Here is an 86,500-nt window from a genome sequence, read left to right on the forward strand (position 1 = left end):
GCCAGCTCGACTCCGAAACCGGCCGCTCCATCATGCAACTACTGCGCGCCGTCGTCCGCAGCGAAGGCGTCACCGCCCTGGTCGCCACCCACGACCAGACCCTCATGGGACTCGCCGACCGCGCCATCGAGCTCCGCGACGGCACACTGGCCGAAGAGGCCTGAGCGGGCCGAGTTGCGGGTGGCGCCGGGGCTACCCCTACAGCGCCCTGAACGCCGCCCGCACCGCCCGCACCGCGGATCGTGGGGTCGGATGCCACCAGGCCGAAGAGGTCGGGCTCGGCCCGTGGCACGGCGACATCCGCGAGACAGTCCCCGCCCAGAGCCGTCGAGCGCGACATCCAGCAGGACCCTGCCCGGGTCGTGCGCCGCCCGCGGCTTGGGCCAGGGCACCAGGACCGCCGAGGCCGCCCGTATCGCCTCGTCCAGGCCGGGCTTGCGAGCCACCCCGACCAGCAGCACCGCCCCGGCCTGCGGGACCACTCGAACGGCCACCACTCCCGACACGAAAACGCGGGTGGCACCCGATATGCTTCCCCGCCAGGGAGGTGCCTCCGACCGGAGTGGGAACAAGGGCCTCGACGATCCTCATTCCTGCTGGTCGTGGGCACTTTCGTTTTGCCTGACCACCTGTCGGACACCACATTTCATGACGTGACGATGGGGTGAATGCGATGCCTCTTGAGGGCGAGTACGAGCCGAGTCCGGCGCAGTGGGTGCGCGATCAGGTCGAGCTGTACGAGAGTTCGGGCGGCACCCAGGGATTGACACTCTGGGACACGGGCCTGCCCGTCGTCATTCTCACGACGCGCGGCGCGAAGAGCGGCAAGATCCGCAAGACCCCGTTGATGCGCGTGGAGCACGAGGGGCGGTACGCGGCCGTGGCCTCGAAGGGCGGCTTCCCACGTCACCCGGTCTGGTACTTCAACGTCAAGTCCGACCCGCACGTCGAGCTCCAGGACGGGCCCGTACGGCAGGACATGACGGCCCGGGAGGTGACCGGGGACGAGAAGGCCGAGTGGTGGGGGCGCGCGGTCGCCGCGTATCCGCCGTACGCCGAGTATCAGGAGAAGACCGACCGTGTGATCCCGGTCTTCGTGCTGGAGCCCGCGCGCGGATAGGACCCGACGCTTCTTCATCTGGGAAGTTCCTCCGACCGGTACGCGAACAAGGACTCGACTTGTCGTTCAACGTCCGGCTTCGAACAGGTGAGCCCGGTGATCACTCGCCTGCCCAACCATCGGCCCGCACACGGCGCACCGGGTGCGGGCTCCGCGCCAACGGGCATCAGCTTTCCGCGAGGAGGATTTCCTTCAATTCGCTCAGGCTGTCGATCCGGTAAGTTGCCTGGGAGACGTCGTCCGCCTTCGTGAACTCGTTGTAGACGATGGCGCAGTCGATACCAGCGGCCACCGCCGAGGTCAGTCCCCTGGCTGAATCCTCCACGACAAGGGTCTCTTGCGCGGTGGCGCCGAAGCGTTTCAGCCCGGCCAGGTACGGTTCCGGGTTCGGCTTGGCGAGTTCGTAGTCCTCGCGCACAATGACGAAATCCATGAACTGCCTGATTTGGCGCTTCTCGTGGATGATGTCAAAGTCGGCCCGCTTCGCGGTCGTCACGATGGCCATGCGGGCATACCTCGACAGTTCGGCGAGAGTGTCGACGACGCAGTCGATCTCGATGGCCTCGATCCGCAAGTACTCCTGGTAGTAGCCGTTACGGGCCTCGCGAACCCGGATGAGGGTCCGGTCGTCGATGCCAGCCGCCCTGGCCTGACCCCAAGAGCCCGCCCCCCGGGCCATGTCCCGGAGGTACTGATCCTTGTCCAGCCTGAAACCGGCCTCCGCCAGGGCGCGTTCTGCGGATCTGAAATACCAGAACTCGGTGTCGACCAGGACACCGTCGTGATCGAAGAGTATGAATTTCTTCACGACATCATTCCTTCCCGGCGGCCGCGACGGACCGCGCGCCCCCGCGGATCGTACGGCGCCAGCTGGTATCGATCAGCTGGAGCCGTTCGCCGAACAGGTGTATTCATGCTCCTACCCGGAGATGCCAGGCGCATCCATGCATGAAGAAAACTGCCGGCTTCGCTGCACCGTGCTTGAACCGAAGCTGTCGAACGCTGCTCGGCGTGATGCGACTCAGGCCTCAACTTGCCAACCAGACAGGGGGATTAGACACAGCCTCTTGTGGGTCATCCATTGATACGGTTCGTCGTGGTTTGGTGGCCTTCTGGTGATGGGCGGGCCGGTGTAATGCCTCTCCGGTGGCGAGGACTCTGCCCACCTCGTCGTGGGCGCGGGCCGCTGGTTCTTCGAGCCGGGCGGTCGGCCGGGCCCGCGACGGGTGGGCTTCGGTTTGCACGCGCTGGTGAGAGGGCTTTCGTGTGGGAGTTCCTGACCCCACGTCGCACCCGGGCGGGGGTGAGCTTGTTCGGTTCCGCCGGTCGCTCCCAGGGCCGGCGGGAGGCCGGCGACCGGCGGCGGGGCGAGGCGAGGCGGAGCTGAGTGTGCGCTGCGATCACCAGCCACGTCCAGCGGTCGGTCACCGCCGAGTCGCGCATGCGCGGGCCAAGCCGCCCCGCCAACGATCCGGCGATCCAGTGCGGCTGAACGCGAGCCGGCACCGTGCGGCGCCGGCACCGTGCTTCGTGAAAGCGGCTGACGAACTCACCTGCCATGACCACCGGTGCCATCGCGGAGCGAAGCCGCCTCACCAACAGCGGCAAGCAGTTGGAACGGGAACTCCGGATCGGCCTGGCCGATGGTCAACGCGAGCCAACGGCCGGTGGACGGCAGCTGCCATACCTGCATACTGCCGGCGACGTTGCTCAGGAAGACGAGCGGCTCGGGCGCCGTGTAGTCGGGGTCCGGATGGTCGAAGCCGAGGTACGGCCACAGGTCCACCGACGTCGGACTGCCCCATCGACCGGTCAAAGTCGCAGTCAGCACGACGAGGTCGACCTCCAGCTCTTGCTCGGCCGCCTCGACGACCTCCTCGCTCCGGTCGTCCCAGAAATCCTGGCTCTCCCGGAGCACGGCCAGGTGATAGCCGGGCCCGCTCCAACCGCCTTCCCTCCCCGGGTTCTCGTCTTGGCGAGGGAACGGCAAGTCAATCAGGTTCTCGATGATCGACAGCTGGCCATCAGCGGAACCTGCCGCCCCGTGTTGACTCGACATGGTCGAAGCCTAGTCAGCGGCACCCGTCGCGTTGACAAGGGGCATTGAGAAGTCCGGATCGGCTGGTCAACACCGGCCACCAGGTCACCGTGAACGGCCCCGACCACCGACCTGACGAACGCCCCGAGAACCCCACCTCGGCCGGCGCTGTCGCATCCGGTTGGCCCGGTGCGGACGCGGCACAGCGCAGCGCGGCGATGCCTTGGTGACCTGCCCGGCAGGCCCCGGTGGCGGGCTGCGGGGCGGTCCGTTCCTCGAAATCCATACCGGACGGTCAGATGTCCATGCTCTAATGCGCTGTCACACCGTCCGTGTACGACATCCGAAGCGGGAGCGAGACCGACCGATGAGTGCCACCTGCCCCCAGTGCGCCGAATCCGACCAGGCTGTGGGCGTGCCGCACGCCTTGGCCGACACCGCCGGCCCGCTCGACGAGGCGGCGCGCAGTCTGCTCTCGCCGCCGCCCGCGCCGGGGCCGGCGGCGGTCAAGCGCAGCGGGGCCGCCACCGTGATCTACGCCGCGGCGGGGCTGTTCGCCGTCGTCGGGCTGATGGGGATGGCGACGGGTGGTCAGGATGTGGAGGGCGCCGATCCCGGTTACAGCGCGGGCTACTACCTGGGGGCGGTCGCTGTGCCGGTGCTCGCGGCACTGGTGGGGCTGGTCGTGCAGCTGGCGACGAAGCAGCGGCGGGTCCGGACGGCCGAGGCCGGGGTCACGGCGCAGCGGGCGGCCTGGGAACGGCGCCACAAGGTCTGGCAGGCGGCCTGGCTCTGCCGGCGGTGCCGGGTGGGCTTCTTCCCGGAGGGGGCGATCCGCCCGGACGTCCCCGCTTCGGCGGCCGTACCGGTCACGGAGCTCCCGATGTGGGTGACGACGACCGCCGAGCGAGTGCTCGGCGCGCCGGAGCCGGCCGTGGCACGCTGACCCCGGCCGCCGTTCAGCAGCAGCACCGTGCGGTCGCGCCGGACCTCGCGGCTGACGGTCGAGGTACTGAAGTGGTGCTGAACTCAAGGGGTTCGCAGGGCCTCGCAGGTCGCCAGCAGGCTTCAGGGGGCTTTGAAGAGCAGGGGGAACCCCAGAGCGAGCCAGGGCTTGCGGCCCCAGGCGAGGACCTTGCCGCGGGCCAGCACGGCGGTCGGGTTGCACCGGCCGAGGGCGAGCAGCAGGAAGGCCACCGGCTCGGTGAGGATCGTGCAGTCGAGCCGGTCCGCGAGGCCCGGGGAGACCTCGGCCACGCCGTCGCGGAAGGTCACCGTGAAGCGGGCACCGCCGCGTACCCGCAGGCCGTAGCGGGCGGTGTGACCGGCGGCCGAACGGGCGTCGACCACCCACGGCATGGCGGTCGTCAGGAACGGAAGGGTCAGTGCCACCCGGTCGCGGTCGACCATGTGCGGCCGCCGCAGCGCGACGGCCAGGTCGTACCCGTGGCCGAGCATGTGGGTGAGCAGGTACGAGGCCAGCGTGGCGAGGTCCATCGGTCCGAGCGGGGTCAGCACCGGGGCCGACGCCGGCCGCTCGGCGCAGGCCTCGGTGAAGACGCGGGCGTGCCGGACGACCTCCTCGGCGAGGACCGTCGCGTCTCGCTCGGGAAAGGCGGCGAGGGACGCCGCGTTGGCCGCGGCCAGGCTGTCCGGCGTCCCGTCGCCGTAGGTCCTTTGCTCGCCCGCGGCCAGTGCGGCCATCAGTTCGTTGGCCAGAGCGAGATGGGCGGCCGCCTCGCCCACGGTCCACTGTGCTCCGGGGATCGGCCGGCCGGTGTCGGGACGGTCGCGGAGCAGTGCCGCGATGTCCTCGGCCACGCCGAGGACGGCGTCGAGGAGCGCGGGGTGCACGGAGTCCCGCGGGACCGGGGCAGGGATCATGGTGGTGAATCGTGGACCACCCCAGCCCCGCTGTCCAGAGTTCCTGCGGAACTGATTACTTGCGGGTAGCCCCGGTGGCCCCGCCCGTGAGACTGCGCGTGGCCCCGCCCGTGACCCCGTCGGCGAGGAGGGCGTCGGCGAGGAGGTCGTCGGTGCCGGTGACGATGACGCCCAGGGCGCGGAACGCCTGCAGGGCGGCGACGTGGCCGGCGGCGGAGAGGGCGGTGACGGCGTCCTCGACCACGGTGGTGGGGTGGCCGAGGGCCACGGCGGTGCGGACGGTCTCGCCGACGCCGTACTCGGTGGCGATTCCCGCGACGACGAGGGAGGTGGCGCCGAGGCGGCGCAGCCGGTCGGCGAGGTCGGTGCCCGCGAAGGCGTCGATGCCGTACTTGGTGACCACCTCGTTGCCGGGGCGGGTGTCCACATCGGCGGCGAAGCGGTTGACGTGGGAGTCGGGGCCTCCGTCGCTGCCGTCCGTCCGGGCGTGGCGGACCAGGACCACCGGCAGTCCGGCGGCTTCGAAGGCGGTCTTCAACCGGGCGGCGGAGCGGACCACGGCCGCGCCGGTCAGCGGCGTGGCGGGGCGGTCGACGATCCACTGCTGGAGGTCCACCAGCACCAGGACGGTGCCAGGGGCGGGGCTGGTCGGGGTGTCGGTCATCGAGACTCCTCGGGGTGGGGCGGCGGGTGGTTACTTGTCGGCGGTGAGCTTGCCGGCGTGGGCCCAGTCCTCGCCCTGGTACTCCTGGATCCAGACGAAGACGCTCTCCGCCGGGACCTCCAGGGCCTCCACGAACGCCTCGGTGATCTTCTTGACCAGCTCGCGCTTCTGCTCGACCTTGCGCGGGCCCTGCTGGATGGTGACGACGGGCATCTTCGGCTCCTCGGTCCTCGGTCCTCGGTTGGGACGTCTCCTGCGGGATTCCTCCCGCCGGGAACCAGTCCACCGGATCGCGGGCCGCGCACCCAGACCCGATTTCGGCTGGCAGCGATCACGAATCCTGATCGTCCCAGCTCACGGGCTCGGTCCGGCAGGCGTCCAGGAGCAGCCGCGGGACCGGGTCGGCGCGGCGCACGGCGAGCGCCGTCGGCAGCGCCAGCGGTCTGCGGGGCGAACGGAAGACGATCCGGCGGGTGCTCGCCGTCCGCGCGTTCGCGGCGTAGACCACCGTCCACATCGGCGCGCCCGTGCCGATGGCGGCCAGGGTGTCCTGGAGGGAGCCGGTGGACGGGCCGAGGACGGGGCGGAAGCCGGCCTCCTGGCAGGCGGACATGACGAGGTCGACCAGGGCGGGATGGTTCGACCGCTCGGTGAGCCGGAGTGGAAGCCCGGCGAGCTCGGACAGGTCGATCACGGGGTGCACGGCCTGCGGGTGCCGCGCGGGCAGGGCGAGGACCAACTCGTCCTGCCAGACCGGCAGGAAGCGCAGAGCGGGGTCGGACTCCGGGATCGCGCCCCGGACGAAGGCGGCGTCCAGCCGCCCGTCCGCGAGCCGGGCGAGCCGGTCCCCGACCGGGGCGGAGTGCAGCTCGACGCGGGTGCCGGGGGCGTGCTGCTGGTACGCGTCCAGGATGGCGTCGAGGCGTTCGCCGAGGCCGGTGACGGTTCCGAGCCGGAGCGTGCCGGGCGAGGCGAGACCGGCGGCAACGGCCCGGGCGGCGGCCTCGGCAGCCAGCACGTTCCTGGCCGCCGGAAGGAAGCGCTCGCCGGCTGGCGTCAGCCGCACGTACCGGGGTGACCGGTCGAACAGTTCTACCTTCAACTCCCGTTCCAGGCGCCGCACCTGCTGGCTCACCGCGGGCTGGCCCAGCAGCAGCCGCTCGGCCGCCCGGCCGAAGTGCAGCTCCTCGGCGACGGCGACGAAGCAGCGAAGCTGTCGTAGCTCCATGGGACCCCCGCTCGGTGTGTCGACGGCCCATCGTCGCAGGGCCCCGCGGGCGGGCCGCGCGCACCCGTGCCCCGAGAACCCGCAGGCGGGCCACGTGCACCTGCGCACCACACGTACACCTGCCCACCAAGGGCGGCACCCGATCGCCGGCACCTGTGCACCGGGGGTGGAGCCCGATCGCCAACCGGCGGGTTGGCGGCTTCGTATGCTGGGCGCATGGCATGGGACACCGCGAAGACCAAGAGACTGCTCCTCGACGCCGCCGTGGAGGAGTTCGCCGCGCACGGGCCCGAGGGCGCGCGGATCGACCGGATCGCGGCCTCGGCCGGGGTCAACAAGGAGCGGATCTACCCCTACTTCGGTGGGAAACGGCAACTGTTCGCCGCCGTGGTCGAGCGTGAGCTGGAGCAGCTCGCCGGCGCCGTGCCGATGGAGGGGGCGGACGGGCGGGCCGTGGACCTTCCGGAGTACGCCGGCCGGGTGTTCGACTACCACCTCGCCCATCCGCACCTGCTGCGCCTGCTGCAGTGGGAGGCCCTGTGCGGCGACGCCGCCGCTCCGGTGGCGGGTGAGGAGCGGCGGGCCGCCTACTACGCCGAGAAGGTCGCCGCGGTCTCCCGCGCCCGCCGGGAGCCGGACGGCGGGGCGGGGGTCGGGGCGCAGCTCCCGCCCGCGGAGCTGTTGTACGCCGTCGTCGCGCTCGCCGGCTGGCAGTTCGCCGCACCGCAGCTCGCCCGGATGATCCTGGGCGGGGCGGTCGGCGAGGACCCGGCCGCGCGGCGGGCCGCCGTCGTGGACCTGGTGCGCAGGCTGGCGCTCTGACCCTTCTTCAACCCCATTTCCAACCGGGCAGTTGGAAATGGGGGCCTGGTCGCACTACCATCCAACTCGTCAGTTGGAATTGCACCGACCAAGGAGCCAGACCATGACCGCCACCCCCGCGCGCCCGAACGCCGCCCTCGTCCTGATCGAGTTCCAGCGCGAGTGGCTCGACCCCGAGCACGGCCGGCTCAACCACCTCGTCGAGGACCGCGACCTGCTCGACACCGCGGTCGGCGGCGCGGCCGCCGCGCTGGCCGCCGCCCGTGCGCACGGCGTCCCCGTCGTGCACGTGCCGCTCGTCCTCACCCCGGGCGCTCCGGAACTCGAGGGCTGGACCCCGGCGCGGCTCGGCCTGCGCGCGGTGATCCCCCGGGCCGGCACCTGGATCCGCGGCAGCGCCGGCGCCGAGTTCGCCGAGGCCTTCCGGCCCGCCCCCGGCGAACCGGTCGTACGCGGACGCGCGGGCGCCAGTGCCTTCGCCGGTTCCTCCGACCTCGACCTGATCCTGCGCCGGCTCGGCGTCACCGACCTGTACCTGGCGGGCTTCGCCACCCACGTGTGCGTCGAGTCCACCCTGCGCGAGGCCCACGACCGCGGCTACACCGCGCACGTCATCCACGACGCCTGTGCGGCCTTCAACCGCGCCCAGCAGGACCACGTCCGCGAGCACGTGATCCACCACTTCGGCGGCGAGACCGATGCCGCCGCCTTCACCGCCTCGCTCGACGCCACAGCCGCAGCCGCAGCCGCCTGACGTCCCTCGGGGAACACGACAGCCGACCGTCCGTCAAGAAGCCCGTACCGCAGCCCCCTGTGGCTCCGGGCAGTCAACGGGCCGGTTGAGAACTCCGTACCAACGCGTCGGTCACCCCTCCTCGGTCACCCCTCCTCGGCGGCCGCCGGGCGGCGGAGCCGTCGCAGGTACGGGTCGTAGGAGGGGCGGGGCTCCAGCCTGACCCTGGCGTCCACGCAGACGGCCCCGTCGGGCCGGGCGATGACGGGGTTGAGGTCGGCCTCGACGAGTTCCGGGACGTCGGCGGCCAGCCGGGAGAGCCGGGCGAGTACCGACCGCACCGCGGGGAGGTCGACCCCGGGCGCCCCCGGGTACCCGGACAGCAGCGGTGCGCCGCGCAGGTCGGCGACCATGGTGGTGAGGTCCCGTTCGGTGAGCGGGGCGAGGCGGGCGACGCGGTCGTCCAGCACCTCGGTGGCGGTGCCGCCGATGCCGAGGAGCACGAGGGGGCCGAAGACGCGGTCCTGGACGACGCCCGCCAGCAGTTCGACGCCGGGTGCGGCCATCGGCTGCACCACCGCGCCGGCCAGCTCCGCCCCGAAGGACTCCTCGAACTCGCGGTAGGCGGAACGGACTTCGGATTCCGTCCGGAGGCCGGTCCGGACCGCGCCCGCCGCACTCTTGTGGACCTGGCCCGGCCAGTACGCCTTCAACGCCACCGCGCCCTCGTGCCCGAGGCGGCACATCGCCCGGGCGGCGATGACGGCGGTGCGCTCGTCCCGCGCCCAGACCGAGGTGGTCAGCGGAAGGCCGTGGCTTTCGAGGAGATCGGCGGTGCCCACCGGGTCGAGCCAGCCGCCGGCGGGATTGGCCGCGAGGAAGCCGGCCACCAGGCTGCGGGCGGTCCTGAGGTCGCAGCCCGGGGCGTCGGCGTCCTCACTGACGGGCTCGGCCAGCCAGCGGGCGCGGTCCCGGGCGTGGGCGAGGGCCCGGGCGGCGGCGACCGTGTCCGAGTACACGGGCAGCCGGTTGCCGTCGGCGCAGGTCAGATGGCGGACGGGGACCTCCTGGTCGGGCAGGACGGCCGCGATCGGGATGCGGCGCCGGGCCGGGCCGTCCAGCAGGGCGCGGACGGGGTCGTGAGCGGCGTCGGTGGCGAGCGCGGTCGGCACCAGGCAGACCAGCAGGGCGTCCACGGCCCGGCTCTGTTCCACCTTCTCCAGGAGCCGGGCGAGTTTGGCGGGGCCGACGGCGGCCGTGGTGTCGACGGGGTTCCGGGCGGCGGCCCCCTCGGGGAGCAACTCCTCCAGCTCGCCCGACAGTTCGGGGAGGATCAGCCCGGCGTCCGCGAGCGCGTCGGCGGCCAGGATGCCGATGCCGCCGGCGTTGGACACCACCGCGACCGCGCCGCGCGGATCCGGCAGCGGCTGCGCGTGCAACAGCGCCGCCGTGTCCACGAGTTCGCCGATGCTGCGGGTCGCGGTGATCCCGGCCTGACGGAACAGCGCCTCGCGGACCACCGTGGGGGTGGCCGCCGCCGCGGTGTGCGAGGCCGCACCCCGGCGCCCGGCGGCCGAGCGCCCGGCGTCGACGGTCAGCACCGGCAGCCTGCGGGTGACCCGGCGGGCGGTCCGGGCGAAGGCGCGCGGGCCGCCGAAGGACTCCAGGTGCAGCAGGGCGAGATCGGTGCGGCCGTCCCCCTCCCACCACTGGAGCAGGTCGTTGCCGCTGACGTCGTACTTGTCGCCGAGCGACACGAAGCTCGACACCCCGATGCCCAGCCAGGCCAGCCGCTTCAGGAGGGCGATCCCGACGCCACCGCTCTGCACCGCCACCCCCGCGGTGCCGGGAAGCGGGAAGGCCCCGCCGAATTCGGCGTCCAGCCGGACGGCGGGATCGGTCTGCGCGATACCGAGGCTGTTCGGCCCGACCAGGCGCATGCTGTGCTCACGGCAGGCGTGCACCAACCGCCGCGCATCCTCGGACCCGAGGCCCGACGCGAGCACCACCAGGGCCCGGACACCGGCCCGTCCGCACTCCTCGGCCACGCCCGCCACCGCCGGCGCCGGCACGGCCAGCACCGCGAGGTCCGGCACGGCCGGCAGCGCGCCCACCGACGGGTACACGGGCTCGCCGTCGATCGACCCGGCCCGCGGGTTCACCGCCATCACGGGCCCGGGGAACCCGCCCTGCCGGATCTTCGCGAGCACCGTCCTGCCGACCGAACCCGCCCTGCGGGAGACGCCGACCACCGCGACCGACCCCGGCCGCAGCAGTGCGCCGAGGCTGGCGACGTCGGCGCGGCGGCCGCGTTCGTCGACCGCCGCGCGGTAGTGCTCGTCCGATTCGTCGAGGGGCACCCGCACCCGGATCTCGCCCCGGTCGAGCCGCCGGTGCACGGGCAGGCCGAGACCGGCGAAGACCTTGTGGACGCCACGGTTGCCGGCCAGGGTGTCGGCCTCGAAGACACGCACGCCCCGGCCACGTGCCGCGTGTATCAGGTGTTCCAGCAGGAGCGTCGCGGCGCCCCGTCGTTGCCACCGGTCGGCGACCACCAGCGCCAGCTCGCCGGTCTGCGGACGGTCCTCGGGGATCTCGCAGTCGGCCTCGCCGATCAGCTCCTCACCCGCCCACGCGCCCAGGGAGAGCAGCCGCTCCCCCGGTTCCCCGCAGAGCCGGTCCGCGGCGAGCCGCGGCGCGTTGCGGCTGACGCCGAAGAAGCGCAGCCGCCGGCTCTCGTCGGACATCCGGTTGGCGTGCAGGTCCAGGACGGCCTCGCGGTCCTGCGGGCCGAGCGGGCGGATCACGACGGTCGTGCCGTCCGCGAGCAGCGCCTCGGCGGTGGTCCGGTGAAAGTGGGCGATCGACATGTCGGCTCTCCTCGGCACCCGGTTCTGCGCCCTCCAGCCTGCTCCCCTGCGCCCACCCCGGGTAGGGCCGACCGGCCCCCGCACCGGGCCACCGGGCCACCGGGCGCAGGGTCCCACCGGGCGCAGGGTCCCAGCGGGCGGACGGCCGGGCCCGGCCACAGGGCCCCACCGGACGGACGACCCGGCCCGGCCCGGCAGGTCCGGCCTGGAGGGCCGCCCCGGCCGCCCTGGCCGCCCTGGCCCGGACGGCAGCCGACGGACCACGGCCGCTGAGCGCCCCGGCGGCGCGTTGCGCAGACTGGGAGCAGGACGGCAACGCGGAGGTGGCCTCGTGGCAGCGGACACATCCACCCGGTCCGGGCCCGCGCACCCGGCGATGCCGGACCCGTGGACCCTCCGTTACGAGGGCTTCGACCCCGCCGAGGAGGGTCTGCGGGAGGCGCTCTGCGCGGTGGGCAACGGTTATCTGGTCACGCGCGGCGCCGCCCCCGAGTCCGTCGCGGACGGTGTCCACTACCCCGGCACGTACCTGGCGGGCTGCTACGACCGCGCGTCCTCGACGGTCGCGGGCCGGGTGGTCACCAACGAGGACCTGGTCAACTGTCCGAACTGGCTGCCGCTGACCTTCCGCCCCGCCGGTGGCGACTGGTTCACCGGACCGCCGGCCGAGCAGAGCGTCGAACTGGACCTGCGGCGGGGCGTCCTGACCAGGCGCGCCCTGGTCGTGGACACCGCGGGACGACGGACCCGGCTGGTCCAGCGCCGCCTGGCCAGCCAGGCACGGCCCCACCTGGCCGCCCTGGAGAGCACCATCACGCCCGAGAACTGGTCCGGGCCGGTCGAGATCCGCTCGGCGCTGGACGGCGCCGTCGCCAACACCGGCGTCACCCGCTACCGGGCCCTCACCGGCAGCCACCTCGTACCGGCCGGCGAGGGTGCGGACGAGGACGGCCTGATCTGGCTGGAGGTCGCCGCCGCCGGCTCGCCGCTGCGCATCGCGCTCGCCGCCCGCACCCGCGTGCGCGGTGCCGGAGGACCCCTGCCGACCGTGCAGGAACTCGGGCCGGGCCGGGCGGCACAGACCGTCACGGCCGTCGCCGAACCGGGCCGGCCGGTGACCGTCGAGAAGACCGTGGCGGTCCACACCTCCCACGACCCGGCGACCGGGACGCCCCTGCGCTCCTCCCGGCTGCTGGCCGCACAGGCGCCCGGATTCGACCGGCTGCTGGACGAACACGGGATCCGCTGGGGCGAGTTGTGGCACCGCTGCCGGATCGAGGCGGACTTCGACGGCGCCGGCCCCCTGCACCTCAACCTGTTCCACCTGCTCCAGGCCTACTCGGAGCACTCGGCCGATCTGGACGTGGGCGTACCGGCCCGCGGCCTGCACGGCGAGGCCTACCGCGGCCACGTGTTCTGGGACGAGCTGTTCGTCCTCCAGGTGCTCAACCTGCGGTTCCCCGAGCTCGCCCGGGCCGTGCTGCGCTACCGCCACCGCCGTCTGGAGGCGGCCCGGCAGGCCGCCCGCGACGCCGGACTGCGCGGCGCCATGTACCCGTGGCAGAGCGGGAGCGACGGCCGCGAGGAGTCCCAGCTGCTGCACCTCAACCCGCTCTCGGGGCGCTGGCTCCCCGACCACACCCACCTCCAGCGGCATGTCGGCTCGGCCGTCGCCTACAACATCTGGCAGTACTACCAGGCCACGAACGACCTGGACTTCCTCGCCGGTGCGGGTGCCGAGATGCTGCTGGAGATCGCCCGGTTCTGGGCCTCCGCAGCCTCCTACGACCCCGCCCGGGAACGGTGGTCGATCCGGGGAGTGCTCGGTCCCGACGAGTACCACGACGCCTACCCGTGGGCCACCGGGCCGGGGCTGGACGACAACGCCTACACGAACGTCCTGGCCTCCTGGGTGCTGGCGCGCGCCTTCGACACCCTCGGCGTCCTGCCCGGGTACCGGCGCGACGAGCTACTGGAACGCCTGGCGCTCGACGACACCGAGCTCGGCCGCTGGCAGGAGGTCGGGCGGCGCCTGCACGTGCCGTTCCACAGCGGGGTGGTCAGCCAGTTCGAGGGGTACGAACGGCTCGCCGAGCTCGACTGGGCGGCCTACCGCCGCCGCTACCCCGACCTGCGCCGGCTCGACCGGCTCCTGGAGGCCGAGGGCGACACCGTCAACCGGTACCGGGCGTCGAAACAGGCGGACGCGCTGATGCTCTGGTACCTGTTCTCCGCCCGCGAGGTCCGCGCCCTGCTCCGGCGGCTCGGCTACCCCGCCCGGCACGAACTCCAGCGCCGCACCACCACGTACTACCTGAAGCGCACCGTGCACGGCTCCTCGCTCAGCTCGGTGGTGCACGCCTGGGTGCTCACCCGCTCCGACCGCCGGGCCTCCTGGCGGTACTTCCGCGACGCGCTGGTGGCCGACCTCCAGGACGGCCGGCACGGGACCACCTCGGAGGGCGTCCACCTCGGCGCGATGGCCGGCGCGGTCGACCTGCTCCAGCGCTGCTACACCGGGCTGGAGATCCGCGAGGACGCGATCTGGCTCGACCCCCATCTCCCCTCCGCCCTGCGGAGGTTGGAACTGGAACTGCGCTACCGCGGCCACTGGGGCATCGTCGTCACCACGGGCCACCGGGAGGTGACGGTGAGCCTCCGGGAGAGCCGACAGGAACCCGTCCGGGTCCGCCTCCGGGGCAGGTCGGCCACCGTGGCACCCGGCGAGACCCGCGTCTTCCGCCTCTGACCCCGGCGCCGGCCCTTGCCCCGACTCCGGCCCCGTCCCCGGTCCTCACCCCGGCCCGACTCCGGCCGGACAGCACCGCGCCGACGCCCGGCCCCTCCCGCGTCGAGGACCTTGCGCGGGAAGGGCCGGCGCCGCCGCAGGCGCTGGGTCACGCCCCGCGCGCGACGGCCCGGCCACCGGCGGAGGCGTCAGGGCCGGCTACCGGCCGGCGTGGTGGACGAAGCGGTAGGTGTCGCGGTCGAGTTCGGTGACCTCGACACAGATCGCCGCCGGGACGGCGATGCGGGACTGGAGGACCGCGAGCACCCGGGCGGTCAGTTCGGCCCGCTGCTCGGTGGTGCGGCCGGCCAGGATCTTGATCTGCGCCAGCACCAGGGCCTCACCCGTGCTCCCGTCGCCGACCGCGTACCGCGCGGCCGGGCGGAACAGGGTCTTGCAGTCCGCCACCTTGGTGTCGATCACCTCGGTGATGAGCTGGTGGACCTCCGCGGCGAGGCCCGCCTGGTCGAAGTCGAGTTCCGGCGAGTGGTCGATCAGGATCTGCGGCACGGGAGCCTCCTACAGGACGGGACGGGACCGGACGAACAACCGGACGGACCGGACATCCGGCCCCGACGGCACGGACGACATCCGCGACGCTATCGCGCGCCGCCGTGCACCCGGCGGGCGGGATCCCCCGGTGTGACGCATCGTCACCCGGTGATCCTGGGGCTCCCTCCTGGATCGGCATGTTGAAACTGATCGCGAAGGGTGCGCCGGCCCATGGGTTGTCGGGTGTTCCGGGCGCCAACGGATGCCGTGCGGCAGGAGGTGGGAGAGGTCGCTCTTCCCGGTTGGCGGGACTTGTCCGAGCCGCAGGCCGGTGTTGGCGGACGCCCCGGTGCTCGGGTGCCGGGGCCGTCCGGGCCGGCGTGTGGCGGGCGTTCCCGCTGCGGTTCAGCTGTCCAGGCGGCGCTTGCTGAGCCAAGCGACCATCTCGGGGTCGTGGTGGTCGAAGAACAGCGTCCTGCCGGTGTCGAGGGGGGCGACGGCGGCCATCTGCTCCTCGGTGAGCTCGAAGTCGAAGACGTCGATGTTCTGCGCCATCCGGTCGGGGTTGACCGACTTGGGGATGGTGACGATGTCGCGCTGGATCAGCCAGCGAAGCACGACCTGGGCCACGGACTTGCCGTGCGCCTCGCCGATCTCGCTGAGGACGGGGGGGGTGAAGAGGTCGTTCCTGCCTTCGGCGAAGCCGCCCCACGCCTGGTGCTGGACCCGGTGCTTGCGCATGAGCTCGTGGTCGGGGTCGCGCTGGAAGAAGGGGTGGGTCTCGATCTGGTTGACCTGCGGGGTGATCTCGTTGTTGAGGACCAGGTCCAACAGGCGGTCGGGGTAGAAGTTGGCGACGCCGATCGCTTTGGCCAGGCCCTCGCGGTGGGCGGCCTCCATCGCGCGCCACTGGCCGTAGACGTCGCCGAAGGGCTGGTGCATCAGGTACAGGTCGACGTGGTCCAGGCCGAGCTTGGCCAGGGAGGTCCGCAGGGCGCGGCGGGTGTTGTCCCGTGCGGGGGCGTCCTGGACCCAGAGTTTGGTGGTGACGAACAGGTCCTCGCGGGGGATGCCGCTGTTCTTGATGGCGTGGCCGACGGCTTCCTCGTTGCCGTAGGCGGCCGCGGTGTCGATCAGCCGGTAGCCGGCGGCGAGGGCGTCAGTGACGGCCCGCTCGGTCTGGTCGGCGGGGATCTGGTAGACGCCGGAAGCCGAGGATCGGCATCCGGACGCCGTTGTTCAGGGTGACGTGCTGCACGGGACTCTCCTGGAAGGACGTGGTCAAGGGATGATGGATCGGCCGGTGGGTTCGGCGACCTGGGCCAGGACGCCGGTGGCGCTCATGTCGGCGGGTCGGCCGGCGTAGAAGGCCAGGTGCGTGATTGCCTCGGCGGGTTCGCCGGGGGTGAGGCCGTTTTCGAGAGCGCGGCGAAGGTTGCCTGCCGAACCGGTCGTCGGTGAGGCGGACGGCGTCGGAGGTCTCCTCGGGCGGACGGATCGAACATGCCCTCCAGACAACCGCACTGCAGGCACCAACGGGGGCGCGAAGCAGACCCTGACAGGGACCCCTACGCCCGTGCGCCCACGAGGTGGCCGGCCGTAGGGTCGGGGGCATGGACCGACGCACCGAGATCCGCGACTTCCTCACCACCCGCCGGGCCCGCGTCACCCCCGAGCAGGCCGGCCTCACCCTCTCCCCGCTCTCCGGGGCTCGCCGCGTCCCGGGCCTGCGCCGCGAGGAGGTCGCCCAGCTCGCCGGCGTCAGCGTCCCGTACTACACCCGGCTCGAACGCGGCGACGCCGGCGGAGCCACCGACGCCGTCCTCGACGCCATCGCCCGCGCCCTCCTGCTTGACGACGCCGAACGCGCCCACCTCTTCGACCTCGTCCGCGCCGCCAACGCAGCCGCGGCCGCGGCAGCACCCGCCAGGCCCGCCCGGCAGCCCGTCCGCCCCGGCCTGCGCAACCTCGTCGAGGCGATCAGCGGCGTCCCCGCCTACATCCGCAACGCCCGCCTCGACCCGCCTCGACCTCCTCGCCGGCAACACCCTCGCCCACGCCCTGTTCGCCCCGGTATTCGACAGCCCCGCCCGCCCGGCGAACGCCGCCCGCTTCACCTTCCTCGACCCGGCCGCCACCGCGTTCTACCCCGACTGGGACGCCGTCGCCGACCAGAACGTCGCCACCCTGCGCGCCGAGGCCGGCCGCAACCCCTACGACAAGGCCCTGTCCGACCTGATCGGCGAGCTCTCCACCCGCGGCGGCGACCCCTTCCGCGGGCGCTGGGCCCGCCACGACGTCCGCCACCACCGCGCCGGCGCGAAACGCATCCACCACCCCCTCGTCGGCGACCTCACCTTCACCTACGAGACCACCCGGCTCACCGCCGACGACGGCCTCTACCTCATCCTCTGCGCTGTCCCGCCAGGCGGCCGCGACGCCGAGACCCTCGACCTCCTCGCCAGCTGGAACAGCCCCCAGCCCACGATTGAGACCTCAACACGCGGAACTTGACAGGGAACGGTAGTGGTAGCCGTGCGAGCCCTGGAACCCGACCCGCTCGTACAGCCGCCGGGCGGGCGCGTGCTCCTCGTCCGCCATCACCTGGAGGTAGAGCCGCTCCGCCCCCCTGGCCGCGGCCCAGCGGGCGCCGACGTGCAGGACGGCGGTGGCGATGCCCCCGCGCCGGTGGTCAGGGTGGGTGGCCATGCAGAACACCCCGGCGTAGGCGGGGTCCGACGCCGCCACGAAGAGGCCGATACCCACGACCGCGCCGTCGCGTTCGACGCTCAGGTAGGCGGCCCGACCGGGGATCCGGGCGAGTACGCCGTCGGCGGCCGCCCGGCCGCCCCCGCCGCCGTCCAGGGCCACGTAGCCGTCCAGCCAGTGCCGGGTGGCCTCCTCGGCGACGGTCACCGCGAGCGGCGCCGACGGGCGGGAACGGGCGATCACGGTCGCTGCGGGCGCGGTCCGCACCAGGGTCGGCGCCTCCCGCCGGTAGCCGCGCCCGGCCAGCGCGGCGTCCAGCTCCGTGTGCTCCTCGGCGGGCGCCACCTGGACGACCACCGGCAGGCCGCGCTCCCGGTAGTACTCCTCCACCCACGGCAGGCCGGCCAGCAGCACCGCCCCGGGAACCAGCGGCAGCGCCGAGTTCGACCGTCGGCGCGGCACGCCCGGCGTGTGCCGCAGCAGCCAGCCGGCCGCCGCGCTCGCCTCGCCCGCGGGCCATGCCGCCGCCGCGTACTGCTCGATCAGAAGCCTGTCGGCCACCGTGTTCTCCTGGGTCGTTCGGGACGGACGAGGCGGATGCGCGCAGGGGTGCACCCGGGGGGTACCGGCAGCATGGCGGACCGTGATCGCTAAGGTCCACCACGGATTGCTTCACAGACCTGTAAGGAACACTGGATGTTGGACCCGGTCCGGCTGATGCTGCTGCGTGAACTCGCCGACCGCGAGACCATGACGGCGGTCGCCGCCGCCTGCGGCTACACCTCCTCCGCCGTCTCCCAGCAACTCGCGGCCCTGGAGCGGGAGGCGGGGGTGCGGTTGCTGGAGCGGGTCGGCCGGCGGGTCCGGCTCACCCCCGAGGGGTGGCGGCTGGTCGCGCACGCGCGGGTCGTCCTGGCGGCGCTGGACGCCGCCGAGCGGGACCTCCTGGCGGCCGGCACCCCCCGCGGGCCGGTCACGCTCGCCTGCTTCTCCACCTTCGCCACCGTCCGGGTCGTCCCGGCGATGGCCGCCGCCCGCGAACGCCACCCCGAGCTGCGGATCTCACTCGTGGAGTCGGAGCCGCCGGAGGCCCTGGACGCGCTGCGCGCCCGGCGCTGCGACCTGGCCGTCCGCTACCGGTACAACCTCACCCCGGCGCCGCCGGAGGAGGGGTTCGCCGCGCACCCGCTGGCCGTCGAACCCGTCCTGCTCGCGCTCCCCGCCGACCACCCGTGCGCCGGTCCGCCCGACACCGCCGTCGACCTGCACCGGCTGGCCGACGAGCCCTGGATCGTCGGCTCGCGGGAGGAGGGCAGCACCACCCTGCTCCGCCGTGCCTGCGCGGTCGCCGGCTTCGCGCCCCGCCTCGGCCACGCGGTCGACGACTACCAGCTCGTCCTGCACCTGGTCGCCCGGGGCCTCGGTGTCGCCCTGGTGCCCGAGCTCGCCGCCCTCGCCCACCGGCCCGGCCCCGGGCTCGCGCTCCGCCCGGTCGCCTCCGTCGGGTTGACCCGCTCGGTCCACGCCCTCACCCACCCCGACCACGCCGCCCGCCCGGCCGTCACCGCCGTCCTGGACCTGCTGCGCGCCGCCTCGTGAGACGTGCCCGCGGAGCCGGCCGGGTGCTCGGGGCGGTCCGGCCCCACCGGCGGGTGGTCGATGGCCTGCGTCTCCCAGGCGATGATCCCGTCCCTGACGTGCACCTTCACCGGCAGGAGCGCGTCCGGTTGACGCCGTGAGTCCAGTGCACGACCTTGTCGTGGCTCCAGCGGTCGTGGTGGAAGGCGTCCGACTGCCGTCCGCCGGTGAGCCGCACGCTGTGCAGGCCGGGCGCCGCGGGCGGAGACCCCGCCGGCCGGATCGCGGGCACCGCCGCCCTGACGAAGACCGCGTGTCCGGCGGACACCACCGTCTTGACGAACTCATGACACTGACGGACCATCATGCTGGCGCGCGCCGCAGTTCCTCCCCTGCTCCGTCCCTACGGACCCCCCACAGGAGGACAGTCATGCGACTGCCCCGCCGAGGGAAGCCCGCCGCGGTCACCGCCGTGCTGCTGGCCCTCGCACTCGCCTCGCCGCTCACCACGCGGGTCGCCGCCCAGCCCGTCGCCGGCGACACCGTCGCCGCGGCCGAAGCCGCGGGCGACACCGCCCGTCAGTACCTCCTCGACGGCCCCCGCACGGTCGCCGAACGCAGCGCCGTCGCCGCCACCGGCGCCTCCCTCGACGCCGTCCGGCCCGACTCGGTGGTGGTCACCGCCACGCCCGCCGAACTCGCCCGCCTGCGCGCGCTCGGCTGGTCCCCCACCGCGCTGCCGGGGCCCCGGTACGGCGTCGAGGACGGCCGGGAGAGCACGGCCGCAGGTCTGTACGACTTCCCGCCCGCCGACTCCGGGTACCACAACTACGCCGAGGCCGCCGCCGACATCGACGCCGTCGTCGCCGCGCATCCCGACATCATGAGCAAGCGCGTGATCGGCACCTCCTACGAGGGCCGCCCGATCGTCGCCGTCAAGATCAGCGACAACGTCGGCACCGACGAGAACGAGCCCGAGGTGCTGTTCACCGCCCACCAGCACGCGCGCGAGCACCTCACCGTCGAGATGGCGCTCTACCTGCTGCACGAGTTCGGCGACAAGTACGCCACCGACAGCCGGATCGCCAACGCCGTCAACAGCCGCGAGATCTGGGTGATCCCCGACCTCAACCCGGACGGCGGCGAGTACGACATCGCCACCGGCCGCTACCGCAGCTGGCGCAAGGACCGCCAGCCCAACGCCGGCAGCCGCAACGTCGGCACCGACCTGAACCGCAACTGGGACTACAAGTGGGGCTGCTGCGGCGGCTCCTCCGGCACCACCTCCAGCGAGACCTACCGGGGCCCCGCGCCCGAGTCGGCCAAGGAGACCAAGGTGGTCGCCGACTTCGTCCGCTCCCGGGTGGTGGGCGGCAAGCAGCAGATCACCGCGGCCATCGACTTCCACACGTACAGCGAGCTGGTGCTCTGGCCGTTCGGCTGGACCACCGCGGACACGGCCACCGGGATGACCGCCGACGAGGCCAACACCTTCGCCACCCTCGGCCGGAGCATGGCCGGCACCAACGGCTACACGCCCGAACAGTCCAGCGACCTCTACATCACCGACGGCGCGATCGACGACTGGCTGTGGGGCGCGCAGCGGATCTTCGCCTACACCTTCGAGATGTATCCGGGCCCGAACGGCAGCAGCGGCTTCTACCCGCCGGACGAGGTGATCGGACGGGAGACCAGCCGCAACCGCGAGGCCGTGCTGCGGCTGGTGGAGACCGCCGACTGCATGTTCCGGGTGATCGGCAAGCAGCAGCAGTACTGCGGCATCACCACCTGAGCTCCCAACCCCGGCAGCCCGGCCCCGTCCGTCCGGCGCGCCGCCGCACCCCACGCGGCGGCGTCGCCGACGGGTTCCGCCCGGTCCGCGACACGCGGGCAGGAACGTCCCTGCGCTCCGTACGCGCCGGTCCCCGGTGCAATGGACCGGGAGCCGGCGCACCGTCGAAAGGGGTTTCCGGATGGAGGCAGGGACTGCGGAGCCGGGCCCCGTCCGGGTGCTGGACGTCTCCGGCGCCGCCTACCGTCGTGCCTTCGAGCTGTTCCTCGCCGGCACCGACGAGAAGCCCCGTACCCACGCCCGGCTGGACCAGGTCGTCGCCGGGCTGGAGCACCGCCGGATGTTGCTGGACGTGGGCGCGGGCGAGGGCCGGACCACCGCACACCTGGGGCGGCACTTCGAACGGACGGTGGCCGTCGAGCCCAGTGCCGCGATGCGCGAAAGGCTGCGCCTGGCCTGTCCCGACGCCCTGGTCCTGCCGGAGCCGATCGACGAGGCGCAGCCGCCCGGACCGGCGGACCTGGTCCACCTCTCGCACGTGCTCTACTACGTGCCGGAGGAGGACTGGCTGCGCACGGTCGGCACGGTCCTCGGCTGGGCGGCGCCCGGCGGCACCCTGTTGGTGATGCTCCAGAACCCGGACAGCCCGTGCATGCGGATGGCCGAGCACTTCACCGGGGTCCGTTACGACCTGCGGCCGCTGGCCGACCGCCTGCGCGAGCGGGAGCCGGCGCACGAGTACGCGCTGGAGACGCTCGACCTCCGATACCGGGCCGACCGCCTGGACGAGGCGGTGGACGTCGCCGAGTTCATGGTGAACGTGGCCGACCTGGCCACCATGGACCCGCGGCCGGACCGCGCCGAGCTGACCGACTACGTCCGGTGTCACTTCGCCCGGCCGGACGGCTCGTTCGTCATCGGTCACACCCAGGACATGCTGACCGTCCGGCGGGCGCGCCCGGCCGGGTGAGGACGAGCGGGTGAGGCCCGCCGGCTGAGGCCCGCGCGAGGACGCGTACGCGTATACCCCGGCGAGGACGCGGCGCCCGGTGAACCGCACGCGGTGCGGTGGCGGGTCGGCCCGCCCCGCCCCGCCCGCTGGTGAAGGCGCCAACGTTCGAGTCGGGCAAGGAGGTTGAAGGGGAGGCACCGACGAATCGGCCGGGCCTTCCGGGCCCCGCCGTTCACTCCCCGGCCACTCCCGGCGGCGTCGCCCGGCCCCTCGGGGCGCCGTCGGCGGCTCCCCCCGCGACTCCCCCGCACCGTCCGCCTCCGGGGGTGGTCGCCCGCAGGACGGTCCGGGGCCGCGCGGCGCCGGACGCACTCCCGGCACGTGACCCGGCCCTTCCGACAGGCCGCGAACGGGTGAAGCATGTCACGGCCTCGCCCCGCCCCGCCGCCGGGTCGGGGCAGGTAGGTTCCTGCGTCCAAGGGGAGGACACTCCCCCTTGGACGCGTTTCCCGCCGTCAACGGTTCCTCCGACGAGAGAGGCACGAGATGTCTGCACAGGACGCCACGCACCACCCCCCGCGGCGCATCGGTGTGGTCGCCGAGTCGGCCACCGGGGAGACCCGCGTCGCCGCGACCCCGTCAACGGTACGCACCCTGCTCGCGCTCGGCTACGAGGTCGTCGTCGAGTCCGAGGCGGGCGCGGCCGCCGGCTTCACCGACGAGGCCTACACCGAGGCCGGCGCGCAGATCGGGGACGCCTGGGCGGGCGACGTCGTCCTGAAGGTCAACGCGCCGTCGACCGGGGAGATCGCCCGGTTGCGCGACGGCTCGACCCTGGTCGGCCTGCTCGCCCCGGCGCAGCGGCCGGAACTGCTGGAGGCCCTGTCGGCGCGTCCGGTCACCGCGCTGGCGCTGGACGCGGTGCCGCGGATCTCGCGCGCGCAGTCGATGGACGTGCTCAGCTCGATGGCGAACATCGCCGGGTACCGGGCCGTCATCGAGGCGGCCCACGTGTTCAGCCGGTTCTTCACCGGTCAGGTGACGGCCGCGGGCAAGGTGCCCCCGGCGAAGGTCCTCGTGGCCGGTGCCGGCGTGGCAGGGCTCGCCGCCATCGGCGCCGCCTCCAGCCTGGGGGCGATCGTCCGCGCGACCGACCCCCGGCCGGAGGTCGCCGACCAGGTGAGGTCGTTGCGCGGCGAGTACCTCGCCGTCAACGTCGCCCAGGAGGCGGGCACCGACGGTTACGCCAAGGCGACCTCCGCCGACTACGACCGTGCCGCGGCCGAGCTCTACCACGAGCAGGCCAAGGACGTGGACATCGTCATCACCACCGCGCTGATCCCCGGGCGGCCCGCCCCGCGCCTGCTCACCGCCGCGGACGTGGCGGCGATGAAGCCCGGCAGTGTCATCGTCGACATGGCGGCCGTCCAGGGCGGCAACGTCGAGGGCACCGTCGCGGGCCGCACGGTGGTCACCGACAACGGCGTCACGATCATCGGCTTCACCGATCTCGCGTCCCGGCTGCCCGCACAGGCGTCACAGCTGTTCGGCACCAATATGGTCAACCTGCTCAAGTTGCTGACGCCCGGCAAGGACGGGCAGTTGGTCATCGACTTCGACGACCCCGTCCAGCGCGCGGTGACCGTGGTCCGCGACGGCGAGACCACCTGGCCGCCGCCGCCCGTGGCCGTCTCGGCCGCTCCCGCCGCGCAGCCCGCCGCCCCCGCGGTCGCGGAGCCCGCGCCGCCCCGTCTCACCCCGGCGGCCCGCTTCGGCCTGATCGGCGTCGGCATGCTGGCGCTGTTCGCGCTCGTCGCCCTCGCCCCGGCGCAACTGGCCGAGAACTTCACGGTGTTCGCGCTCGCCGTGGTCATCGGTTACTACGTCATCGGCAAGGTGCACCACGCCCTGCACACCCCGCTGATGTCGGTGACCAACGCGATCTCCGGGATCGTGGTGATCGGCGCCCTGCTGCAGATCGGGCACCGGAGCACGCTCGTCACCGTGCTGTCCTTCGTGGCGATCCTGCTGACGAGCGTGAACATCTTCGGCGGCTTCGCCGTCACCCGTCGCATGCTGAGCATGTTCTCGACGTCCCCCGAAAGGCGCTGAGCCCGATGACTTCCACGACGGCCGCCCACGCCGCGGACCTGGTCGCCGCCCTGTTGTTCATCCTCAGTCTGGCCGGACTGTCCCAGCACCGCACCTCCCGCGCCGGCGTCGGCTACGGCATCGCCGGCATGGCCCTCGCCCTGGCCGCCACCGTCGTGGTGGCGTCCCGGAGCATCACCGCCGGCGCGGTCACCCTGATCGTCGTCGCGATGGCGCTGGGCGGCGCGATCGGCCTGTGGCGGGCGCGGCAGGTCGAGATGACCCAGATGCCGGAGCTGATCGCCGTCCTGCACAGCTTCGTCGGCCTCGCCGCGGTGCTGGTCGGCTGGAACAGCTACCTGGAGGTCGAGTCGCTGGGCTCGGCCCAGGACACCGTCGCGGCCGACCTGCTGGGCATCCACCACGCCGAGGTGTTCATCGGCATCTTCATCGGCGCGGTCACCTTCACCGGTTCCATCGTCGCCTTCCTCAAGCTGTCCGCCCGGATCGCCTCGCGTCCGCTGGTGCTGCCCGGCAAGAACGCGCTGAACCTGGGCGCGCTCGGCGCGTTCGTGGCGCTGACCGCCTGGTTCACCGTCAGCCCCGGTCTCGGCCTGATGATCGCGGTCACCGTGCTCGCACTCGTGCTGGGCTGGCACCTGGTCGCCTCGATCGGCGGCGGCGACATGCCCGTCGTCGTCTCCATGCTCAACAGCTACTCCGGCTGGGCCGCGGCGGCCGCCGGGTTCCTGCTCGACAACAACCTGCTCATCGTCACCGGCGCCCTGGTCGGCTCCTCGGGTGCCTACCTGTCCTACATCATGTGCAAGGCGATGAACCGCTCGTTCCTCTCCGTCATCGCGGGCGGCTTCGGCATCGAGGCCCCCTCGGGCGGTGAGGAGGAGCAGGGCGAGCACCGCGAGGTCCGCGCCGAGGAGGCGGCACGCCAGCTCGCGCAGGCCCGGTCCGTCGTCATCACCCCCGGCTACGGCATGGCGGTGGCCCAGGCGCAGCACCCGGTCGCCGAACTCACCCGCCGGCTGCGCGAGCGCGGCGTCGAGGTCCGCTTCGGCGTCCACCCCGTGGCCGGGCGCCTGCCGGGTCACATGAACGTGCTGCTCGCCGAGGCGAAGGTGCCCTACGACATCGTCCTGGAGATGGACGAGATCAACGACGACTTCGCCGACACCTCCGTCGTCCTCGTCATCGGCGCCAACGACACCGTCAACCCCGCCGCCACCGACGACCCTTCCAGCCCCATCGCCGGCATGCCGGTGCTGCGCGTGTGGGAGGCGGAGCAGGTGGTCGTCTTCAAGCGGTCGATGGCCTCCGGCTACGCGGGCGTCCAGAACCCGCTGTTCTTCCGCGAGAACAGCGGCATGCTCTTCGGCGACGCCAAGCAGAGCGTCGAGGAGATCCTCCGCTGCCTCGACGCCGACGGCCGGGACCGGCCGGCGGCGGCCGGACGGCCGACCACGGCGGCCGACCGGGCCTCCGTGTAGGGCCGGCGCCGGCACAACCGGCCCCCGGGCATGAACGTGGCCCGCCAGTCCCGACTGGCGGGCCACGCCGCGTCCCCGGGTCGTCTCTGCCCGGTCCGGCGCATGCCGCGGCCCGCCCCCCCTTCCGGCCGGGGAAGGAGCAGCGCGGTGGCGTCACCTGCAAGCCGGAGGATCTTGGTCCGTCGCGCGTTGCGCACCTTCGCCTTCTTGACATGTATATGACTTACAGCTTTAACCTGTGATGCCTTACCGCTCAGTAGCATTCCCCAAGCCCGGACATCCCATTCAGGAAGAACCGCGCCTTCGCATCCCGACAGCAGGCGCGTCATGTCACTGGCCGGCCCTTGCACCGTTACTGTTACGGAGAATCCATGAGGCCCACTGTTCCCCCGGCCGATCTGGTCATAGGGATCACCCCGTTCCAGGAGCCGGACGCCGGCCTCGCCGAGGCCGTCTGCCTCGCCGGCGCACTGGGCGTGCTGGACCTGGGAACCGGCGACCGGAGAGCACGCGAGGAACTCGCGGCCCTGCGCGAGCGGTCCCCGGGCCGGTTCGGGATCCGGGTGAGTTCCGGCTGCCGGCTCACGCCGGAGGACCTGGGCCCCCCGGAGCACTCCGGCGTGGACACCGTGGTGGTGGATTCGGCTGCCGACGGCTGGGGCGTGGCACAACTCCCCGACGGCTACCGGGTGCTGGTGGAGGTGACGGACCTGTCGGCGGCACTGGCCGCCGTGGGATCCGGCGCCCACGGACTGGTCGTCCGCGGCTGCGAGAGCGGCGGCCGGGTAGGGGATCTGAGCACCTTCGTCCTCCTGCAGCAGGTGCTGGCAGCACCGGGGATCGACGTGCCGGTGTGGGCCTGCGGCGGCATCGGGGTGCACACCGCCACCGCCGCGGTGGCGGGCGGAGCGGCGGGCGTGGTTCTCGACAGCCAGCTGGCCCTGCTCGCGGAGTCCGCGACATCCGACGAAACCGCGGCCGCGGTACGCGGCATGGACGGCTCCGAGACCAGTGTGGTCGGGGGCCGCAGAGTGCTGCAACGCGGCCCGAGAGGCGAACCTCCCCGTGCGACAGACTCCCTGACGATCGGTCAGGACGGCTTCCTGGCCGAGAGGTTCGCAGCGCGGTGGAAGACGGCGGCCGCGGCGGTACGCGCGGTGCGGGAGGGCGTGCTGGCGAGGCTCCGGTCCGTGGCGTCCGAAGAAGCGGCATCGTCCCTGCTCCGTCCGCGGACGCCGCAGAGCCGGGCCCTGGGCACGGCGCTGCCGGTGGCGCAGGGTCCTATGACCAGGGTCAGCGACCAGCCCGCCTTCGCCGCGGCGGTCGCCGCGGCCGGGGCCCTCCCGTTCGTGGCCCTTGCCCTGACCGGCGCCGGGGGCACCCGCGACCTGCTCGCCCGGACCAGGACCGCGGTTGGTGAACTGCCCTGGGGCGTCGGCGTCCTGGGGTTCGCACCGGAGGAGCTGCGCGCCGTCCAGCTGGCCGAGGTGCTGGCCACCGGGCCCAGTCACGCCGTGATCGCCGGCGGGCGCCCCTCCCAGGCGCGTGTGCTGGAGGAGGCGGGGATCCGCACGTTCCTGCACGTCCCCTCCCCGGGGCTGCTGCGACAGTTCCTGGAGGACGGGGCGCGCAGATTCGTCTTCGAGGGCTCGGAGTGCGGCGGACACGTCGGACCGCAGCACAGCTTCCCGCTGTGGGAGGCGCAGCTGGCGGTTCTCGAGGAGTTCCTCGACACGGCCGAGGGGCGGCCGCAGGTCGACGTGCTGTTCGCCGGGGGCGTGCACGACGAGCGGTCGGCGGCGATGGTGGCCGCGATGGCCGCGCCGTTTGCGGACCGCGGGGTGACGACGGGGCTGCTGATGGGCACGGCCTACCTGTTCACGCAGGAGGCGGTGGCGCTCGGCGCGGTCCAGCCGCAGTTCCAGCGGCAGGTGCTGGCCGCGCAGGGGACCGAGCTGCTGCAGACCGCACCGGGTCACGCCACCCGCTGCGTGCCCAGCCCCTTCACCGGGGAGTTCAACGCGACCCGGGAGCGCCTGCGCACCGAAGGCGTACCCGACCGCGAGGCGTGGGAGCGTCTTGAGCAACTGAACGTCGGACGGTTACGGGTTGCCAGCAAGGCCGTCGACCGCACCCCGGATGGGTTGGTCGCGGTCGGTGAGCAGGAGCAGCTGGAACGCGGGATGTTCATGGCCGGGCAGGTCGCGGTCCTGCGCTCGGCCACCACGACCCTCGCCGAACTCCACGCCGCCGTCACGACCGGGGCGGCCGCCTTCCTGTCCGCCGGTGCCACCGAGGCGCTGAAGCGCCTGGAGGGCGAGGTGGCGTGCGACCCGGATCCGGCACCGCTGGAGATCGCGGTGATCGGCATGTCGGGCATGTTCCCCCAGGCCCCCGATCTGCCCGCGTTCTGGGCGAACGTGGTGGGCGGGGTGGACGCGGTCACCGAGGTCCCCGTCGAACGCTGGGACCCGGCCGTGTACCACGCGCAGGACGGCGGGAGCGGCACGACCCCCTCCAAGTGGGGCGGTTTCCTGCCCCGGATCCCCTTCGACCCGCTGGTCTACGGCATCCCGCCGTCCGCGCTGGGCAGCATCGAGCCGGTCCAGCTGCTGGCACTGGAGGCCGCGCGCCGCGCCCTGGTGGACGCGGGCTACGACAGCGGGGTCGGTGACGGCGGGAGGGCCTTCGACCGGTCGCGGGCCGGCGTGGTGTTCGGCGCCGAGGCGGGCAGCGACCTGTCGAACGCCGGCGTGCTCGGTGCGGTCCTTCCGGCCTACCTCGGCCGCGTCCCCGAGCCGATCGCCGAGCAGCTGCCGGTCCTGACCGAGGACTCCTTCCCCGGCATGCTGGCCAACGTCATCTCCGGGCGGATCGCCAACCGGCTGGACCTGGGCGGCGGCAACTTCACGGTGGACGCGGCGTGCGCCTCCTCGCTGGCGGCCCTGGACGTCGCGTGCGGGCAGCTGGTCGACGGAACCACCGACCTCGCCCTGTGCGGCGGCGCGGACCTGCACAACGGCATCAACGACTACCTCCTGTTCACCTCCGTGCACGCGCTCTCCCCCACCGGCCGCTCACGCCCGTTCGACGCGTCCGCCGACGGCATCGCGCTGGGCGAGGGGGTGGGCTGCGTGGTCCTCAAACGACTGGCCGACGCCGAGCGGGACGGCGACCGGGTCTACGCGGTCATCCAGGGCATCGGCAGTGCGAGCGACGGCCGCTCGCTCGGGTTGACGGCACCGCGGCCCGAAGGGCAGCGCGCGGCGCTGGAGCGGGCCTACCGCCGCGCCGGGATCGGGCCGGAACAGGTCGGCCTGGTCGAGGCGCACGGCACCGGCACGGTGGTCGGCGACCGCACCGAACTGGCCACCCTGGAAGCGGTGTTCACCGAGGCCGGCGCCGAGCCGGGCAGCTGCGCACTGGGCTCGGTCAAGTCGCAGATCGGGCACACCAAGTGCGCGGCCGGCCTGGCCGGCCTGATCAAGGCGGCGCTGGCGCTGCACACCGGCATCAAGCCCCCGACCCTGCACCTGCGCCGGCCCAACGCGGCCTGGCAGGCCGACAGCCCCTTCGTGTTCCACGACGAGGCCCGGCCGTGGGTCCGGCCGCCGGCCGAACGGGTGGCCGGTGTGAGCGCGTTCGGCTTCGGCGGCACCAACTTCCACACCGTGCTGCGCGGCCATGCCGGTCCGACACCGGCCCACGGCCTGCAGGAGTGGCCGGCGGAGCTGTTCACCTTCCGCGGCGGCGACCGGGCACGGGCGCTGCGTGGGGCGGACGAACTGCTGCGGCTCGCCCGGGCCGACGGCGCGCCGTGGCGGCTGCGCGACCTGGCGCTGGCCGCCGCCCGTCGCGCGGAGCGGGGGCACGGTCCGGTGCAGGCCGCGATCGTGGCCTCCAGCGTCGCGGAACTGGTCGACCTGCTCGGCCGGGCGGTGGCCGGCGAGCACGCACCGGGCGCCGGGCTGCACCTGGCCGACCCGGACGGCGCACCGGGCGGCGAGGTCGCCTTCCTCTTCCCCGGGCAGGGCAGCCAGAAGCCGGGCGCCTTCGCCGAACTCTTCGCGGCCTTCCCGCAGGTCCGGCGTCAGCTGCGGCTCGGACGGGCGTATGCCGACCTGCTGTACCCGCCGACCGCCTTCACCCCCGAGGACCGCGACGGACAGCACGCCGCGGTGACCGACACCCGGGTCGCGCAGCCGGTCCTCGGCATGACGGGCCTTGCGGCCCACGAACTGCTGGCACTGGCCGGCGTACGTCCCGACCTGGCCGGCGGCCACAGCTACGGCGAGCTGGTCGCCCTGTGCGCGGCCGGGGCGCTCGCCACCGAGGACCTGCCGGCGCTCAGCGCCGATCGGGCCCGTTGCATCCTGGACGCGGTCGGCGAGGGGTCGGACCCCGGGGCGATGGCCGCCGTGACCGCCGACGCCCGGTCCGTCGAGCAGGTGCTGGCGGCAGCGGGGCTGGCCGGCCGCGTGGTGGCGGCCAACCACAACGCACCGCGGCAGACGGTCGTCTCCGGTGCGAGCGACGACGTGGCCGCGGCCGGCGTGCTGCTGCGCGAGGCGGGATACGGGGTCAAGCGGCTGCCGGTCGCCTGCGCCTTCCACAGCCCGCTGGTCGCCGGCGCCGGCGGACGCTTCGCCGCGGCACTGGCGGAGCGCACCGTGCGGGCCCCGGAGTTCCCGGTCTGGTCGAACCGGACGGCGACGGCGTACCCGGCGGACCCGGCGTCCGTCCGCGCCGAACTCGCCGCCCAGATCGGCGCACCCGTGCGGTTCCTCGACCAGGTCGAGGCCATGTACCGGGCCGGAGCGCGCGTGTTCGTCGAGGCCGGCCCCGGCACGGTGCTCACCCGTCTGGTCTCGGACGTCCTCGGTGACCGGCCGCACCGGGCGATCCCCCTCGAACGGCGGCGTGGAGGACTGGCCGGATACCTCGACGCGCTGGCGGAGCTCGCGGTCGCGGGCGTCCCGGTCCGCACCGGCCGCCTGCTGCGCGGCCGCGACGCGGTGGAGGCCGGCCGGGCCGAGCCCCCGCGCCGCCCCGGCTGGACGGTGGACGGCCACCTGGTGCGCACCGCCGCCGGAGACCTGCTGCCCGGCGCACTCGCGCCGGCCCGACGCGTACCGGAGGCCCTGATGACCGCCCAGCAGCCCGGCCCGCACACCGGATCCGCCGCGAGCGACGCGCTGATCGCGGACTTCCTGCGCAGCAGCCGGGAACTGATCGCAGCCCAGCGCGACATCCTCCTGACCCATCTGGGGGGAGCGACGGGCACGCCGGTCGTCCCGCAGTCGCCTCCGTCCGCCGCCGTCCCGGTCACCCTGCCGTCCGCACCCGTCCTGGCTCCGGATCCCGTCTCTGCCCCTGCCGCTGCCTCTGCCCCGGTGCTGCCGACGGCCGGCGGGGTGGACGAGGTGCTGCGAGCGGTGGTCGAGGTGATCGGTGAACGGACCGGCTATCCGGCCGACATGATCGAACCCGAGCTGGACCTCGAAGCGGATCTGAGCATCGATTCGATCAAGCGGACGGAGATCGTGGGCCTGCTCGCCCGACGGCTCGGCAACGGTGCCAACGGGATCCCCGAGCTGGACGACGCCCAGGTCGAGGAGCTGTCCCGGGCCCGCACGGCCCTCGCCATCGCCCGCTGGCTCACCGCCCGAACCGACACGGCCCATCCGTCCACGGCCGATCCGTCCACGCCCGAGGTCCCCGCCCAGCGGTCCACCGGGTCGGCGGCCGTCGCGGGGAACGAACCGGTACGGCTGTGCTTCGGCACCACCGCGCTGCCCGACCCCACGGCGGCGTCCGAGACCCTGGCCGGCAAGCGGTTCGCCATGCTGGGCGGCGACGCCCACCACGCCGCCCTCACCGCCCGGCTCACCGCGCTCGGCGCGACCGTGCTGCCCCTGGGGGCGGCCCACGAACTGTCCGAGGCGGACGGCCCCGTGGACGGCGTGCTGTTCCTGGACCCGCTGCGTGAGGACGGGCCACCGGTGCTGCCCGCGAGCGTGCCCGTGCTGCGCGCCGCCCTGGCCCGCGACCCGCGCTGGCTGCTGGCCGCCCGACCGGCCACCCCACCCGCCGGAACCGACCACGACCAGGCGGCCGCCGGGCGGGGCGACGGGCTGCGCGGACTGTTCCGCAGCCTGGCCCGCGAATACCCGCACACCACCGTGCGGCTCGTCGAGATCGAGGACGCCGCCCGGCAGGCCCCGGACGCACTGGTCGAAGAGCTGCTGGCCGAGGAGAACGAACCGGTGGTGCTGCGCGGCCCGGCCGGCCGTCAGGGCATCGCGCTGGTGGAGGCGGGCCTCGGCGTCGTGGCCGGCCGGGGGGCGGGGCCGGCCGGCGACGGGGTCGCGGAGGCCGCCGCCCTGGGCCTGGACCGTGACGCCGTGGTGCTGCTCGTCGGCGGGGCCCGCGGCATCACCGCACGCTTCGCCGCCGCCCTCGCCGCCTCCTCACGCTGCCGGCTGGAACTGCTGGGCCGCACGGCTGCGCCCGGCGGCCCCGAGGACCAGGTGACCGCCGCCGCCCACGGCCGGGCCGAGCTGCGCGGCGTCCTCGCCCGCCAGGGCGTCCCGCTGCCGCAGATCGACGCCACCGCCTCCCGGGTGCTGGCCGGCCGTGAGGTCGCAGCCACGCTCGGGGAACTGTCGGACCTGGGCTCCACCGCCTGCTACCGGACCGCCGACGCCGCCGACCCGGCCGCGCTGCGGCAGGCCGTCAAGGAGATCCACGCCGAGTACGGCCGGCTGGACGGCGTCGTCTACGCGGCCGGCGTCATCGAGGACAGGATGTTCGCCGACAAGGACCTCGCGTCCTTCCAACGGGTGTTCGCCACCAAGGCGGACGGCGCCGCCGCGCTGCTCGGCGCGCTCGACGAGCTGCCCGCCGCACCACGCTTCACCGTGCTCTTCGGCAGCATCGCGGCAGCCCTCGGGAACCGGGGCCAGAGCGACTACGCGGCCGCCAACGACGCCCTCGAACAGGCCGGAGCCCGCTGGGCGGAGCGCACCGGCAACCGGGCCCTGACCGTGCACTGGGGCCCCTGGGCACCGACCGGCCGGCACGGTGGCATGGTCTCGCCCGAACTCGCCGAGGACTACGCCCGCCGCGGCGTGCGCCTGATCGACCCGCAGGCCGGCACCCTGGCGCTGCTGCGGGAACTGGCCTGGGGCGAACCGGGAACCCGCGCCGTCGTCTACACCGCGTCCGGGTGGTGAGACCGTTGACGAACCCGCGCATGCCGCCGGTGGCCGTGGTGGGGATGGCGGTGTTGCTGCCGGGCGCCCCCGACCTCGCCGCCTACTGGCGGAACCTGGTCGACGGCGTCGACGCGATCACCGACCTGCCCGAAGGGCGGTGGGACGCCGGCTTCTACGACCCCCATGCCGTCTCGGGACCGGCCGCACCGGACCGGCTCTACTGCCGGCGCGGCGGCTTCGTGGACGGCCTGGCCCAGGTGCAGCCGACCCGGTTCGGCATCATGCCGGCCTCGGTCCCCGGCACCGAACCGGACCAGTTGATCGCCCTGCAGGTCGCCGACGCCGCCCTCGCGGACGCCGGCGGGAGCGACCGCCTGACCGACCGCGACCGGGTCGGGGTGGTCCTGGGCCGCGGCGGCTACCTGACACCGGGTCTGGCCCGCCTGGACCAGCGGGTACGCGGGGCGCACCAGCTGGTGCGCACCCTCGGCGAACTGCTGCCCGAACTCTCGGCCGGCCAGCTGCAACGCGTGCGCGAGGCGTTCGCCGACCGGCTGGGCCCCGACCGCCCGGAGTCGGCGATCGGCCTGGTGCCCAACCTGGCCGCCTCCCGGGTGGCCAACCGGCTGGACCTGCGCGGCCCCGCCTACACGGTCGACGCCGCCTGCGCGTCCTCACTGGTCGCGGTCGACCAGGCGGTCGGCGAGCTGGCGAGCGGGCGCTGCGACGTGGTCCTGGCCGGCGGAGTGCACCACTGCCACGACGTCACGCTGTGGAGCGTGTTCACGCAGCTGCGCGCGCTCTCCCCGAGCCGGCGGATCCGCCCGTTCCACCGCGGTGCCGACGGCCTGCTGATCGGCGAGGGAACCGGCATGGTGGTCCTCAAGCGGCTCACCGACGCCGAGCGCGACGGCGACCGCGTGTACGCGGTGATCCGCGGCACCGGAGTGGCCAGTGACGGCCGCACCTCCGGTCTGACCAACCCCGACCCGGCAGGTCAGTGCCGCGCCGTCCGTGCGGCCTGGCGGGCGGCCGGCCTGGACCCGACGACGCCGGGCGCACTCGGCCTCCTGGAAGCCCACGGCACCGCCACCCCGGCCGGCGACGCGGCCGAACTGGCCACGCTCGCCGAGGTGTTCGGCCCCGCCGGCGCAGACGAGGAACGGGCGGTGCTCGGCTCGGTGAAGTCGATGATCGGCCACACCATGCCCGCCGCCGGCATCGCCGGCCTGGTCAAGGCGGCACTCGCGGTGCACCACGGGATGCAGCTGCCCACCCTGCACTGCGAAGACCCGCACCCCGCGCTGGCCGCCACCCGCTTCCGCACGATCGGCACCGCGCGGCCCTGGGAGTCGGCCGACGGGATCCTCCGCCGGGCCGCGGTGAACGCCTTCGGCTTCGGCGGCATCAACGCCCACGTGGTCCTGGAACAGGCCCCCGCCCTCCCCCGCTCCGGCACCCCGGCCACCGCGCTACCCACCGCGCGGGCCACCACCGTGGTGACCGAACCGGAACGCTTGCTGCGCCTGGCCGCCGACACCCCCGAGCGGCTGGCCGAGCTGCTGTCCGCGCAGGACGCCGCCCGGCCCGAGCCGGACGGACCCGGCGGCCCCCCGGCTCCCCCGTGCCGGCTGGCGATCGCCGACCCGACCGGCAAGCGGCTGGCCATGGCCCGGCGCGCCGTCGAGCGGGGCAGGCCCTGGCGCGGGCGCGGCGACATCTGGTTCACCCCCGCGCCGCTGCTGGGCCCCGCCTCCGCCGGCCGGGGCAAGGTCGCGTTCCTCTTCCCCGGCCTCGAAGGCGACTTCAGTCCCCGGGTGGAGGAGGTCGCCGACCACTTCGGCCTGCCCCGTCCCGCCCTGGCCGCAGGCGCCCGGACGGACGACATCGGCCGCCACGGCGCGGGCATCGTCACGGTCGGACGGCTCCTGGACACCGCGCTGCGCCGCATCGGCGTGCACCCCGACGCGGTGGCGGGACACAGCGTCGGCGAGTGGACCGCCATGATCACCGCAGGCCTCTTCTCCGGTACCCAGGTGGACGCCTTCCTGGACTCCTTCGACCCCGACGCGCTGCAGGTCCCCGGGCTCGCCTTCGCCGTGCTCGGCACCTCCGCCCACGACGTCCAGCAGACGATCGCGAGCCTGGAGGACATGGGCCAGGTCGTCCTGTCGCACGACAACGCCCCGCAGCAGTCGATCGTCTGCGGGCCCGAGGAACCCGTCACCGAACTCGTCCGCCGGTTCCGGGTCCGTGGCGTGCTCGGCCAGGTCCTGCCGTTCCGGTCCGGCTTCCACACCCCCATGCTCGCCCCCTACCTGGCCCCGATCCGCCAGGCCGCCGAAGGCTTCCGGCTGCACCGCCCGACCGTGCCGGTGTGGTCCGGCACCACAGCGTCGCCGTTTCCCGACACCCCGGCGCAGGTCCGCTCCCTGTTCCTGCGCCACCTGCTCGAACCGGTGCGCTTCAGACCACTGGTCGAAGCCCTGCACGCCGACGGGTTCCGGGCCTTCGTCCAGGTCGGCCCCGGCCAGCTGGGCTCCCTGGTGGGCGACACCCTGGGCCGGCGGGAGCACCTGGTGATCGCCGCGAACTCGCCGCACCGCGACGGACTCGCCCAGCTGCGCCGCCTCGCCGCCGCCCTGTGGGTCGAGGGCGCCGAACCCGACTCGGCCGCTCTGCAGCCCGCCCGGGCACGGACCCCGGACAGCCGCCCCACCACTGCGGTACGGACGCACCCCTCCATACCGCTGGACCTCTCCGGGGGCCTCGTCTCGCTGGAACCCGCCACCGTCACCGCCCTGCGTGCCGAACTCGCCCCCGCCCTGCCGGCGAACACCCCTGCCCGGCCCGCAGCCGGTCCGGCCACCGTGCCGCCCGCCGCTGTGCGGGCCATCGCACCGAACGCCGTCGCGCCGGCCCGCGCCCCAGGCGACACCCTGGCCGCATCGGGCGACACCCTGGCCGCACTGCTCGACGCCCACCCCGTAGCGGCCGAACTCGGCGCCCTCCTGCGCGACACCGAACGGGCCGTCGCCGAGGTGCTCACCCACCGCCGGGCGGCCGGCGCACCGCCGCACCGGACCGCACCGGCACAGCCCGTCGCGCCTGCCCCGGCGCCGCGCCGGGAGCCACCCGCGCCGGCCCGGCCCGTCCCCGCCCGGACACACGCGCACCACAGCAGCCGCCTGCTCATCTCGACCGGGACCATGCCCTACCTGCTCGACCACTGCTTCTACCGCCAGCGCCCGGGCTGGCCCGACCTGTCGGACCGCTGGCCGGTCGTCCCCGCCACGACGATCGTCCAGCACCTGACGGACGCCGCCGAGCAGGCCGCACCGGGACAGGTGGTCCGTGCCCTGCACGACCTGCGCTTCGGCCGCTGGGTGCCGGCCGCGAGCCCCCTCGACATCGAGATCACCCTTGAGGACGCCGGCCCCGGCCGGTTCACCGCCGCCTTCGGCAGCTACGCGGCCGGCACCGTCGAACTGGCGGACCGCCACCCGGCCCCGCCCACCCCGTGGCCTGCCGAACCGCCCGGGAGCACGCACCGGACGCCGATGCCGGCCACCAGGCTCTACGACGAGCGGTGGATGTTCCACGGCCCCGCCTTCCAGGGCCTGACCGCCCTGACCGAGCTCGGCGGGAACCACGTGCGCGGTGTGATCACCGCGCCTTCCGCACCCGGTGCGCTGCTCGACAACGTCGGCCAGCTCCTCGGCTACTGGATCATGGCCACCCACACCGAACGCTCCGTGGTCTTCCCGGTGGGCATCCGCCACCTGCGGCTGCACGGACCGCAGCCGCGCCCGGGCACCGACCTGGACTGCCGGATCCGCATCACCGCGATCAGCCGCACCACCCTCGAAGCGGACGTCCAGCTCCTGGCCGACGGCGAGGTCTGGGCCGAGATCGACGGCTGGCAGGACCGCCGCTTCGACAGCCACCCCGAGACCCGGCCCGTCGAACGCTTCGTCGAGCGCGAGACGCTCTCCACCCCGCAGCCCGGCGGCTGGGTCCTGCTCCACGAGCGCTGGCCCGACCTCGCCTCCCGCGACCTGATCATGCGCAACCACCTGGGCGCAGCCGAGCGCGAGCAGTACGACCGGCAGCCGCCGCGCGGCCGCCGGGCCTGGCTGCTGGGGAGAATCGCGGTCAAGGACGCGGTGCGGCGCCTGCTGTGGCAGGACTCGACCGACCGGCCCTTCCCCGCGGAGATCCAGGTGCTCAACGACCCCTCCGGCCGCCCCCGGGTGCGCGGCCTGCACGGCCGGCTGCTGCCGGACCTGGAGGTCACCCTCGCCCACCGCAGCGAGATCGCGGTCGCACTCGTGCGCCCCTCCTGCGGCAGCGGTGCTCCGGGGCCCGGGATCGACGTGGAGGAGGTCACCGAGCGCCCCGCCGAGACCCTGCCCGTCGCGCTGCTCCCCCGGGAGGTCCGGCTGCTGACGGCCTGCCAGGCCGAGGACGGCGCCTCCCGGGACGTCTGGTTCACCCGGTTCTGGGCCGCCAAGGAGGCAGCCGCCAAGGCCGAGGGCACCGGGCTCCGCGGCCGGCCGCACGACTTCACCGTGGTCACCGCCGGCCCCACCGCTCTGCGGGTCGCCGTCGCCACCCCCGACGGGCTCCGCACCCACCACGTGCACTGCACCCGGGTCAGCAGCCCACCCGGCCGGCCGCAACGCGACTACGTCGTGGCCTGGACCACGGACTCCCCCGACCACCACGACCTCGAAGGACAGACGGCGTGACCACCAGCGAGCACCTTTCCCCGACCGGCCCCGAGATCCTCACGGAGGTGACCAGCATGCTGGCCGCCGTGCTCGACGAGTACGGACTCGACACCGCCGACGTCACCATGGAGGCCCGGTTCACCGAGGACCTCGGCCTGGAGAGCATCGACCTGGTCACCCTCGCCGGGCTGCTGCGCGACCGCTGGGGCGACCGGATCAACTTCGCCGAGTTCATCGCCGACATGGAGCTCGACGAGATCATCGGCCTGACCGTGGGACGGCTCGTCACCCATGTCGAGGACCGGCTGCACAGCGCGGAACGGACCTGACATGGCCTTCATCGACCTGGACGGGCTCCGCTGCCACGTACAACGGCTGAGCCCGCAGGACGGCGGTCCACCGGCGGCCACCGTCGTCCTGCTGCACGGGCTGCTCACGGACAGCCTCGCCAGCTTCTACTTCACCCTGGCCCCCACCCTCGCGTCCGCCGGCCTCGACGTGCTGATGTACGATCACCGCGGCCACGGTCGCAGCGCCCGGCCGGCCACCGGCTACCGGCTGGAGCACTTCACCGACGACCTCCAGCGCCTGCTGGACCGCCTCGGCATCCCCGGCCCCGTGCACCTGGTCGGCAACTCCTTCGGCGGCACGGTGGCGTTCGCCCTCGCCGCCCGCCGCCCCGAGCTGGTCGCCGGGATCCTGGCCATCGAGTCCGAACCGGCCTCGGCGGCCTGGGCGGCCAAACTGGACGGCATCCTGGCGGATGCCGAGCGCAAGCTGGCCCGGGAGAAGGTCCTGACGTGGATCGCCCGGCGCCGCGGCCCCCACACCGCCCGCCTCGCCCGCACGGCCGGTTCCCTGCTCGCCGAGACGACCATGGCCCGTGACATCCCGGTGAGCCGGCTGCCCGCCGAGGCCGCCCTGCGCGCCGTCGCCTGCCCGGTGCTGGCCGTCTACGGCGCACGCTCGGACCTGGCCGAGCAGGCGGCCCGGCTCGAACAGCTGCTGCCGAACTGCCGGAGCGTCACCGTCCCCGGTCAGGAGCACTCCGTCCTGGTCGAGACCCCCGACACGGTCCGCCACCTCACGCTCGCCTTCCTCGCCGAACACGGCGTCGACCTGCGCCACCCGTCCGCGCAGGCGTCCGCGCAGTCGTTCGCGCAGGCGTCCGCTCAACCGGTCGCGCACCCGTCCGATCGACCGGTCGCCCAGGCGTCCGCGCGACCGGTCGGCAGCCGGGCCGCCGAAGGGAGCACCCGGTGAGCCGGTTCCTCTTCGTCGTCCCGCCCCTGGTCGGACACATCAACCCGGCCGTCGGCGTCGCGGCCGAACTCGCCGCCCGGGGCCACCGCACCGCCTGGGCCGCCCTGCCCGAAGCGATCGCCCCCCTGGCCGGGCCGGAAGCCGAGATCCACCCCTGCGCCGTCCTCCCGTCGGCGGACCGCGCCGCTCCCCCCGGCCCGCTCGACGAGGCCTACCGGCGCCCGCCGGACCTCCGCGGCACCGCTGCTCTGAAGTACCTGTGGGAAGGCTTCCTGATCCCCCTCGCCGACGCGATGGCCCCCGGCATCGAGGCCGCGATCGCCCGGTTCCGCCCCGACGTCCTCGTGGTGGACCAGCAGGCCGTCGCCGGCGCACTGGTCGCCGAACGCCACGGCCTGCCCTGGGCCACCTGCGCGACCACCTCCGCCGAGTTCACCGGCGCCCTGGCGGGCCTGCCCCTGGTCGAGGCCTGGATCCGCGGACTCCTCGACGGACTGCGCGGACGCATCGGCGCCCCCGGCCGGACCACCGACCCCCGCTTCTCCCCGCACCTGGTGCTCGCCTTCACCACACCGGAGCTGACCGGACCGGCCACCATCGACCGGCCGATCCGCTTCGTCGGCCCGGCCATCGCCCCCCGCCCCACCGAACCGCCCTTCCCCTGGGAATGGCTGGACCCCGGCCGCGCCACCGCCCTGGTCACCCTCGGCACGGCCAACGCCGACACCGGCACGGCCTTCCTGACCGCCTGTCACCGAGCCGTGCAGGAGCGCTCCCACCGCCTGCAGACGGTGATCGCCGATCCGGGCCACGCCCTCGGAGCCCCGCCTCCCGACGCCGATGTCCTGGTCCTCCCCGCCGTCCCGCAACTGCGGCTGCTGGAACACCTCGACGCGGTGGTCTGCCACGCCGGCCACAACACGGTCTGCGAGTCCCTGTGGCACGGCGTCCCCCTGGTCGTCGCACCGATCCGCGACGACCAACCGGTGGTGGCCGGACAGGTGGCGACGTCCGGCGCCGGCATCCGGGTGCGGTTCGGCCGCCCCGATGCCACCCGCCTCGGCCGGGCCCTCGACGAGGTCATCGACAACGCCGCCCACCGCGCGGCCGCCCGCCGCATCGGCGACTCCTTCCGAGCCGCCGGCGGCGCAGCCGCTGCCGCCACCCACCTCGAACGGCTGACCTGCCCCCTGCCCGAACCTGTGGAGGAACCGCCCCGATGACCACGGCAGACCCGGAACAAGCGCCCGCCCGGGGGACGACAGCGCGCCCCTCCGAACGCGTCGCCGCCCTGCGCCCCGCCTACCAGGCCGACCTGGCCCACGGCACCGACCGGTTCTTCCACCGACGCCGCACCGACTGTCCCTGGTGCGCCTCCGCCGCGCTGCGCACCCGCCTGCGCACCACCGACCTGCTCCAGCACAAACCCGGCCGCTTCACCCTGGACACCTGCGAGGACTGCGGGCACACCTTCCAGAACCCCCAACTGAACGCCAAGGGACTGGAGTTCTACTACCGCGACTTCTACGACGGCCTGGGCGAGGAACGCCTCGGCAAGACCTTCTCGGCCCGTACCGGCGTCCACCGGAAGCAAGCCAGCGCGGTGCTTCCGCACGATCCGGCCCCACGGTACTGGCTGGACGTCGGCACCGGACACGGCCACTTCTGCACCACCGCCCGCGACGTCTTCCCCAGCACCACGTTCGACGGACTGGACCACAGTCAGGGCGTCGAACTGGCCGAGCGGGCCGGCCGGTTACGGCGCGGCCTGCGCGGCGAGCTCCCCGAGCTCGCTCCCCGGCTGGCCGGGCTGTACGACGTGGTGAGCATGCTCCACTACCTCGAACACACCACGGACCCTTCGCGGGAACTCGCCTCGGCCCGCCAGGTGCTGCGCCCCGGGGGGCTGCTGCTCATCGAGGTCCCCGACCCCCGTAGCCGCTCCGCGCGCCTGCTGGGGCGGTGGTGGCTGCCCTGGCTCCAGCCGCAGCACCTGCACCTGGCCCCCGCCGCCAACCTGCGCCGCCGCTTGGAGGCCCTCGGCTTCACCGTGGTGCTGGAACAGCACGGCGAGGCGCACGACCCGATCGACCTGCTGGCCGCCGTCTGGCTGTTCCTGGACCGCCTCGCCCCGCGCGAGGACGCACCCTGGCATCCCGGCGGGCCTCCCGGGCGCCTGCGGCGGGTCCTGCGTCCGGCACTGCTCCTGGCCGGCGCCCCCCTCCTGGTCGCCGCGATGCTGCTCGACCGCCTCCTGGCTCCGGTCGCCGGCCGCACCGGCTTCTCCAACGCCTACCGTCTGCTGGCCCGCCGCACCACCTGAGGTGGGCCGTCGGACATCGACAACACGCACCGTAGCGGCCTTCGGCCGGCCAGTGCCGCGTCCGCGGCGGCGGGCGGAGGAAGGGGAGGCGCAAGGAGGAGAACCCACTCCTTGCCACTTCTAACCTATAGCGCACGGGGGGCCTTGCGGCAAGGCCCCCCTCGTACCGCAGAATCGCTCACCGAGGCCAGAACCTGCGGAAACGGGAGATCCACGAAGTGCAGCTGCTGTTGTCGGTTCATGGGGCGGCGTGCGTGCCGCCGGTGTTCGCGGGTACGACCTCGGATCGGAGCCGCTGAGATGAATTCCGTGACCACCAGTGCGTTCGACCTTCCCGACCGCCTCTCCCCCAAGGCCGACCCGGCACTGATCGCCGGCGACGAGCAGCACTTCGCGGACATCGCGGAGAGCCTGGAACAGGCCATCGCCGAACTGTCGGAGCTCCTCGACGATGCGCGCAGGGCACCCGGCGGCATCGGCCAGGAGGCGATGGACCGCGACGCGGAGGTCCACCGGCTGAGCGCCCGCCTGCGCGCCCTGCGCCGCTTCGGGCTGGACCTGTGCCTCGGACGCATCGTCAGCGCCGAGGACCCCGAGCCCGTGTACGTCGGCCGGCTCGGCCTCACCGACAGCACCGGCCGCCGGCTGCTGATCGACTGGCGCTCCCCCGCGGCCGAGCCGTTCTTCGCGGCGACCCACGCCAACCCGGCGGGTCTGGCGAGCCGTCGCAGGTACCGCTGGACCCGCGGCCGGATCAGCGACTACTGGGACGAGGTGTTCACCGCGGACGGGCTCGAAGGGCACGCCGCGCTCGACGACCAGTCCGCGTTCATCGCCAGCCTCGGCACCAACCGGTCGGCGCGGATGCGGGACGTGCTCGGCACCATCCAGGCCGACCAGGACGCGATCATCCGCGCGGGCTCCCGCGGCGCCCTCGTCGTCGACGGTGGTCCGGGCACGGGGAAGACCGTCGTCGCCCTGCACCGTTCCGCCTACCTCCTCCACTCCGACCCCCGTCTCGGCCACCGCCGCGGCGGCGTGCTCTTCGTCGGTCCGCACCAGCCGTACCTGGCCTACGTCGCCGACGTCCTGCCCAGCCTCGGCGAGGACGGCGTGCAGACCTGCACCCTGCGGGACCTCGTCGCGGAGGGGGCGAAGGCGGCGGTCGAGTCCGACCCGGAGGTGGCCCGTCTGAAGTCGTCGGCGGACATGGTGAGGGCGATCGAGCCGGCCGTCGGCATCTACGAGGAGCCGCCCACCGAGGGGATGACGGTCGAGACCCACTGGTCCGACATCTGGCTGAGCGCCGACGACTGGGCCACGGCCTTCGGGGCGCCGGAGCCGGGCACGCCGCACAACGAGGCGCGCGACCAGGTCCGGGAGGAGCTGCTGACGATCCTGGTCGAGAAGGACGACAGCGACGCCTCCCCCGAGCTGCTCCGCCGGTCGCTGCTGCAGAACAGGGAGCTGATCACGGCCCTCAACCGCGCGTGGCCGATGCTCGAACCGACCGACCTCGTCGGGGACCTCTGGTCGGTACCCGCCTACCTGCGCAAGTGCGCCCCCTGGCTGAGCCCCGACGAGGTCCGCAAGCTCCAGCGCAAGGACGCCCAGGCCTGGACGGTGTCCGATCTGCCGCTCCTGGACGCGGCACGGCAGCGGCTCGGCGACCCGGAGGCGTCCGCCCGCAAGCGCCGGCACGAGGCCGCCGTCGCCGCCGAACGCGCGAGCAGGGCCGACGTCATCAGCGGCCTGCTGGAGGCCGACGACGACGGTGAGGGCGCGGTGACCATGCTGCGCGGGCAGGACCTCCAGGACAGCCTGATCGACGAGACCGCCCTGCCCGCCGCCGACCCGGACCGGCTCGCCGGCCCGTTCGCGCACATCGTCGTGGACGAGGCCCAGGAACTGACCGACGCCGAGTGGCAGATGCTGCTGCTCCGCTGCCCCTCCCGGAGCTTCACCATCGTCGGGGACCGCGCCCAGGCCCGGCACGGGTTCACCGAGTCGTGGCGGGAGCGGCTCGACCGGGTCGGGTTCGACCGGATCGAGACCACCTCGCTGGGGATCAACTACCGGACGCCGGAAGAGGTCATGGCCGAGGCCGAGCCGGTCATCCGGGCCGTGCTCCCGGACGCCAACGTGCCGGCCTCCGTCCGCAGCAGCGGCATCCCGGTCGTGCACGGATCCGTTGCCGACCTGGACTCCGTCCTCGCCGCCTGGCTCGCCGCGAACACCGACGGCGTCGCCTGCGTCATCGGCGGTCCCGGGTTCCCGGCGACGCCCCGCATCCGGTCGCTGACTCCCGAACTGTCCAAGGGACTTGAGTTCGACCTGGTCGTCCTCGTCGACCCGGAGGCGTTCGGCGAGGGCATCGAAGGCGCGGTCGACCGCTACGTCGCGATGACCCGCGCGACCCGGCAACTCGTCGTCCTCACGAGCTCCTGACAGCGGATTCCGTCCACCCGGTGAACCATTGACAGCCCGTCACGGTGCTCGGTGTAATGCGGGTGCACTGCGGAGGCAGGAGACAGCGGCCGTTTCGGGCTGTTCCCGGGGGAAAGCAGGAAGTCATGGGTGCGGACACGATGGCGGCGGCGGAATCCGCCGGGCTCAACGCGCGGATGGCCGCGCTGTACGAGCGCGACGGGGCGTGCCAGGGGCTGGGCATCGCGCTCGACGAGGTGTCCTCCGGGCGGGCGCGGATGCGCGTGACGGTGACTCCGGCCATGGTGAACGGCCACGGCATCGCGCACGGCGGCTACCTCTTCCTGCTCGCCGACGCCGCGTTCTCCTACGCCTGCAACAGCTACGGCCCGGTGACGGTGGCCCAGGCCGCTCAGGTCACCTTCCTGGCCCCGGCGGAGGTCGGGGACGAGCTGACCGCCGAGGCGGTGGAACGCGTCCGCTCCGGACGGAGCGGGATCTACGACGTGACGGTGCGCAACTCCGCGGAGAAGGTGGTCGCGGAGTTCCGCGGGCAGAGCGTGATGCTCGCCGGGAAGCCGCACTCCGGCTGACCGGGCGGGGGCCGATCCCCCGCCCGGTCGGCCGGTGCGCCGGCGGAGCGGACTCGCGGCTAGGCCGGCGGGCGCTCGTCCACGACCTGCTGGAGTTTGCCGGTGCGCGGGTTGGTGGTGAGCCCGGACCGCGGCACCCATTCGACGGTGAGGTGGTGGATCGCACCGGCCGCCACCTCGTCGGGGTAGAGCGGCCGGGCCCGGTAGACCGCCTCGACGAGCCGCTCGCTCAGGCCGGGCGGAGGCTCCTCGGTGCAGCCGAGGCGCAGGATCAGGCCGTCCCTGCCGTCCCAGCGGCGTTGGACCAGCTGCATGCCGGAGACGACCTGGTCCGGGTCGTTGGCGAGCAGCACGGCGCGGATCTCCTCGGTCGGCATGGCCACCGTGCCGACCCGGGCGCCCTCGCCCGACCGGCCGACCAGCCGGAACCGCCCGCGTTCGACGTCGACCCACTCGGCGCGGTCGCCGGTCGGGTAGCGGAGGATCGGCATCAGGGTGCGGAACAGGTTGGTGACCACCACCCGGCCCGGCACCCCCGGGGTGGTGACCGGCTCGCCGCTCACGTCGTCGACCAGCTCGACCACGGTGCGGTTCGGGAACGCCTCGTGCACCCGGACGTCGTCGCCCGGCACCGGCGCGCCGACCAGCCCGGCATCCACCGAGGCGTAGCCGATCGAGGCGACGGCCGCCTTGGGGAAGGCCCGGGAGAGGATCGGCCGCAGGTCGGCGAAGAGCAGGTCCCCTCCGAAGAGCAGCAGTTCGACGCGCTCGCTGGCCTTCCCGTGCCTGACCAGGTACTCGGCGACCGAGCTGAGCTTCATCGGCTCGCCGGCCAGCACGTCGACGCCGAAGTCCTCGATCAGGGCGGCCACGTAGGCGTCGGGGGCGGCACCGACCGGCAGCCGGACGTTGTCCACCGGTGCGTGGTGCAGGGCGTTCTCGATGTACAGGAAGCCGCCGTACAGCTCGCCGGCGCAGAACAGGTTCGCCACCCGGTGCCCGGGCCTGAGTCCGGCCTGGACAAGGCCCGCGCCGAAGGCGGTCACCGAGTCGGTGTGCTCGGTGCGCGACCAGGGGGAGAACTTCGGGACGCCGGTGGTGCCGCCGGTCTTGTAGACGCCGGCGTCCAGCAGCGGTCCGGTGAGCAGCCGGTTGTCCGGCCAGGAGTTGGCGGCCCAGAAGGCCGTCTGCTCGATGACGGGGAGCTGGTCGAGGCGCTCGACGCGGGCCGGAAGGTCCCGGTAGAGCTCGGCGTAGAACGGGGAGTTGCGCCGGGCGAAGTCGATCAGCTCGGGCAGCGGTTTGGCGGGCACGGGCTCTCCTGACGTGCGGTCGGGGCGTCGGTCGGGCACAGGATCGGGACGTACGGTCGGGGTGTGAGGGCCGGGCACGGGGCCAGGCGCAGGGCCGGGCGTGGGGGCCAGGCGTGGGGCCGGACTCGGGGCCGGGCACGGGGTCAGCCGGACTCGGGGCGGCCGATCCAGGTGCGGGCGAGGGTCTGGACGGCGGCGCCGTCCGGGTCGGCGAGCTTCTGCTCCAGGTACGCGGCGGCCCAGTCGCTGGTGGGCACCCGGAAGGCGGGCCGTTCGGCGCGCAGGGTCCGGACGACCACCTCGGCGACCTCCCGGGCCGACTGTCCGGCTGCCTCCCAGCCCTGGCCGCCGACCCAGGCGAGGTGGTCGGCGAAGGTGGGCGCGTACGGGCCGGAGTCGGCCAGGATGGTCGTGCGGTCGATGTCCGGGAAGACGCCGAACGCGGTGTCCGGTACGAAGCCGGGGACGACGACGGAGACCCGGACGCCGTGCGCCCCGGCCACCGGGGCAAGGCTCTCCATGAACCCCTCGACGGCGAACTTGGCCGCGCAGTAGGCCTCGTTGAAGGGCTGGCCGACGACGCCGTGCACGCTGCCGACGGTCACCAGCCGGCCGGCCGAGGCGCGCAGCAGCGGCAGCGCGGCGCGGCTGACCGCGATGACGCCGAAGAAGTTCACCTCCAGATTGGCCCGCAGCGCGGCCATCGTGGACATCTCCAGCGTCGGGTCGAAGTTGGAGACGCCGGCGTTGTTGACCACCGCGTCGAGCCGTCCATAGGTCTCGGCCACGCCGTCCACGCAGGCCGCCACGGAGTCGGCGTCGGTGACGTCGAGCCGGCGGACGTCCAGGGTCACGCCGGCCCGCCCGGCCGCCTCGGTGAGCGCCGCGCCGCGGGCCGGTTCGCGCAGCGTGGCCACCGTGGTGAACCCGGCCCGGGCGGCCGCGACGGCGGTGGCCAGGCCGATCCCGGAGGAGGTGCCGGTGATCAGGACGACCGGCCCGCTCATCGGGCCGGCTCCGTCAACCCGGGCTCCGCGTCGGCGGGTTCCTTCTGCGCTCGGGCGGCGGCGTCGAGCCGGGCCTGGATGCCGAGCGCGGGCAGGAAGGAGCAGGCCGCCAGCAGGGTGCCGCCGGCCATCGTCCAGCGCGCCGCGTCCAGGATGCCCAGGGGGCCGGTGAGCGCCGAGACGGCCAGACCACCGAGCAGGGCCGCCAGCGGGATCACGCCCCAGGTGACGGTGCGGAACGCCGCGTGCATCACGCCCTGGTGCTCGGCGGACATCCGGGACTGCCGGGTGGGCGCGCTGCACACGTTGATGCAGGACATGAAGAAGCCGTAGCAGCCCATGGTCACCGCGATCACCGGCCCGGCCGGCAGTGCGGGCGCGGCCAGCACGCCGAGGCCGACCAGGCAGTGCAGCAGCAGCGACCAGGCGAGCGTGCGGCCCAGGCCGAACCGTTCGCTGATCCGCGGGGCGATCACCGCACCGGCCAGCGCGCCCACCGCGCCGACCGACATGGCCGCGCCGAAGACGCCGACCGAGACCCCCATGCCCCGGTAGGCGAGCACCGGCAGCACGGTGACGAAGACCGGTCCGCCGCAGTTGAGGGTGACGGCCGCCAGCACCACCCGGCGCAGCACGGGATCGGCCCAGTTCATCCGGAAGCCGGCGGTCAGCCGCTCCCAGACCGTTCCCTCGACGACCGTGCGATCGCCCCACGGCTTCATGGACCGGAAGCAGGCGGCGGAGACCAGGTAGCTGGCCGCGTCCACGAGCAGTGCGGCCACGCCGAGCGCGCTGTACAGGGCCGCCGCGATCGAGGGGCCGGCCACCTCGGAGACCGAGCCGCTGCCCTCCAGCCGGGAGTAGGCGCGGACCATCTGGTCCTCCTCCACCACGGCGGGGACGGCGATCAGGTAGCCGACGTTGAAGAAGATCGTCGCGCCGCTGATCACCGCGACGCAGCCGAACAGCAGCGGGGTGGAGAGGAAGCCCAGCCAGTGGGCCAGCGGGATCACCGCGACGGCGACCAGCCGGATCAGGTCGCAGACGAGCATCGTCCGTCGCTTGTTCCAGCGGTCGACCAGCACGCCGGCCACCGGACCTAGCAGCGGGATGCCCAGGTACTGGGCCATCGCCACCACGCCGACCTGGAGGGCGGAGGCGTGCAGGACGAAGATCATCAGGGTGGGGACGGCGAAGACGGTGATCCGGTCGCCGACCACGCTGACCGTCTGGCCGGCCCAGAAAAGGTTGAAGCCGCGCCCCAGGTCGGCCGGGCGGCGGGCCTTCACGAGGCCTCCTCGTCGGCCGTGCGGACCACGAAGCCGGCCGTCTTGCCGGTGCGGTCGTTGCCGACCAGCTCGCCGACCGCGCGGACCCGGAAGTCCTCCGGGTCGTGCTGGAAGGCGGTGCTCAGCGTGAAGGTCGCGGAGAACAGCTCCGCGCGCAGCCGGTCGGTGTCCACGGCCGTGCCGGGGTCGGTCAGCAGCAGGACGTCCACGCCGGTGGCCCGGCCGCCGTTCTCGGTGATCACCACCTGCGCCCGGGAGACGCCCGGCTCGCGCTCCGCCCGTGCGACCAGCTCGTCCACGTGCAGGCCGAGGCCGCGCACCTGGACGACGCTGTCGCGCCGGCCCAGGACCCGCATCGCCCGGCCCGGCCGCCCGCACGGACAGGCGGTCAGCTCCCCCGCGTCGCCGGTGCGGTAGCGCAGGACCGGGTTGAGCATGTCGGGGTTGAGGGTGGTGAAGTCCAGCAGCCCGTCCGGGCCGACGTGCACCAGTTGCTCGGGCAGGGGGTGGAAGGTGTCGGCCGGGCAGTCCGGGGTGTTGGTGCCGACCACCCACGTCTCGGTGGAGCCGAACATGCCCCAGCGGCGGGCCTGCGGTGCGACGGCCGCGAGGTCGTCGGCGAGTTGCGGCTGCCAGGCCTCGCCGAGCCAGAGCACCTTGCGCAGGGCGGGCAGCTTCAGCCCGGCGGCGCGGGCGTGCGCGAACCAGAGCCGCAGGACGCTGGGCGTCCCGCCGATCGCGGTGGCCTGCTGGTCGGCGAGGAGGCCCAGCCAGTCCCCGTACTCCTCCCGGGTGACGGACCCGAGCGCGATCACCCGGCAGCCGGCCAGGTCGGCCAGCGCGGCGGCGAGGAAGTGCGCGCCCCACATCCGGCCGGCGCCCCAGGCGTTGACGAAGGTGTCGTCGCGGTCGAGCGGCTGCCAGTGCGCGTGCACCCCGGCCATGTAGAAGCCGGTGGGCGCGTACCCGACCTTCGGAGCGCCGGTGGAGCCGCCGCTCTGGAACAGCCAGGTGGCACCGGTTTCGGAGCGCGGCTCCAGGTGGGCCAGGGCGACGTTCAGGTCGTCCTTGGCCAGCGGCGGAAGGGCGGCCAGCTCGTCGAGGGTGCTGACCGCACCCGGCAGGCCGGCGTAGCGCGGGGCCAGCGCGGGCACGGTCCGCAGCCGCTCCAACGCCCGGGCGGCGACGGGAAGATGTGGAGCAGCGGCCTCGGGCGGCAGGGAGAAGGTGTCGGTCATCGGGGGTCCGTCCGTGGGGTGGTGGGGGTGCGGTTGGCGAGCCACTTCGCGTGGGCGTCCCGGTAGGCGGTGAACCGGGCGCGGGTGATGTCCCGTTGGAGGGTCCGGTGCGGGTCGGACCAGTCCGGGGCGATCACCCCGTCCGGCTCCAGCTCCGAGAACCAGTACCGCTCGCCGTCGTACAGGAAGTCGACGCAGAAGAACGGGATCGCCAGCTTCTCGGCGAAGTAGGCGGTGGCTTCGGCCAGTTCGGGCGGCACCGGCGGGAACTCCATCGTCCCGCCCCGGCTGGCGTTGGCCACCGGCGAGCCGGGCTCCGGGATCCGCTTCATCACCGCGTACGGCTCGCCGTCGACCACGTAGACCCGGTAGTCGACGGTGCCGTCGCCGAGGTACGGCTGGGCGACGAGCGTGGTGTCGCCGCCCTGCGCGAGGCTGGCCAGACCCCGGATGTCCTCCGGCCCGCGGGCCAGGTTGATCCCGCCGCCGCCGCACCAGCCGGCCGGTTTGACGATGGCCGGGTAGGTGAGGTTGCCGAGGGCGACCTCGTACTGGTGCTTGCTGATGTCCCGGCCGGTGCCGATCCGGACCGACGGGATCGGCGGCACCGGCGAGTCGGCGAGGTGCAGCACGGTGGCGAGCTTGTCGTTGCCGATCAGCGAGACCTGCGGCGGGAACGGCAGGTAGAAGCCGGCCTGTTCGAGCACCGCGTAGAGCGCGTACTGGTTGAAGACGTCCATCGACTGGTAGGGCAGCGAGTAGAGCGCGGTGATGAAGAGGGTGTCCTGCGGGGTCACCGGCTCCTCGTCCACGTAGACCAGCGGCCGGGTCGGGTCGGTGGCGTCCACGGTGACCGCGTCCGGCGCGTGCCGGCACCAGGTGAGGCCCAGTTGCTCGGCGGTCTCGGCGTAGAGGTCCCAGAAGAAGTGGTGCCAGGTCGCCGTCATCCGGGTGGACTCGCGGTCGGGGAAGATCCAGCACATCCGGCGCAGCGGGCCGGGGTCGTTCGCGGGGCCGGTGGGGTTCACCGTGCTCCTTCCGGGGTGGTCCGTGGGGTCGGCGGGTGCGCGGCGGGTCCGGCGTACGCATGGGGTTCGGGAGGCCCGGCGTACGCGGCAGGTCCGGCGGTGGCGGGCTGCACGGCCGGGGCCGGTGCGGCGCTCGCCGCGCGTCCGGCCCGGTCGACCTGGTCGGCCCGGTCAGCCCGGTCGGCCCGGCCGGCCCACCAGCGGCGACCGGCCTCCGGGAGGGTGTCCACCGGGTCGTAGTACGGGTGGCGGCGGTCGAGCGGGGCCCCGCCGGCGGGGTCACGGACCTCCGGCTCGGTGCGGTAGTTCTTGGTCCAGTAGGAGATGCCGCGCTCGCGGTCGTACCCGACCGCCTGGTGCACCCAGCGCTTGCCGAGGTCCGGCACGTCGCAGACCAGCCGTGGCGTGGCGTAGCCGGGCAGGTAGCCCATGATCGCCTCCTGGAGCCGCTGCGCCTCGTGCACGCTGGTCCGCCAGTGTTCGGCGTTGGGGATCATGTCGCAGAGGTAGAAGTAGTAGGGCAGGATGTTCGCCTCCCCCTGGAGTGCGAAGCAGAGGTCGAGCAGGTCCTCGGGGGTCGCGTTGACGCCGCGCATCAGCACGCCCTGGTTGCGGACGTCCCGCACGCCCGCGTCCAGCAGTGCCCGGGCCGCCTCGGCGACCAGCGGGGTCACCGACCGGACGTGGTTGGCGTGGGTGTGCACGGCGAGGTTGACGGCGCGCCGGGCGGCCAGCGCGGCGACCCGGTGGACGCCGTCGAGGACCTGCGGCTGCAGCCAGTGCTGCGGCAGCCCGACCACCGCCTTGCTGGCCAGCCGGATGTCCCGGACCGACTCCAGCTCCAGCAGCCGCATCAGGAACGACTCCAGTTGCGGCCAGGGCACATTGGCGAGGTCGCCGCCGGAGAGCACGACGTCGCGCACGGCCGGGGTGCGCTTGAGGTAGTCGAGCATCTGCTCCTGGCGGTGGGCCGGCCGGAGCACCAGTCGGGCCTTGGTGACCTGGGGCGTCGAGGTGCCGACCAGGTCCATCCGGGTGCAGTGGCCGCAGTACTGGGGGCAGGTGGCGACCAGCTCGGCCAGCACCTTGGTGGGGTAGCGACGGGTCAGGCCCTCCACCACCCACATCTGCGCCTCGTGCAGCGAGTCGCGTTCGGCCTTCGGGTGGCTGGGCCACCGCGGGTGCCGGTCCGCGTACACCGGCAGCATGTAGCGGCGGACCGGGTCGGCCAGGAAGGCCTCGGTGAAGGCGTGCGGCTCGGTCGGGGCCTGCGCGGCTATGGTGTTCAGCATCTGCGGCGGCAGCAGCATCGGCATGGTCGCGAACTCAGCCTGGTCGGCGGCGAGTTGCTCGTAGAAGGTGTCGGTCAGCAGCGCGCCGGCGACAGACCGCAGCTGCCGGGCGTTCTTGACGCAGTGCGCCCGCTGCCACTGGGCGTCCCGCCACTGGGCCTCGGTCACGCCGCGCCAGCCCGGCAGTCGGCGCCAGTCCGGCTCGGCCAACGGCGTCCGGACGTACTGGTACGGCTGCTGCGCCACGGTGCCCACCGGACATTGGGAGCGCGGGGGTACGGGGTGGTCCATCCCGGCGCTACTGGCCGGAGAAGAGGGTGGCGAAGCGGGTGCGCAGCTCGCGCTTGAGCACCTTGCCGGTGGGCCCGAGCGGGAACTCCTCCGCCGTACGGGCGATCCGGACGGCGGCAAGCGCGGCCAGACCGGCGCCGGCGAGCGCCTTGTTGGCGGCCTCCAGGACGTCCTCGGCCCGTACGTCCTCGGCCTCCGCCTGCAACTGGACGACCGCGAGGGGAAGTTGACCCTCGCCGGCCGTTCCGGGCACGCCGAGGACGGAGCAGTCCCGCACCAGGTCGGCGCAGTCGGCGAGCAGCACCTCCTCGATCGGCAGGCTGTAGACCGGGCCGGAGGTGGTGTCGATGACGTCCACCGTGCGGTCGAGGTGGTAGAACCGGCCCTCGGTGTCGCGGCGGGCGACGTCCCCGGTCAGCCAGTAGCCGGCCAGCTCGAAGCTGCTGGTGAGCCGGGCGTTGTTCCAGTAGCCGGGCGTGCGGGATGGCGTGTCCACAGCGAGCAGCCCGACCACGCCGTCCGGGACCTCCTCGCCGTCCGCGTCCAGCACCGCGGCCCGGCGCACCACCTCCAGCGGCATGCCGACACAGCGGTCGTCCCGGGCGCTCTCCGGTGTGGTCACCTGGCCGAACAGTGCCATGCCCATCTCGGAGGAGCCCAGTCCGTCGACGAACTGCGAACCGGGGAGAGCGGGTTGCTCGGCCTTCTCGCTCGGGAGCAGCCAGGGCCTGATCAGGCCGGCCGGGCGCTCGCCCAGCCGGACCAGCCGGCGGATGTGCCCGTAGTGCGCGCTGTCACCGGTGTTGAACCAGGAGTGCACCTTGGCGGCGCCCTTCACCGGCAGCTCCCCGGTGGCGAGTTCGACGAAGGTGCGCGGGAAGGAGGCCACCATGGTCGGCCGGAACGCCTCCATCACCGGCTCGACCACCGAGCGCCGCCAGTCGGCCATGACCACGGTCGGCAGGCCGAGCAGGGTCGCGGTGAGGAAGTAGCTCAGGCCGCCCGCGTGGGTGTGCGGCATCAGCGACATCAACCGGTCGTACGGCTCGGCCGGGAACCGCACCATGCGCGGCTGCTTGCCGTCCCAGAACTGCCGGTGCGCCAGCATCGTCGACTTGGGCGTACCGGTCGTGCCGGAGGAGTGGATCAGCGCGACCACGTCGTCCGCCGCGTGCCGGTACGGGTACACCTCGGGGAGCCCGCCGGAGGCGTCCGCGTCGAAGGCCTGTACCTCGGCGGCCAGCGCGAGGAAACGGGGCCGGCGCTGCGGGTCCTGGCGGTAGGCGGCGGCCAGCCGGGTGGTGTCGTCCGCGACCACGCCCACCACACCCACGTGGTTGAGGTAGCGGACCATCACGTCGTGCCGCATCGCGTCGTTGACCAGGGCCGGGACGGCCCCCAGCGCGGTCAGCGCGAGGAAGTGCAGCAGCGGCTCCAGTCCCTCGCCGATCACCACGGCCACCGGCTCGCCGGGGCGCACGCCGTTGGCGTGGTACCAGGCGGCGTACCGGTCGCGCAGGGCGGCGAGGTCGAGCAGGCTGTGGCCGCGCAGCACGACGGCGCCGCGGTGGTCGGTGTGGTGGCTGTAGGCGAACGGGACCGCGCGGTGCGGGTTCACCGCGATGGCGTGGTCGAGGAAGTTGCCGGCGCCGAGGTCCGGCTCGGTCATCAGCCGCTCGCGGGCGGCGAGGGGCGCGACGGGGCTCGGCTGGGAACTCTGGTTGCTCATGACGGTCTCCGTGAGGGGGGTGACCCGCGGCCGGTTCTCGTGGAACGGACGGACGGGCTGGCTGGGCGGTGTGGGAGATCACGTGCTCGGCGGAGAGGTGCGTGCGCCGGCGTTGCCGCGGTGCTGCTCCGCCGTCCTGCCGGGGAGGTGTGCGGGCGGGGAGGTGTAGGGCCGGGCGTTGATCGGGCCCGAGCCCATGAGGCCGGGCGGTAGCGGGCCGGTCGGCAGTCGGGCCGGTCGGCAGTCGGGCCGCAAAGTGTTCAGGCCGGAAGGTGTTCAGGCCGCGAGCTGCTCAGGCCGGGCGGCCGAGGATCTCCGCGACCACGCGGTGGCCGGAGCGCACCGCGCCCTCCAGCAGCCCGAAGTACTCGGTGCTGGTCTCGGTGCCGGCCCAGTGCACCCGGCCGTGCGGGGCGGTCAGTGCGGGCCCGAGCCGCAGCCAGTCTCCAGGGCCGAAGAGGGCGGCGTAACAGCCTTTGCTGTAAGGCTCGTTGACCCAGTCGGTGACGTGGAAGCCGATCGGCTCGGGGAGCATCGGGAAGAGCCGGGCGGCCTGCGCGACCGCCTCGGCGCGCTGCTCCGCCGGGTCCAGGGCGGCGAACCGGTGCGCTTCGGCGCCGGTGACGAACCCGGTCAGTACGCCGGTCGGTACATCGACCGGAGTGCCGGTCCCGGTCGCGGCCGGCGAGTCGTCGACCGTCGAGAGCAGCGGGCCCTCGGCATTGACCGACCAGCCGGAAAGCCCGTGCTCGCGCCAGAGCGGCGTCGGGTAGACCAGGTGGACCTTCACCGCGCAGCCGCGTCCCGTCCGTTCGCCCGAGCGGGGCGTGACCGGTGCTGGGTGCTGTTCGAGGGCGTCGGCGAGCAGCGGCGGCAGTGCGACCACCGCGACGTCCGCCCGGTACTCGCCCAGTGCCGTACGGACGGTGATCCCGTCGTCGTCCTGGCGGACCGCCCGGGCCGGCTCGCCGAGCCGCAGCCGCCCGTGGGGCGAAGCGGCCACCCGGGCGGCCAGCCGTTCGCAGAGCAGGTGCGCGCCGCCGGCCACCCGGTCCTGCTGGGCACCGCCCTCGAAGGCGTTGAGGTACCGCAGGCCGCCGCCCGAGCGGAGGTAGAAGGCCATGTGGAGGACGGAGACGTCGGCCGGGTCGGCGGCCATCATCTCGCCCAGGAAGAGCGGGAAGAAGAGCCTGGCGTCCGGGTGGGACAGCTCCCGATCGGCCCAGTCGGCGGCCGTCAGGGTGTCCACCCGCTCCGCGTCCGGGGTGAGCCACGGCGCGTCCGGCCTTACGGCGGCGGCGAGTTCGGCGAGCCGGTCGAAGAGGTCGCCGAGCGCCACGGCGTTGAGCGGCGGGAACCGGCCGCCCCGGCTGACGTGCCCGTCGCCCCCCTCGCCGGAGCTGCCCCCGGCGTTGCCTCCGCCGTTGCCCCCGGTACCACCCTCGGTGCCGCCCCCGGTACCGCCGAGGGCGAAGCGGCTGGCGCCGAGCATCGTGGTCGGCGTGGTGGCGAGGTCCAACTCCTTGAGGAGCGCTGAGAGTTCGGTGTGCCGGTCGCCGAGGTAGGCGGCCCCGGCGTCCGCCCAGGCGTCGGCGGACACCTCGATGCCGTGCGTCCGGCCGCCGACCCGATCCCGCGCCTCCAGCACGGTGACCTCGACTCCGCGGGCCACGAGCCCGGCCGCGGCGACCAGCCCGGCCGTCCCGGCCCCGATGACGACGGCGGTGGTGACGGGACCGCCGATGCGGCCGCTCATCCGACGTTCGCGATCAGCTCGGCGAGGCCGGCCGGCGTCGGTGCGAGCAGGAAGTCCTCGAAGGACAGCTCGACCCCGTAGGTGCGGGCGACGGCGCTCAACACCCGGGTGGCGATCAGGGAGTCGCCGCCGAGGAGGAAGAAGTCCGAGTCCGCCGCGACGGCGGCGTTCTCCAGGACGCGGCGGAAGATCGCCGCCACGCCCTCCGCGTCTGCGGACGTGGTGTCAACGCTGCTCATGAGTGCTCTCCTTTGACCTACGGGTGCGCCTGTGGGGCACCCGGTGATGACCGCCGAGGGGCCGGTCCGGCCGCGCAGGGCGTGTTCCGCCCACACCCGTCCCGGGGTGCGGCGGCGTTGGGGTACGTGCATCGCCGAGGCCGGGGTGGGCACCTCACGACCGAACTGCGGGAGCGCCCTTCCCCCAACAGCTCTGGGCAGGAAGGGCTTTGACGAAAGACCTAGCAGTGGGACGGGACCGGTCCGGGTCCGGGGGCCTGCTCCGAGCCCGGCCCGGCCGTCGAGTAGCGGCGGTGCGAGCCCCCGCGGTCGACCTTGCCACTCGCGGTGAGCACCAGCTCGGGGACGACGGTGATCAGGCTGGGCACGAGATGGCCGGGGACCCGGCCGCGCAGGTGGGCGCGAACGTCGGCGTCCAGCGCGCCTGCCACGGAGCCCTGGCGCGGGACCACGTAGGCGACCAGGGCCGACCGGCCGGCCAGCGTCGCCCCGGCCACGGCGACCGCGGCGACGCCCGGGTGGCCGGCGATCTCCGCCTCGACCTCGGCCGGGTCGACCCGGATGCCGCGGACCTTCAACTCGCCGTCCACCCTTCCCCGGTGGGTCAGCACGCCGTCCGGCCCGCGAGTCACCCGGTCGCCGGTGCGGAACCAGCGAACCCCGTCGGCCACGGTGAACCGCGCCGACGTGGCCTCCGGCAGCCCGTGGTACCCGAGCGCCACCGCGGGCCCGCCGACGAGCAACTCGCCCTGCTCGCCGATCCGTTCCAGGACGTGTGGCAGCGCGCGGCCGATCGGCACCGGGTCACCGGCCGCCCACGGCCGTGCCCGCCCGGGCGCCTGCGGCCCGTGCAGGTCGACGGCATGGGTGATCAACGTGGTCTCGGTGGATCCGTAGGTGTTGAGCAGGCGGATCCGGCCGGTGGCCAGGGCGGCCCAGTCGGCGAGCCGGGCCGGACTTGCCGGCTCGCCGCCGATCACGACCAACCGGACGGAGTCGGGGAGCGTCCGCCGCTCCTCCGCGAGGTGGAGCACCAGCTCGTGCCAGAACGCCGTCGGCAGGTCCAGGACGGTGATCCGCTCGTGCTCGACCATCCGCAGGAACCGGGGGAACGAGCCGGAGTGCGCCTCTGCATCGAGGACGAGAGCTGCGCCCGTGGTGAGCGTCGGAAGGATCTCCTCGAAGCAGGTGTCCCAGTTCAGTGAGGCGAACTGCAGCACCCGGTCGTCCGGTGTCAGCCCGAACAGCTCGCGCAGGGCCCGGACGGCCACGGAGATCGCCCGGCGGGGCGTCACGACGGGTTTCGGCTGCCCGGTCGAACCCGACGTGAACAGGAGATAGGCCGGCTGGTCCGGCTCGGCCCGGTGCGACTCGCCCGCCCGTGGCTCGCCCGGTTGCCGCGCGCCCGCCCGCGGCTCCGCCGCCGGATCCGCGGTATCCGGAACCGCTAATCGCGGTAGGTCGACCAGCCTCACGCCCGGGTTGTCCGGATCGGGCCGACCGTCCGCGCCGTTGGCGGCGGCTGCGGCATTGGCCGTGGCGGCGCCCGCGGCGGTGCCCGTGGCGTCGGCCAGTACGGTGCGACACCCGACCGCCGCCAACATGGCCTGCCGGCGCTCAGGCGGAAAGGCCGGATCGACCGGGCAGTACACGCCGCCGGCCGCCAGCACACCGAGCAGCCCGACCACCGCATCCGGCGTGTGGACCGCCGGAACGGCGACCACCCCCGGGGCGGCGCCGAGCCGTTCGGCCAATGTGCGTACCAACATGTCGAGTTGGCGATAACTCAGGGAGTGTCCATGGTGGACGATCGCCGGTCGTGCGGAAAATCGACTCACGGTTTCCGTGAACGCGTCAATCAAGTCGGAAGTGGCCCCGTGGATGTTGCGGTTATTTGTCATGCCCGCCCCAAAGAATGCCCTGCGAGCCCTTGTCGGTGCTCGGCGAGCCGGGACTCTACCTTCGAACATGCGTAGCCACAATGACTGTTGAGGATGTTGCTTCAAGAACGTGTGGTTGACATGTGAACGAGGCGGGGCTCGCCAGGGCGGGCTCCTGCGACCCCAGCGACTCCACTGAGCAACCGGGCGACTCCGAAGAGTGGCGCACGCTCGGAACTCCCCCCTCTGCCGTGTGCACCCGATCAGCACGGTCCGGAATTAACGGAGCCCCCTCCGCCACATGGCACCGAAGACGCTCCGCACCGGAACGACACCGAAGTCCCCGACGATCACGGGCCCGAGAATCGAACCCGCGCCGCCGACCGGCGGAAAGCCCGGCGAAATCCCATACCGAATCGGCAGGCCGGAAAGAACGTCGACGAACCACGAGAGGACCCGCCGACGGACCGAACCGCCCAAGGCCGGCGCCGACTACCGGACGGACGCCGGCCCCGGTCGCGCACCGGCCCGACACCGCGCCCACCCGGACGACACAGCCGCAGCACCCGCAACACCCTCCACTCCCCCGCGACGCGCGGCGGGCCCGCACCACCCCCAGGACGCACCCCCACACTGCGGACCCTCGACCATGACGACGTGCTCCGGGTCACAGCGCCGGCCCCGAGGGCATTGCTTGACATATTCAATTATCGAGCTCTACCGTCGAACCTGTTACTTGAGGACATCAACCATCAAGCCAGTGAAAACTTCTTGTCCAGGAACACCGGGAGCACCACCATGAAGGCCATCACCTACCAGCGCTACGGCGGCCCCGACGTCCTGGAGTACGGCACCGTGCCCGAGCCCAAGCTGGGTGCCGACGCCGTCCTGGTCCGGGTCCGGGCCGCCTCGGTCAACCCGGTCGACTGGAAGATCCAGGCCGGCTACCTGGACAGCGTGCTCGACGCCGTCTTCCCCGTCATCCCCGGCTGGGACGTTGCCGGCGTGGTCGAGCAGGTGGGCGTCGGCGTCACCGAGTACGCGCCCGGGGACGAGGTCATCGGCTACGTCCGCGAGGACATGGTCGGCCGCGGCACCTTCGCCGAGTACGTCGCCGCCCCGGTGCGCACCCTGGCCCGCAAGCCCGCCGCCCTCGACTTCGAGCAGGCCGCCGGCCTCCCGCTCGCCGGCCTCACCGCGTACCAGGCCCTGACCGGTGCCCTCGCGGTCAAGCCCGGCGAGACCGTCCTGGTGCACGCCGCGGCCGGCGGCGTCGGCTCGCTGGCCGTCCAGATCGCCCGCGCCCTCGGCGCCCGGGTGATCGGCACCGCCGGCGAGCGCAACCACGACTACCTGCGGACGCTCGGCGCCGAGCCCGTCACGTACGGCGAAGGCCTCGCGGACCGCGTCCGGGGGCTGGCCCCGGAGGGCGTGGACGCCGTGCTCGACCTGATCGGTGGCGAGGCGCTGCAGGCCTCGCCCGCCCTGCTGGCCCCCGGCGGGCGGCTGGCGTCCGTCGCCGACGGCGCGGTCCTGGCCCTCGGCGGGCGCTACGTCTTCGTCCGCCCGGACCACGCCGACCTCACCGCGCTCGCCGAGCTCGCCGACAGCGGGGCGCTCACCGTCGAGGTCGCCGCGACCTTCCCGCTCGAACGCGCCGCCGACGCCCAGCGCCTGAACGCCGACGGGCACACCCGCGGAAAGATCATCGTCACCGTCCCCTGATCCGACCGCCCGGAGGGGACGGCGGCCCGTACCGCCGTCCCCTCCGGCCAGGCACGGCACCACCGCTCCGCCCGAGGCGCCGCTCCCCCGGCGCCGGCACCCGAAGGATCGCGATCATGTCCATAGTCGTCATCGCCGACTGGCTTGCCGCCCCCGGCTGCGAGCAGCGCGTGGCCGGGCTGCTGCCCGCCCTCACGGACGCCGCTGTCGCACAACCCGGCGTCCTCGCGTTCCGGGCCGTGCGCTCGCAGCGCGACCACGCCGCGTTCGTCGTCATCGCCGAGTACGAGGACCGGAACGCACACGCGGCGCACCAGGAAAGCGACCACTACCGCGCGCTCGTGCTGGACGGCATCGCCCCGCTGCTCATCGACCGCCAGTCCGAGGAGTACTCGCTCCTCTGAGCGGCGGAAGGCTCCGGCGCACCGGACCGGCTCCCCGCCCACCGGCCGGGCGCGGGCCCGCTACGACCGCCCGGGCAGCGGACGCGCAGGCGCCCGCAGGTGGTGCACGCGGGAGTACGCGGTCACCACGCAGGCTTCGAAGCCGGCGATGACCAGCAGCGCGGGCCCCGGTCCGAGGCGGAGCAGCAGCGCGCCGGCCACACCGCCGACGAAGATGCCGAGGACGGTCGCGCCGCGCCGTGCCCGCGCGAGCGCCGGGCCCCGGGACGACGCGGCGCCCGAGGACAACAGGTCCGCCAGGATCTTCACCAGCGCGATCTGCATCACCGTGGTGGGCATGTCGGGGACCCCCGCCTCCAGCATCCCGCGGCTGCGCCATCCCATCGCCCCCGCGATCAGCACCACGACGACGGTCACGGCGTGGTCGGGGAGGGCGCCGGTTCCGCCGACAGCGACGGCGTACCCACCGCCGGCGCCGATCATCGCGGCCTCGGTTGCCAGCACGAGCAGGAACCAGCGCCGCCCCCGCCGGCCCACTCCCGCGATGGCGGCGTGGGCTGCCGCGACCCCGAGCACGAAGGCGCCCAGGGCCTCGGCCGGACGGCCGACAGGCACCCCGGCCGTCTGCGCGACCCCGAAGGCGAGCAGCAGGACGTTCCCGGTGGTCAGTGCCGCGAAGACGTGCCCCAGCCCGAGGAAGGTGACCGCGTCGACCGCGCCGGCGGTCACGGTCAGGGCGGACATCACCAGGCTGATGCGGACCGGGCCGCGTGTCGGGTCTGCGGGCACGCCGTCAGTGTGACGACCTCCACCGGCGCACCACGCGTGACACGCCGCCCGCAGGGCTCCGCCCGGGGAGCGCCCGATCGGCCGACGGCTCCCGATGCGGCTGATATGGCTGATACGGCTGATGCGGCCGACGACGAGCGCTCAGCCGTGACCGTCGACCAGATCCACCGCGGCGTCGGCGAACGCGCGGACCCGGGCGGTGCAGCGGTCCGCCGGCCAGATCAGGCCCCATTCCAGCGGCGGCGCGTCGTCGATGGGTACGTAGCTGACGTCGGGGCGCGCGTAGTAGCGCCTGGTGTGGGCACCGACGGGCAGGGCTCCCTGCCCGGCCCCGACGAGCGTGAGCGCCTCCTGGAAGGTCCCGGCCGTCGGACCGGGAGCGGTGGGCGTGGCGGAGCCCGACCGCCGGGGCGGTTCGGCACCGTGGTCCGGCAGTTGCACCAGGCGGACGCGCGCCAGGTCGTCGGCCGAGACGGTGCCGCGGCGGGCGAAGGGATGGTCGGCGGGAACGGCGAGCATCCGCGCCTCGCGGACCAGGACCGGGCCGGCGGCCATGTCGGGTTCGCCGGCGGGGAGGGTGGTCAGCGCGAGGTCCACCTCGCCCGAGCGCAGCCACGGCAGGAGTTGTCCCGCCTGCACCTCCCGGATGTGCACCTCGCAGTCGGGAACCCGCTCGCGGAACAGCTTGGTCACACCGACCAGGAGTTGTGCGGCGGCCGCGCTGACGAAGGTGACCTGCAAGGTGCCGGAAACCCCTCGTCCCGCCTCGACGGCCCGTTCCAGAGCCGTGCACACCCCCGCCCAGGCCGGCCCCAGATCCTCCCGCAACTGTTTACCCGTGGCGGTGAGTTCGACGCGGCGGCTGGTGCGCAGGAACAGCGGCACACCCACCCTCCGCTCCAGCTTGCGGATGGTCTGGCTGACGCGGGCGGTGGAGACGTGCAGGCGCTCGGCGGTGCGGCCGAAGTGCAGTTCCTCCGCGAGCGCCAGGAACGCCTCCACCTCGTGCCGCTCGATCATGCGCCCTCCCGTCGTTAAGCCCGAGTTCACGATCATTGCGCAGACGGCCATTGGTCGCCAGCGATCACCGCGGCAGAGTGGGTGACATCGAACACGACCTCCGTCAGCCACAGGAGAACACGATGAACACCACCGCCCACCACGCCCTGACCGCGCAGCCCGCCGACACCGCCGCGGTGGTCGCCGAACTGCGTGACCGCGCCGAAATCACCGACGCCCTCTACCGGTTCGGACTCGGCCAGGACCTGAAGGACCGTGAGCTGTTCGCCTCGGCCTTCACCGCGGACGCGGAGCTGGACTTCCGGCCGGCCGCCGCACGCTGGGGCGGCAAGCCTCCGGTGATGGTCGGCCGGGACACCATCGTCGACGCCATCCTCGCCATGTTCACCGGCCGGGTGGACACCACGCACCAGGTCACCAACCCGCGCATCACCGTCGACGGGGACACCGCCCGCCTCACCGCACTCGTCGAGGCCCAGCACCTGCTCACCGCCGACCCGGGCACGCACGCCCTGCTCAAGAACCCCTACACGGTCGACCTGGTGCGCGACGGCAGCCGCTGGCTCATCCTCCGGATGCGCATCGACAACACCTGGTACACCGGGGACCCGGTCGCCGTCTTCGGCGCCTGAGGACACCACGCCGGACGGCCGGCCTCGCCCGACAACGCCCGACGGCACCCGGCACGACGACACCCGGCGGGCGGGCCCGCCCACGAACCACCAATGCGCGGCCGACCGCCACGCCTCCGGCCGCCGGCCCGTCCGTTCCGGGCGCACTCGTAGCACCGACGCTTTCCGTGCAGCGGGCGCCTACGGCCGCTGTCAGGGGGCTCAGTCGCGGCAGATCAGCCCGCCCTGGTCGTCCGTGTGGGCGGGACCCGCAGCCGTGGAGGGCGCAGCCGATCAGGAACACCCGCTTGCGCCCGATGAGCGCGCCGACCTTGCCGCCGGGGCTCACCGACCGCCATGAGCGCCATGGTCCCGGCGGCCCCGGCGGGTGGATCCACGACCCGCCACGAACGCCAGCCGACTGGCGGCGGTCACCGCCTGTGGCGCAGGCTCAGTCGCCGGGATGAGCCATCGAATCGATGGCAACGGCTGCGGCGAGGACGGTGGTGTGGTCGGTATCGGGACCGATGTCCACGCCGTAGGTGTCCCTGACCCGGAACCACTTCTTGGAGACCTCGGCGATCTTGTAGCCGTCGCGCTCGATGGTGTACTCGTGATCAAGGACGTTGCCCTCGACCGTGAGCTCGACGCCGCCCTCCTGCTTGATCCTCCACCGGTCGCGGACCGGGCTGACCATGGCCTTCTTGACGACGGCGACGCGATGTCCGTCCGCATCGTCGATGGCCATGGAGTCCTTGATCCGCATCGGCCGGCTCTGGACGGTGGCGACCCGGTGGCCCTGGGGATCCTCGATGTGGTAGGTCCGCCGGGCTCGCATGACCTTCCCGTTGACCTTGTAGACGTGGTCGCCGGCGTCGTTGTCGATCCAGTAGTCGTCGCCGATGGCGATCATCTTCTGCTGCATGCAGTACCGGGTAACACCCTCACCGCTTTCGAAGGCGTGGTTGGCTTCTCTGCGAGCCCTTCGTTCCTCGAACATCGTGCGGTCCTTCCGGATCCGGGCGTTCGGCACCGGCAGGGCGCGGGCTGCGCCGCGACCGGCACCTGCGACGCCTCCATCCTCCGCCCTTCCCGGGCCGGGCGCTCCGTCCTGCGGCTCCGCCCCGCACCGTGGCGGCCACGGTCACCGCCTTGCGCGCCGGCGCGCAAGGAACCAACCGATGACCAGCCCGGTGGCGAGCGTCACCGTGAGTACCGCCCACAAGGGCAGGGTGACGGTCGTGACCCAGAGCGTGATGGCCACGGAGTCCGTGTTCACGGCGATGAACCAGATCGCGAGGACCGCAAGGACCCCGATCCCGATCGTCCGCAACCGCACATCCCGGCCCTTGACCGTGAGCTTCGAATGACGCGGCGACTGGGCGTTCTCTGCCATGGCCCCAGTATGGTCCGACATGCCCGATACGCGCCACGAGGACGGCCGCCTGGTCACCCGACCGTCGACCTCGCCCGAGCGCCGCAGGACGTCCCGGTCGGAGCTGGATCCGGAGACGCGACTGCCGCCGACCGCACGCTGACCGCTCCGCCGGAAGCGGAAGGTGATCGCCGCCGTCCGGCCGAAGCCGGCCCGGACACCGGCCGACATGCCCAGTGGCGTACCGGGCCGGCGAAACCGAGCGCGCCGGCAGGGTCTGCAGCAGTCTCGGCGCCGGCTCGTACAGGCCCGGGTCAGGCGCTCCGGCGAGCCCGTATGCGCCGCGTCCCGGCGTCAACGCAGACATCCACAAGGTCGGCCGCCCCGGCACGGTCGAGCAGGAGCGCTCCGCGTCGGCTCGTGCAGACTGCCGCCGTCCGTATCCCGGCGGTGCGCAGGGCGAGCAGCAGGGAGGCCGCACCTTTGCGCGGCAGTACGCCCTGGGAACGCAGGACTTCCTCGAAGGGGTCCGCGACGGACTGATCGACCGCGTCGACCTCCTCGGCCGACCACCGGACCACCGGACCACCGGACCACCGGACCACCCTGACCGGACGCCTTTGGGCGAGCGCTCCGGGCCGTCAGCGGCGGTGCCAGACCGGGCTGCGCCAGGCGCCGCCGACGGCTCCGTCGCCCTGGAACCCCCCGGACCCAGCGCCCCCGGGCCCGAAGCCGTCCACCCCGAAGCCGTCCACCCCGAGGCCGTCACCCGGGCGGACGCTCCCCGGCCGCTCGCTCACGTAGCAGTCGTCGCAGCCGAGCGCCGCGGCCCAGCGGAAGCCCCGCGCTTCGAGGAACCGTCGGACCAGCGCGCGGGCGGGCAGCCAGTTGTGTTCGACGGTCAGGACCCGCACGGTGTACTCGTCGAAGGGGAAGCTGCGCAGGATGGTGAGCTCCGAGCCCTCGGTGTCCAGGCTCCAGTAGTCGATGACGGGCGGAGCGCCGTACTCGCGCAGCACCGAGCGGACGGTGCGGGCGGGCTTGCGGACCGTCGGCGGCGGACCGCCCGGGGACGCGCCGAGGAGGCTGCGGGCGCGGTCGAGCAGGGCCGGGTGGTACTCGTCGAGGATGCCGCCGATGGTTCCGGCCTCGACGAACTCGACCTCGTCGTCCCGCTCGTAGAGGCAGCAGTTGACGCAGTGGCAGCGCCGGTTCGCGACCAGCTCGGCGTAGAGGGAGGCGTTCGGCTCGACGCAGATGCCCGTCCAGCCGAACGCCTGCTCCAGGACACGGGTGTTGCTGACCACGACGCCGTCGGACGCCCCGGAGTCGAGGAAGAAGCCGCCGCGCATGCCGTTCAACGCCCGCAGCACGAAGCGGTCCTGCCCGTACTGCGAGGTCATCGGCGGGCGCCGCGGGCACGCGCGAACGCCGCCGAGCGCCACGCTCCGTCGGCGGCCGTCGCAGCCGTGCGGGCACCGATCTCCGGGTCCGCCTGCGGGTTGCGGTGGTGGACGTCGTCGGCGCGTTCGCCGTAGAGCATGGTGATGTTGATCCGCCGGTTCTCGTAGCCGGGTTTGAAGCGGACGCCGGCGGTGGCGTGGAAGAGGTCCGAGTTGAAGACGATGGCCCGGTTGGCCCGGTAGGGGATCTCGACCGAGCGGACGTCGCGGCTGCGCAGGTAGGAGCCGATGACCTCCGGGCTGCCGTTGTAGGTGGCGAAGTCCCAGTCGGGCGGGGCGTCCGCGCGGTGCACCAGGAGCCCGCCGCTGCCGGGGTCGAGGTTCGCCTCGGTCGGCGTGATCCAGAAGTTGACGTTGACGGCCGCGAAGTCGGCGTGGGTGTTCCCTCCCGGCGGCAGGACGTGCCCGTTCTTGAACGCCCAGAGCTGGCGCAGCGGGTAGCGCGCACCGATGACGCGCGGCAGCGCGTCGCGGAGCTCCTGGGCGATCTGGAGCAGCAGCGGGCAGTTGAAGCCGTCCCGGAAGAACGCGCCGAGCCGGCCGTGCGCGTAGCGGTTGGCCGACCAGACGGTCGACTCCAGGCAGAAGGAGCGCAGGCTCTCCAGGGCCCGCGGGGTGAGGAGGTCGTCGATGACCACCACGCCGGCCTGGTCCCCGAGGTAGCGTTCCTCCACCTCGGCGGGGTCCCAGCCGTCGGAGAGCGCCCGCTCCAGCCGCGGTGCGGTGCCGACGTGCACGAGCCTGTTGTAGACCTGCCCGATCGCCTCGTCGTCGGCGCCGGTGAGCGGCACCTGGCCGGACGCCCCCTGCTCGGCGAGCCGGTCGGCGATCCGGCGGTAGCGGTCGATCACGGTGTCGAAGCCGCTACCGAGCAGACCGCGCCCGCGCAGGTGGCGGAACTGCTCGATGTCGTGGTGCAGCTTGGCGACGGACAGGTAGGGCACGGGCACCGGGGGCAGCGCCCCCTCCCCCGCCGGCGCCGGACGACCCTGCGGGTCGAGGCCGCTGCGCCAGCGGGCGAAGGCGAAGAGCCTGCCGTAGTCGCCGCCGAGGCGGAGGTCCCCGGTGTCCAGCGCGCGCCAGGCCAGGCGGTCCAGCCAGGCGAGGTTCCCGGGGGTGGCGACGTCGGGCCGACGCCACAGGTCGAAGCACTCGTCGATCCGGCCGTTCGTGGCCAGCCCGGCCGTCAGGTCGCGGGCGCGGGCGGCGGGGGCCGGCGTCGCCGTCACCGGGTGGCCCCGGCCAGGCGTCACCGGGTGGCCCCGACCGGGCCGAGCAGGCCACGGTCGCGGAGCCGGGTCGCGAACCGCATCAGCTCGGCCAGTGCCACGGAGTCCCGGCCGGCCCCGAGGATCTCCCGCAGGTCGCCGAGGTCCTCCAGCATCGAGACGTGGGTGCCGCTCTGCTCGGTGAGGGGGTCCGTCCCGCCGCCGCCCGTCGAGATGTGGGTGCCGCTCTGCTCGGTGAGCGGGTCGGCGACCTCGACGACGGCCGACACGTGGGTACCGCTCTGCTCGGTCAGCGGGTCGGCGCCCGTGGACATCTCGGTCGCGGCGAACTCACGGAAGACCTGGCTGCCGACCAGGACCGACGGCACGAAGGAGTCGAGTCCGACGATCGGCTCCTGTTCGGCGGAGCTGCGCAACAGTGCCCCGACGACGTGTTCCGCGCGGTGCTCGACGACCGCGCGGCCGAAGTCGGCCAGCAGAGCGTCCGGCCGGCGGTCCTCGCGGCGGTGCGTCAGGATCTGCTCGCGGAGCCAGCGGACGAGGGCGGGGTTCGACATCACGGCGTAGACGAAGTGGTTCGCGGTGTCCGCCTGCTGCGGCGTCAGCCTGGTGCCGCGCACGTACTCCGCGATGATCTGCGCGGGGTCGGTGACGAACTGCTCGCGCAGCAGGAAGTCCGTCGACATCGCCTTGAAGAGGGCGTCCAGTCGCCGTGCCGCCGCGGCCTCGTGCACCGTCGGCGTCCCGTTCCCGGTGTTCTCCATCGTGGTCCCTGCCTGTCTGTTGGTCGATTGCCTCTGCCGCGCCGGTTGTTGCGTAGCGGTCACTGCCGTAGCGGTCACTGCCGTAGCGGTCACTGCCGTAGCGGTCGTTGCCGCAGCGGTCACGGCCGGCCCGATCGCTGCCGCACCGGTCGCCGCCGCACCACGCACGGCCGCACCCTCACCGCCGCGCCGGTCGGCCCGCGGAGGAACGTACTCGGGCGGCCCTTCCCCGGCGCGGATCCGGCGCGCGACTCCCCGGAGGTTCCGGCGAACGGGTCCGGCCCGGGTGCCCGGCCCCTGGCGTGTCGGGTTCCCGGCCGCCGGTGCGCCGGGTCTCACAGCCGCAGGATGTGGACGAAGAAGGTGCTCCGCCCGTCCTCGATCAGGTGGACGGGCAGGCACCCGGCCTCCTGGTAGACCTCCACCCAGCCGGCGCGGTCGCCCGGGGGCACGCCCTGGCCGGAGATGACCTGGACCACGTCGTGCAGGGCGTGCATGCGCGGCCACGGCGGTTCCCGGCGACCGACCTGGCCGTAGTAGTCCGCGACGATCAGCGCCCGGCCGGGGAACAGCTCGCGCAGCCGTCGGAGCCACCCGACGGCCGCGGCCCGGCCGTCCGCGAAGAACTCGTTGAGCAGGCTGGCGGCGGAGAGCGTCTCGACCTGCTCCCTGATCCCGGCCGCCGGCGCGCTCTCCAGGTGGGAACAGTCGCCGTGGAGGACCGTCACCCGGCCCGCCAGGCCGGCTTCGGCGAGCCGGCGCCGCGCCTGCCCGCACATGGCGGCGTTGGCGTCGACGCCCCAGCCGGTGAAGTCCGGGTCACGCCCGGCCAGGTCCATGAGCAGTGTGCCGGTCCCACAGCCGAGGTCCAGCAGGCGCCCGAGGCCGAGCTGGGCGATGACCTCGGCCATCAGCCCCAGTGCCGGGGAGCGGTCGAACCCGGCGAAGGCGTCGGCGTGCCGGGCCCGGTCGACGGTGGCGGCGGCGTGCCGGGGCTCGCGCAGGAGGGCGCGCAGCTGCCGGGCGTTCGGCCCGTAGGCGCCGATGTACTGGTCGAGCAGGCCGCGGGCGTGCGCGTCGTAGTGCGGCGTGGCGCGGTAGCCGTCGGGGGTGTGCTCCAGCAGCTCGGTGCGGGCGGCCGTGTAGTCGAGCAGGGTGGCCAGCCATGCGGCGTCGAGTCCGGCGCGCTCGGCCAGGTGCTCGGCGGGGCCGGGCCGGTCGAGCGCCGCGAGGATGCCCTCCTCGTGGAGGGCGGCCACGGCGTGGGCCAGGTGGAACCCCTCGACCAGGTCGAGGGCCGTCCAGCGCTCAGCCATGGACGCCCGCCTCCGCCCGCCGCCCGGCGGGGACGATGACCCCCGTGTCGGCCAGCAGTTGCAGGTGCTCGGCGCCGGGCTCCCAGCCGCCGGCGAGCTCACCGAGCGCGCTGCGGACCTCGCCCATCGTCCGCGGCTCGCGGAACAGGCTCAGGGCTGCGTGGGTCGCCGGGTCGATCGCGTAGTCGCGGCAGCCCGCGTCCGCGGCGAGCACCACGCGGCAGCCGACCCCGCCCGCCTCGGGCTCGCCGAGCGGCGGACCGTCGGCCGGCAGGGCCGCGATGCGCCCGAGCAGCGTGGCACAGTCGTGGATCCCGTCGAAGAGCACGGCGCGTGGCGACAGCGCGTACCGCCCGCCACCGCCGTCGGCGGGGCCGGCCGGCCGCCGGACGGCACGGAGGTCCCGGACGTACCGGACGAGCGAGTGGGCGTGGTGCCCCGCGCCGAGCGTGTCGGCGACGAAGGCCCGGACGAAGCCGGTGTCCACCGGCCCTTCCCAGCCGGTCCGGCCGTGCCAGCCGCGGGCCCGCCGGGTGAACGTGCTCAGCCGGCCGTCGAAGTGACGCAGCAGGTAGGCGGCGACGGTGTGCCCGAGTTCGGTGACGGCGCGGTGCAGGTCGACGGCGAAGACGTGGTCCTCGCGCGGCATCGCGCCGGGGTAGTAGTGGTACGTGGGGAAGAGGTCCGGGTGCTCGCGGACGCAGGTCTCGTCGGCCTCGCCGAGGAGCCAGCCGTTGAACTCGGTGCGGTAGCCGTCGTACCGCAGCCGGCCGCCGAGCGCGGCGTGCTGCGCCGTGCCGGGTTCGGGCAGCAGGACGTGCAGTTGGGTGGTGCAGGCCTTCCGCGGCCGGCGGAGGCAGTCGCCGAGGAGGTCGAGGGTGGCGTCCTGGTCGGCGGCTTCCTCCTCGGGGTGGCCGGTGATGAACGAGACGGTGGCCGCGATGCCGAGGCGTTCGGTGTGGTCGAGGGCGGCCGGGAGGAGTCCGAGGTCCAGCCGTTTCTTGATGATCTGCTGGAGGCGCGGCGAGCCGGTCTCGATGCCCAGGTAGAGGGCGACGCACCCGGCCGCGGCCATCCGCTCCAGCAGCTCGGCGTCCACGCAGTCGACCCGGGCGGAGACCCGCCAGGTGTAGCCGCGGTCACGGACGGCGTCGCAGAAGTCCAGCACCTTGCGGCGGTTGACCGTGAACAGGTCGTGTTCGAGCTTGAAGTCCCGTGTGCCGTACCGCCGGTGGAGCCGGTCGAGGTCTGCGACCAGGCGGGCCGGGGACTTCAGCCGGTACGAGCGCTGGAAGAAGGTCGCCGTCGAGCAGAAGGTGCAGCTGAACGGGCAGCCCCGGCCGGCCTCCACCCGCAGGTAGTCCAGTGGGAGTTCGTCGACCGGGTACAGGTCGTAGGCCGGCTCCGGAAGGGTGTCCAGGTCGGTGACGAGCGGGCGCCCCTCGGTGGTCCGCACGTCGGCGGCGAACGGCGCGGTGCGCCACGAGACGCCGGGGATGTGGGAGAACCGGCGGTGCTCCAGGGCCTCCAGGACGGGCGGGAGGGTCTCCTCGGCCTCGTGGCGCACCACGACGTCGAAGCAGCCGAAGCGTTCGAGGATCTCGCGGTGCAGCATGGTCGCGTGCGGGCCGCCGAGCAGGACGGGTAGGTCGGGTGCGGTGCGTTTGAGCTCCTCGGCGACCCGCAGCGCGAAGATGAAGCTGCAGCCGAGCGTGGTGAAGCCGACGGCGTCGGGCCGGTCGGCGAGCAGTTCGGCGGCGGCCCGCCGGTACAGGGTGGTGTCGTAGTCCAGCCACCCGGAGCGGACCAGGCGCTTCGGGTCGTACACGGTGACGTGGTGGCCGGCCCGGCGGGCGACGGCGGCGAGCGAGACGAGCCCGAGGTGGGGGTGGACGTCGAGTGCGCCGAGGTCGTGGTGACCGGGCAGGACCATGTTGTCGACGAGGATCAGACGCACGGGCTCTCTCCGATCGGGGGTGGGGCCGCGCCGGTGAAGGTCAGCAGGCGCAGTTCGGTGAAGCCCTGGAGGACGGTGAGCAGGCTGCCCGGGTCGCAGCACTCCCCGGTGACCGCGCCGAGCCGGCGGGCGAGCTCGTCGACGGTGGCCCGGCCGTCGACCAGGCCGAGCAGGTAGCCGGCGAGCGGCGTGATCCCGGTGACGTGCACCCGCTGGGTGCCCTCGTCGCGCCAGTAGAGGAGGGTGGGGCCGTCCTCGTCGCGGCGGACGCCGGGGGACGCCGGGCCGGGCTCGGCAGCGGCGGCGGGTGCAGCCCCGGGCGCGACGGCGTCGGATTCGATCAACTCCTTGAGCGCGCGCGGGTGGTGGAGCGCCTCCCGGACCGCGTGTGCGCCGGCCGGGCGGGGCACGGAGTCCGCCCGCGGCGCCCCGGGGGCGGCGAAGGGCTCACCGGTCGCGTGGCGGAGCCGCTCGACGGTGAGCTCGTGCCCGAGGGCGTCCAGCACCAGGGCCTGCGCCGGGTCGTCCCCGGCGAGCCGGCCTTCCAGGAACCCGGCGAAGGCGGTCAGCCGGAGGCGCAGGTCCAGTCCGCCGCGCCGGGAGAGGCTGGTGAACCGGGGCGCGTAGTCCGCGAACACCTCGATCTCCAGGTCGGCGCGGGCGAGGGCGGCGAGGGTGAGCGGCAGGACGCGGCGCAGCGGGTTCTGCCGCACCATCGTGACGAAGCCGGCGAACCGGCGCAGGGCGTCGAGGTCGAGCGCACGGGTGATCGCCGCGTCGGCCTCGCGCCCCGCGCCCCCGCCGCTCCCCGTTCCGTCGTCGGTCCCCGTTCCGGCGCTGCTCCCCGTTCCGGAGTCGGTGTCCGTTCCGTCGGCCGGCCAGGTGCCGATGGTCCCGGGGTCCGCGAGGCCGGCGGCGATGTAGGCGTGGACACGGGGCGCGGAGAGCACGAGGCCGTCCTCCGCCGCCCCGCGCACGCCACCGGTCCCGATCCCGGTTGCGGTTCCGGTTCCGGTTCCGGTTCCGGCGCTGGCGCCTGGCCCGCCGCTCATGCCTCCACCAGGTCGCGCACGCGCCGGAACTGCTGCTGGAGCAGGGAGAGTTCGGGCGGCTCCGGGGCCCAGTTGTACTCGAAGGTGACGGCGCGGGGCCGCGCCCTGCGCAGGGCCTGGGCCAGCAGCTCGAAGACCGGCTCGGGGGCCGGCGTCGCGTGGTCGTCCCAGGCGATCCCGGACTGCATCTTGAGCCCGGAGAGGTGGAACTCGACCACCCGCTCCAGCGGGAGTCGTTCGAGCTCGCGGGCGGCGTCGAAGCCCGTGTTGACGGCCGAGATCAGGAAGTGCGTGAGGTCCAGCAGCAGGTCCAGCCGGTCGTTGCGCTCGCAGAGGCGGCCGGTGAAGTCGACCAGCGACATGGTGCTGCCCGGTACGTGGAAGTACTGGGGCGGGTTCTCCAGGATGATCGGCACAGGGTAGCGGTCCTGGAGGGGCTTGAGGTTGTCGAGGACCTGCTCCAGGGTCTCTTCGCTCAGCTGCGGGCAGACGGTGTAGCTGAGCGAGGTGGGGTCGGCGTCCTCGGCGCCCGGTCCGGCGGCCTCGGCCCGGATGTAGGCCAGGTGCTCGCCGATCCAGGGGGTGCGCGTCCGCTGCCGCCACTGCTCGATGGCCTCCAGGGTGCTCTCCTCCGGCCCGACGAAGCCGCCGACCGACATGCTCGCGCAGTGCAGGACGAGCGGGATCTGCCGCTGGATGTCCGCGGTGGCGGGTGCGTGCCGCAGCTGCTCGAACGGGATCTCCACGTAGTCGAGGGCGCCGGGAAGCCGCTCGACGAGCTCCGCGACGTACGGGCTGTGGGCCAGTCCGACGGCGGTGCCGGCGCGGTCCGGGTCGAAGTACTCCACTCGTCTCCTGCTCTCCCGGTGTGGCCGGTGGTCTCCCCCGCCAGGTGCGGGGAAGACCACCGGCGTGACGGTCAGTCCCAGAGGTAGCCGTCCTCGGCGCGGATGTTGCCGTCGAGGATGTCGATGCTGGCGTTGTGCGCGGTCATCCGGAGATTGCCGTTGCGCAGGCAGGTGCTGATGGCCTGCTTCCGCTCGTCGGTGAGCTCGAAGCCGAGCTCGATCTTCGGGGAGCGCAGCTGGATGCTGTGCTCCGCGGCACGTCCGTTCACCGTCGGCCCACGCGCCGAGGGCTTGCCGTTGCCGTTACTGCCCATGCAGATCACCCCAATCAGGTGGAAAACATGCTGGAGTCATCCATAGGGGCACGAACGGTTACGCATAGTCAAGGATCACTGACGCGTCGTCAATTCCGCTTCGGCCGAACGGGCCAGTCGGCGTGCCTGCGACCGGCGCGGGCCGGGGCGGCGACCCCAGGGGCAGGGCAGTGGAGCGCCGAGGTCAGGGCAGTGGCCCGGCGGGGGGTCAGGGCAGCCGGACCAGCTCGCGCAGGGGCCCGTCGGCCCGCCCGCCCCGGACCGGACCATGGCCGGGCTCCCGGACCAGCAGCCGCACCTCCGCAGCCGGAACCAGGGCCGCGCGCAGCCGCCAGTCGATCTCCTGGTCCCCGGCCAGGCTCAGGTCCCACCTGCGGAGGATTCCGGCCAGCGCGGCCGTCAGTGCGGTCATGGCCAGATGGCGGCCCAGGCAGTAGCGGTCCCCGCCCCCGAACGGCAGGTAGTCGAAGGCCGAGGGGCGGGCCGAGCGCCACCGGTCCGGGTCGAACACCGCCGCCGGCGCGTCTCCGGCGAACTCCCGGTGGGCGACGAACGGGGAGACCAGCAGCTCGCACCTGGCGGGGAGCCGGTGCCCGCCGAGGAGGGTCTCCCGGGTGGTCACCCGCACCATGACGGCGTTGGGCGGCAGGACGCGCAGGCTCTCGCGGACCACGGCTTCGAGCAGCGCCCTCGCGCGCCCGGAGGCGCCCTCCCCCGATCGCAGCAGATGGCACAACTCACCGTGGATGCCGGCGAATTGGGTGAGCAGCAGGACCGTCCAGACGAGCGCGGCGGCCAGTGGTTCGCTGCCGGCCAGGAAGAACGCGTTGGCGTGCGCGGCGAGTTCGCCCTCCGGCAGCAGCTGCCCGGCCTCGTCCCGGGCGCGGCTCAGTCCTGCCAGCAGGAAGCCGCCCTTGCCGGAGGGGCTGCCCGGCGCACGGTGGTGGCCGATCCGGGCCCGCAGCGCGGCCTGGAGGTCACCGCCTGCGGTGGCAAGCTCGGCGTGCAGCGCGGACCGAACCCGGCCGTCCGACAGGCCGGTTGCGGCGTAGCGGCGGCGCAGGGCCAGCAGGTGGTGGCAGCCGTCGCCGAGGCCGCGGTCCCCTGCCGCGTCACCGAACAGCAGTCCGCCCATCAGCGCGCGTGAGAGCCGGTTCATCTCCTCCGCGAGCCCGATCACCTCGCCCGGCCGCCAACTCCCGGCCAGCGCTGCGGTTTCGTCCGCGACCAGGCCGGCGCACCGCTCGGCGAGCCGCCGGGTGAACAGCGGCCCGAACGCGCGTCGGCGCTGCCGGTGGACGGCGCCGCCCATGCTGAACAGCCCCGAGCTGAGCGCACCGACCACCGGCGGCAGCCCGTCCCGCTCGGCCATGGTGGCCGGCCGTCCGAACGTCTCGGCGTCCAGGAGGACTTCGCGCACGTTGGCGGCACCGAAGGCTGCGACGCACCCCGCCGTACCCAGCCCCCGGGAGAACACCGGCACCCCGTCCGTCAGCACCACAACGTCGCCGTCCTGGCGCCGGGCGGCCAGCAGTGTCGACAGCGGATCGGCGAGCAACAACGCGTGCCGGTCCGCCCCGCCGGGCCGGCCGGTGTGCTGAGCGAGCATGGGCACAGCTTCACACCCGCGGCAGGCCCCGCCGGGACCAACGCGCCGACGACGCCCGCCCCGGTTGCCCCGCACCAGCCGCCCACCGTCCCCGGCAAGCAGCGGCTGGACCCGCCAGGGACGGTGGGGGCCGGCCGCCTCGGTCGGAATCGGCCACCTCGGTGGAGACGGGCACACCGGTGGAGACGGGCACACCGGGGTCGTGAACTCGGCGTCGACCTGCCCGTACCCGAGAGACTGCGGAAAGGGCCAGGCGGCGTTCAACACGGCCCACGGTCGCCGGGTGGCTAAGGCTCGGATCCCGCAGCCTGCCGCCGTGGGACCGCTCCCCCGCAGCCTTGCCTTCCGGAGGCCACCCACGCCCAGCCCGCCCTGCGCAGGCTGTTTCCGGCCACCCGTCACTTCACCCCCTGGTCCGCCGCCCGCCCGGGAGACGCCTCCGAGCGGGGTCGGGTACGCGATCGACCGCCCCCACCACAACCGGAAGTACGCCGTGCTGGACCGGTCCGACGAGATCGTGACGGAGACCACAACGCCCGAGGAGGCCGTCGGCCCTTCCCGGACAGTCCGGGTCCGGGGCAGGACGGGCTCCCGGGGACAGGAGGGCCCCGACCTGGCGAGCTCCGTGACGTACCGTCAGTTCTTCGGAGCTTCTCCACCCCGCCCGCTACCGGGAATCGGCGCAGGTAGTGACGGTTTCATGGGGGCTTCCGGAAGGTTCCGTGTGCTTCCCGCGAGAAATTTGTGTGCGGGAGCCTCTTGATCCCGGAACATGACAACCGCAATGATTCGAGTCCGCCCGGCGATCAACGCCCCGGGCAGCCGCCCGACCGGTGGCCGCCCGACCGCCCGACTTCGACCCGGAGGCACGAGGATGTCAGAGAGCTCCGCGGCCTCCCCGGCCTCCTGTCGTCAGGACGCGACGCTCTACTGCGACCTGGTCGAGGCCGAGTTACGCCGCCAGGAAGCCGACGGATGGTCCATCAGGGCCGCCGCCCCGTGGCGGTTGGTCTCCCCGGACGGCTGCCGACTGCGCGAGCAGGGCTGGAAGCTGCACCTGTCCGCCACCCCGCTGTCCGCGCCGACGGTCCTCGCCCGTGCCGCCCGGGTCCTCGTCGCCGAGCGGGCCGCGTTCAAGTTCGCGGCGACGCCGGCGGAGGTCGCGGAGCTGGTCTCGGCCGGCTACGACCGCAGCGGCGGCGGCAAGTTCATCACCGTCTACCCCGCGGACGACGACCAGTTCCGACGGCTCGCCGAGGCCCTGCACCTCGCCACCGCCGGCCTGCCGGGCCCCGGCATCCTCTCCGACCGCCCGTACCGTGCGGACAGCCTCGTCCACTACCGGTTCGGCGCCTTCCGCCGGGCCGACCGGCTGACCGCGGACGGCATCCTGGAAACGATGCTGCGCACCCCCGACGACGGCTACGTCCGGGACCTGCGGCAGCCCCGCTTCGCCCCGCCACCGTGGGCACCGGTACCCCCGCTGACCGCCTCCGAGCCCGTACCGGCCGGTGCGTCCGGTGCATCGAAGGACGGACCGAAGGCCGGCACCTCCGGCGCCGCCGGCCCGCCCTGCGCGCAGCGCACGGCCGTCCTGCTGGACGACCGCTACGAGGTCCGCTCGGCGATCCGGCACTCCTACCGCGGCGGGGTCTACCTGGCGACCGACCGCAAGAGCGGCCGCGACGTGGTCGTCAAGGAGGCCCGGCGGCACGTCGGCGCGACGCTGGCCGGCATCGACGCGACCGACCTGCTGCGCAACGAGGGCCACATGCTGGAGCGGCTCGCCGAGCACGGTCTCTGTCCCCGCGCGCTCGGCCTCTTCCACCAGGGCGGCAACCTGTACCTGGTCCAGGAGCGCATAGCCGGCCTGGACCTGCGTGCCTGGACCACCCGTCACCTCGGCTCGGGCACAGGCGCGAGCACGGAGGCGGGAGCGGACCCGACGGAGCCCACGCCCGCGCGGATCGCCGAGCAACTGGTGGACCTCGTCCGCCGGGTGCACGGCCTCGGCCTCGTCCTGCGTGACCTCAGCCCCGGCAACCTCATGGTCACCCCTGACGGCGCCCTGCGCCTCGTCGACCTGGAGGCGCTCGCCCGCCCCGGCGATCTCGTCCAGCGGGTGGAGACCCCCGGATACACGGCCCCCGAGACGGCCGGGGCGCCGGGCTTCGGACCCGCGCCCGCGCCCGAGGCCGACCTCTTCAGCCTCGGCGCGGTGCTCTTCCACCTCCTCACCGGCGCCGACCCCGTGCTCGCGCCGGACCGGCCCGCCCTGCGCGACCCGGACGAGCGACGGGCCGCACTGCTCGACCACGCACTCGCCGGCCGGCCGGAGCTGCACCCCTACCGGGACCTCGTCCTCGGCCTGATGGCCGAGGACCCGGCCCGCCGCACACTCCCCACCTCCGGACCGGCCACCACCCCGACGGCCGCCCCGGCCACCGGGCCCGGCGGGTCCGCGGCAGGTGCGACCACCGCTCGCGCGGTCCACCAGCGGCTCCTTGACGACGGGTTGGGCTGGCTGCTGCGCACGATGACGCCCGACGACGCGCGGCGGCTCTGGCCGGCCGGCCTCTCCGGTGCCACCACCGATCCGCTGAACGTGCAACACGGCGCCGCCGGCGTCCTCGGGGTCCTGACGGCCGCCGCCCGGGCCTCCGACGAACCCCGGCTGCGCGAGGGCGTCTCCGTGGCCGCCCGGTGGATCGGCGACCGGATCGGCGACCGGACCGACGACCCGTCACCGGTCCTCCCCGGCCTGTACTTCGGACGCTCCGGCACTGCCTGGGCGCTGCTCGACGCGGCCCGGTTGCTCGACGACGACGCGCTCGCCGGGAGGGCCGCCGACCTCGCCGCCCGGATACCCGTCCGCTGGCCCAACCCCGACGTCTGCCACGGCGTCGCCGGCGCCGGCCTGGCCCAGCTGCACTTCTGGCAGACCACCGGTGACCCGCGGTTCCGCCGGCGTGCCGAGACCGCCGCCGAGCACCTGCTCGGCGCAGCGACCACCGGCCGCTCGGGCACCCTCTGGCCCGTCCCGCCGAACTTCGACTCCGCGATGGCCGGTATCCACCACCTCGGCTTCGGCCACGGCGTGGCCGGGATCGCGACCTTCCTCCTGCTCGCCGGGCAGGCCACCGGGCGCGAGGACTTCCTCGACGCCGCGAACCGGGCCGGCGAGACCCTGTTGCGTGCCGCCCGCATCGAGGACGGCGCGGCCGGCTGGGCGATGGACGACCGCCGCCCGCAGGCTCCCGCCCATCCCCCGCAGTGGTGCAGCGGGGCGGCCGGAATCGGAACCTTCCTCACCCTGCTCTGGCAGGCCGGCGCGGACCCCCGCCACCGGGAGGCCGCCGAACAGGCTGCCACCGCCGTCCACCGGTGGCGCCACCGGCTGTCACCCGCCGCCTGCCACGGCCTCGCCGGCAACGCCGAGTTCCTTCTCGACCTCGCGGACGCCCTGGCCGAACCGCGCTACCGGCACTGGGCCGACGACCTCGTCGCCGCCGCCCACGCCCGCAGCGTCGTCGACGACGGGCTGCTCCTCGTCCCCGACGAAACCCTCGCCCGCGTCCACGCGGCGTACAACACCGGACTGTCCGGCCTGCTCGGCCTGCTCACACGGCTGCGGCACGGCGGGACCAGGCTCTGGCTCCCCGCCCCGGGGAGTCCCCGTCGAGACGGAGAGGAGGTGAATCCGACATGACGAACGACGTCACGGCTCTGCAGCAGCTCGACATGGACGAAAGCTACGGTCCTTGGGACGGCTGGATCTGCCCGATCATCAGCTGCTGGTCCTCCCACTACGAGGACTGATCAGTCCCCGTCAGCACATGCGGGCCGGCCGGCCATCGCATCCCGGCCGGCCCGCAAGCCTCTCGGCCCCCGTCAACTGCGCTCAGCACCCTCAGCGCCGTGCGCGCCCCCGTGAACACCTCCGGGCCGGCGCGCCGCGGAAACCACCGACTCCCCTCCCCGGCAGGGTCGTTCAGCCCTTGAGGCCGGCCGCGCGCAGGCGGGTGCGGACGGCGTCCCAGGCGGGGTCGGCCGGGGCCGGGGCGTGACTGCCGACTCCGCGGTCCTTGAAGCCGCTGGAGGTGGACACACAGACCACCGGACCGTCGAGCGGCTCGTCCAGGGCGCGCAGGCCGGCCAGTCCGGCCGCCGCCGACAGCTCCACCCACAGGCCCGCAGAGGCGAGTTCGGCCTGCGCGGCGCGCAGCCGGCGGTCGTCCAGGAGCAGCGGCCGGCCGCCGCTGCCACGCAGGGCCACGACGCCGCGGTACCCGCTGACCGGGCAGTCGATGCCGTAGGCGTCGGTCGCCCCGACCTCGACCCGGGCGACGGGCAGCCGCTCGCGGACCGCGGTCGCGAGCGGGCCGCCGGTGGCCGGCTCGCAGCTGAACAGCCGCGGGACGCGGTCGGTGAGGCCGAGGCGGTGCAGCTCGGCGAAGCCCTTGCCGATGCCGAAGAGCAGTTCGCCGTAGCCGGTCGGGACGAACACCGCAGCGGGGACGCCGAGGTCGGCGGCGATCTCGTACGCGACGGTCTTGTAGCCCTCCGGGCCGAAGGAGCTGCCGGTGTGGAAGGGGGTGAGGTTGCTGACCGGGAAGAGGCCGAACTCCGCCACGATGCGCTCGGTCAGCGGCCACCGCTCCTCGACGGGGACCGGCAGGACCACGGCGCCGTACGCGTCGAGGAAGGACGCGGCGGCGGGCGGCACGTCGGACGAGGTGAGCACGACGCAGCGCAGCCCGGCGCGGGCCGCGTAGGCCGCGGCGGACGCCCCGTGGTTGCCCGAGGAGGCCACCACCACGCCGGGGGCGCCGGTGGCGAGCGCGGCGCTCACCGTACAGCGGTTGAGCCGGTCCTTGTGGCTCCAGGTGGGGTTGCGCGACTCGTCCTTGACGTACACGCCGCCGCCGAGGTCGACCAGTGGCGTGCCGCCCTCGCCGAGCCCGGGAGCGGCCAGCGGCGGCAGCAGCGCCGCCCAGCGGTCGAGCCCGGCGCCGGTCGGCCGCGCGGTGAGGAAGTCGGCCGGCACGCGCGCGTAGTCGTAGTCGACCTCGACCGGGTAGGAGACGGTCTCGGTGCTGGTGCGCGGACAACCGCGGGTCAGCGGGGGAAACAGCGGGTAGCGGACCTGCGGGTCGGCGAGGGAGCGCTGGCCCGAGGCCAGGGACGGTGCTGTCGTCATGCCCGAAAGCCTACGAGGAGGCCGGACGGCGCACTGGCGGTCCGTCTGCTGCGGTCTTCTGCCTGCCGTGGCCGCGGTCTGCCTGCCGCGGCTGCGATCTGACGACCCGTCGCGGGCGGCCGCGGTGGCGGGGAGCACCGGCGAGGTCAGTGCGTGCGCAGTAGGTACGGGCGGCGCGGTGCGGGCGATGCCGTTGACGGCGCGGTGCGGTCGGCGCGGTGCGTGCGGCGTCAGTGCGGGCCGTCGGGGGCCGGCCTGGCATTGCCGGGTACCCGCGCCAGGTCGTCGAGCAGCCCGGTGAGCCAGAGGGACACGTCGACGGTGTGCAGGGAGGCCGCCTCGGCCGGCAGCCGGGTGGCCGCCAGCCGCTCGGCGCGCAGCGCGTCCCGCGCGTCGGCAACCGCCCGGTCCGCAGCGTCGGCGGGGGCGCGCGCCAGCAAGGCTGCGCCCTGGCTGCGGAACGCTGCGGCCACCTGGTCGGCGCGGCGCACCAACGCCGCCGCCCGGTCCGGGCCGGCGGCCGCGGTACCGGGCGGGATGCGGGCCAGCAGCGGCTCGGCGCCGCGGACGGTGTGCTGCCCGGTGAGCACGGCGGCCTGCCAGTCGGGCCCGTCCTCGGCCGGATCGTGCCGCTCACTGCGGTACTGGGCGTACTGCGCCTCGGTGAGCAGTGCGGCGTGCCGGGCCCGGGCCAGGGCGCCTCGCGCCGGGCCCGTCCCGGTGACGACGGCGACCGTCTCGCTCAGCGCCGCGGCGCTCCGGTCGAGCAGCTCGGCGGTGCGCCGCCGCAGGTCCTGGCCGCCGCCGCGGGGCCAGGCGAGGAGCCCGGCGAGGATGCCGACGGCCGCGCCGGTGGCCACGTTGACCAGCCGGGCCTCGGCCAGCTGCCAGCCGGCCGGGGCCAGCTGGGTGAAGACCATGGCGATCACCACGGTGAACATCCCCTGCGCCCAGGCCAGCCCGAGCACCGGGCCTGCGGTGAACGCGAACAGCATCACCGGTGGCAGCGCGGCAGCGTAGAAGACCGGGTGCTCGCCGACCGCGAGCAGGAGCACGGCGGTGACGCCGGCGCCGCACGCGGTGCCGACCAGGGCGGGGCGCAGTGCCGTCCGGGTGTCGGCTGCACTGGTGCGCATCAGGGTGAGGGTCGCCAGCAGGACCCAGAAGCCGTGCGTCAGGTCGAGGGCGCCGGCCACCAGACGGGCCGCGCTCAGCGCACCGGCCGTGCGCAGGGCGTTGCGGAAGTACACCGAGCGGGTCGTGAGGTTGCCGCGGATACGGCGCCACCAGAGCATCGCAGCCGGTTCGTGGGCGTACCAGAACGGGCCCGGCCGCCGGTCGGGGGGCGTGTCGTCGGGCGGAGCCGGCACGTGGCGGGCGGTGCGGGTGGCGAGGATGAGGAAGCGGGCGCCCTCGGCGGCGTTCAGGGCCACCGTGCCGAGCCCCAGCCGGGCCGCCGCCGTCCGCCCGAGGCCGGGGGCGGAGGCAGAGGCGGAGGTGTGGGCGGGGACGGAGGCGGAGATGCGGGCGGGGGCAGCTGGCACCCCGGCGGGCGCGGGGGCGGTGCGGGCCGCCTCGAAGGCGGCGATCCGCGCCTCGATCGACGCGGCCGACGGGACCGGCCCGCCGCCCGCCCGCACCCCGCCCCCGGCCGCGCGCAGGGCCTGCGCGGTGGCCGTCACCAGGACGGCCACCTGCGGGTGCGGCCCGCCGACGGATCCGAGCCGGCGGACCCGCAACAGCTCGGCGCCGATGTAGTGCAGGGTGGTCGCGCAGTGGGCGAGGGCGCGGTCGACCGCGCCGGGCCCGGCGGGCCGCTCCATCATCGGGATCCGGGAGAACCGCAGCTCGTCGAGGAGCGCCAGGGCCCGCGCCGACACCGCCGACCCGCCCGTCCCCCCGCCTGCTTTCCCGCCCGCTTCCCCGTCTGCTCTCCCGTCCGCCGCCGCCGGCCGGCGGCCCGCGCACTCGGCGGCGGCCAGATCCGCCAGCTGTGCCAGCGCCCGTGCGGCACGGGCGACGCGGTCGCGGTAGTCCGTCGGCGGCGGCTCCGGCCAGAGCAGCCGCTCGGCCGCCGCGAGCAGGACGAGACCTGTGGCGACGCCAGCCAGTCGCTGCGGCAGGGTGTCCGGGGCGAAGGGCGGGAAGCACGGGAGGATGTAGAAGAGCTGGAGTCCGTTCGCCAGCCCGACCAGCCGCGGACCGCCCACCGACCCGAAGGCCACTGCGAAGCCCACGCCGGCCATCCCCAGCGCCGCCGTCCACGCGTGCACGGCAAGGGCCGTACCCAGGCACACGAGCGCCGCGGCGAACGGCAGCGTCAGCAGCAGTGTGCGCACCCGGGCACGCGCGTCGCCCTCGACCCGGGCCAGCACCCCGACCGCGACCGCCGCGAACAGCGCGTAGGTGGCCGTCACCGGCTGGTGGAGGCCGTAGCGGAAGGTGTAGAAGCCCGCGCACGCGGCCGCGGTGACCCGGACCGCGCGGTGCACCACCGCCGGCTCGGGGCGGCTGCGGCGCGGCTGCTCGGGCCGGCCCGGCAAGCGGCGCATCCCACCTCGCTCCCATGGGCGTTCGGAGTCGTCGTCCGCACCCGGCCGTACCCGGCCGCGACGCGGCGCGGCCGGCGCGGTGGCACGGTCGCGCGGCCGCGCGGCCGCGCGGCCGACGCGGTCCGTACGAGGCCGGTCCGCACGAGGCCGGTCCGCGGCCGGTCTGTACGAGGCCGACGCCGTCGGTCTCCGGCCGCAGCCGCGCCGGGCTGCCCACCGGTGGCCACGCCGGGCCGTACGTCTCCACCCTAGGGTGGCGGGCCACCGGACGCAGGCCCGGTGGACGGGCCCCGGGACGGTCAGGTGGTGACCTTGGCGATGAACGCGGCGAGGTTCGACACCGTGCGCTGGATCTTCTCCTCCAGCGTGAGCGACTCCGGCATCCGGCCGCCGGAGCCCGTCTCCCTCCGGCCCCGCACGTACAGCGAGCAGGCCAGGTCACTGCACATGTAGGCGCCCACCGAGTTGCCCTGGCGACCGGCCGGCCCGGCCTTCGGCGCGACCATGAGCGAGACGCCGCCGGTGTGGGTGGTCACGCACAGGGAGCAGATGCTGCGCCGGGCCTGCCATGCGGCGGCGGCCGGGCTGCGCAGCACGAGCCCCTGCGGGCGTCCGTCGAGTTCGGTGACGAGGTAGGCGCGGTCCGGGGCCTGCGGGTCCCGCCAGCCGAGGAAGTCCAGCTCGCCCCAGGGCTGTTCGACCAGGTCCCGGGGGAGGTTCAGGCGCTTCGCCTCGCCCTTGGTGCAGTTCAGGAAGGAGTTGCGAATGTCGTGCTCGACCAGCTGCTTCATGACATGGAAGGCTAATTTGCCTAAAACCTTTAGGCAAATGGATAAGGGCTGATGGCTAGCAGCGCCACCCGGGCAGAGGCCGGGACCCCGGAACCCCGGCTCCCGGAGCGAGCGGCCTCGCCGACGAGCCTGGGCCCGCCCCGGGCCGCGCAGCGGCACATCGGGGCGGGCCCGGAGAACGGACTCGGAGAACGGGCCGGCGTCAGCAGGTGACGGCCACGTCCACGACCGAGGTGGGCGGGGGCGTGCCGAAGTCCGTCAGCGAGAACGATGCGCGGACCGTCGAGCCGCAGGGGACGACGCCGCTCGGGCCGCCGACGTAGGCGGTCCCGGACCCGAAGTAGGCGGAACCGCTCTCCGTGCCGAGCGACTCCCCGCCGACGGTCGCGGACACCTTGTAGATGAAGCTCCGGCCGGACCCGGGGGCCAGCTGCGTACTGACGCCGTAGACGCGGACGGACGGACCGTCGACCGTCACGCAGACAGTGTTCAGCCGGTTGATCATCCGCACGGACGGGCCGCAGGTCGGCGCGGAGGCGACGGTGGCAGGGGCGGCCGCCGCCGCCGGGGCGGCCGCGACGGTCATACCGAGGACGGCCAGGGCGGCAACGGTGGAAAGAGCGGGGATGGTTCGGTTCATGGGGATTCTCCTGAGGGTCGGCAAGGCATGCCGTGTGGGGCCGACACCCTGTGGACAATGTGATATGTCACATCTGACATTGATACTCCCATGGCGCCGAAGCCCCCAGGACACAGCGGGGCTGCCGGCGGCAGAACGGTCCGTAAACCGTCCCCCTGTGGCCGAAAGGCCTCCCGCCGATCCGGAGGGGCTCACACGGGGACGCCGTGGCATCACCCCGATCGTGAAGTTCTGCGCCGAGGCTCCGGTCGGGTCCCGGTCGCCGGGCTGCTCGCGAGGCGCCCGGGCGCGCGGACCCGGCCGTGCCACCGGCTACGGCGCCGTATCGGGCGCAAGGGCGAGCGCCGCAGCCGGTCCTCGCGCGACTGCGCCGGTCCGTTCGACGGAATCCGCCAGCTGGTCAGGGCACCGATCGTGCTGGTCCGGGACCGGCTCGACACCCATGGACTCTCCCTCGGCCTCCCACCGCCATCACCTTGAGCGCCGCGGTCGGTGACGCCGGCCGCCAAAGCCGTCACAGCTCTGGAGCCGAAGGACTGAAGGGCTGAAGGGCTCGCCGACCCTGGCTGCTGGCCCGGCTCCTGCCCGCGCCGGCCGCCACCGGGGTGAGCGGCCGGCAAGGGCTACCTCCTTCGTCGCCACCCTCTGCCCCGGGATTGCTCCTGCCAGTACGCGAGTGCCTGCCGGGTGGTCGCGAGGTCGGGATGGTCCGGGCGGAGGAGGCGCAGTTGCTCGTTCAGCAGGTCGGAGAGGAGGGCCACTGCGCCGCGAGGGTCGCCGGACTGGCCGCGCCAGCGGGCGAGGGCGGCGCGGGTGCGGAAGATGGCGGACCGGTCGGGGTCGGTGGCCACCGCGTACGGGTCGGACCACGTGTTCCGGGTGCCCCGGGCGATCTCGCGCTGCTCCAGGTGGAGTTGGTCGTTGAGCAGATCGGTCAGGACGGTGACGGCCCCTCGCGCGTCGCCCGACTCGCCCAGCCAGTGGCCGAAGCGGAAACGGGTTTCGAAGATGCCCGGGTTCACCGGCGCGTGCGGGTGGAACCACTCGTTGACGAGCTGGCGGTACATGACCGCTGCCCCGGCCGCGTCCCCCGCCCTTCCCTGCCACTCGGCGGCGTCGTGGCGCAGGGTGGGGTCGAGCGGGCCCCTGCGTCCGCCGACGGCCTCGATGTAGTCGTCATCGGCGAGCAGGTCACCGTAGACGCGGGCGACGCCCGGCAGGTCGCCGGCCTGTTCGAGCCAGTGGGCCAGGCGGTGGCGCAGCTCGGTGACCTCCTCGACCAGGAGGACCCGCTGGGACGGGTACAGCTCGTACTCCGGGGCCAGCAGGGCCAGTTGGTCGTCGATCATCCGACGGTACTCGGCGATCGCCGCGGTGACGTCGCCGGCTTCGGCCCGCAACCGTGCGATCCGGCCGCGCAGCTTCGTCACGGACTCGTGCCGGGCGCCCAGCCGGTCGGCCGTCGTCGGCAGCAGCGCTTCGAAGTACTCCAGTGCGGCCTGTGGCCGGCCGTCGTCCGCCAGCGTGTCGCCCACCCGGAACACGAGGGCGTGCAGTTCCCGACCGGTGCTCCACCCGCACCGGAGCCCGGGCTCGCCGGAACCCAGCATCAGGCCCCGGTCGCGGCGGGTCAGCGCCTCGACGTTGGAGCGCAGCACGTCGGGGGCGAAGTCGAGGACGCGCGAGCGCGGTAGCCGCGCCTGCTTCCGCCGGGGGACCATGTAGAACCTCCCCGCGTTCGCCGCGTCCGCCGACTTCCGGGACGCAGAGAAGAGCAGGTCGGCGGCCACGTCGACCAGCTCTGCGGCCCGGCTCGCGGGCACACCCTCGCGGACGGCTCGCTGCACCATCGGGTGGACCCGCACCGACCGGTCCTGGTCCGCCGGGTCGTAGTCGAGCAGGCTCCACCGGTGCAGCAGCGCGAGCGTCTCGTCGGCGCGCCCGTCCGGCTCCGCGTCCTCGGCCGGGCGGTCGGTCCGCTGCCGGTCGAGGTACCTGACCGCAGCGGTCAGCACCGCAGCCGGGATGCCGTCGGAAGCCAGCGGCGCCACCAGTTCCAGCAGCATGCGCGCCGTCCCGACCGGCACCTGGGCGTCGGCACGCTCCAGCGCGAGGTCCCAGGCGTATGGCAGCGGCAGGCTCTGCTCGTCCGGCAGGCCGCCCGGGTCCGGGACGAGGTCGGCCAGCCGCTGACCGTCGTCGCCGAGCAGCCGCAGGTAGTCGGCGCAGCTCAGACCGGTGCTGCCCAGGTAGGCGGCCGCCTGCGCGAGCGCGAGCGGCAGGTGTCCCAGCTCGGGGGCGAGCGCCTCCAGTTGCTCGGGCGGCTCGAACCGGCCGGACGCGGCGAGCACCGCCGTGAGGTAGTCGAAGGCCTCGGCGGAGCTGAATGACGGCACGGTGACCACCTGCCGGCCAAGCCCCTCGCGGGCCAGGTCCCGGCGCCAGGTGGTGACCAGCGTCCGCCCCACGGGCTGGTCCGGCGGCCAGAGTCCACGCAGGTCGTCGGGGTCGAACAGACCGTCCAGGACGATCAGCCGGCGAACCGTCTCCCCGGCCCCGCCCGGCCGGAGCCAGGCCAGGAACTCCCGCGCACCCTGCTCCGGATCGGCCGGGTCACGGCCGGTGATCTCGGCGATGGCTTGGGCATAGGCGGTCAGGATCGCCGCGCGGCTTCCGGCGGTGACCCAGACCAGCAGGTCGAGTTGCCCGGCCTGCCAGGCGGCGCGGGCCTCGTTCGCGGCCAGCTGGGTCTTCCCGGACCCGGCAGCGCCGACCAGTATCCGGCAGTGCGCAGGGGTGTCGGGAGTATCGAGAACGGCCCGGCGCCGGAAGCAGTGCGCGATGGTTGGGACCGCCCCGACCTGGTGCGGCCAGGCCGCCGGAGCATGTCGGCCGGCGTAGTAGGCCACCTGGTCGGCGTGGCCGACGGCGAAGCTGTGGTTGCTCGCCTGCACCCCTGTGAGCGGCGGCTGTGGCGAGGTTTGTGACGGGCTTGGCTCGGCCGGTCCGTTCAGCCCTTGGGCGGATCCGGCACCTGAGGGTGGCCGATCTGCACGCCCCCGTGGATCACACCGGCGGCGACCGAACCCTCCTGGGCGCCGATGTGCACGTTTCCGCCGACCGCCATACCGCCGTCCCCGGCCGACACCTGGGCCTGAACCGCGCTCTCGGCCAGCAGCTCGCGCAGCGCCTCGCCGGCGCGCTCGCGCTCGTCCTCCGGCAGGTCCTCCAGGAACGCCTCGAACCGGGCCTGCCAAGAGGCCTCCTGGCGGATCCGGAGCCGCTCAAGCTGCCCGCCGTCAGCCGCAACGAGCTCGGCGGCAGTCCGGCCCAGCCGCTCCAGCTCGGCGCTCTCACGCTGGGCGTTCCCCCGCCCGAACCAGGCGGCCACCCGGCCTCGGAACCCCTCCCAGGCCTCGGTCCCGGCCGCGGTCATCACCGCCGTCCCACCGGACATCGCCAGCGCGGTCAGCGCCTCGGACAGCATGCGCAGTCCCCCCTTGTCGACAACCGTGACCCCGACCGTACCGCGAGCCGGACACCGTGCCCAGGCGGATTTTCACGCAGTTACGGAGGCGAGCAAGGACTGATGACTACCCGTCAGCACACCGGCCAAATCGTCACCCCGAAGCGCCGAAGTCAGTAACCTCTCGATTCCTGGAGCCCGCCCGTGGAAGCCGAGCGGATGACCGTTGATCCATCTTCCGGCCCGGCCCGGCCCGGCACAGGCCCGGGGACCGGGACCGGGACCGGGAAGCCGTCGAGTAGATCCCGGGACACCCCTTGAACCACGCGCGGCCCACCACCACAGGAAGCGCATCCGGCGAACCACCCGGACGCACCCGGTGCCCCACCCCGCGAGCCCCCCGAAACCACCGCCCCCCAGGGCCTGGTTCCGCACGCCCGCACACCCCCAAAGGACACCCATGACCTTCCGTCACGAGACCGCCACCGCCACCA

At 73.9% G+C, this 86,500-nt stretch carries 61 protein-coding genes and 6 pseudogenes; 24 read left to right on the forward strand and 43 right to left on the reverse strand.

Features of this window, described 5'->3' with window-relative positions; genetic code table 11:
- Positions 1–164, forward strand: a pseudogene (locus tag J5Y04_RS42470) (ABC transporter ATP-binding protein); the annotation flags it as partial.
- Between the two features lie 74 nt (positions 165–238).
- Here J5Y04_RS42470 and J5Y04_RS35615 read toward each other — a convergent pair.
- Positions 239–591: pseudogene (locus J5Y04_RS35615) on the reverse strand (hypothetical protein); the annotation flags it as partial.
- Between the two features lie 82 nt (positions 592–673).
- Here J5Y04_RS35615 and J5Y04_RS35620 point away from each other — a divergent pair.
- Complete coding sequence (locus tag J5Y04_RS35620; RefSeq protein WP_209416678.1) at positions 674–1,120, forward strand: nitroreductase family deazaflavin-dependent oxidoreductase; 447 nt, start codon at positions 674–676, stop codon at positions 1,118–1,120.
- Between the two features lie 166 nt (positions 1,121–1,286).
- Here the strand turns inward: J5Y04_RS35620 and J5Y04_RS35625 are convergent, their stop codons facing one another.
- From J5Y04_RS35625 to J5Y04_RS35630, 3 genes and pseudogenes are all read right to left on the reverse strand, one after another.
- Positions 1,287–1,928: an HAD family phosphatase gene (locus tag J5Y04_RS35625; RefSeq protein ID WP_209416679.1), complete on the reverse strand. Its 642-nt coding sequence runs from the start codon at positions 1,926–1,928 to the stop codon at positions 1,287–1,289.
- A gap of 366 nt (positions 1,929–2,294) precedes the next feature.
- Positions 2,295–2,569 (reverse strand): annotated as a pseudogene (locus tag J5Y04_RS42475) (transposase); the annotation flags it as partial.
- 100 nt (positions 2,570–2,669) lie between these two features.
- A complete protein-coding gene (locus tag J5Y04_RS35630; protein WP_209416680.1) occupies positions 2,670–3,179 on the reverse strand; it encodes a hypothetical protein in 510 nt (169 codons plus the stop codon).
- A gap of 394 nt (positions 3,180–3,573) precedes the next feature.
- Here J5Y04_RS35630 and J5Y04_RS35635 point away from each other — a divergent pair, with 394 nt between their 5' ends.
- Complete coding sequence (locus J5Y04_RS35635; protein ID WP_209416681.1) at positions 3,574–4,104, forward strand: hypothetical protein; 531 nt, start codon at positions 3,574–3,576, stop codon at positions 4,102–4,104.
- A 122-nt stretch (positions 4,105–4,226) separates the two neighbouring features.
- Here the strand turns inward: J5Y04_RS35635 and J5Y04_RS35640 are convergent, their stop codons facing one another.
- The 4 genes from J5Y04_RS35640 to J5Y04_RS35655 all read right to left on the reverse strand — a co-directional run bounded on the left by J5Y04_RS35640 (position 4,227) and on the right by J5Y04_RS35655 (position 6,934).
- Positions 4,227–5,042 (reverse strand): maleylpyruvate isomerase family mycothiol-dependent enzyme, encoded by an 816-nt coding sequence (locus J5Y04_RS35640; protein WP_209416682.1) that lies wholly within the window; start codon positions 5,040–5,042, stop codon positions 4,227–4,229.
- 55 nt (positions 5,043–5,097) lie between these two features.
- A complete protein-coding gene (locus J5Y04_RS35645) occupies positions 5,098–5,706 on the reverse strand; it encodes a cysteine hydrolase family protein (RefSeq protein ID WP_209416683.1) in 609 nt (202 codons plus the stop codon).
- A 30-nt stretch (positions 5,707–5,736) separates the two neighbouring features.
- Entirely contained in the window at positions 5,737–5,919 is a 183-nt protein-coding gene (dmpI, locus tag J5Y04_RS35650) for a 4-oxalocrotonate tautomerase DmpI (protein WP_209416684.1), read from the reverse strand.
- Positions 5,920–6,037: 118 nt separating this feature from the next.
- Positions 6,038–6,934, reverse strand: coding sequence for a LysR family transcriptional regulator (locus J5Y04_RS35655; RefSeq protein ID WP_209416685.1), 897 nt, complete (start codon positions 6,932–6,934; stop codon positions 6,038–6,040).
- Positions 6,935–7,150: 216 nt separating this feature from the next.
- Here J5Y04_RS35655 and J5Y04_RS35660 point away from each other — a divergent pair, with 216 nt between their 5' ends.
- The gene (locus J5Y04_RS35660; RefSeq protein ID WP_209416686.1) at positions 7,151–7,756 is read left to right on the forward strand and encodes a TetR/AcrR family transcriptional regulator; all 606 of its coding nucleotides are present in this window, start codon (positions 7,151–7,153) and stop codon (positions 7,754–7,756) included.
- A 103-nt stretch (positions 7,757–7,859) separates the two neighbouring features.
- Positions 7,860–8,510 carry a cysteine hydrolase family protein gene (locus J5Y04_RS35665; protein ID WP_209416687.1) on the forward strand — a complete coding sequence of 217 codons (651 nt, stop codon included), beginning with the start codon at positions 7,860–7,862 and terminating at the stop codon, positions 8,508–8,510.
- A gap of 125 nt (positions 8,511–8,635) precedes the next feature.
- On the opposite strand, the gene J5Y04_RS35670 is transcribed toward J5Y04_RS35665, so the two are convergent.
- Positions 8,636–11,359, reverse strand: a complete 2,724-nt coding sequence (locus J5Y04_RS35670; RefSeq protein WP_209416688.1) for a GNAT family N-acetyltransferase — start codon at positions 11,357–11,359, stop codon at positions 8,636–8,638.
- A 331-nt stretch (positions 11,360–11,690) separates the two neighbouring features.
- On the opposite strand from J5Y04_RS35670, the gene J5Y04_RS35675 reads away from it, so the two are divergent.
- A complete protein-coding gene (locus tag J5Y04_RS35675) occupies positions 11,691–14,108 on the forward strand; it encodes a glycosyl hydrolase family 65 protein (RefSeq protein WP_307853469.1) in 2,418 nt (805 codons plus the stop codon).
- A gap of 198 nt (positions 14,109–14,306) precedes the next feature.
- Here the strand turns inward: J5Y04_RS35675 and J5Y04_RS35680 are convergent, their stop codons facing one another.
- The 3 genes and pseudogenes from J5Y04_RS35680 to J5Y04_RS35690 all read right to left on the reverse strand — a co-directional run bounded on the left by J5Y04_RS35680 (position 14,307) and on the right by J5Y04_RS35690 (position 16,172).
- Positions 14,307–14,657, reverse strand: coding sequence for a 5-carboxymethyl-2-hydroxymuconate Delta-isomerase (locus J5Y04_RS35680; protein ID WP_209416689.1), 351 nt, complete (start codon positions 14,655–14,657; stop codon positions 14,307–14,309).
- A 387-nt stretch (positions 14,658–15,044) separates the two neighbouring features.
- Positions 15,045–15,897: pseudogene (locus J5Y04_RS35685) on the reverse strand (aldo/keto reductase).
- A gap of 23 nt (positions 15,898–15,920) precedes the next feature.
- Positions 15,921–16,172 carry a carboxymuconolactone decarboxylase family protein gene (locus J5Y04_RS35690; protein WP_307853471.1) on the reverse strand — a complete coding sequence of 84 codons (252 nt, stop codon included), beginning with the start codon at positions 16,170–16,172 and terminating at the stop codon, positions 15,921–15,923.
- Between the two features lie 80 nt (positions 16,173–16,252).
- Here J5Y04_RS35690 and J5Y04_RS35695 point away from each other — a divergent pair.
- A pseudogene (locus J5Y04_RS35695) lies at positions 16,253–17,153 on the forward strand (helix-turn-helix transcriptional regulator).
- Here the strand turns inward: J5Y04_RS35695 and J5Y04_RS43770 are convergent.
- Complete coding sequence (locus tag J5Y04_RS43770) at positions 17,136–17,909, reverse strand: GNAT family N-acetyltransferase (protein WP_209416691.1); 774 nt, start codon at positions 17,907–17,909, stop codon at positions 17,136–17,138. The pseudogene J5Y04_RS35695 and the gene J5Y04_RS43770 sit on opposite strands and share 18 nt — an antisense overlap.
- Before the next feature lie 135 nt (positions 17,910–18,044).
- Here J5Y04_RS43770 and J5Y04_RS35705 point away from each other — a divergent pair, with 135 nt between their 5' ends.
- Entirely contained in the window at positions 18,045–18,947 is a 903-nt protein-coding gene (locus tag J5Y04_RS35705) for a LysR family transcriptional regulator (RefSeq protein ID WP_209416692.1), read from the forward strand.
- 23 nt (positions 18,948–18,970) lie between these two features.
- Here J5Y04_RS35705 and J5Y04_RS35710 read toward each other — a convergent pair.
- Positions 18,971–19,218: pseudogene (locus tag J5Y04_RS35710) on the reverse strand (hypothetical protein); the annotation flags it as partial.
- Between the two features lie 138 nt (positions 19,219–19,356).
- Between J5Y04_RS35710 and J5Y04_RS35715 the strand changes: the two are divergent.
- The 12 genes from J5Y04_RS35715 (at position 19,357) to paaI (ending at position 43,819) form a co-directional block, all read left to right on the forward strand.
- Entirely contained in the window at positions 19,357–20,718 is a 1,362-nt protein-coding gene (locus J5Y04_RS35715; RefSeq protein WP_209416693.1) for a M14 family metallopeptidase, read from the forward strand.
- Between the two features lie 181 nt (positions 20,719–20,899).
- Positions 20,900–21,688 (forward strand): trans-aconitate 2-methyltransferase, encoded by a 789-nt coding sequence (locus tag J5Y04_RS35720; RefSeq protein ID WP_209416694.1) that lies wholly within the window; start codon positions 20,900–20,902, stop codon positions 21,686–21,688.
- Between the two features lie 528 nt (positions 21,689–22,216).
- On the forward strand, positions 22,217–23,782 hold the full coding sequence (locus tag J5Y04_RS35725) for a Re/Si-specific NAD(P)(+) transhydrogenase subunit alpha (RefSeq protein ID WP_209416695.1): 1,566 nt from the start codon (positions 22,217–22,219) through the stop codon (positions 23,780–23,782).
- Positions 23,783–23,787: 5 nt separating this feature from the next.
- On the forward strand, positions 23,788–25,263 hold the full coding sequence (gene pntB, locus J5Y04_RS35730) for a Re/Si-specific NAD(P)(+) transhydrogenase subunit beta (RefSeq protein WP_209416696.1): 1,476 nt from the start codon (positions 23,788–23,790) through the stop codon (positions 25,261–25,263).
- A 371-nt stretch (positions 25,264–25,634) separates the two neighbouring features.
- Positions 25,635–32,498: a type I polyketide synthase gene (locus tag J5Y04_RS35735; protein ID WP_209416697.1), complete on the forward strand. Its 6,864-nt coding sequence runs from the start codon at positions 25,635–25,637 to the stop codon at positions 32,496–32,498.
- 20 nt (positions 32,499–32,518) lie between these two features.
- Positions 32,519–37,231, forward strand: a complete 4,713-nt coding sequence (locus J5Y04_RS35740) for a type I polyketide synthase (protein WP_209416733.1) — start codon at positions 32,519–32,521, stop codon at positions 37,229–37,231.
- Positions 37,228–37,542, forward strand: a complete 315-nt coding sequence (locus J5Y04_RS35745; protein WP_374106182.1) for an acyl carrier protein — start codon at positions 37,228–37,230, stop codon at positions 37,540–37,542. The genes J5Y04_RS35740 and J5Y04_RS35745 overlap by 4 nt, the downstream gene beginning before the upstream one ends.
- 1 nt (position 37,543) lies before the next feature.
- A complete protein-coding gene (locus J5Y04_RS35750) occupies positions 37,544–38,476 on the forward strand; it encodes an alpha/beta fold hydrolase (protein ID WP_209416698.1) in 933 nt (310 codons plus the stop codon).
- Entirely contained in the window at positions 38,473–39,699 is a 1,227-nt protein-coding gene (locus tag J5Y04_RS35755; RefSeq protein WP_209416699.1) for a glycosyltransferase, read from the forward strand. Before J5Y04_RS35750 ends, J5Y04_RS35755 begins: the two co-directional genes overlap by 4 nt.
- Positions 39,696–40,799 carry a class I SAM-dependent methyltransferase gene (locus tag J5Y04_RS35760; protein WP_209416700.1) on the forward strand — a complete coding sequence of 368 codons (1,104 nt, stop codon included), beginning with the start codon at positions 39,696–39,698 and terminating at the stop codon, positions 40,797–40,799. The genes J5Y04_RS35755 and J5Y04_RS35760 overlap by 4 nt, the downstream gene beginning before the upstream one ends.
- Positions 40,800–41,099: 300 nt before the next feature.
- A complete protein-coding gene (gene helR / locus J5Y04_RS35765; RefSeq protein ID WP_209416701.1) occupies positions 41,100–43,247 on the forward strand; it encodes an RNA polymerase recycling motor ATPase HelR in 2,148 nt (715 codons plus the stop codon).
- 125 nt (positions 43,248–43,372) lie between these two features.
- A complete protein-coding gene (gene paaI / locus J5Y04_RS35770; protein ID WP_245206128.1) occupies positions 43,373–43,819 on the forward strand; it encodes a hydroxyphenylacetyl-CoA thioesterase PaaI in 447 nt (148 codons plus the stop codon).
- Between the two features lie 59 nt (positions 43,820–43,878).
- Here paaI and J5Y04_RS35775 read toward each other — a convergent pair whose 3' ends face one another.
- The 10 genes from J5Y04_RS35775 to J5Y04_RS35820 form a co-directional block, all read right to left on the reverse strand.
- Positions 43,879–45,132, reverse strand: a complete 1,254-nt coding sequence (locus J5Y04_RS35775; protein WP_209416702.1) for a phenylacetate--CoA ligase family protein — start codon at positions 45,130–45,132, stop codon at positions 43,879–43,881.
- A 143-nt stretch (positions 45,133–45,275) separates the two neighbouring features.
- Positions 45,276–46,139, reverse strand: coding sequence for an SDR family NAD(P)-dependent oxidoreductase (locus J5Y04_RS35780; protein ID WP_209416703.1), 864 nt, complete (start codon positions 46,137–46,139; stop codon positions 45,276–45,278).
- The gene (locus J5Y04_RS35785) at positions 46,136–47,428 is read right to left on the reverse strand and encodes an MFS transporter (protein WP_209416704.1); all 1,293 of its coding nucleotides are present in this window, start codon (positions 47,426–47,428) and stop codon (positions 46,136–46,138) included. Before J5Y04_RS35785 ends, J5Y04_RS35780 begins: the two co-directional genes overlap by 4 nt.
- The gene (locus J5Y04_RS35790) at positions 47,425–48,666 is read right to left on the reverse strand and encodes an AMP-binding protein (RefSeq protein ID WP_209416705.1); all 1,242 of its coding nucleotides are present in this window, start codon (positions 48,664–48,666) and stop codon (positions 47,425–47,427) included. Before J5Y04_RS35790 ends, J5Y04_RS35785 begins: the two co-directional genes overlap by 4 nt.
- Positions 48,663–49,694, reverse strand: a complete 1,032-nt coding sequence (locus tag J5Y04_RS35795) for a RimK family alpha-L-glutamate ligase (protein WP_209416706.1) — start codon at positions 49,692–49,694, stop codon at positions 48,663–48,665. Before J5Y04_RS35795 ends, J5Y04_RS35790 begins: the two co-directional genes overlap by 4 nt.
- A complete protein-coding gene (locus J5Y04_RS35800) occupies positions 49,691–51,277 on the reverse strand; it encodes a KamA family radical SAM protein (protein ID WP_374106183.1) in 1,587 nt (528 codons plus the stop codon). The genes J5Y04_RS35795 and J5Y04_RS35800 overlap by 4 nt, the downstream gene beginning before the upstream one ends.
- 7 nt (positions 51,278–51,284) lie before the next feature.
- A complete protein-coding gene (locus J5Y04_RS35805; RefSeq protein ID WP_209416707.1) occupies positions 51,285–53,006 on the reverse strand; it encodes a class I adenylate-forming enzyme family protein in 1,722 nt (573 codons plus the stop codon).
- 292 nt (positions 53,007–53,298) lie between these two features.
- Positions 53,299–54,762: an FAD-dependent oxidoreductase gene (locus tag J5Y04_RS35810; RefSeq protein WP_209416708.1), complete on the reverse strand. Its 1,464-nt coding sequence runs from the start codon at positions 54,760–54,762 to the stop codon at positions 53,299–53,301.
- Entirely contained in the window at positions 54,759–55,001 is a 243-nt protein-coding gene (locus J5Y04_RS35815) for a phosphopantetheine-binding protein (RefSeq protein ID WP_209416709.1), read from the reverse strand. Before J5Y04_RS35815 ends, J5Y04_RS35810 begins: the two co-directional genes overlap by 4 nt.
- 221 nt (positions 55,002–55,222) lie before the next feature.
- On the reverse strand, positions 55,223–56,971 hold the full coding sequence (locus J5Y04_RS35820) for an AMP-binding protein (RefSeq protein WP_307853472.1): 1,749 nt from the start codon (positions 56,969–56,971) through the stop codon (positions 55,223–55,225).
- Positions 56,972–57,679: 708 nt separating this feature from the next.
- Here J5Y04_RS35820 and J5Y04_RS35825 point away from each other — a divergent pair.
- Both J5Y04_RS35825 and J5Y04_RS35830 read left to right on the forward strand, forming a co-directional pair.
- On the forward strand, positions 57,680–58,606 hold the full coding sequence (locus tag J5Y04_RS35825; protein ID WP_209416736.1) for an NADP-dependent oxidoreductase: 927 nt from the start codon (positions 57,680–57,682) through the stop codon (positions 58,604–58,606).
- Positions 58,607–58,722: 116 nt separating this feature from the next.
- On the forward strand, positions 58,723–59,010 hold the full coding sequence (locus tag J5Y04_RS35830; RefSeq protein WP_209416711.1) for a putative quinol monooxygenase: 288 nt from the start codon (positions 58,723–58,725) through the stop codon (positions 59,008–59,010).
- Between the two features lie 60 nt (positions 59,011–59,070).
- On the opposite strand, the gene J5Y04_RS35835 is transcribed toward J5Y04_RS35830, so the two are convergent.
- Positions 59,071–59,799, reverse strand: a complete 729-nt coding sequence (locus J5Y04_RS35835; protein ID WP_209416712.1) for a YoaK family protein — start codon at positions 59,797–59,799, stop codon at positions 59,071–59,073.
- A 141-nt stretch (positions 59,800–59,940) separates the two neighbouring features.
- Complete coding sequence (locus J5Y04_RS35840) at positions 59,941–60,819, reverse strand: LysR family transcriptional regulator (RefSeq protein ID WP_209416713.1); 879 nt, start codon at positions 60,817–60,819, stop codon at positions 59,941–59,943.
- A 122-nt stretch (positions 60,820–60,941) separates the two neighbouring features.
- Between J5Y04_RS35840 and J5Y04_RS35845 the strand changes: the two genes are divergently transcribed.
- A complete protein-coding gene (locus J5Y04_RS35845; RefSeq protein WP_209416714.1) occupies positions 60,942–61,451 on the forward strand; it encodes a nuclear transport factor 2 family protein in 510 nt (169 codons plus the stop codon).
- A 430-nt stretch (positions 61,452–61,881) separates the two neighbouring features.
- Here J5Y04_RS35845 and J5Y04_RS35850 read toward each other — a convergent pair whose 3' ends face one another.
- The 11 genes from J5Y04_RS35850 to J5Y04_RS35900 all read right to left on the reverse strand — a co-directional run bounded on the left by J5Y04_RS35850 (position 61,882) and on the right by J5Y04_RS35900 (position 73,357).
- Entirely contained in the window at positions 61,882–62,355 is a 474-nt protein-coding gene (locus J5Y04_RS35850; protein WP_245206130.1) for an LURP-one-related/scramblase family protein, read from the reverse strand.
- Between the two features lie 219 nt (positions 62,356–62,574).
- Positions 62,575–62,826, reverse strand: a complete 252-nt coding sequence (locus J5Y04_RS35855) for a LapA family protein (protein WP_245206132.1) — start codon at positions 62,824–62,826, stop codon at positions 62,575–62,577.
- Between the two features lie 620 nt (positions 62,827–63,446).
- Complete coding sequence (locus J5Y04_RS35860; RefSeq protein WP_209416716.1) at positions 63,447–64,208, reverse strand: FkbM family methyltransferase; 762 nt, start codon at positions 64,206–64,208, stop codon at positions 63,447–63,449.
- Positions 64,205–65,497 (reverse strand): hypothetical protein, encoded by a 1,293-nt coding sequence (locus J5Y04_RS35865; RefSeq protein WP_209416717.1) that lies wholly within the window; start codon positions 65,495–65,497, stop codon positions 64,205–64,207. The genes J5Y04_RS35860 and J5Y04_RS35865 overlap by 4 nt, the downstream gene beginning before the upstream one ends.
- Before the next feature lie 20 nt (positions 65,498–65,517).
- Positions 65,518–66,261: a hypothetical protein gene (locus tag J5Y04_RS35870; protein WP_209416718.1), complete on the reverse strand. Its 744-nt coding sequence runs from the start codon at positions 66,259–66,261 to the stop codon at positions 65,518–65,520.
- Between the two features lie 335 nt (positions 66,262–66,596).
- Entirely contained in the window at positions 66,597–67,577 is a 981-nt protein-coding gene (locus tag J5Y04_RS35875; RefSeq protein ID WP_209416719.1) for a class I SAM-dependent methyltransferase, read from the reverse strand.
- Positions 67,570–69,534 carry a B12-binding domain-containing radical SAM protein gene (locus J5Y04_RS35880; RefSeq protein ID WP_209416720.1) on the reverse strand — a complete coding sequence of 655 codons (1,965 nt, stop codon included), beginning with the start codon at positions 69,532–69,534 and terminating at the stop codon, positions 67,570–67,572. Before J5Y04_RS35880 ends, J5Y04_RS35875 begins: the two co-directional genes overlap by 8 nt.
- Positions 69,525–70,484 carry a hypothetical protein gene (locus J5Y04_RS35885; protein WP_209416721.1) on the reverse strand — a complete coding sequence of 320 codons (960 nt, stop codon included), beginning with the start codon at positions 70,482–70,484 and terminating at the stop codon, positions 69,525–69,527. The genes J5Y04_RS35880 and J5Y04_RS35885 overlap by 10 nt, the downstream gene beginning before the upstream one ends.
- 98 nt (positions 70,485–70,582) lie before the next feature.
- Positions 70,583–71,434, reverse strand: a complete 852-nt coding sequence (locus J5Y04_RS35890) for a DUF692 family multinuclear iron-containing protein (RefSeq protein ID WP_209416722.1) — start codon at positions 71,432–71,434, stop codon at positions 70,583–70,585.
- Between the two features lie 71 nt (positions 71,435–71,505).
- Positions 71,506–71,748 carry a hypothetical protein gene (locus J5Y04_RS35895; RefSeq protein WP_209416723.1) on the reverse strand — a complete coding sequence of 81 codons (243 nt, stop codon included), beginning with the start codon at positions 71,746–71,748 and terminating at the stop codon, positions 71,506–71,508.
- A 208-nt stretch (positions 71,749–71,956) separates the two neighbouring features.
- Positions 71,957–73,357, reverse strand: coding sequence for a cytochrome P450 (locus J5Y04_RS35900; protein WP_209416724.1), 1,401 nt, complete (start codon positions 73,355–73,357; stop codon positions 71,957–71,959).
- Positions 73,358–74,231: 874 nt separating this feature from the next.
- Between J5Y04_RS35900 and lanL the strand changes: the two genes are divergently transcribed.
- The gene (gene lanL / locus J5Y04_RS35905) at positions 74,232–77,066 is read left to right on the forward strand and encodes a class IV lanthionine synthetase LanL (RefSeq protein ID WP_209416725.1); all 2,835 of its coding nucleotides are present in this window, start codon (positions 74,232–74,234) and stop codon (positions 77,064–77,066) included.
- 282 nt (positions 77,067–77,348) lie between these two features.
- On the opposite strand, the gene J5Y04_RS35910 is transcribed toward lanL, so the two are convergent.
- The 6 genes from J5Y04_RS35910 to J5Y04_RS35935 all read right to left on the reverse strand — a co-directional run bounded on the left by J5Y04_RS35910 (position 77,349) and on the right by J5Y04_RS35935 (position 86,027).
- Positions 77,349–78,557 (reverse strand): pyridoxal-phosphate dependent enzyme, encoded by a 1,209-nt coding sequence (locus tag J5Y04_RS35910; RefSeq protein WP_209416726.1) that lies wholly within the window; start codon positions 78,555–78,557, stop codon positions 77,349–77,351.
- Between the two features lie 230 nt (positions 78,558–78,787).
- Entirely contained in the window at positions 78,788–81,109 is a 2,322-nt protein-coding gene (locus tag J5Y04_RS35915) for an FUSC family protein (RefSeq protein WP_209416727.1), read from the reverse strand.
- Positions 81,110–81,408: 299 nt separating this feature from the next.
- Positions 81,409–81,900 (reverse strand): FBP domain-containing protein, encoded by a 492-nt coding sequence (locus J5Y04_RS35920; RefSeq protein ID WP_209416728.1) that lies wholly within the window; start codon positions 81,898–81,900, stop codon positions 81,409–81,411.
- Between the two features lie 202 nt (positions 81,901–82,102).
- On the reverse strand, positions 82,103–82,540 hold the full coding sequence (locus J5Y04_RS35925; protein ID WP_209416729.1) for a hypothetical protein: 438 nt from the start codon (positions 82,538–82,540) through the stop codon (positions 82,103–82,105).
- A 623-nt stretch (positions 82,541–83,163) separates the two neighbouring features.
- Positions 83,164–85,494, reverse strand: coding sequence for a tetratricopeptide repeat protein (locus J5Y04_RS35930; protein WP_209416730.1), 2,331 nt, complete (start codon positions 85,492–85,494; stop codon positions 83,164–83,166).
- 56 nt (positions 85,495–85,550) lie between these two features.
- On the reverse strand, positions 85,551–86,027 hold the full coding sequence (locus J5Y04_RS35935) for a hypothetical protein (protein ID WP_209416731.1): 477 nt from the start codon (positions 86,025–86,027) through the stop codon (positions 85,551–85,553).
- Between the last annotated feature and the right edge of the window lie 473 nt (positions 86,028–86,500).

The sequence above is a fragment of the Kitasatospora sp. RG8 genome (assembly GCF_017813315.1).
Taxonomy (GTDB): Bacteria; Actinomycetota; Actinomycetes; order Streptomycetales; family Streptomycetaceae; genus Kitasatospora.

Excerpts from the sequence above, each read along its gene's own strand:
- J5Y04_RS35655 (WP_209416685.1), bottom strand. The coding sequence starts at position 6,934 with ATGGAGCTACGACAGCTTCGCTGCTTCGTCGCCGTCGCCGAGGAGCTG.
- J5Y04_RS35845 (WP_209416714.1), top strand. The coding sequence starts at position 60,942 with ATGAACACCACCGCCCACCACGCCCTGACCGCGCAGCCCGCCGACACC.
- J5Y04_RS35820 (WP_307853472.1), bottom strand. The coding sequence starts at position 56,971 with ATGTTCGAAGGTAGAGTCCCGGCTCGCCGAGCACCGACAAGGGCTCGC.
- J5Y04_RS35875 (WP_209416719.1), bottom strand. The coding sequence starts at position 67,577 with ATGGCTGAGCGCTGGACGGCCCTCGACCTGGTCGAGGGGTTCCACCTG.
- J5Y04_RS35780 (WP_209416703.1), bottom strand. The coding sequence starts at position 46,139 with ATGAGCGGGCCGGTCGTCCTGATCACCGGCACCTCCTCCGGGATCGGC.
- J5Y04_RS35620 (WP_209416678.1), top strand. The coding sequence starts at position 674 with ATGCCTCTTGAGGGCGAGTACGAGCCGAGTCCGGCGCAGTGGGTGCGC.
- J5Y04_RS35640 (WP_209416682.1), bottom strand. The coding sequence starts at position 5,042 with ATGATCCCTGCCCCGGTCCCGCGGGACTCCGTGCACCCCGCGCTCCTC.
- J5Y04_RS35810 (WP_209416708.1), bottom strand. The coding sequence starts at position 54,762 with ATGAGCGGCCGCATCGGCGGTCCCGTCACCACCGCCGTCGTCATCGGG.
- paaI (WP_245206128.1), top strand. The coding sequence starts at position 43,373 with ATGGGTGCGGACACGATGGCGGCGGCGGAATCCGCCGGGCTCAACGCG.
- J5Y04_RS35850 (WP_245206130.1), bottom strand. The coding sequence starts at position 62,355 with ATGCAGCAGAAGATGATCGCCATCGGCGACGACTACTGGATCGACAAC.
- J5Y04_RS35715 (WP_209416693.1), top strand. The coding sequence starts at position 19,357 with ATGCGACTGCCCCGCCGAGGGAAGCCCGCCGCGGTCACCGCCGTGCTG.
- J5Y04_RS35720 (WP_209416694.1), top strand. The coding sequence starts at position 20,900 with ATGGAGGCAGGGACTGCGGAGCCGGGCCCCGTCCGGGTGCTGGACGTC.
- J5Y04_RS35915 (WP_209416727.1), bottom strand. The coding sequence starts at position 81,109 with ATGCGCCGCTTGCCGGGCCGGCCCGAGCAGCCGCGCCGCAGCCGCCCC.
- J5Y04_RS35740 (WP_209416733.1), top strand. The coding sequence starts at position 32,519 with ATGCCGCCGGTGGCCGTGGTGGGGATGGCGGTGTTGCTGCCGGGCGCC.
- J5Y04_RS35870 (WP_209416718.1), bottom strand. The coding sequence starts at position 66,261 with ATGGAGAACACCGGGAACGGGACGCCGACGGTGCACGAGGCCGCGGCG.
- J5Y04_RS35825 (WP_209416736.1), top strand. The coding sequence starts at position 57,680 with ATGAAGGCCATCACCTACCAGCGCTACGGCGGCCCCGACGTCCTGGAG.
- J5Y04_RS35725 (WP_209416695.1), top strand. The coding sequence starts at position 22,217 with ATGTCTGCACAGGACGCCACGCACCACCCCCCGCGGCGCATCGGTGTG.
- J5Y04_RS35855 (WP_245206132.1), bottom strand. The coding sequence starts at position 62,826 with ATGGCAGAGAACGCCCAGTCGCCGCGTCATTCGAAGCTCACGGTCAAG.
- J5Y04_RS35805 (WP_209416707.1), bottom strand. The coding sequence starts at position 53,006 with ATGAGCAACCAGAGTTCCCAGCCGAGCCCCGTCGCGCCCCTCGCCGCC.
- J5Y04_RS35665 (WP_209416687.1), top strand. The coding sequence starts at position 7,860 with ATGACCGCCACCCCCGCGCGCCCGAACGCCGCCCTCGTCCTGATCGAG.
- J5Y04_RS35800 (WP_374106183.1), bottom strand. The coding sequence starts at position 51,277 with ATGGACCACCCCGTACCCCCGCGCTCCCAATGTCCGGTGGGCACCGTG.
- J5Y04_RS35925 (WP_209416729.1), bottom strand. The coding sequence starts at position 82,540 with ATGAACCGAACCATCCCCGCTCTTTCCACCGTTGCCGCCCTGGCCGTC.
- J5Y04_RS35630 (WP_209416680.1), bottom strand. The coding sequence starts at position 3,179 with ATGTCGAGTCAACACGGGGCGGCAGGTTCCGCTGATGGCCAGCTGTCG.
- helR (WP_209416701.1), top strand. The coding sequence starts at position 41,100 with ATGAATTCCGTGACCACCAGTGCGTTCGACCTTCCCGACCGCCTCTCC.
- J5Y04_RS35735 (WP_209416697.1), top strand. The coding sequence starts at position 25,635 with ATGAGGCCCACTGTTCCCCCGGCCGATCTGGTCATAGGGATCACCCCG.
- J5Y04_RS35895 (WP_209416723.1), bottom strand. The coding sequence starts at position 71,748 with ATGGGCAGTAACGGCAACGGCAAGCCCTCGGCGCGTGGGCCGACGGTG.
- J5Y04_RS35760 (WP_209416700.1), top strand. The coding sequence starts at position 39,696 with ATGACCACGGCAGACCCGGAACAAGCGCCCGCCCGGGGGACGACAGCG.
- J5Y04_RS35840 (WP_209416713.1), bottom strand. The coding sequence starts at position 60,819 with ATGATCGAGCGGCACGAGGTGGAGGCGTTCCTGGCGCTCGCGGAGGAA.
- J5Y04_RS35790 (WP_209416705.1), bottom strand. The coding sequence starts at position 48,666 with ATGACCGACACCTTCTCCCTGCCGCCCGAGGCCGCTGCTCCACATCTT.
- J5Y04_RS35860 (WP_209416716.1), bottom strand. The coding sequence starts at position 64,208 with ATGACCTCGCAGTACGGGCAGGACCGCTTCGTGCTGCGGGCGTTGAAC.
- pntB (WP_209416696.1), top strand. The coding sequence starts at position 23,788 with ATGACTTCCACGACGGCCGCCCACGCCGCGGACCTGGTCGCCGCCCTG.
- J5Y04_RS35900 (WP_209416724.1), bottom strand. The coding sequence starts at position 73,357 with ATGCTCGCTCAGCACACCGGCCGGCCCGGCGGGGCGGACCGGCACGCG.
- lanL (WP_209416725.1), top strand. The coding sequence starts at position 74,232 with ATGTCAGAGAGCTCCGCGGCCTCCCCGGCCTCCTGTCGTCAGGACGCG.
- J5Y04_RS35815 (WP_209416709.1), bottom strand. The coding sequence starts at position 55,001 with ATGAGCAGCGTTGACACCACGTCCGCAGACGCGGAGGGCGTGGCGGCG.
- J5Y04_RS35750 (WP_209416698.1), top strand. The coding sequence starts at position 37,544 with ATGGCCTTCATCGACCTGGACGGGCTCCGCTGCCACGTACAACGGCTG.
- J5Y04_RS35935 (WP_209416731.1), bottom strand. The coding sequence starts at position 86,027 with ATGCTGTCCGAGGCGCTGACCGCGCTGGCGATGTCCGGTGGGACGGCG.
- J5Y04_RS35910 (WP_209416726.1), bottom strand. The coding sequence starts at position 78,557 with ATGACGACAGCACCGTCCCTGGCCTCGGGCCAGCGCTCCCTCGCCGAC.
- J5Y04_RS35660 (WP_209416686.1), top strand. The coding sequence starts at position 7,151 with ATGGCATGGGACACCGCGAAGACCAAGAGACTGCTCCTCGACGCCGCC.
- J5Y04_RS35830 (WP_209416711.1), top strand. The coding sequence starts at position 58,723 with ATGTCCATAGTCGTCATCGCCGACTGGCTTGCCGCCCCCGGCTGCGAG.
- J5Y04_RS35645 (WP_209416683.1), bottom strand. The coding sequence starts at position 5,706 with ATGACCGACACCCCGACCAGCCCCGCCCCTGGCACCGTCCTGGTGCTG.
- dmpI (WP_209416684.1), bottom strand. The coding sequence starts at position 5,919 with ATGCCCGTCGTCACCATCCAGCAGGGCCCGCGCAAGGTCGAGCAGAAG.
- J5Y04_RS35705 (WP_209416692.1), top strand. The coding sequence starts at position 18,045 with ATGTTGGACCCGGTCCGGCTGATGCTGCTGCGTGAACTCGCCGACCGC.
- J5Y04_RS35920 (WP_209416728.1), bottom strand. The coding sequence starts at position 81,900 with ATGAAGCAGCTGGTCGAGCACGACATTCGCAACTCCTTCCTGAACTGC.
- J5Y04_RS35670 (WP_209416688.1), bottom strand. The coding sequence starts at position 11,359 with ATGTCGATCGCCCACTTTCACCGGACCACCGCCGAGGCGCTGCTCGCG.